Below are 113,682 nucleotides of genomic sequence, written 5' to 3' on the forward strand. Positions count from 1 at the left end.
AGGCCGCGCTTGTGGGCCTCGGCCACGGCGAAGCCGAGCGGGTCGTAGCCGGGGTCCTGCCCCTGCACACCGGTCAGCCAGTGCGACCACGGCTCGAACGGCGACGGCCAGAACGCGTCGGCGGTCGGCCTGATCTGCACGAACACCGAGTTGAGCCTGCGCTGCACGGCCAGGTCGGCCCAGGCGATGAACTCGGCCTTCTGCTCGTCGGCGGACAGCCCCTGCTTCGAGGGCCAGTTGATGTTGGCCACCGACGCGATCCACATGCCGCGCATCTGGTGCAGCGGCGGGACGTACGCGGCCCCCTCGGCGGTGGGGCTGGTGGTCGGGTCGGCGTAGGCGGGCAGTGGCACCGTGGACGTGGCGGCGGCGAGGGCGAGACCTTTGAGGACTGTCCTTCTGCTCGGCATGGGGGGTGGCCTCTCGGAAGCGGTTGTGTCGAGGGCGACGATGACAGAAAATTACCTTCAGTTCAATAATCGTGAAGGAAAATGCCGCGCACGCCTGCCCCGGCGTCACCGGTGACATCATCGTCCCCCACAGCCGCCTGGTCACGGGACCGGCGAAGGAGGTCCCATGACCACTGACCTGTACGGGCTCGCGTACGCCGTGCTGCAACCCGGCTACGACGGCGTGGAGGTTCCCGACTGGATGCGCCGGGCGCTGGGCGAGGGCCTCGGCGGCGTGGTGCTGTTCGCCCGCAACCGGCCGGACGCCGAGGTGGTGCGCCGCCTGCGCGCCGAGAACCCCGCCGTCGTCGTGGCCGTGGACGAGGAGGGCGGCGCGGTGACCCGGCTGGAGGTCGAGCGGGGCAGCTCGTTCCCCGGCAACCGCGCCCTCGGCGTCGTGGACGACGTGGAGCTGACCGAGCGGGTCGGCCGCCAGATCGGGCGGATGCTGGCCGAGGCCGACATCACGCTCGACTACGCGCCCTCGGCCGACGTCAACGCCAACCCCGCCAACCCCGTCATCGGCGTCCGCTCGTTCGGCCCCGAGCCGGACCTGGTCGCCCGGCACACGGCCGCGTACGTGCGGGGCGTGCAGGGCGCCGGGGTCGCGGCCTGCGCCAAGCACTTCCCGGGGCACGGCGACACCATCACCGACTCGCACCTCGACCTGCCCACCGTGCACGTCACGCGCGAGACGCTGGCCGAGCGCGACCTGCCGCCGTTCCGCGCCGCCGTCGAGGCCGGCGTCCGGTCGATCATGTGCGGTCACCTGCTCGTCCCCGCCCTGGACCCCGACGCGCCCGCGACGCTCAGCCGGACGATCCTGACCGGGCTCCTCAGGGACGAGCTCGGCTTCGACGGGATGCTCGTCACGGACGCCATCGAGATGCGGGCGGTCGCCGCGCTGCACTCCCCCGGCGAGATCGCGGTGCGCGCGCTCGCGGCCGGCGCCGACGCCGTCTGCGCCGGCCTGGTCACCGAGGACGGCCTGGCCGAGCTGCGCTCCGCCGTCGTGGCGGCGGTCCGGGACGGCGTCCTGCCGGAGGAGCGCCTGGCCGAGGCGGCGTCGCGGGTGCGCGCGGTCTCCCGCTGGTACGCCGAGCAGGCGGCGGCCCGCGAGAAGGCCGTCGCCGACGCCGACCCCGGCGTGGGCCTGGAGGCGGCCAGGGCGGCCCTGACCACGACCGGCACGGCCCGGCTCACCCGTTCGCCGCTCGTCGTGGAGGTCAACACGCGGCTCAGCCAGGCCGTGGACCCGTCCATGCCGACGGGCCTCACGGCGGCGCTGGCCGAGCTGCTGCCGGGGACCGAGCGGGTGCGCATGACCGACGGGGGCGAGCTGCCGCCGTTCGACGAGCGGCCCGTCGTGCTCGCCGTCCACGACGCGGCCCGGCACGCGTGGGTGCGGGAACGGGTGGAGCAGGCCGTACGGGCGCGGCCGGACACGATCGTGGTGGACACCGGCATCGCCGGGCCGCCCCAGGGCGCGGCGCACGTCGCCACGCACGGCATCTCCCGCGTGTCGGCGCGCGCGGCGGCCGAATGGCTGACCCGATGACCGACCGCCTCGCCGGTGGACCCGACGGCCTCGCCATCGGCCCCGACCGCCCCGCCAGTGGGACTGACCACCCCACCGGTGGGACTGACCGCCCCGCCGGTGGGTCCGTGGACGGGGCGGGGGCGGGGGCGGGGACCGGGGTTGCCCGTCCGAGCCGGGCCGCCCTGCCTCCCGAGCCCGCCAACCCCGCCGCCGCCGTCCGCGCCGTGCTCCCCTCCCTCACCCCGGCGGCGCGGGCCATCGCCCGCATCATCCTCGACGACCCCGAGCTGGTGGTGCGCAGCACGATCACCGAGTTCAGCTCGGTGTCCGGCACGAGCGAGGCGACGATCGTCCGCACGGCCCGGGTGCTCGGCTACAGCGGCTACTCCCAGTTGCGGTTCGCGCTGGCGGCGGCCGTGGCGGTCGCCAAGGAGCCCGAACGCCTCGTACCGGGCGACCTCGGCCCCGAGGACCCGCTCACCGACGTGATCGCCAAGGTCGCGCGGGCCGAGTCGGAGGCGCTGGCGGACACGGCCGCGCAGCTCGACCCCGAACAGCTCGGCGAGGTGGTCACGGCCATCGCCGCCGCCCGCCGCGTGGACGTCTACGGGGTCGGCGCGTCGGGCCTGGTGGCGGCGGACATGTCGCAGAAGCTGCTGCGGATCGGCCTGTCGAGCCACCCGTTCGCGGACGCCCACCTGGCGCTGACCAGCGCCGCCCTGCTCAAGGAGGGCGACGTGGCGGTGGCCATCAGCTGCAGCGGGGAGACGCCCGACGTGCTCGTCCCGGCCCGCACGGCCGCCGAGGCCGGCGCCATGGTCGTGGGCATCACCAACAACCCGCGCTCGACGCTGGCGGGCCTGGCCCACCACACGATGGTGTCGGCGGGACGGGAGACCGCCTACCGGCCGGGGGCGCTGGCCAGCCGCATCAGCCAGCTCCTGATCGTGGACTGCGTGTTCGTCGGGCTCGCCCAGCGCACGTACGACACGGCGGACGCCGCCATCCGTGCCACCCGCGAGGCCACGGAGCGCTACCGCCTCCGCTGACGCCCGCACGAGCACGGTCCTCACGGGGGGCACTTCGCGCGGAGCGGCGCTCGGGCAGCGCCCCTGTGTGGGGGCCTACCGCCCCCCGGTCCTGGCTGACTCGGTGAGGACGTCCTTGGCGAGGACGGACAGGCGCTTGCCGGGAGAACGGGAGGTGGGGTGCTGCACGGCGTACCACCGGAACGTCCATGGCGGTGTGCCCGTGGGCAGGTCGCCCGGGCGCGGGGACCGGAGCACGGCGCGGTCAGTGGGAGTCCGGTCTGGGGATGCGGACGCCGGCGGCGCGGAGCTTGGTCTCGACGAGCGCGACCCCCTGGGCCGCGGCCGATCCCTGCTCCTCGCCGTGAAGGGAGATCAGCTTGTACCGGGTCGCGGCCTCGGTGCGGGCTTGCAGACCGGTCACGATCTTCAGGTGTTCGGGGTTGGCGAGGAAGTGGTCGGCCATGGCGGCGGCGAGCTCGGCGATGCGCGGGTCGTCCGGTTCCCAGGCCGCGGCTTCGGCGCCGCGCTTGATCAAGGCGACGAACCGGGGGTCTTCGAGGGCGTGCTCGACATGGGTGAGGTAGTCGTCGAAGCCCTCGGGGACCAGGGCCGTGGCCAGCACCCAGCCCTCCCTGGTGGCCGCCACCTCCTCCGCGGGGAAGCCGAGACCGGACAGCCGCTCCAGCAGCGCCACCGCGCGGTCGGGCAGCAGGGCCCGGTCGCCGTCGGCGAGCCGGTGCAGCGTGTCACGTCGCGCGATCAACTCCTCGATGCGCTCGGTGAGCTGCCGCTCGACGTCGGCGAGCGCGGCGGCGAACCGCTCGGCGTCGGCGTCCAGCAGGGGCCCGATCTCGGCCAGCGGCACCCCGGCGGCGGCCAGCGTCCGGGTCTGCACCAGCCGCAACAGCTCGGCCGATCCGTACCGCCGGTAGCCGGAGCTGTCGCGCTCCGGCTCCTCGACCAGCCCGAGCTTGTGGTAGTGCCGCACCGTCTTCACCGTGACACCGACGAATGCCGCCGCCTGCCCGATCGTGACTCCGTTCCTCATCTGCTCAGCCTGCCTTATCTGCTCAGCCTGCCTTGTCTTCGAGCCCGCCCCGCGTTCAGGGCTGAGCCGGACCGGCCTGCCCGCCGCCGAACACCTCGTCGACGAGCCTCTGCTGGGCGCTCTGGAACGCCGTCGCGATGGACAGGTCGGCGTCGTCCACACAGTTCAGTGCGGCGGTCAGGGTCCTGCTGCCGTCGGGGGTGCTGTACATCAGCGTGGCGTAGCCGGCCATGCCGCCGTTGTGGGTGATGACGGTGCCGCCGCCGGCGGTCTTCTGCACGAACACGCCCAGGCCGTAGCCGACCTTGGTCTCGGGCGTGCACATCTCGGCCAGCAGCGGGGCCGGCAGCAGCTCGCCGCCCATCAGCGCGGAGATGAACGTGTGCAGGTCGCGCGTGGTCGAGATCATGTCACCGCCGGTGGAGACCCAGGAGGGGTTGTGGCGGGTGATGTCGACCGTCCTGGTCCGGCCGTCCTCCTCGTGACGGTAGTAGGCGTGGGCGTGCGGCGCGGGGATCTCCGGCGAGGCGTCCGGCACCACGGTGCCCGACAGGCCGAGCGGCTCCAGGATCAGCCGCCGCATCTCCTCGGCGAAGGACCGGCCGGTGACCTTCTCGATCAGCAGCCTGACCAGCACGTAGTTGGTGTTGGAATAGCTCCAGTCCGTCCCCGGCTCGAACCGCGCCGGCCTGGACAGCGCCAGCCGTACCAGCGCCTCGGGCCGGTAGGCGTGGAAACGGTCGTCCAGCCACTCCTTCCCCAGGGGGCCGTAGGGCATGGGGATCCCCGGCGCGAGCGTCCCGTCGTCCTGGACCTCGCCGGTGAAGTTGAACAGCCCGCTGGTGTGCTGCAGCAGCATCCGCACCGTGATCTGCTCGTCCAGGCCGAACTCGGGCAGGTGGTCGGCCACCGGGGCGTCCAGCTCGATCCTGCCCTCGGCCACCAGGCGCAGCACCAGCGCCGCGGTGAAGGTCTTGGTGTTGCTGCCGATCCGGGCGTGCCCGTCGATCGGCGGCTTCGCGGTGCCGCCCAGCTCGGCCACCCCGGCGCTGGCGGCCCACTCGCCCCGCTCGTCGTGCACCCGCAGCGTGATCCCGGTGAAACCGGAGCCGACGATCTCCTCGATCGCCTTCCGCAGCTCCGGGCGATCCTGCCCGGCCGCGGCCTCCGGCACGGCCCCGCCGTCCGCGGTGGCCGCCTCGGCGGCGTCGAGGGCCGCGGTGATCTTGCGGGCCATCTCGGCCATGGTGGGGCTCGGCTCACCCTGACGGGTCCGGGCGGCGGCGTCGACGGCGACGAGGACGGTGCCGCGGAAGTTGCCGGCCTCGGCCGGGTCCCGCTCCTTCAGCAGGCTCATGGCTGCCGTCAGGGCCGGCAGCACCTGGTCGGCGAGCTCGGCGGTGGACGTGCCCTTCAGGTCGACGTCCTTCGCCTTCACGGCGAGCACGTGCCCGACCAGGCCGGTCGCCGACGCCAGGGCGAGGGCGCCGTCGGTGGCGACCCTGTGGGGCCGGCCGGCGGCGCCGGCGGCGGCCATCAGCGAGACCGCGCCGTACGCGGCGGTCCGCAGGGTGCTCTTGTCCTGGTCGGAAAGGGTGAGGGACATGGTGGTCGGCTCCTTCTGATCTGCTGTGTCCGGGGCGACGTCGTGTCGCTGCGGCGAGCTTCCACCCTGACCCGAGGTCAACCTCAACCGTGATCTGGATCACAGTCGCAGCGCGTCGCGTGGGTGGCGAGAACTCGATCCGCCACATCGGGAAAAGACGGACATGACACAAACGCACCCGGCGGACCCAGCTGAGGTGGACACGGCTGAGGTGGACACGGCTGAGGTGGACACAACTGAGGTGGACGCAGCCGAGGTGGACGACGCCGAGCTGATCCGCTGGTCACGGGAAGACCCGGAACGGTTCGCCGGCCTGTTCGACCGCTACATCGAGCGGATCCACCGCTTCGTCGCCAGGCGGCTCGGCACTCAGGCGGCCGACGACATCGCGGCCGAGACGTTCCTGACCGCCTTCCGCAGCCGCGCCTCCTACGACCCCGCCCAGCGGCTCGCCGGCCCCTGGCTCTACGGCATCGCGACCAACCTCATCGCCAAACATCGGCGCGGCGAGGAGCGGTTCCTGCGGGCCCTGAGCCGTACCGGCGCGAACCCGCTGTCCGAGCCGCCGATGGCCGACACGGTCGTCGGCCGCGTGGCCGCGCAGGAGGTGGACCGCCGGCTCGCGGGGGCGCTGGCGTCCATGTCCTCCGCCGACCGCGACGTGCTGCTGCTGGTGGCGTGGGGCGAACTGACGTACGAGGAGGTCGCGGCGGTGCTCAAGGTGCCGATCGGGACGGTCCGCTCACGTCTCCACCGAGCGCGCAAGAAGGCACGGGTCGCCCTCGGGGGCGACGATCCGACACGAGAGGTCGCATGATGGACGAGATCAAGCAGTTCCTCGGGACCACCCCGGTGATCACCCGCGAGGCGAAGGACGCGGCACGCGCCCAGCTCATGCGGGCGATGCGCGAACCGCTCCCCCGGCCGGCGAGGCGGCGCACGTTCCGCATCCCGCGCCTGGCCTGGCGGTTCGGGATCGCCACCGTGGCGGCCTCGGCCCTGCTCGTCGGCTACGGCATGGTACGCGGCGACGACCGCTCGACCGCGTACGCCGACGTCAGGGAGCTCGGCGAGCGGGCCGCCAAGGCGGCCGAACGCGACCACGACGAGGCCTACACGAGAACCCCCTCTCCGGGGCAGTGGCTGTACGTGAAGGAGTCGCTCGCCCCGCTGATCGCCGAGCCCCGGCCCGAGGTGGATCTCGACAAGCGCGAGACCCTGGAGCTCTGGTACAGCCTGGACGGCGAGCGACTGGCGATGGACGACGGCACGGGTAAGATCATCATCGAGAAGGTGGGCACCGGTCTCAAGGGCGCCGACCTGGCGCAGGAGCCCGTCACGCCCGACGCGGTGCTCGCCAAGGTCAGGGCGTCCGTCGCCGCGACTCCCGCCTCTCCGTTCGAGATGGGGATGCCCGAGCAGGAGCGCGCGTTCCAGACGATCAGCACGCTCATGGGCGGGCAGCCGCTCACCCCGCAGGTCCGCGCGGCGCTGTTCCGGGCCCTGCCGAAGATCGACGGTGTCTCGGTCAAGCAGGACGCCGTGGACGCCGCGGGCCGCCACGGCGTCGCCTTCGCCTACACCGGGGTGCGGGAACGTTTTGAGATCATCGTCGGCGCCGAGGACTACCGCTTCCTCGGCGTCTACGGCGAGAACGTCGCCGACCACCCGTTCCCCGGCGAGGGCGGACCGGCCGCTCCGCCCGAGGTCATGAAGTTGGCCGGGACCGTCAAGGCGGGCGCCCCCCTGGTGTGGTCCGCGCACCTGGAGACGAAGGTCGTCGACAAGCCGGGGACCCGTCCCCAGCAGTAGGCACCCGCGGGGAGCGCGCGGGCGGTGATCCCGGTAGGTAGGGTCGATCGCAGGGCCGGGAGAAGGGCTGGTGACGCGGTGGCCGACTCCGACGGACGGGACCTCCGGTTGCGCGGCTACTGGGACCGCCAGGCCGTGACCTATGACCGGCGGATGGCGTTCGCCGAGCGCCGTTTCTTCGGCGACACCCGCGAGTGGCTCTGCCGCCAGGCCGCCGGCGAGGTGCTGGAGGTCGCGATCGGCACCGGCCTGAACCTCGCGCACTACCCGGACGACGTGCGACTGACCGGCGTCGAGTGGAGCGAGGCGATGCTCGCGGTGGCCAGGAGCCGCGCCCACTCACTCGGCGTTCCGGCCGACTTGCGGCAGGCCGACGCGCAGGCGCTGCCGTACCCCGGTGCCTGTTTCGACACGGTGGTCTGCACGTTCGCGCTGTGCGCGATCCCGGACGAGTCGCGGGCGCTCGCCGAGATGAACCGCGTGCTGCGGCCGGGCGGCCTGCTCCTGCTGGCCGACCACGTCGCCTCGTCCTCCTGGCCGGTCCGGGTCCTGCAGGCGGCGGCCGACCTGGTGAGCGTTCCGTTGCAGGGCGAGCACTTCCGCCGCCGGCCGCTGCCGCGGGTCACCGCCATGGGGTACGTGGTGGAGCGGCACGACCGGTTCAAGCTCGGCGTGATCGAGCGCTTCGCCGCCCGCAGACCCACCACCTGACGAAGGCTCACGCGTCCGGGTCGAGGGCGGGCCGTGCGGACAGGCGGTCCAGCCATTCCGTCAGCAGTCGCTGTTCGGCGCGGCTGAGGACGCTCTGGTCGGGCAGCGCGGCGCGCAGGGCGCGTGCGGCGCCGGCCGGGCCCTGTTCGCGCACGGCCGGTTCCTGGGTGGTGACGGTGATGATCATCGCTTCGCGCAGTTCGAGGAGGAGTGCGGGGTCGCGCTGGGACTCGGGCAGGGACAGCCAGGTCAGGACGGCGCCGCGGGCGGTGGCGTGGATGATCTGGGCCGCGAGGCCCTCCTCGACGCGCAGCCGGCCCGCGACGGCCAGGCGGCGGATGCGCTCCATGAGGAGTTGGAGGCCGGCCCGGAAAGCGGTGGTGGACCTGGCGGGTTCGGCGTACATCAGCGCGTACAGCGCGGGGTTGGCCAGTCCGAACTCGACCGCGATGTCCCAGCCGACGCGTAGTTCCTTGATCGGGTCCTGCGGGTCGGGGTCGATGTGCTTGGCGGCCAGGAACCGGGTGAAGCCGTGTTCGGCCACAGCGTCCAGCAGCCCCTCCTTGTCGCCGAACAGCCGGTAGAGGGCCGGTGGCTGCAGACCGGCGGCGTCGGCGACCGCGCGGGTGGTGATCGCGTCGCGGCCCCCCCGTTCCAGCAGGTCGATCGCGACGTCGATGATCCGGCGGCGGGTCTGCTCGCGCGCCGTGGCACTGGGCCCTGCGGCGTCTGGATCAACCGGCATCCACCAATGATAACGCGATCCGGATACCGGGGTTATTATCGATGTTATCGAACACTGGTTAACGTCGTTATTATCGATGCGTCCACCAGAAGCACCAGTGCGAGGAGCATCGTCATGCCCGACCGTCTGCGGATCATCGGAGTGGAAGAGACCGTCGTCGTACCCGCCGTCCTCGAGGCGTACCAGCGGGCGGGATCGCCGCGGATCCCCGCCCGCGGCTTCGGCGACAGCCCGATCGCCAGGAACCTCCGCGAGGTCGGTGAGCAGCGGCTGGCCCACATGGACGACCAGGGCATCGACGTCGCCGTGCTGTCCCTGTCGTCGCCGGGCGTGCAGGACCTGCCGGAGGCCGACGCGATCACGGTGGCCCGTGAGGCCAACGACCAACTCGCGGAGATCGTCGCCTCCCGCCCCGACCGTTTCCAGGCGTTCGCCGCGATCCCCACCCAGTCGCCGGCCGCGGCCGCGGCCGAGCTGGAGCGCGCGGTGCGCGAGCTGGGCTTCCCCGGAGCCATGCTGTACGGCCGCACCGGGGACAAACTGGCCGACCACCCGGACAACGACGAGGTGTACGCCACCGCGCAGCGGCTCGGCGTGCCGCTGCACTTCCACCCGCAGATGCCGGTCCAGCCGGTGATCGACGCCTACTACTCCGGCATCGGCCCGATCGGCACGCCGCTGGCCGGGGCGGCGATCGGCTGGTACTACGACCTGGGCGTGCAGTACCTCCGCATGATCTTCTCGGGGGTCTTCGACCGCTTCCCCGACCTGCAGGTGATCGCCGGGCACTGGGGCGAGGTCGTCCTGTTCTACCTCGACCACACCGGATTCTTCGCCCAGGCCGGCGGCCTTCAGCGACCGCTCGCGGACTACTTCACGCAGAACTTCTGGGTCGCGGGCAGCGGCACCAACAGCCCCCGCTACCTGCGCTGGACCGCCGAGGTCATGGGCACCGACCGGATGCTGTACTCCACCGACTACCCCTTCACCTACGGCTCCCGCCCCGGCGGCTTCCCCTATGTCGACACCAGCAAGGGCGCCGCCCGATCCTTCCTGGAGGACGCGCCCTTCACCGACGAGCAGAAGGCCGACATCGCCCACCGCAACTGGGAACGCCTCACCGCCCGCGCCGAGACGCTGTCCCCCGTGCGAGCTACCCGCGAGTGTCCACCGCACGGGGACGACTCCCGACCGCCGAATCTCTAGCGTTTCCGGCGTAGCGACGGCATCCCGTCGCCAAGTCCCCCAGCCAGGGAGTCGTCATGCGGTTGTTGAAACAGCTCGTGCCCGTCGCGCTGGTCGCCTTCGCCGGCGGCGCGATCGTGGGCGCGGTGCAGGGAAACCCACTCCTCACCCTGCTCCTCGGCCTCGCGACGGCCGTGCTCGCCGTACTCGTCTACGCCCGCGTGGTGCGGTGGTCCGAGCAGCGCGCGCCGGTGGAGGTGGCGGCGCGAGGCGCCGCCCTCGCCGTCGCGCGAGGGACGCTGATCGGGGTCGCGCTGTTCGCGGCCGTCATCGTGAACATCGCCTTCATGGGCGGCTACCGGATCGACGGCCTGGGATCACCGGCGGGCGCGGCCGGGCTGCTCGGCTTCATGGCCGCCGCCGCCGTGACGGAGGAGCTGCTGTTTCGCGGCATCCTGTTCAGGATCGTCGAGGAACGCACGGGTACGTGGCCGGCGCTGGCGCTGACCGCGCTGCTGTTCGGCCTGTCGCACCTGTTCAACCCGCACGCCGACCTGTGGGGCGCGATCGCCATCGCGATCGAGGCGGGCGGCATGCTCGCCGCCGCCTACGCCGCCACCCGCACCCTGTGGGTGCCGATCGGTGTGCACTTCGGCTGGAACTTCGCGGCGGCCGGCATCTTCGGCACCGAGGTCTCGGGCAACGGCGCGACGCAGGGGCTGCTGCACGGCGTGACCTCGGGTCCCGCCCTGCTGACGGGCGGCTCGTTCGGGCCGGAGGCGAGCCCGTACGCGGTGGTGTTCGGCCTGCTGCTGACAGTCGCGTTCATGTGGCTGGCCCGCCGGCGCGGCAACGTGGTCCCGATCCGGCGCGGCGCGACCGCTACGCTCGCCCGATGATCGATCTACGGCGGATCACGGACCTGTGGCGGCGCTGCGACGTCGTGGTCCGGGATCTGCCGTTCGGGCTGCTGCTGGCCGTCGCGTCGCTCCTGCCGGCGCTGCACGGCAAGGGGACGCAGGTCGGCGACCTGCCGGCCCGGCCCTTCGACGCGCTGGCGTTCGTGGTGATCGCCCTGGAGTCCCTTCCGCTCGCCGTGCGCCGGCGGTGGCCGGCCGTGTGCCTGGCGCTGGTGTCGCTCGGCTTCGTCCTCGACCAGCTCCGCGCCTACCACGTGTTCACGAGCAGCGCGATGCCCATCGCGCTCATCAGCGCGGGCGCCCACCTGGAGCGCCACCGGCGCGCCACCGTGGTCCTCCTCTCCGTGGCGTACGTGCCGCTGGCACTCGCGCTCGGCCGGATCGGCGCGAGCGAGAGGGTGGAAGGTTACGTGGTCTTCTACCTGGCCCTGGCCCTCGCGTGGGGCATCGGGGCCTGGCTGCGCTCCACCCGCGCCGCCGAGGCGGAACGCCGCCGCCACGTCGCCGAGGCCACCCGCGCCGCCGAACGCACCCGGATCGCCCGCGAGCTCCACGACGTCGTGACGCACCACGTGACGGCGATGGTCGTGCAGGCCGAGGCGGCCCGTTACCTGACGGCCGCGCCCGATCGCCTCGACGCGACGCTGAGCGCCGTCACCGACACCGGCCGGCGGGCCATCGGCGACCTGCGGCACATGCTCGACCTGCTCAAGGCCGATCACGACACCGACGTCGGCATGCCGTCCGCGGGCGAGCTCCGCACGCTCGTGGAGCAGACCCGCCAGGCCGGGCAGCCGGTGGAGTTCGCCGAGGAGGGCAACCCGGCGGAATCGGCGGGCAGCGCCGAGTTCGTGACCTACAGGGTCGTCCAGGAAGCCCTGACGAACGCCCTCAAACACGCCCACGGCAGTCCCACCACGGTCCGGGTGCGCTACGGCGAGAAGGAGATCAGCGTGGAGGTCGGCACCGACGGCCTCGGCTCCCGGGCCGGCTCTCCCGGCGGGAGCGGGCGGGGCCTGGCCGGGCTCCGGGAGCGGGTGGACGCCCTGGGCGGCGAGTTCAGCGCCGGTCGGCAGGCGGGCGGCGGCTTCGTGGTACGGGCCCGCATCCCCGCGGGGAGCCGGTCGTGAGCGCGCCGGTCCGGGTCCTGGTCTGCGACGACCAGGCGCTGATCCGCACCGGCTTCGCGACGATCATCGACGCGCAACCCGATCTGGAGGTGGTGGGCGAGTGCGGTGACGGCCGCGCCGCGGTGGAGCTCGCCCGGCGGATGAGCCCCGACATCGTCGTGATGGACGTGCGGATGCCGGTGCTCGACGGCATCGAGGCCACCCGCCTGCTGGCCGGCGCCGGGGTCGAGTCCCCGATCAAGGTGCTGGTGGTGACGACGTTCAACCTGGACGAGTATGTCTACGAGGCGCTGCGCGCGGGGGCGAGCGGGTTCCTGCTCAAGGACGCGCCGCCGGCGCAACTGCTGCACGGCATCCGCACCGTCGCCTCGGGCGCCGCGCTGCTGGCGCCCGAGGTGACGCGGCAGCTCGTCGGCAGGTACGCGTCCCGGATCCGCCCGGCCCAGGACACGCCCGGCGACACCGCGTTGACGCCGCGGGAGCTGGAGGTGCTGCGCCTGATCGCCGACGGGCTGTCCAACAGCGAGATCGCCGCCACGCTGGTGATCAGCCAGGAGACCGTCAAGACGTACGTGTCGCGCATCCTCACCAAGCTCGGCCTGCGTGACCGCGTGCAGGCGGTGGTCTACGCCTACCGCAGGGGCCTGGTGACCTGAGGCACGGCGTCCGTGCGCGACGACCGGGCGAAGACGGTGTCGAGCAGGCTGACGAGCCGGTCGAGCTGTTCCGGGTCGAGGCGGTCGGTCGCGGGCGCCAGGGCGCGCCGGATGTCGTCCTCCACGCGCTGGGCGAGTTCGAGCCCGGCCGGGGTCATGTACACCTCGACGACCCGGCCGTCCTCGGGGTTCTTGCCGCGGGTCAGCAGCCCTCGGCGCTGGGCGCGGTCGATGAGGCCGGACATCGTGGACTTGTCCAGGCCGAGGTAGGTGGCCAGGTCGGTGACGCGGGCGCGGCGGTCGCGCAGGATGCCGAGCACCCGTAGCTGGGTGAGCGACAGATCGTGCTCGCCGCCGATGCGGGTCAGCACGCCTGCCACCTCGAAGGTGGTCCGGACGAGGGCGTCCATGACGTCGTCGGCGGTGGTCATGCCGTCATGCTAGCCCGGTTGACATGGTTTGTATTCCCAACCATTATGTCGGTAGTTGGTATTACAAACCATCTCACGGAGGTCACCATGCACGCTGCCGTCATCCAGGCATCCGATGCCCCGCCGGTCTATCGCGACCACCCCGACCCCGCGCCCCGCCACGGCGACGAGCTGGTCGTCGAGGTCCTCGCGGCCGGGCTGCACCATCTGACCAGGGCCAAGGCGAACGGCTCGCACTACTCCAGCGGCGGCGCGTACCCGCTCGTCCCCGGCGTCGACGGCGTGGTGCGCGACGAGGAGGGCAACGTCCGCTACGTCGTCCTGGACGACACAGCACTGGGGACGTTCGCCGAGCGCACCCTCATCGATCCTCGCCGCAGCGTGATCCTGCCCGGCGGCATCGACCCCGTGCGCATCGCCGCCGCGATGAACCCGGCCATGTCGTCCTGGGTCGCGCTCCGCCGGCGGGTCGACTTCCACGCCGGTCAGCGCGTCCTCGTCCTCGGCGCCACCGGCAACGCCGGACGGATGGCGGTCCAGATCGCCAAGCTGTTCGGCGCCGCCCAGGTCATCGCCGCCGGCCGCGACACCACCCGCCTGCGGGCGCTCACGGCGCTCGGCGCCGACGAGACGATCGCCTACGACCGGATCGGCCAGGCGGCCGACGTCGACGTGGTCATCGACTACGTGTGGGGCGAGCTCGCCGCCGGCGCCATGATCCCGATGCTCACCGCCCGCGCCGACCGCACGGCCCCGCTGACCTGGATCCAGATCGGATCGATCGCCGGCCAGACCGCGCCGATCCCCTCCGCGGCACTGCGCTCCGCCCGCATGCGGATCGTCGGCAGCGGCATCGGCTCGGTCCCCGCCCGCGACTTCCTCGCCGAGCTGCCGGAGCTGGCCGCGGCGGTGACCGCGGGCGCGATCGACGTACGGGCCCGCGCCGTACCCCTCGCCCAGGTCGCGCAGGCATGGACCACCGAGAGCGACGACCGCGTCGTCCTCGTCCCCTAGTCGCCCCTCACCCGGGCGGGCTCGACGTCGATCATGACGATCCTGCTGTGCCGGTAGCCGTCCAGTTCCGTGTCGTTCCCCGGATCTGCGGGCCTGATCCGGCTGAACCTGAACGTGCCGTTCGTCTCGTTGACGTCGACGACGAGCCTGAGCGCGGTGGGCGGCTCCAGGGCGTGAACGCCCTTGCCGAACTCCAGGGCGAACGCGATCCCGTGCACGAGCAGGGTCCGCTGGTCCTCCTCGCTGATCCACGGAGCGCCCTCGTCGTCCAGCACGACGTCCACCGGGACGTGGTCCTCCAGGTGCAAGGACGTCAGGGTGCGCTCCCAGGACGTGAGGTCGTCCTGGGCCGCCGGGGCGCGTTCGGCACGCTCGGCGTCCGATTCCCAGGTCACCACCTCGCCCCGGCGGACGATGCCGTCCGTCAGACACTCGCGAAGGCCGGGTGACAGGCCGCCGGGCGGTTCGGCGACCGCCAGCCCGTTCATGATGCCGAGCAGGTCGGCCGCGGCGTCGTTCATCCTCATGGTCAGCACGCCTGCCATGATCGCGAACGGCACCCCGGACGGCCACTCGCTTTCGCGTACTCGTCCCGGATCGCCGGGGTCCTCGGCGTGCCGGTCCCCGCTGTCGCCGGGGGCGCGGGCGACACTGGGATCCAGCACGTGAAGGGGACGCGGTGAGCGTACGAGAAGCGACATTCGACGTTCTGCGGCGGGCCGGGCTGACCACGGTCTTCGCCAATCCGGGATCCACGGAGGTCACGCTGCTCGGCGGGCTGCCCGACGACCTGACGTTCGTGCTGGGCCTGCACGAGGGCTCCGTGGTGGGCATGGCCACCGGGTGGGCGATGGGGCACGACGCGCCGGCGCTCGCCGTGCTGCACACCACGGCCGGGCTCGGCAACGCGGTGGGCGCCATCGCGACCGCCCGCGTCAACCGGGTGCCGCTGGTCGTGCTCGTGGGCCAGCAGGACCGGCGGCACCTGGCACTGGAGCCGTTCCTCGCGGGACGGCTGACCGGGCTGGCGGGCGACTACCCGGTGTGGGCGGACCAGCCGGTCCGGGCCCAGGACGTGCCGGGCGCCGTGGCGCGGGCCGCCCACGAGGCGGTCACGTTCCGGGGGCCGGCGCTGGTGGTGGTGCCGATGGACGACTGGGACGCGCCGTACGAGGGGGAGATCCTCGCCGCGCCGGCCCGTCTGCTGCGCCCGCCCGCACGTCCGGGCGCGGGTGACGGCGGGGGCTCGACGGGTGACCTGACGCCGCTGGCCGAGCTGCTGGGCGGGGCGCGGGCGCCGGTCGTCGTCGCGGGCGCGGGGGCGTGCCGCGCGTGGGAGCCGCTGGTCGCGCTCGCCGAGCTGCTCGGGTGCCCGGTGTGGCAGGAGCCGTTCGGGGCGCGGGCCGGGTTCCCGCAGGACCATCCGCTGTTCGCGGGCGTGCTGCCCGCCGACCGCCCACGGCTGCGGGCGGCGCTGGCCGGACACGACGTGGTGCTCGCCGTCGGCGCGCCGGTCTTCCGGCAGTACTCGTACACGCCCGGGCCGCTGGTGGAGCCGGGCACGACGGTGGCGCTGGTCACGGACGACCCGTCGGAGGCGCATCGCAGCCCCGCCGACCTGGCCTGCCTGGCGGACCCGGCAGCGACCTGCGCCCACCTGACCGCCCTCCTCTCCGCCCGCCTCCCCGGGGCCTTGGGCGACGGGGCCGTGGGCGACGGCCCATCCGCGCATGTGCGGTCGGCGCCGGAGAACGTGCCGCCGGTCCCCGCCGGAGGACGGCCGCTGAGCTCCGCGCACGTGCTGCGGGAGCTCGCCCGCCGCATGCCCGCCGACGCCGTGCTCGTCGAGGAGTGCCCGTCGGCCAGGCTCGACCTGCACCGGCTGGTGCCCGCCCGCAACCCGCTCGGGTTCGTGTCGGCCGCGATGGGCGGCCTGGGCTTCGCGCTGCCGGCGGCCGTGGGGCTGCGCATGGCCCTGCCCGGCCGGCCCGTGGTGGCCGTGACCGGCGACGGCTCCGCCCTGTACGGCCTGCACGCGCTGTGGAGCGCCGCCCACTACCGAGCCGGCGCGCTGTTCGTCGTGCTGTCCAACAGCCGGTACGCGGTGCTGGACCGGCTCGCGGAGCACCACGGCGCGAAGGTCCCGTGGCCGGCCTTCACCGAGGTGGACGTGAAGGGCCTGGCCAGGTCGCTGGGCTGCCCGTCCCTGCGGGTGGAGACCCACGCCGAGCTGACGGCCGCCCTCGACGAGGTCATGCCCGCGCTGGCCGTCCGGGACGAGCCGCTGCTGCTCGACGTGACCGTGGCCGTGGACCGGGACCACCAGCCATGACCATGCGTAGCCGCGCACCCCTCTGACTGCGGCCTGTGACCGGGTCGTACCCTGGCCAGATGTCCTCGGCGAGATCCGCACTGCTGTACGCCGGCTTCGTGCTGGCCGCGCTCAACCTCCGCCCGGCCCTCGCCGGCCTCTCCCCTCTCCTCGACGAGATCATGACGGACGTCGGGCTCACACCCGCGGCGGGCGGGGCGATCACCACGGTCATGGTGCTGTGCCTGGGACTGTTCGGCTGGCTGACCCCGTTCCTGGCCCGCCGGACAGGGCTCGACCGGACGCTGCTCGCGGGCCTGCTGCTGCTGACCGTCGGCGTGCTCGTCCGGGCCGCGGACGGCGCGCCCGCCCTCTACCTGGGCGCCGCCCTGGCGGGCACCGCCATCGCCGTCATGAACGTCGCCATGCCCGGCGTGGTCAAGCAGCACTTCCCCGACCATGTGGGGCCCTGGACGTCGGTCTACGTCTCGGCCCTGGTCCTGGGCGCCGGGGCGGGGGCGGCGCTCATGGTGCCGCTGGAGCGGCTCACCGGGTACGGCTGGCGGGAGGTGTCGGCGCTGGCGGCGGTGCCCGCGCTGGCCGCCGCGCTGCTCTGGCTGCCCCAGGCGTTCCGCCGGCCCCGGGACGAACCGGCCCCCCGGAGCGAACCGGACGCCCGGGGCGCGGCCGTGCGGGCCAGGCCGTTCGCGGCGCTGCTGCGGAGCGGGACGACGTGGTGGGTGACGGCGTTCATGGGGCTCCAGTCGCTGACCTTCTACATCATGCTGGCCTGGCTGCCCACGATCTTCCAGGACGCCGGCCTGCCCGCCGACCAGGCCGGCTACCTGCTGAGCCTCACGAACCTGGCCCAGGTCGGGGCCACCTTCACGGTGCCCGTCCACGCGGGGCGGCGCAGGTCGCAGGTGCCGCACGTGGTGGCGTCGTCGGTGCTCACGGTCGCCGGGTACGTGGGCGTGCTGGCCGCGCCCACCACCGTGCCGTGGCTGTGGATGATCGTGCTGGGACTCGGCCAGGGCGCGTCGCTCGCGCTGGCGCTGCTCATCATCACCCAGCGCGCCCCTGACCCGGCGTCGGTCACGGCGCTGTCGGCGGTGGCGCAGTCGTTCGGCTACGTGCTGGCCGCCCTGGGACCGCTGCTGATCGGCCTGCTGCGGCAGGAGTCGGGCGGCTGGACCGTGCCGCTGCTCGCGGGCATCGCGGCCTGCGCGGTGCAGACCGTGACGGGCGTCCGCGCCGCCCGCCCCCGTCTGATCGCCCCCGACGGCCGCTCGACGGCGGCGCGGACCTGAGCCTCGGCGATCCTGGCCAGGGCCGCGCGCGCCTCGGGCCGCCTCCCGGCGGGCGCCGTGCGGACAGGGGCGAGGAGCGTCACCTCGACGACCAGCCGGCGGGTGGCGGCCACCCGCAGCAGGGAGGCGAGCAGCGAGTCGTCCCCGACGTAGCAGCCGCGGGTGGAGGTCGCCGCACCCTCGCGGTAGCGCAGCGTCGCCGGGCGCACGGCGGCCCCCGCGTCGATCGCCGCCTGGAACACGGCCGGCCGGAACTCCCCCATCCCGCGTCCGCACCAGGTGGTGCCCTCGGGGAACGCGACCACCGTGTCGCCCGCGCGCAGGGCGCCCGCGACCGTCGCGACGGCCGACGGCAGCGCGGAAAGCCGCTCCCTGTCGATGTACACCGCCCCGGCGCCCGCCGCCAGCGTACGGATGAGCGGCCATGCGCCGATCTCCCGCTTCGCCAGCGGGCGTGACGGCACCACGGCGGCCATGACCAGCGGGTCCATCCACGAGACGTGGTTGGCCACGAGCAGAACCCCCGCGCCCTCTCCCGGCCCGGCCGCCCGCGTCCCCGCGGGAAGGGCGGCGCCCGCCGCGGCCTCGACCCTGACGCCGAGCGCGCGCAGCAGCGTCCGCGCCCAGACCGTCGTCATCCGCGCCCGCCATGTCGTACGGGCCCTGCGGACCAGGAGGGCGACCGGGACACCGGCCAGCAGCACGAGCGCCGCCGCGCAGAGCCGCGACACGCGCCGGAGAACCCCCGCGGCGGCGACCGGGGGCTCCACGCAGGCGGCGGGCGAGCACGGCCCCATCCGCAGCCACGGGTTGATCTCCACCGGCCGGGCGGCGACGCTCACCGCGGCTCTCCGAGGAAGTGCCGCAGGTAACGGGTGTTCACCTGGGCCATCGAGAGCAGCACGAAGAAGTCGGCGGTGCCGAAGGCCCGGTCGTGCGCGGGGGCGCCGCACACCCAGGCGCCGAGCCGCAGGTAGCCGCGCAGCAGGGCGGGCACCACGAACCGGTCGGAACCGGCCGCGCCCCTCGCCCGCCACGGGTCGCGCGGCGTGACGCGATACTCCTCCGGCCCCAGGGGCACCCGTCCGGCGACGCCGGCCGCGAGCGCGCCGCCGTCGTCGAGGGAGACCGAGCAGCAGCCCGCCAGCCACTGGTGGCCGCCGCTCACCATGTACCGCGCGATGCCCGCCCAGAGCAGGCCGACCACCGCGCCCTTCCGATGGTCGGGGTGGACGCAGGTGCGGCCCACCTCGACCAGGTTCTTCCTGAGGGGCGCGAGGGTGCCGAGGTCGAACTCGGTGTCGGAGTACAGCCGGTCCGCCCGCCCGGGAGGGAGCAGCCGGTAGGTGCCGACCACCGCGTCCCCGTCGCGTACCAGGAGGTGATCGCAGTAGGCGTCGAACCTGTCCACGTCGAGGCCGGAGACCGGGCTGTCGAGCCGCGCCCCCATCTCCTCGGCGAAGACCTCGTGCCGCAGGCGCTGGGCGGCCCGCAGGTCGGCGGCGCTCGTGGCCAGGCCGACCGTGTAGCGTCCGGTGTCGAGAGAGCCGGTGTCGAGCGGGCCGGTGGCGAGAGAGATGGTCATCGGCGCGAGTCCTTCCCTGGAGGCGTCTCGCGACAATGTCGACATATCGACGTGAAGACGGAGTCTCCCGTCCGGGGCAGCGAGGCGTCCGCGGGATGAACCCGCAGCGCCCCGGCGCGCGCCTCACCCCGCCGAGCGCGCCGGAGAGCGCCGGTCGCCGCCGGGCACGGCCGGCTCGGGCAGCGTACGGAACAGCAGCCAGGCCAGGAGCGGCAGCACGACCAGCGGCGCCAGGGCCGTGCGCAGGGAGGTGGCGTCGGCGACCGCGCCGATGACCGGGCTGGCGAGCCCGCCGACGCTGACCGTCAGGCCGAGGGTGATCCCGCTGGCCGTGCCGACGCGCGTGGGCAGGTAGTCCTGGGCCAGGGTGACCTGGAGCGAGAACGGGACGTAGAGGCCGGCGGAGGTCAGCGCCACGAACAGGTAGACCGCCGGCCCCGGGACGAACACGGTGCCCGCGACCGCCGCGACGGTGACCAGGTACGCCCACCGCACGACGGTGACCCGGTCCCAGCGCTCGGCGAGCCTGCCGCCCAGCACGGTGCCCACCGCTCCGCCCGCGTACAGCACGAACAGCGCGACCGTGCCCGCCGCCGTCCCGCTGTCGCCCACTTGTTCCGGCACGTACGAGGAGATGAACGCGCTCAGCCCGACGAACACGATCGACCGGCAGACCACGGCCAGCGACAGCCGCGCGAACGCCCTCCTGTCGTCGCCCCCCTCGGGGAGGCCGCCGCCGGAGCCGCCGCGCGCCGGCCGTCCCAGGGCGCGCAGGACGGGCAGGCACAGCACGGCGCCCGCCGCGGCGGGCGCCACGAGCAGCGGCGAGAGCCGCAGCCCGCCGCCGGCGACCACGGCCGCGACCATGAGCGGCGCGCAGGCGAAGCCGATGTTGCCGCCGAGCGAGAACCAGCCCATCGCGCTGTGGCTGCCCCCGCTGGCGATCCGGGCGACCCGGGCCGACTCGGGGTGGTAGGCCGCCACCCCGACCCCGGACACGGCCACGAACGCCAGCGTCAGCGCGTACGAGCCGCTCAGCCCGCTCAGCGCGACGCCCACCCCGCCGAGGAGCGTGCTGACGGGCAGCAGCCACGGCATCGCCCATCGGTCGGTGAGCAGGCCGAACACCGGCTGCGCCACCGAGGACAGCAGCGAGGCGGCGAGCACGATGCCCGACACGACCGCGTAGGTGTAGGCGCGCTCGGCCACGAAGAACGGCACGAGCGCCGCCACGGCCCCCTGGTAGACGTCCACGCAGGCATGCCCGACGGAGAGCAGCACGATCGCCCGGTTCTTCGTTCCCACCCCGCCATGCTCGCCCGGAGGCGGGGTGTCGTACTTCCGATAACCTGCCAAGTGATGACGAACATCCGCCATCAGCCGATCGCGCCCACCCACGCCCGGTGGCTGGCGCAGGGGGCGGCCATCGACGCCCACCGCCACGACGACCACCAGATCGTCTACGCCGCGCGCGGGGTGCTGGCCATCACGACCGACGCGGGCTCGTGGATCGCCCCGGCGACCCGCGCCATCTGGGTGCCCGCCGGGACCGTGCACGCCCACCGGGCCCACGGCGAGCTCGAACTCCACTTCGTCGGCCTGCCACCGGGCGACAACCCGCTCGGCCTGGACGCGCCGACGGTGCTGACCGTCGGCCCGCTGCTGCGCGAGCTGATCCTCGCCTACACCCGCGCCCCGGACGACGACAGCCCCGAGCGCGGACGCCTGCGCGCGGTCCTGCTCGACCAGTTGCGGGCCTCGCCCCAGCAGCCCGTGCACCTGCCCGCCCCGACCGCCCCGCGCCTGAGGGCGCTGTGCGACATCCTGCGCGCCGACCCGGCCGACGACCGCACGCTCGCCGCCCTGGGCAGGCAGGTGGGGGCGAGCGACCGCACCCTGTCGCGGCTGTTCAGGAGCGACCTCGGCATGACGTTCCCGCAGTGGCGCACCCAGTTGCGCCTGTACCACGCCCTGGTCCTGCTGGCCGAGAACATCCCGGTGACGACCGTGGCGCACCGCTGTGGCTGGTCGTCGGCGAGCGCGTTCATCGACGTCTTCCGGCGCGCCTTCGGCCACACCCCAGGCGCTCACCTGCCCTGACGGGCCCGATCCAGGAGGATGAACGGCACGGCCAGCACGGCGAGCCCGGCCCCGATCAGGCAGACCGAGGTGAGGGACGCCCCCTGCGTGAGCGAGACGGCCGCCACCACGGGGGTGATGCTGATGCCGAGCTGGAACGCCGACACGGTGGTGGCGCCGGCGAGGGTCGGCGCGTCGGCCGCGATGGCGAAGACGCGTCCGTAGAGGGCGGGGTTGAGCACGAACGCGGCGACGCCGAGCAGGAAGACCGCGGGCACCACCGCCCAGACCTCCCGCATCACGACGGCCAGCACGACCGACAGGACCGCGATCGCCAGTGCGCCGGTGAGCAGCGCGAGGTGGGGCCGCCGGTCGGAGACGCGGCCCCCGACGGACAGGCCGACGAAGGCGCCGACGCCGAACAGCGCGAGGATCGCCGGGATCCAGACCTCCGGGACCGCGGTGATGCCGGCCAGCATGGCCGCCAGGTAGTTGAACGTGATCATGTACGCGGCGGTGGTCAGGATCGTGATCGCGTAGATGCCCCAGAGGAGCGGACGCCGCATCGTGGCCAGTTCCCGCGCGACGCTCGGCCGGGCGGGCCGGTCGACGTCCGCGGCGGTGGCGGGGAGCCCGGCGACGCAGCCGACGATCCCGGCGGCCGTCAGCGCCACGACGCCCCAGAACCCGCCGCGCCACTCGGTGAAGTGGCTGAGCAGCGTGCCCGCGGGACCGCCGGCGACCATCGCCACGCTGAGGCCGCTGACCACGACTCCGGAGGCGCGGGCGTTCCGGTCCGGCGTCACCAGGCCGATCGCGGTCACCGACGCGACCGCGAAGAAGCCCGCGTAGGCGATGCCCGACACCACCCTGGTCAGCAGCAGGACCTCGTAGCCGCCGAGCAGTCCGGCGACGATGGCGGCGGCGAACAGCCCCTGGGTCGCCACCAGGGCGGTGCGGCGCGGCCACCGCAGGCTGAGCACGGCGAACGGCGGCCCGCCGACCACGACGCCCAGCGCGAACGCGGTGATCAGGAACCCGGCCGAGGACAGCGTGACGTCCAGATCGACGGCCACCGCCGGCAGCACGCCGGCCAGCAGGAACTCCGCGGTCCCCATCGCGAACAGGCTGAACCCGAGCAGGTACACGCCGGCCGGCAACCGGTCGGAGGACGCCTTCCGGGGCGTCCGCGTGGTGGTGGTCCCGGCCATCAGATCGCGCTCCCCGCGTCGGGCCCGTCGGCCTGGGCGGCGGCGGACAGCTCCCGGTCGAGCAGCCAGGCCGTCATGTTGATGGCGGCGACCGAGCCGGCGCCGGCGGCGGTGACGACCTGCGCCCGGGGGTTGACCACGTTCCCGGCCGCCCAGAGCCCGGGGACGTCCGTGGCGCCGTGCGGGTCGACGGCGACGAGCCCGCCGGCGGGGTCCCTGCCCGCGCCGAGCGCGGTCAGGATCGCGTCATGGGGCACGGGGCGGGGCGCCACGAAGACGGCCTCACACGCGACCGTCCCGCCGTCGTCGAGCTCGATCACCACCGGGTCGTCGAACGTCGTCCCGTCGCTCGTCCCGTCGCCCGTCCCGTCGTTCGTCGCGACCCGGGTGACGCGTGCGTCGACCAGGCGCACCCCGTACGCCGTGAGCCGGCGACGCTCGGCGGCGCCGACCTCGGCGCCGTTGACGCAGAACGTCACCGAGGAGCTGTAGCGGCGCATCAGCGCGGCCAGATGCGCCGACACCGCCGCCATCGCGCCGCCGATCACGGCGATGGCGCGCCCCCGCACCTCGTAACCGTGGCAGTGCGGGCAGTGATGCACCTCGGACGCCCACCGCTCCGCCAGTCCCGGTATGTCGGGCAGTTCGTCCGTCAGCCCCGTCGCGACCAGCACCGACCGGGCCCACAGGACGCGGTCGTCGTCGAGCCGCAGCTCGAACGTGCCGTCCTGGGCGCGCCGCGCGTCGCTCACCGAGCCCCGCACGAGGCTCCCGCCGTAGCGGATGAACTCGTCCTGACCGGTCGCGAGGAACTCCTTCGGCGCCATGCCGTCCCGGGTCAGGTAGCCGTGCATGTGCTCGGCGGGCCCGTTCCGGGGCTCACCGCCGTCGACGACCAGGGTCGTGAACTGCGCTCGCGCCAGCACGACCCCGGCCGTCAAGCCGGCGGCCCCACCTCCGACGATGATCGTGTCCCACATCGGATCCGTTGTCGTGTCCACTCGGATCACCTCCACCGGGAGGATCGCCGGGACGGGCCGGAATCGACAAAGTTCGTTGCCGTTTCCGGGACGCATTGGTTGACTGCGGTGCATGGACGAGCAGCAACCGAGCGTCGGCGCCGTGATCGAGCAGATCGCTCCCCGGCTGCGACGCGCCCGCGAGAAGAAGGGCGTCAGCCTGGCCGACCTCGCGCGCGCCACCGGCATCTCGACCAGCACGCTGTCGCGACTGGAGTCGGCCCAGCGCAAGCCGAGCCTCGAACTCCTCCTGCCGATCACCGCGGCCCTGGGCATCCCGTTCGACGAGATCGTCACCGCGCCCCGGATCGTCGACCCGCGCGTGCCGCAGGAGCCCACCAGCAAGGACGGCCGCGTGCTGATCCCGTTGTCGCGCCAGCAGGGCGAGCCGCGCGCGTACAAGATGATCATCCCGGCGCACGACGAGGAGCCCCACCTGCGCACCCACGCGGGCCACGAGTGGCTCTACGTGCTCCGCGGGCGGCTCCGCGTCAAGCTGGGCGAGCACGACTTCGTCATGGGAGCCGGGGAGGCGGCCGAGTTCGACTGCCAGATCCCGCACTGGTTCGGCGCCGCCGGACGTGGCAGCGTCGAGGTGCTCAGCCTCTTCGGCAAGCAGGGCGAGCGCATCCACCTCCGCACCCAGCAGCGCTGACGCCGCCTCGCCGAGCGCCCCGAATCAGGGCTGCCGCGGTGCCGTGTCAGCACGGCGACGGTCCCGTGTCAGGGCGCTCGGCGAACGTGGACGCCATGAACAACGATTCTTCAGCGATCGCAGCCTCGGGACCGCGAACGGCATACCGGCGCGAGCTCGTCTCCGACGGCGTCAGCAGTCGGGCCTTCCGGCGCGTGGGGGTCGCGGCGCTGGCCGCCGCGCTGCTGGCCGGGGCGGCCACACCCGCGCTGGCCACCACCGCGGACATCAGGCCGACGGCGACGGCCACTGCCGGGCAGAATCGCCCGGAGCTGCAGAAGGCCGTCCAGGCGTTCGTCGATGCCGGGTTCGCCGGGATGCAGGTGCGGGTGCACGATCAGCGGGGCGAATGGGCCGGCAGCGCCGGGGTGAGCAAGCTGGGCCAGAGCGGCGAGCCGTCGACCGACGGGTCGTTCTGGGTGGGCAGCATCACCAAGACCTTCACCGCGACCCTGGTCCTGCAGCTCGTGGCCGAGGGCAAGATCGAGCTGGACGATCCCGTGGCCGGCCGCCTGCCCGAGCTCGGGCTCGACCCGCGGATCACCGTGCGGATGCTGCTGCAGCACACCAGCGGTCTGTTCAACTACGCGGGCGGTGAGCTCTACGAGGACGGGACGTACGTGCCGGGACTCCCCGCCACCGGCAAGGACTGGCTGGACAACCGGTTCCACAGCTACCAGCCCGAGGAGCTGGTGCGGTTCGCGTTGTCCAAGCAGCCGCGGTTCGAACCGGGGACGGACCAGAACTACTCCAACACCAACTACACGGTGGCCCTGCTGCTCATCGAGAAGGTCACCGGCCACACCTACACGCAGGAGGTGAAGCGGCGGATCCTGCGGCCGCTCCGGCTGCGGGGCACCATGGTGCCGGGCGACCGGACCGAGCTCCCCGGGCCGCACGCCCACGGCTACTACCGGTACGAGGAGGGCGGCAAGGAGAAGGTGGTCGACATCAGCCGCCAGAATCTCTCCATCCTGGCCGGCGCCGGCGACCTGATCTCCACCACCCAGGACCTCCACACGTTCATCTCCGCACTGAACGCCGGCAAGCTCCTGCCGGCCCCGCTGCTGGCCGAGATGCGCAAGCCGTACGGGAAGCTCAACTACGGCTTCGGGCTGTTCGTGCAGGACCTGGGCCCGAACTGCGGCACCGTCTACCAGCACAACGGCAGCCCCCCGCACGGCTACGGGGCGCTGATGTACAGCTCGCCCGACGGCAGGACGACCCTGACCGCCTCGGTGACCTGGGTGGACGAGGCCACCAGGGGCCCGGCGAAGGACTTCCAGAAGCTGGTGGACCAGCTCGTCCGGCAGGTGTTCTGCGGCGGGAACATTCGTCCAATCCACGGGCCCGCACCGGCGGCGACAGTGGGCCCATGACCATTTCCCCGGACACCGAGAGCACCATCCTGCCCCTGGACGACGGCGACCTCCACGTCTGCCAGGACGGCCCCCGCGACGCCCCCGCGCTCCTGCTCATCCACGGGACCGTCTCCTGGGCCGGCTCCTGGGACATGCTGGTCCCGCTGCTGACGGAGTCCCATCGCGTCATCCGCGTCGACCTGCCCGGGCACGGCCGCTCGGCCGAACCGGCCGACGGCATCTACCAGGTCCCGGACCAGGCGCGTCGCGTGGGCGAGGCCCTGGACCGGCTCGGCGTCGGGCAGGCCGTCGTCGTCGGCCACTCCAGCGGCGGCCTGGCCGCGACCGCCCTCGCCGAGCAGCGTCCCGACCTGGTGACCGCGCTCACGCTCATCAACACCGGCCCCGGCATGGACGCCTTCATCGCCCAGGAGTCCGCCGCCGTCGACCCGTCGCGGTGGCCGCCGACCGACGAGCAGATCCGCCTGCTGGCGAGCACCGGTTTCGGCACGGACTTCGAGATCCCCCAGGAGTTCGTGGACAGGGTGCGCGGCATGACCTTCGGCACGTTCGCCGCGACGATGCAGGCGGGCCAGATCTACCTGCAGCAGCGGACGCTCCCCGAGCGGCTGAAGGCCCTCGGCAAGCCGCTGCTGGTGATCTTCGGCGAGGACGACCGGAGATGGCGCTCGTCGTCCGCCGCCGACTACCGCGTCGTCCCGGACGCGACCGTCGAGCTGCTGCCCGGCGTCGGGCACACGCCCATCATGGAAGATCCTCCGCGTACCGCCGCCCTCCTCCTGTCCTTCGCCGCGCTCCACCCCGCACAGCCGGGAGCGGAAGCCCCCGACGTTCCCGACCTCATGGCCTGACCTGCCTCTGGAGTCGGAACGTGGCGCGGTAGGAGCTGGGACTGGGGCCGATGCGCGAGGCGAAGTGCGAGCGCAGCGTCACAGGTGAGCCGAAGCCGGCCAGGGCGGCGATCCGCTCGACGGGAAGGTCGGTGGTCTCCAGCAGCTCCCGGGCGCGGTCCAGCCGCGCGGTCAGCAGCCATTTCCGTGGCGTGGTGCCCGTCTGCGCCTGGAACTGCCGGTTGAGGCTGCGGACGCTCACGTGCGCGTGCCGGGCGATGTCGCCCAACGTCAGAGGCAGATGCAGGTTCTCGTGCATCCACTGCAAGGTCGACTGGAGGGTCGGGCCGTCGCTGCGGGGGGCGGGGTGCCGGATGAACTGGGCCTGCTCGCCGTCACGCTGCGGCGGCATCACCACGGTACGTGCGGCACCCGCGGCCGCCGCGGCACCGTGATCGGTGCGGATCATGTGCAGGCACAGATCCAGTCCCGCGGCCGCGCCCGCGGAGGTCAGCACCTGCCCGTTGTCGACGAACAGGACCGCTGGGTCCACCGTGACCCGCGGGTGGGAACGGGCGAGATCCTGGGCGGCGCGCCAGTGCGTGGTGGCCCGGAGCCCGTCCAGCAGCCCGGCGGCGGCGAGGACGAACGCGCCCGTGCAGATCGACGCGATCCGTGCGCCGTTCCCCGCAGCCGTGCGCAGCAGTTCCAGCACCCGTGGTCCCGGCGGCTGGGCGTGCCGGGCCAGCCCCGGCACCACGATCGTGTCGGCGTCGGCGGCCGCGTCCAGCGGGAACTCGCAGCGCACCCGGAAGCTCGGGACGCCGACCGCGGTGGCGGTGACGTCCTGATCGCCGCAGACCCGGACCTCGTAGCGAGGCGTTCCGTCGGAATGCCAAGCCGCGGAGAACGCCTGACACGGCACCGCCAGATCGAACGCGACGACCCCCTCGAAGGCCAGTACCGCCACCGTGTGCATGGCCAGAACGTATCGCAGCACGGCACGGCCGGCCCTGGTCCGGTCATCCTGTCGATCCCGACACTGGGGGCCATGGAACGCAGAAACCTTCTGATGGGCATGACCGCCGCGATCACCGCGGCCGCCCTGCCGGACACCGTGGCCGCCGCCGCGGCGGAGCCGGCCGTCGGTGCGCGGCAACGCGTGCACATCGTGTTGTTCGACGGTGTCGAGGAACTGGATTTCGCCGCGCCGCTGGAAACCCTCGACATCGCCGGCAAGTTCGGCGCCCCCGTCGAGACGAGGCTGGTCACCGTCGAAGGGACGCGCAGGGTGACGGCCGCCTGCGGCACGCGGATCGACGTAGGCGGCGACTGGGCGCCCGGGGAGGCGGACGTGATCCTGGTGCCGGGCGGCGATGTCCGGGACGCCGGCAAGCCCGGCGTGGCGGCCGAGATCAGGCGCGGGGTGATCCCGGCCGCGTTGCGCGCGGCCCGCAGACGGGGGCTGACCATGGCGTCGGTGTGTGCCGGCGCGCTGCTGCTGGGCGCGGCGGGTCTGGTCCGCGGCCGGCCGTGCACCACGCATCACGGCTGCAAGAAGCAACTGGCCGAGCAGGGCGGAAAGGTCGTCAACGGGCCCGGTGGAGGCATGCTGGGGCCACGCGTGGTCGATGACGGCGACCTGGTCACCTCGGCCGGCGTCACGAGCGGCCTGGAACTGGCTTTGTGGCTCATCCAGCGCGCGTACGGCACGCAGATGTCGATGAACGCCGAGATGGTGCTGGAGTACGAACGCCGCGGCGTCGTCCACGAGTCCCGCCGCCGTCCCGCGAGGTGAGCGTGACTCACGCGGGATCGGGCAGGTGCATCGAGGCGAGCCCGGCGGGGTCGGCCACGATCGCGATGGCGGCGATCCGGCCGCCGGCGACCGTGAACGAGATGATCGAGAGCGGAGTGCCGTCCTCGCGCCACGAGACGTACCCGGGAAGGCCGTTGACGAGCACCGCTCGATGGCGTGCGACAGCGCCGGAGAGCAGCTTCGCGCCGGTGGCCACCGCGGTGGCGCCGAGGGTGACGACCACCCCGCCCGGAGTGTCGACGGTCAGCCTCACGTCCGGGTCGAGCACGCGCAGCAGCGCCTCGAAATCCCCGTCCGCCGCCGCCGCGCGGAAGGCCTTGATGACCTGTCGCTGTTCTCGTCCGACGATCGCCGGCCGCTCGGTCGCCCGTACCTTCCGGCGAGCGCGGCTGGCGATCATCTTGGTGGCGTCGGCGGACCTGCCGAGGATCTGGCCGATCTCGGCGAACGGCACCCCGAACAGGTCGTGCAGCACGAACGCCAACCGCTCACTCGGCCCGAGCGAGTCCAGGACGACGAGCAGGGCGAGCCCGACCGAGTCGGCGAGCGCCACGGTCTCCTCGGGCTCAGCGCTGTCGTCGACCGTTATCACCAGCTCGGACAGCCCGTCCCCGTAGGACGCCTCGGGGCGGGTCCGGCGGGATCGCAGGACATCCAGGCTGATCCGGCCGACCACCGTGGTCAGCCAGCCCGCCAGGTTCTCGATGATCGTCGCGTCCTGGCGGGCGAGCCGCATCCAGGCCTCCTGGACCACGTCCTCGGCGTCGGCGTGCGATCCGAGCACGCGGTAGGCGACCGCGCTCAGCCGTTCGCGGTGGGCCTCGAACGCCTCGGCCAGCAGGTCCGTCCGGCTGGTGTCAGTCATCGTGCGGTCTTCCTCGGATCTGCTTGCTCATGGGTCATGACGGGGACCTGGATCGTCGCGTGGCCTACGGCTGGTCAGCCGTCGGCACGGTTGCGGCGGCGCTGCTGGCGGAGCGAGATCCGGTTGCCGTCCGGGTCCACCGCCTCGATGCGAACGCCGAACGGGTAGTCCTCCGGTTCGGGCCGATCGAAGGTTACGCCTCGCCGGCGGAACACCTCGAAATCCTTCCTCAGGTCGTCCGACTCCAGGATGAGCCGGCCGGCGGCCCCCGGCTTGTCGACCGGCTGTCCCAGGGCCGGCGCATGCGACCAGAGGAGGATCTCGACCGGACTGCCGGCGACGCCCACGGTGAGGAAGCGTCCTTCCGGCCCCGGGTAGTCGACGCGCTTCTCCAGGCCGAGCCCTTCGGTGTAGAACGTCAGCGCGCGATCCTGATCGGTGACGTTGATCGTCACGTACATGATGTTCGTCAGCATCCTGGTCTCCCATCTCGTTGTCGATTCGACGACCGTGGGCAGGTCCGGCCGTCGCTCGTATGACGGGGGCGGACGCCGGAAGGTAACGAGGCGACCCACTTGCTCAGTACGACTTACTAAGTTTTACTGAATACATGGCGAGGAAGACGCAGGAGCTCGGCCGCTTCACAGACGTGGCGTTGCTGGTGCTCATCAGCTTGGCCGAAGGGCAGAAGCATGGATATCGGATGATCAACGACATCGAGGAGTTCTCAGGGACCGCGCTGGAGCCGGGCACGCTCTACGGGGCGCTGATGCGTCTGGAGGACCGCGGCTGGATCGAGCCGGTTGAGTCCGCCGAGCGGCGCAAGCCGTACCGGATCACCGACGGCGGGCGGGCGGCGCTGAGCGAGCAGCTCGCCACGCTGCGGCGCATCGAGCAGGCGGGCGCCAGGCGTACGGGAATCGCTTGGGGGCCGGCATGATGCGGGCCGTGGCCAAGGCGATGATCAGCCTTTACCCGAAGGCGTGGCGGCAGCGTTACGGCGAGGAGGTCGCCGATGTGATCGACGCGCGGCCGGCACGTGTACGCACGGTGGTCGACCTGGTCGTGGGTGCGGCCGACGCATGGCTCCACCATCGACGCGTTCCGGGTGCCGGGCCCTTGAGGGTTCCTCTTGCGACGATCTTGGCCTGCGCGGGAGCCGGCCTCCTGCTCCTGTGGAATCCCGGTATGCGCGACGCGGCTGACCTGGCCAGCCTGCACGGCGTGTGGGCCGAGGCTGCCGGCAGAGGCATGCTCGCCGAGCAGTTGCATGGCCTGGCTCGACTCCTGTATGCCACAGCGGCTGCCGCGGCCGTGCTCTCGGTGGTGCCGCTGGTCTTCACCTGTCTCACGGCGATGCGCCGCTCGGGGGACAGGGTCACGCGGATCACGGCGGGGCGGATCTTCGTGACGGCCGTGCTGCTCGCCGTTCCTGTCGCGATGATCGGCCTGGGCTTCGTCGGCATGGCCTTCCTGGACATCGGTTATCCCGTCGGGCCGCTCGGCGAGGCGATGGTGGGCGGCTTCCTCGTGCCGATCATCATGGCGACAGTGCTGGCGCTGCCCATGATGGCGATGGGCGTCCCCTCACTCGGGTCATACGTGCGCGGCACCGGCCGGATCCTCATGGGGGCGGCCGTCACCAACGCGGCTGCCTGGTTGTGTGTCGTGGTTCTGCTGGCGATGGGGCTGGAGCAGGCATCGTGGTCGTTCGTGGGGATCATGGCGGTGAGCGCCTTCGTGAGCATGTACATGGCCGCGCTGGTGGTCAGGAATGCGTGGGGGCGCGGCAGGACCGTGCTCGACCGTCTCAAGCCCGCTTGAACGGTGGTGAGCGCACCTCGGCACGGAATACCGGAGTCGGCCGGACGGTGAGCAAACCGTCACGACACACCGCGGCCGCGACTGCTCCGGGCGCGGTACGACCAGGCAGCGAGAAACAGCCCGATGCCCCAGACCAGGAACTGCGGGATCCCGTAGACGACGATCCACGGACTGAAGATGCCGTCCTCGCCGAAGTCGGCGGCCGTCCGCCATGCGGCCCATGCCGTGTACCCGAGCAGGAAGACCGACACCGCGAACGCCGTGGTGGAAAGCGTCCGGCGCGGCACCCTCCGCCCGGACACCAGCGGCACCCAGCGCGGGAAGACCAGGCCCCACGGTCGCACCAGGCTCAGCGCCAGGGTTCCGGCCAGCACCGCCATGGCGCAGAGGACGAAGAGATAGGGACCGCCGCCTTGCGCGTACCAGTCCCGGAACTTGTCCGCGTCGGCCCAGAGGGGAACTCCCAGCGCCCATACCGCGTGCAGCGGGATGAACCCGATCGTCGCCGACAGCGCGGACGCGTACGCCGCCCGGACGGCCCAACGCGGGACAGGTGCTTCGATTCGCTCACTCACCATGTCCTCAGCGTCGCCCGAGCCACCTCCGCCAGGGCTCCCCCGCACGGGTGAACCCACTCCCTCGCCCTGGTGATCGACGAGACGTGTGCGTTCCGGGACTAGGTGTCGCGGGAGGGGACGCTTCGATGGACGATGACGCCGGCGACGAGGCACACGGCTCCAGCGACTGCCATTCCGGATGAGGGCCCCAGAGCCGCCATGATCCCGGTGGCAGCCGCCAGGGTGAGCGTCTCCAGGCTCATCCGTGTCGTGCTGAACAGTGCGGCGCCCGCCCCTCCGCGGTGGTAGGGCACGTACGTGAGTGCTTGCCCGTCCGGTACGCCTTCGGTCAGGCCGAGACACAGCCCGATGACGGCGGCCGCGACGAGCAGAGCGGCAGGATGGTCGGTGATCTGCAGGATGAGGGCGGTGACGGCACAGGCGGACAGGGCCACCGTCACCAGCGGCCGTGCCGATCGGCGCGCGAGGCGCGCGGCGACGAGCGGAAGGACCGTTGACGGCACGGTCAGCAGGCTGAGCATGACCGCTGACTCGCCCGAACCCATGCTCTGGACAGAGCCAAGCCGAGGGAGCACGGTCAGCCCCACCACCAGCATCCCCATGAAGGCACCCGTCGCCACGGCGTACGCGCGATAGGCGGGGATCCGCAACAGGTCCAAGGGGATCGCGGGATCAGACGCACGCCGTTCCACCCGGACGAGCGCGATGGCGCCGGCCACGGCGACGAGGACGAGCCCACCCGGCGCCCACCACGGGACGCCGGCCCCGAGGCCCAGCCCGAGCGCGGTCACGGCGGCGGCGATGGTCACCCCGAACAGGACAGCCCCGGCACGGTCGAAGTCATCGGACACCTCGGGGCTGCGAAGACCCGGGAGCCCGAGCGTGGCCAGGGCTGCGAGCGCCGCGACAGCCCCCGGCGCGACGAACACGAGGGGCCAACCCCCGATGGCCATGAGGGCCTGGGCGACGACCGGGCCCAGCGCCAGACTGCTGCCCAGCACGGCGCCCGCGTAGCCATACACCCGACGCCGCTCCTCCGGGGGGTACACAGCCAAGATCATCGACGAGCCGCCGGCGGCGCACATGGCCGCCCCGACACCGGCGGCTGTGCGCAGGGCCACCAGAGAGAGCAGGTCCGGGGCGAGGGCGGACAAGACCCCGGTGGCCGCGACGACGATGTTGCCGACGGCGAAGAACCGGGTGCGGGCGGCGCGATCCGCGCTCACCCCCGCCAGCAGGAGGGCCGCGGCGAACAGCCCGTTGTAGGCGAGAACGCTCCACGGACCCAGGGCATCCGGACCGGGGAGCTGCGCGGTCACCTCGAGGACGACTGCTGTCGCGCCGGTGATGGCGAGCGGAAACACCGCGGTGGAGATGAGGTCGGCGACAAGGACACGCCGACGTTGACGAACAGACAAGGCGAACATGGGTGCGCTCCGGAACAGGGGAATCCCGAGCGCCACGAAGGCGCTCCTGGCCAGTGGTCAGGAGCGACGGCGAGAACCAGGGGTTTGCGCCGCCGCTCTCAGCGACGGCGCACCTTGTCCGTTTTGGGCACGAGCACACGTTAGCAACGCGCTCAAGGGAGGGCTCAGGACCCGTCCGCGCCACCTCGGCCAGGGCTCCCCCGCACGGGTGAACCCTCGCGATGACGTAACCAGAGCCCTGGCCGCCGCAGCCCAGCCTGCACCGTCCGCCCGGACAGCGTTGGTCCCCCGGATGAAGGCCGAACGGCCCTGGTCGCGCCACTGGACCGAGACCAGGCTGAAGGTCAAGGCCATCTGCCGCAGGAGCGGGGGGCGAGATGAAACGTACGGGAACGGCGGCGCTCGCCGCCGCGGCGGTGCTGACCGCCATTACGGCCGGCGGGGCTGCCCTGGCTGCAGCAGGCCGCGCGCCGGAACCCGTCGCCGTCGGGTGGCAGCAGGCCGGTTGCCCGATGGGCTCGATGCAGCGGATCGTGGTCAGTGACGAGGCCGCCTACCTGGCCGAGATGGTGGCCCACCACCAGGAGGCGGTCGCAGCAGCCGGCCAGTTGCGGCGCTCGCCTCGGGCCGAGATGCGCGCCCTGGGCGCCTCCATCGTCAAGACGCAGAGCGCCGAGATCGCGACCATGAAGAGCTGGCTGGCCACGTGGTATCCAGGCCGGAAAGCCGCACCCTACCGGCCGATGATGCGCGATCTGTCCAAGCTCTCGGGTGATGCGCTGGACGAGGCTTTCCTGCAGGACATGATTCCGCACCACATGATCGCGGTGATGATGTCGCAGCAGTTGCTCATGCACGGCGGCATCCAGCATGAGGAGGTCGCCGAGTTCGCCGGGGCGGTGCGCGATAGCCAGCACGCCGAGATGTTCCGGATGCAGCGTTATCTGGCTGACTGGTTCGGCTCCGGCTGGCGGATGCCATGCGGCCCGTCGTGGGACGGTCCGGGTAATTGGCCGGGCGGCTCCGCTCCCTCGCCCTCACCACAACCAGGCTCCCCGTGGATGCCTGGCGGAATGATGGGCTGGTGAACGCCCATGAAGGTGCCTGCGAGACGCAAGCCCTTCAAGGGCAACAGGACGACACACGGGGGATCCCCCTGCTAACGGCGGACCTGGAGGACGTGTTTCGTGTCGTCGCCGCAGTGCGCCCTTCCGGCCAGCAGGAGACGCGAGGTAGTGGGCAAGCGAGTGATCGTGAAGCCGTCGCCGCAGATCTCGCCGCCGACGTCGCGGTGGTCGCGGGTCCATCGGCGTCCGTCGTAGTGCAGCAACGTGACCTGCGTGGGTCGTTCGTCCTCGCCGTGGTCGACACCGGCCACCCACACGTCGTCAGTGGCGAAGGCGGTGACGCTCCGCAGGTTGACCTTCCAACGGGGCATTTCGATCTTCTTCCAGGAGGCGCCGTCCCAGTGCAGGACCAGCGGCCCACCCGGCCGCCCGTACTCGTCACAGGCCCGCCGTGTACCGGTCTCCCCCACCGCCCACACGTCGGACGGGCCGTTCTGCCAGATGTGCCGCAACGAGCCGCGTCCCAGCCCGGGGAGCCTCATCCGCGTCGGCGCAGTGCCGGGGGACGCGCTGTGCCAGATCGCCGGGTGTGAATCCGCGCATCGGCCGCCGGACGACATGCCCACGATCCAGAGGTGCCCCGCTCCGGCGTCCACGGCGTTGAACCTGCCGCCACGCTGATACTCCCGCCTGCTGAAACGCCTGCCGTTCCACGTCAAGAGGACAGGCGAGCTGGTGGCACCGGCGCCCTGCGAGCCACGCAGCCCGATCAGCGCCGCCCGCCGGCCGTCCACCGCGACGTCGGCGAGCCGGTCGGTCCGCCAACGATCCTTGCGGTCTTCGAGGGACGTGGACAGGTCCCAGGATTCTGCGAAGGGCGTGTGGATGTCCCAGTCCTGGCCGTTCCAGCGCAAGGCCAAGGGGACCTCGTCGATGGACGTGTTGCCCTCGCCCTCGGAGTCGACGCTGCCGACGACCCAGGCGTTGCCGGACCCGTCGGCGTCCACTGCTCTGAAGTCCGAGCTGAGCGCGCCGAGGATGCGACCCTCTATGCCCTGCTCGGACCGCCATCGCAAGCCGTCCACGCGCAGCAGGACTCCGGAGGGAGATTCGTCCTCCGCGTCCGCATGCTTACCGACCGCCCAGGCCTTGTCAGGGCCCGTCGCCGCCACATCGCTCAAAGCGATGCCATCCGGCTGCTCGTCGTCCGGCTCGACCGACTGCCAGCCAGGTGCCGGAACCGCCGAGGTCGTCGGGGACGACTGTGGTGCTGCCGCACTCGACGCGGCGGTCTTCGGCGAGCCCGGCGAAGACGGCGGGGCGGACACCGGCGATGGTTCGGCGGCGCAGGATGCGAACGCGAGCACGCAAGCGATCAGCATCGTCCGGCCGCGCAAGATCCTCATGCCCGCGCATTGTGGCAGAGCCTTCACCTGTCGGGACATCCGAGCGTCGGGCGACGGTGCCCACATGGCCGGGCGAAGTCGCAACCGGTCAGGGGTGTCTCTTCCCCACGGCGGAACCCCAACGGCCTTCTCCCCGGTTTCATAGGATCACGCGCATGGAGTCGCACGAGGACACGCCCGGCGTTCTCTATGTGGTCGCGTGTGCCGCACCTGCCGCCGCCGATCTCCACCGTCTGGTCCCCATGGCTCAGGCGGCCGGGTGGCGGGTGCACGTGGTCACCACCCCGATGGGCGAACGCTTCCTTGATGTCGCAGAGCTGGAGCGTCTGACCGGTGACCTGGTCCGCAGCACGTATCGTATGCCGCAGGACCCCAAGGGCCTTCCTCCTGCCGACGCCGTGATCGTCGCTCCTGCGACGTTCAACACGATCAACAAGTGGGCGAACGGCATCGCCGACACCTTCGCCGTCGGCCTGCTGTGCGAGGTGATGGGGTTCGGCGTCCCGATCTTGGCCGTGCCGCTGCTGAAGGACGCGCTTGCCCGGCACCTCGCGTTCCGGCGGAGCTTGGACACGCTGCGGGAGATGGGCGTGCGTGTCCTGTTCGATCCCGCCGCTCCGCCCCAGTCCCGCATGCCATCCTGGGACCGCATCATGCAGGAGCTACACGCCGTTGTCGGGGACGACTGACACAGGGGTGATGGCATGGACGCCCGCAAGGAGATCGGCCAGCGGATCGCTCGGGCACGCCGTCGCCGTGGACTGCCCCAGGCGGTCCTGTCTGGTCTCGTCGGCCGTTCCGAGAGCTGGCTGAGCCAGGTGGAGCGCGGGCAACCTACCGTGGACAACCACACCGTGATCAATGCCCTCGCTGACATCCTCGGCCTGCCCGTGGGCGAACTCACCGTGAAGAAGACGAAGGCGATGACGCGCTACCAGGCTGCATCGGCCATCCGGCAGGCGATGATGGGCTATGACGGCCTCTCCTCAATGATCGATCCACGGCATGCGCAGAGCTCTCCGGAGAGCGTCGTATGGCTGCGGCACGGGATCCGCCGCGTGAACCGGCTCTACCAGACCACGCGCTACGACGAGGTGGGCAGGCGATTGCCTCGCCTGATCGTGGCCACCGAACTGGGGAGCCGCCATGGCCCCGTCGCCCAGCGCCGGGCGTACCAGACCCTTCGCTCGCTGGCCTACCACTCGGCCACCACGACCTTGCGCCGCGTGGGAGAGGCGGAACTCGCCTGGGTGGCCGCCGACCGCTCGCTGGCTGCCGCGCAAGAAGCGGGCAGGCCCGTTCTCGCCGCCGTGAGCGCCTACCGGCTCGGCTACGTCCTGGTACGGCTTCGTGAGACGGAACGCGCCCTGCACCTGGTTCTCCAAGCGGCCGACGCTTTGCAGCGCGTCACCAGGCGTCCCACGCCGCGCGCTCTGTGCATCGTCGGCGCGCTCCACCTGGTCGCCGTCACCGCCGCCGCTGCCGCGTACGACCAGGCCGCAGTGCGCACCTTCCTCACGCAGGCCCGGCAGATCGCGGGCACTCTCGGCGAAGACCGCAACGATTTCTGGACCGCGTTCGGCACGACCAACGTGACCATTCACGAGATCTCGGCGGCCGTCGAGTTCGGCGACGCCCGGCAAGCGATCGGCAAGGGCGAGACCCTCAACCTGGCACAGCTCTCCGGCGGCCTGGTCGGGCGCCGCGCCCAGGTGCACCTGGACCTCGCCCGCGCCTATGCCTTGCAGCACAAGGATGCCGCGTCGGTCAACATGCTCCTGGAAGCCGAACGACTCTCCCCCGAACTCGTTCGCTAGGGCGGTCGTCCCCGAGAGCTGATGACCCAACTGCTCAAGCGGGAACATCGCGTGAGCACTCCGCAGCTTCGCGGACTGGCTCACCGGGCCGGCATCGTCTGACCCGCACTTTTGTGCGGTCTTTTGACCTTCACCACCGTGCGGGTTCCCCCGTTGGCCCGCACCTACGGTTCCTCCTGCGTGGCGTGACCAGAGGCCACGTCCCCCACCAGGAGGGAACGTCACATGCGGCACGAACAGACAACCGCGTGGAATCGGTGCGCCTGCTGCCCCGAGCCGCCTCGACCGGTCGCCCTCGACGCTGTACCTGCCGGAGTCAGCCCCCTCTCGCCCCTCTCTGCGCTGGAAACCGCCGACCAACTCCGCGCGACCTTGGCGCGCATGGAGATCTCCTCCGACGTCCACGACGGGCGCGGGCTCGCGCTGGTATCGGTATGGACCGGGCTCGTGGTGTGGACGGACGGCTTCTGGTACCGGTGGTGGACGGGACGTCGCTCAAGCACGGGCCGGTGGCTGTACGCGCATCACTCCGTGCTGGAGCCAGAGCGCGCCGCACGCAGGATCGCCGCTCGGTACGCCGAACTCCGCCGAGCGCCGAAGATCGGGGCAACAGGCGGGCCATGACGGCCGGCGAAGACTGCCTGAGCCCGCACGTACCCCTGGCCCGACGCGATCATGTTCGGCTCACGTGGCTATCCGCCGCACTCTGCAGGCCAGAGCGGGGAACGTGGTTCACGAGACTCGGCAGTGCTCGATCGTTGCAGCTCGCGCGATCTGGACGGCGCTGCTGTCAGGCAGAGCCCGGTAGACGGGCGCTGCGGCTGATCAGGCCCACCTCAGCCACTGATCATGGATGCGGTGTTCCCTGATGGCGATCATCCCGGAGCGGGGTCCCCGCAGGAGGCTGTTGTTGTCGGCGGGATTCGGTCAGCGCCACAGCCGGTATGGCTCCTCAGTCGTAGCGCGTCCTTCAACGCGAGTATCTCTGGTGCGCCCGCTGATCTGTGACAGATGAATGCGCTACGAGTCGTCACCGCCGGGGAGGGCATCCTCTCCTCTGCGGCTCTCACCAACGAGCGATTTCTCATCAGGGACCAGTCCAGCAGGTGAAGAAAGCATTTCGCGATGCCCACTCCTGCCTCGGGACGAGAAGACAGTGCGTCGAGGCGCCCTCTATATGCCATGCCCAACTGGCCGGGGGTCCGGTGGCCGGGGGTCCGGTGGCCGGGCGTCCGGTGGCCGGGCGTCCGGGGGCCGGTAGGCCCCCGGTAGGGGTGCGGGGCGAAGCCCCGCTCGGAACGTCCGAGCGGAGCGAGGGCCATGCCTTTGGGGGTCGAAGGGGGCGAAGCCCCCTGGGGAGCGCTGTCCGAGCCCCCCGCGCGAAGCGCCCCTTTGTGAGGGCCTTGCTTTGAAGCCTTGAGCCCTATGCGAGAGCCTTCTCTGCGGCTTCCACCACGTTGGACAGCAGCAGCGCGCGCGTCATCGGCCCCACGCCGCCCGGGTTCGGGGTGAGGAAGCCCGCCACCTCCTCGACGTCCGCCGCCACGTCGCCGGCGATCTTGCCGTTGACGCGCGAGACGCCCACGTCGAGGACGGCCGCGCCCGGCTTGACCATGTCGCGGGTGATGAGCTCGGGGACGCCGGCCGCGGCGACGACGATGTCGGCCCGGCGGACATGCCCCGCGAGGTCCTGGGTGCCGGTGTGGCAGAGGGTCACGGTGGCGTTCTCGCTGCGGCGGGTGAGCAGGAGGCCGAGCGAGCGGCCCACGGTGATGCCGCGACCCACCACGGCCACCTCGGCGCCCTTGATGGGCACGCCGTACTCCTGGAGAAGCAGCACGATGCCGTGGGGCGTGCAGGGCAGCGGGGCGTCGACCATGTGGACGAGCCGGCCGAGGTTGACCGGGTGCAGGCCGTCGGCGTCCTTGGCCGGGTCCATGCGCTCCAGCAGGGCCATCGTGTCGAGGTGCTTGGGCAGCGGGAGCTGGACGATGTAGCCGGTGCAGGCGGGCGAGGCGTTGAGCTCGTCGATGGCGGCCTCGACGTCGGCCTGCGTGGCGGTCTCGGGCAGGTCGACCCGGATGGAGGCGATGCCGACCTCGGCGCAGTCGCGGTGCTTGCCCGCGACGTAGATCTGGCTGCCGGGGTCGTCGCCGACGAGGACGGTGCCGAGGCCGGGCGTGACACCTCGCTCCTTGAGCGCGGCCACCCGCTTGGTGAGGTCTGCCTTGATGCGGGCGGCGGTGGCCTTGCCATCGAGTTTCACTGCGCTCATGCCAACCCATCCTTCCATGTCGGGGCGGGGTACCGGCAAGCCGGGTGGGCCGATTGACATCGTTGTCACCGCAGCATGGACGGCATAGTGTGACGCTCGCCAGCCACCTGTCCACCGACCCGAACCCGCCGGGACGCGACGGCCCCGGCGCCGGCTCGACCCCGCCCACAGCGGAACCGGCCGCCGCCACACGTGCCCCCGGTGGCTCGACCAGCGCGCCGAAAGGATCCGACTCGTGCCCGGACTCGACCACCTCCGCGCCCCCCACCGGCCCGACACTTTCCACCAGCACTGATGGGCCGCGTCCTCGCGATCGACATCGGCGGCACCAAGCTGGCCGCCGCTCTGGTGGACGCCGACGGCTCCGCCGCCCGTTCCGCGACCCGGCCGACGCCGCGTACCGAGGTCATGGCCGCCCTGGCCGGGCTGATCGGCGAGGTCGTCGGCGACGGCCCGGCGCCGCTCGCGGTCGGCATCGGCTGCGCGGGCCCGATCAACCTGGCCGACGGCACGGTCAGCCCGGTGAACATGCCGAGCTGGCGTCAGTACCCGCTGCGCGACGAGGTGCGGGAACTGACCGGGGCTCCGGCGGTGCTCGCGGGCGACGCCCAGTGCTTCGCTCTGGGAGAGCACTGGCTCGGCTCGGGGCGGGGCAGCTCCGCGTTGCTGGGCATCGTGGTGTCCACCGGCATCGGCGGCGGGCTGGTGATCGACGGCGCGCCGCTGCTCGGCCCGACCGGCAACGCCGGGCACGTCGGGCACATGACGATCGACCCGTACGGCGAGCTGTGCGAATGCGGCGGGCGCGGCTGCGTCGAGCGCTACGCCAGCGGCCCCAACCTGGCCCACTGGGCGCTGGCCAACGGGTGGAAGGCGCCCGAGGGCGAGCCCGCCGACGCGCGGACCCTGGCCGCCGGCGCCGCGAGGGGCGAGCCGGTGCCGGTGGCCGCTTTCGAGCGGGGCGCGCGGGCGCTGGCCGGGATGATCGCCTCCACTGCCGCCGCCGTCGAGGTGACCAGGGTGGTCATCGGCGGCGGCGTGTCGGCGGCCGGGCCGGTGCTGTTCGAGCCGCTGGATCGCGCGCTCGACGAGGTGGCCGGGCTGGCGTTCGTCAGGGCCGTGGAGGTGAAGCCGACCACACTGGGCGTACGGGCCGCGCTGGCGGGCGCGGCCAGACTCGCGTGGGACCACCACGGCGCGACGCGCTGAGCCCGGCCTCAAGGACGCCGCCACAGCCGGTCTGAGCCGGCCGAAGAGAGGCGACGCGGCTCGGCGAGGGTTACTCGGCCTCGCCGGCCGCGGCGTTGCGCCGCTCGATGATCCTGCGCGTGTACGGGATGACCTCGACGAGCCGCGCGCCGAGGTAGGCGCCCACGAACGCCAGCGCGATCAGCACGAAGGGGCTCGTCGACAGGCCGTTCAACGTCACGAAGGCGTACAGGATCGAGTCGAGCAAGGCCATAGGGGCACTCCGAGGCGAGGTTTGAGGCGGGGACCACAGGGTAACCGCACGCGCCCCGTGCTCGGAGACCTTCTGACCGGGTTCAGTGGAAGAAGTGACGCGTCCCGGTGAAGTAGAGCGTGATGCCCGCCTTCTCCGCGGCGTCGATGACCTCCTGGTCGCGGATGGATCCGCCGGGCTCCACGATCGCCTTGACCCCGGCCGCGATCAGCACCTCGGGGCCGTCCGCGAACGGGAAGAACGCGTCGGAGGCGGCGACCGATCCGGCGGCGCGCTCACCGGCGCGGTTCACCGCGAGGCGGCAGGAGTCGACCCGGTTGACCTGCCCCATGCCGACGCCCACGGTCGCCCCGTCGGAGGCCAGCAGGATGGCGTTGGACTTGACCGAGCGGGAGGCCCGCCAGGCGAAGGCCAGGTCGGACAGCACCTCGGGCGAGGCGGGCGCGCCCGCCTTCAGCTCCCAGTTCTCGGGCGCGTCGCCGGGCGCGTCGACCTTGTCGACGGTCTGCACAAGCAGGCCGCCGTCGATCTGGCGCCACTCGGCGGGCCGCGACGGGCGCTGCGGGCAGAGCAGCAGGCGGATGTTCTTCTTCTGCGTCAGCACCGCGAGCGCCTCCTCGGCGAACGCGGGCGCGACGACGACCTCGGTGAACACCTCGGCGATCTGGCCCGCCAGCTCGGCCGTGACCTCGCCGTTGACCGCGATCACGCCGCCGTACGCCGACACCGGGTCGCAGGCGTGGGCCTTGCGGTGCGCCTCGGCCACGTCGGCGCCCACCGCGATGCCGCACGGGTTCTGGTGCTTGATGATCGCCACCGCGGGCTCGGCGAAGTCCCAGGCCGCGCGCCAGGCCGCGCTGGCGTCGAGGTAGTTGTTGTAGGACATCTCCTTGCCGTGGAGCTGCTCGGCGTTGGCCAGGCCGCCCTCGCCCTCGGTGTAGAGGGCGGCGCGCTGGTGCGGGTTCTCGCCGTAGCGCAGCGGGGTCTTCAGCGTCCAGGTCTCGCCGGCGAACGCGGGCCAGGCGTCGCCGCTCTCGGCGGCGGTGGCCGAGAACCAGTTGGCCACGGCCACGTCGTAGGAGGCGGTGTGGGAGTAGGCGATGCCGGCCAGCCGGCGGCGCTCCTCCAGCGTGAAGCCGCCCTGGGCGAGCGCGTCGAGCACGCCGCCGTAGAAGGACGGGTTGACCACGACCGCGCACGTGCTGTGGTTCTTGGCGGCGCCGCGGATCATCGCCGGGCCGCCGATGTCGATCTGCTCCACGCACTCGGCGTCGCTCGCGCCCGAGGCGACCGTCTGCTCGAACGGGTAGAGGTTGACCACGACGAGCTGGAACGGGTCGATCTCCAGCTCGTCGAGCTGGGCCACGTGGTGCGGCTTGGTGAGGTCGGCCAGCAGCCCGGCGTGGACGCGCGGGTGGAGCGTCTTGACCCGGCCGTCGAGGCACTCGGGGAACCCGGTGAGCTGCTCGACCTTCGTCACGGGCACGCCGTAGGACGCGATCGCGGCGGCGGTGCCGCCCGTGGAAACGATCTCCACGCCCGCGCCGTCGAGAGCTCTGGCCAGCTCCTCCAGGCCGGACTTGTCGTACACCGCGATCAGCGCGCGCCGGATGGCGATGCGAGTCACTTGGATTCCTCTCCTGTTCCATTGCCGATGCGGACCGTGCGTCCGCTGACCGTCCAGCCCTCACGGGCCATCCGGCCGACGATCTCCACGAGCAGGCGGCGCTCGACGACCTTGATGCGCTCGTGCAGCACCGCCTCGTCGTCGTCGGGCAGCACCGGCACCGCCTCCTGCGCGATGATCGGCCCCGAGTCGACGCCCGCGTCGGCCAGCATCACCGTGCAGCCCGTCACCTTCACCCCGTGCGCCAGCGCGTCGCGCACGCCGTGGGCGCCGGGGAACGACGGCAGCAGCGCGGGATGGGTGTTGAGCACCGGGTGGGCTCCGAGCGTCGGCGCGCCGAGGATCTTCATGAAGCCGGCCGACACCACGAGGTCCGGCTCGTAGGAGGAGATCCGGGCGGCGATCGCCTCGTCCCACTCCGCCCGCGTCGGGTGGTCGCCCAGTTTCTCCACGAAAGTCGGCACACCTGCCCTCGTCGCGCGGGCCAGTCCTTCGATGCCGTCGCGGTCGGCTCCGACGGCGACGACCTCCGCCCCGTACGCCGGGTCGGCGGAAGCGTCCAGAAGGGCCTGTAGGTTGGTTCCAGAGCCGGAGACGAGGACGACGAGCCGCCCAGCCTTTGACACGCGCACTCCAATGAGAAAACCGGGGTGGGCTGCCAGCGTATCCGCTCCTCGCCCGGTCACGCAGAGGAGGTCAGGTGTCGTCACCGGTGCAGGCGCCGGCGGGTCAGCAACCCGCCGATTCCGCGGGCCGCCGCGCGATCTGGTTGTCCATCGCAGCGCTGGCCATGACGTTCATGCTGCCGCTCGCCGGGCTGGTGATGGCGGCGTTCGCCCTCATGGCGGGCATCCGGGCGCTGCCCCGGCTCAGGGAGGCGGGCCTGCCCACGGGCACCGCGATCGGCGGGATCGCCGTGTCGGCCGTGGCGCTCGCCCTGTCGGCCCTGGCCACGGCGTTGCAGCTCTACCTCATGGACGAGTACTCCGCGTACCAGGAGTGCATGAAGGGGGCGGGGACCGTCTCGGCGCAGGGCGAGTGCTTCGCGGCGTTCAGGGACGCGGCGCAGCGCAAGCTGCCCTCCGACGTGCTGGACGTGCTGGGCGCCGTCCAGCCCTGACGCTCCGCGTCTCGCGGTCCTCGGGCCCGGTGAGGACGACTGGTCTTCTGTCTACACTATTCCTGTAGGTAATGTAGGCAATCGCGAAAGGGCTGTTGTCCTGCGCCTACGCGATGGCACGATCAGGGGCACCGACTGAGGAGAATGTCATGTCCGTGGCAGATGCGATCAATCGGTCAATAACCCCCACGTCGTCGCCCACTCCGACCGCCACCGAAACGCCCACCCCGACCCCGACGCAGCCGAGCCCCACAGCCACCCCCACGTCCGAGCCGACGGCGTCCCCGAGCCCCACCCCCACGACTCCCACACCGAGTCCCAGCTCCCCGACGCCCACGCCCAGTCCCAGCTCCCCGACGCCCACGCCGAGCCCCTCGACGCCGGATCCCACGCCGAGCCCCTCGGCTCCGCACCCCTCTCCCACACCGAGTTCCCCGCAGCCGAGCCCCACCCCGACGCCGGTCTTCCCCGCTCCCACCAACCCCCCACCCACCATCACGCCTCCGCCGACCTCGCCCGCCCCTGAACGCCCAGCCGGTCCGGGGCTGGATGTCCGCGGGAGCACCTTCACGAAGGCGGCCGGCGGTTTCACCGCCGAGCACAGCGAGCTGGCCGGGTACACCCGCGCGATTTTCGACGCCATCGCCGCGCTGGGGAACTTCGCCGGCACGGACGATGCGGGGAACACGTTCAGGCAGGGCTATTCCACGGCGCTGAAGAAGGTCGAGACGTACGTCAACGCGCTGCGCGACGTCTATCCCGAAGTCGCCGATCGGCTGGCCGGCATGAACACCACCCTGGACATCGCGAACTGGGCCACCATCGAGTCCCTGCCGAAAGTGTCCGACCCGCCGAAGTTCTCGGAGTCGGACGGAAAGCTCACACCCTGACGTTCCTGGAGACCTGATGACCACACCAGACGACTTCTTCGACGCGGAGATGAGCCGTTTTCTCGCCCAGTTCGAAGCGGACATCCGGCCGCTGGAAGAGCTGCAGGAGCGCGTCCAGGCCGTCCGCGGCACGGGCGAGGCGGCCGACGGCCTGGTGCGGGCCGAAGTACTGGCGAGCGGCGCGCTCGGCGGCCTGCGGATCGACCCGCGGGCGATGCGGCTCGGGGCGGACGCGCTGGCGGAGGCGGTGCTCGCCGCAGCGAGCGACGCCACCGCGGACCTGACCAGACAGATGGCGGGGATGATGACGGACGGCCTGACCCCGTTCGCCGACGAGGCCAGGCGTCTCGACGAGGACTGACTACTTGGGCATCGCCGGCGCCGGGTAGAACCCGCGCCAGCGCCTGAACTGGTCCTGGCCCGCGGCGACACCCAGCTTGGCGAGCATCTGGTTCCAGGTGGGCAGCAGGCTGAGGGGGTCGTCGACCACGTCGCCGGGCCTGCTGATCACGTTCGAGGTGGTGGTGAAGATGCTGGACCCGGTCAGGAACACGACGGCGTTCCTCGCCGCCTGGTTCTCCGGCAGCAGCTTCATCTGCTTCATGCCCTGCGGCAGCAGCTTCCTGACCCACCGGAAATTCGCCGGATCCACATGGTAGAAGACCATGGCCGAGGCGAAGTTGTTCAACATGTACATGCCGTGGTCACCCCACGAGCCCATGTCCTCGCCCCTCGCCAGCTTGATCCCGTCGACGAGCGCCTCGTCGAGGGCCGTGTAGGCGAGGCTGCCTCCCACGGCGTAGATGAACCTCTTCCCCACAGCGTGTTCGAACATCCTGAGGAGCAGCCCTGCCTGCCTCTTACGCATCGCCCAGTTGATCAGCGTCTGGACCTTCTTGTCGATCGCGGGCCAGCAGAAGAACATCAGCAGCTCGAACCATTGGATCATGGCCATCGTCTTCAGCGCGTGCTGAGTCCGCTCGAGCATCTCGGCGTAGTCGTCGATCGCGTCGGCCAGCCCGCGGATGTACGCGGACACATGCGGCGGATAGGGCGCGACCTTCTCGTTGAAGTACTTCTCGAACGCCTCGATGCCCGCGCCGTGGCTGGGCGGCCGCCACACCCTGCTCGCGATCTCCTGGACCTCTTCCAGACTGACGTCCACCCGCGTGGCAAGCTGCCGCAACAGCCGCGCGGCCTCGCGCGCCTTGGCCGGGTCGCCGTCGGGGTAGGTGACGGACAGCATCTTCCGGACCACGACGGCGACACCTGCGGCGGAGAAGACGAAGCCCCCGATGGGAAGCGCCTTGGGGGATGGACTCACGTGACAGACCCTTTCTCCAGCGTCGGACATCCTGATCGCCGAGACCGGGACCGTCGTCCGATCATCCTGCCCACATCATCCGTCACGGCAGCCCCAGATCTGGCAAATACCAGTATTTCCGACAGCTATTGCCGGGACTGCACCTCCAGCAGGCGCCTCCGAAGTCCGTACCGTTGCTAGTCGCGGTCTTCGCGGTCGCGGTCCCAGGCGTACGGGTCGACGTAGATGACGTGGCCGCCGCGGTCGTCCGACACGTCCACGATGTCCGTACGCGGCGCACCCGCGCGACCGGCCCCGGCCCAGGGCCGCGCCTGGGCGCGGGTCTCGGCCTCCGCCGAGGCGTGCTCGTCCGTCCAGTCGTCGCGGATGACCGGGATGGGCTGCGTGTCGGCCTCGGTGGCGTCGAGCCAGTGGCCGGGCAGCGGCTTGCCGTCGGACTCGGCCAGCCCCACCTTGCTCGCCGCGCGGGCGATCGCGGCCCCGGCCTTGCGCACGGGCGCCGCCGCCTTGTCCAGCGGTACGCGGGCCCGCCGGTTGAGCAGCAGGATGTTGGTCACCCCGGCCGAGATGCCCGCCGCCACGCCCACCTCCAGCGCGACCGACAGGGCCACCTCCCACGGCGACGGGCCGACGGCCGCCAGCCTGCCGCCGCCGATCGGGCCGCCGGACAGCGCCGCGAGCACCGCGGCCACCAGGCCGGTCGTGACGCCGGTCAGGAAGCCCCAGAGCGGGGCGGCCTCGTACGAGGGCGAGGGCGAGATCCGGGCGACCACCACGCCCGCCACCGCGCCGGCCGCGAACGGCAGCGCGACGACGGCCATCATCCAGGCCGGCACGGGACCGCTGTCGGGCAGCGCGCCCAGCAGCGGCAGGCTCGGCACCGTGCCGAGCTGCACGCCCGTGGGCGCGACCAGCGTGCCGGTGCCGATCGCGAAGCCCGGCCCGGCGACGTACGACAGCGCCCAGATGACCACGTTGAGCAGGTACAGGACCTGCACCAGCAGGAGCAGCAGCCCGCCGACGAGGCCCGGCGAGAGCACGTCGGTCAGCTCGCGCACCTGGCCGAAGTTGACCACCACGGCCACCAGCACCAGCGCGAATCCCATGACCAGCAGCACCGCCGTGGCCACCGCCGTGCCGACGGTCAGCGCGCGCACCCGCTCCGGCAGCAGCCGCAGCATCGCCCGCCAGGGCCCGATGGTGCGCGCGGTCGCGACCGAGCCGGCCAGGAACGCGAGGATGAAGTGGCTGAGCAGCGCCTCGCCGATGAAGGGCTGGGTCACCTCGTTGCGCGCCACGAGCGCGATCAGGCCGGCCAGCAGCGCGTACGGCGCGGCCAGCGAGACCCCGGCCTGGGCCACGAGCACGAGCTGCGCCCGTCGCCGGGCGTTGGCCTTCTCCCGCGGGCTGTTCTTCGGCAGCCGGGCCGGCAGCCGCAGCCGCAGGTCGGCGTCGCGGGCCATCCAGCGGGCGGCGCGGTAGAGCAGGATCGCGGGCAGCACCACGAGGCCGAGCGGCAGCAGCCCGACCCGGCCGCCGGGCATCGCGAAGCCCGCGTGGTGGGCGGCCAGCCAGATCTGCGCCGCCGTGCGGAACACCCCCGGCAGGCCCGAGCCGAGCGCCCCGCTGGGCGCGGCGATCCAGCCCACCAGCGTGAGCGTGGTGAGCGCCGCCAGCCCGACGCCGAGCGTGGCGGCCGCGGCGAGCATCCCCGAGACGGGCAGCGGACGCCGGGACTCGTCGTCGTCAGAGACCCCCGGGATCTTGCCGAGGACCGAACGGGGGGCCGTCCGCAGCTGGTCGAGAAGCGCCGTCACAGTAGGCGATTTTCTCAATCTTTTCCGACCGGCGCTTGGTTGACGCGCCGCAGCGGCCAGCTTTATCCGGCTCTGCCGCCCTTTCAGACCGTAACTCGGCGGGAAACGCGGAAGGCCCCGCACGGCCGGAGCCGGTGCGGGGCCTTCCGCGGATGGTCGCCGGGTCAGCGCGCCTGCATGATCTCGCGCATGAGGCGGGCCGTCTCGGAGGGGGTCTTGCCGACGCGGACGCCGACCTTCTCCAGGGCCTCCTTCTTGGCCTGCGCCGTGCCGGCCGAGCCGGACACGATCGCGCCGGCGTGGCCCATCGTCTTGCCCTCGGGGGCGGTGAAGCCCGCGACGTAGGCGACGACCGGCTTGGTGACGTGCTGCTCGATGTAGGCCGCGGCCCGCTCCTCGGCGTCGCCGCCGATCTCACCGATCATCACGATCGCGTCGGTGCCCGGGTCGTCCTGGAAGGCCTGGAGCGCGTCGATGTGCGTGGTGCCGATGACGGGGTCGCCGCCGATGCCCACCGCGGTCGAGAAGCCGAAGTCGCGCAGCTCGTACATGAGCTGGTACGTCAGCGTGCCCGACTTGGAGACCAGGCCGATGCGGCCCGCGGTCGTGATGTCGGCGGGGATGATGCCGGCGTTGGAGGCGCCGGGCGAGGCGATGCCGGGGCAGTTGGGGCCGATGATGCGGGTCTTGTTGCCCTTGGCCACCGCGTACGCCCAGAACTCCGTGGAGTCGTGGACCGGCACGCCCTCGGTGATGACCACGCAGAGCGGGATCTCGGCGTCGATGGCCTCCTTGACGGCGTCCTTGGTGAACGCCGGCGGGACGAAGATGACCGACACGTCGGCGCCGGTCTTCTCCATGGCCTCCTTGACCGTGCCGAAGACCGGCAGGCCCTCGTGCGTGATGCCGGCCTTGCGGGCGTTGACGCCGCCGACGACGCGGGCGCCGGAGGCGAGCATGCGGCGGGTGTGCTTGGTGCCCTCGCCGCCGGTCATGCCCTGAACGATGATCTTGCTGTTCTCGGTCAGCCAGATAGCCATGTCTCACGCACCTACCGCAGCGAGCTCGGCGGCGCGCTTGGCCGCGTCGTCCATCGTGTCAACCAGCTCGACGCGCGGGAGCGCGGCGTCGGCCAGGATCTGCCGCCCGAGCTGGGCGTTGTTGCCGTCGAGGCGAACCACCAGCGGGTGGGTGACGGCCTCGCCGCGGCTCTCCAGGAGCTTGAAGGCCGCCACGATGCCGTTGGCGACGGCGTCGCAGGAGGTGATGCCGCCGAAGACGTTCACGAAGATCGACTTCACCGACGGGTCGGAGAGGATGATCTCCAGGCCGGCGGCCATGACCTCGGCCGAGGCGCCGCCGCCGATGTCGAGGAAGTTGGCCGGGGACGGCTTGCCGGGGAAGGCCTCGCCCGCGTAGGCGACCACGTCGAGGGTGGACATGACCAGGCCCGCGCCGTTGCCGATGATGCCGACGTCGCCGTCGAGCTTGACGTAGTTGAGGTCCTTCTCCTTGGCCCGGGCCTCCAGCGGGTCCTCGGCGGCCTTGTCGGCGTACGCCTCGTGCTCCGTCTGTCGGAAGGAGGCGTTGTCGTCGAGCGTGACCTTGCCGTCGAGCGCCTTCACCTGGCCGTCGGCCGACAGGATCATCGGGTTGACCTCGACGAGGGAGGCGTCCTCGTCGACGAAGCAGCACCAGAGCTTCTCGATGAGCTCGGCCGCGCCGTCGAGCGACTGCTCCGGCAGGCCGCCCGCGACCGCGATCTCGCGCGCCGTGTCCCGGTCGACGCCGGTGATGGCGGAGACGGGTACCTTCGCCACCTTCTCGGGCGAGGTGTGGGCGACCTCTTCGATGTCCATGCCGCCCGCGGCGGAGCAGATCGCGAGGAAGGTACGGTTCGCGCGGTCGAGCAGGAAGGAGAAGTAGTACTCCTCCGCGATCGCGCTGGCCTCCTCCACGAGCACCTTGTGGACCGTGTGGCCCTTGATGTCCATGCCGAGGATGGCCTGGGCCTTCTCGACGGCGTCGGCGGCGTCGTCGGCCACCTTCACGCCACCGGCCTTGCCACGCCCACCGGTCTTCACCTGGGCCTTGACCACGACACGGCCGGTCAGCTGCTCGGCAGCCGCCCGCACCTCCTCCACGGTGTGGGCGACGATGCCCTTGGGCACCGGGATGCCGTAGTCCGCGAAGAGCTCCTTCGCCTGATGTTCGAACAGGTCCACGAGGGTCCGTCCTTGCTTATCCGACTGATGTTCGACGGCCCGGGCCACCCCGTGCGTGCCGGGCGTTTCCGCCAGTGAAGCCTAGCCCCAAGCTTGACGTCCCCTGGTCACCGGGTCGCGGATATGCCGTGATGTGACGGTGATCTCACTTCCGCACCATGTCTGCCTCCATCGGAAGACTGCGAACGACCAAAAACACCCTTACAACGTCATTTACTGACAAAGCCCGCGCGGCCTACGGGGCTTCCGCGCGATCAGGTCCCGGCGCGGCGGGCCCGATCGCGCGAGGTAAGACCCCGGCCGCCTCAGGCCGCACTCCCACCCGAAGGGGGCGCCGGCACTCCGAGTCCGGGACGAGCGGCGTCCCGCACGGCCGGAAGACCGTTTCGGCATCACTCGCGCGAAAGCCCTCACCCAAGATCGAAATCAGAACGTGTTACATCCGCACGGGGATCCGGCCGCGCGAGAGACATCCGAGAGACGGCATCGAAGAACGGACCGGCGAACGCCCCGGGCCGTTCTCCGCCCGCCGCGCCGCCGTCGAGCAGGCGCGCGACACGGACGGAAACGCCGACGTGACGCGCCACTCACAGAGCGTCGCGCTTTCCGGTCGACCGCGATACCGGTCATGTTCTGCACGCCGTCAGAACGAGATACAACCTGCACAAGAAATACACATATTTCCCGCCATGGCGGCCCTCACCCGAGATATCCTCGTGATCTTTCTTTGCCATGATCCACGAACGTTCGAATGAGAAACGACAAGGATGGAAATGAAGCGAATCCTCACCGGCGTCGCCTTGGCGTCCACCGCCATGATCATTTCGGCCGGCCCGGCCCTGGCCGCGCCGGTGAACCCGGTTGCGCCCGTGCAGAAGCAGTTCGTGGCGGGTCACGGCGTCAAGTTCGCCGAGCGCGTCAAGATCGTCGCCGGCGCCCAGCGCCAGGTGAGCATCCGGCGTAGCGGCTCCCTGGAGTTCGGCCCCTCCGGCGTCGTCGCCTCCGACGTCACCGGCCAGTTCAACATCAAGCGGGAGGAGGCCGAGAAGCTCGCCGACACCCTGAAGGAGCTGGGGGACGAGGAGTTCAATCTCGACCTCGTGACCGCGCTGACGATGCCGGAGCGGATCGTCACCAAGGGGCGCTACACCTACCTCACGGGCGGCCTGTGGAGCGCCGTGTTCAACTCGAACAAGTCCTGGATCCGGGTTCCCGGCGTCCAGCCCATCGGGGCGACCACCGCGTACAGCCAGCCGCTGAACATCCTCTCCGAGCCCGCCACGCTCAAGACCATGCTCAAGGGCGCCAAGGCGACGAAGGACGGCTACACCGGCAAGATCCAGGCGAAGGACCTGAGCAAGAACTCCCCGCTCTTCGGCGGGCTCATGGTGCTGTTCGCCCCCAGCAAGTCGTCCGCGAAGGGCGCCATCAGCTGGAAGCTCACCGTGGACGCCAAGGGCCTGCCGACGCGGCTCGTGTCGGTCATCCCGGCGACGGCCCTGGGCGCCAAGGAGGCCAACGGCGTGGCCATCAGCGTCGAGACCACCTTCAGCGACTGGGGCACGCCCGTGACCGTCACGGCCCCGCCGGAGCTGGAGGTCGCCAAGACCCTCGATGAGGCGATCGTGGTCCCCGGCCCGAAGACGCTCCCGCTGAGCGCCATCGCTCACTGAGAACCGGTCGCGCCCGTCTCCCCCGTGCTGGCGCGGGAGGCGGGCGCGACGCCTGTCCGGGCGCCCACGACAGCCAGGCGTCTACGGCAGCCGGGCCCGCCGCCCCTCCGGACTCCTACGACTACGACAGGCGGGAGTCGCGGACCTCGGCCCAGGCCAGCGAGTGCCTGATGCCCTCCTCCAGCGAGTAGCCCGCGCGCCAGCCCAGCAGCCGCTCGGCGAGGTCGCTGCGCGTGTACGCCCCGGCCACGTCACCCGGGCGGCGCTCGGTCTCCACCACCTCCACCGGGCGATCCACCACGCGGTTGAACGCCTCGGCCAGCTCACGCACCGTCGTGCCGGACCCGGTGCCCAGGTTGATGACCGCCCCCTCCGGGAACAGGCCGTCGAAGCGCCGCAGCGCCTCCACGTGGGCCCGCGCGAGGTCCCAGACGTGGATGTAGTCGCGGATGCCGGACCCGTCCCGAGTCGGGTAGTCGGTGCCGGTGATCTGGAACGGCGTGCCCTCCTCGTACGCCTCGATGAGCTTGCCCAGGGCGTGACTGGGCCGCCGGAGCTGGAGCCCGGTGCGCATCTGCGGATCGGCGCCGATCGGGTTGAAGTAGCGCAGCGACAGGATCCTGATCGGCCGGGTGGCCGCGATGTCGGCGAAGATGGCCTCGCACATCGCCTTGGTCCGCGCGTACGGGCTCTGCGGGTCGAGCGGCGACCCCTCGTCCACGGTGTGGTCCTCGCCGGTGCGGTAGATCGACGCCGACGAGCTGAACACCATCCGCTCGCACCCGTTGCGCAGCAGGTGGTCGACGAACTCCAGGCTCTTGGCGACGTTGGCCCGGTAGTAGCCGACCGGGTCGGCCACCGAGTCGGGCACCACGATGAGCGCCGCGCAGTGGATGACGGCCTCGATGTCGGACCGCTCGGCGAAGATCTTGTCGATCAGCGCTCCGTCGCTGATGTCGCCCTCGTAGAAGGCGCGGCCCTCGGCGAACTCGCGCCGCCCCGTCACGAGGTTGTCGAGGATCACCGGCTCGATCCCGGCGTCCAGGCACGCCGAGGCCACCGTGCTCCCGATGAACCCGGCGCCGCCGGAAATCAACACGCTCATGCCAGCCCCCTGCTTCTCACGCTTCACCGCCCGCCGGCCTGCCCGGCGTGGCTCCCCACCGCACCCGCCGGCGATCGCCTCGGCCCGGCGGGGCCACGCGGCGCCGCGCGCCGTGCCCGACCATCCTCGGCCACCGCGCGCAGCGCTCGTGACCATTCAGGACGGCCGGGCGGCATCGCTCCGCCACCGGCCGGACAGCGTTACGTGATCGTTACAACTTCCGGCGCTCTCAACGCACGTTTTGTTTGTCTACCTATGAGACGCATGCGAAGCACTTAGTCCTGGAGTACCCCGTGAATCCCCTCTTCCGGAAGCCGGCCCTGCTCGCCTTGGCCGCTCTGGTCTCGATGACGGCCTGCGCGGCGGAGAGCGCGCCCGCGACGCGGGCACAGGCGGCCCCCGCCGTCAGCGCTCCCGCCAAGGCCGCCACAGCGGCGAGGACGCCGCTCGCCCAGGCCGCCGGCGCGGCCAAGCACGTCGCGCCCAAGAAGCCCAAGCTGGAGATCGCCGACATCACGCCCATGGGCGAGACCACCGAGAAGGTCGGCGTCGGTTTCCCGATCATCGTGACGTTCGACCGGGACGTGCGCGACAAGGCGGCAGCCGAGGCGACGCTCCAGGTGGAGGCCGAGAAGCCGACCGACGGCGCCTGGCGCTGGGTCTCCGACCGCAAGGTCATCTACCGCACGAAGACGTACTGGAAGCCGCACCAGAAGGTGCTGTTCAGCGCGCACCTCAGCCAGCTCCCCGGCAACGAGGCCGCCGAGGACGTCTCCCGCCGCTTCGCCGTGGGCACCGCCAACATCTCGGTGGTCGACACGCGCCGGCACGTCATGAAGACCTACCGCGACGGCAAGCTCGCCAAGCGGATCCCGATCAGCGCCGGCCGCGGCGGCCTCGTGCGCAACGGCGTGGACGTGTACCTGACGACCAGCGGCACCCACCTGACCATGGGCAAGAAGCGGGTCGAGACCATGACCTCGTCCTGGATGGGCATCACCGACCCCGAGGACGATCAGTACTACAAGGAGGAGATCCCCTGGGCGGTGCGGATCTCCGACAGCGGCGAGTACGTGCACCAGAGCGCCGGCTACTACCAGTACCTCGGCCGCTCCAACCAGAGCCACGGCTGTGTCCGCGCCACCCCCGAGGGCGCCCGCTGGTTCTACACGATTGCCCAGCGCGGCGACGTCGTGAAGATCACCGGCACCAAGCGCAAGCTCGACTGGCGCAACGGCTGGAGCTACTGGCAGCTCAACTGGACGCAGTGGAAGCAGGGCAGCGCCCTGGGCACCGACACCGCCACCGCCAAGAAGGGCTGACGTCCGCGACGCGCGGCCGGTGAGAGCGCGAGCCTCACCGGCCGTGGCCGTCGCCTGGGCTCAGAGCTTCTCCAGCGGGGCGTACGCCAGCAGCAGCGTCTTCTCTCCCCCGCTCCCGAAGTCGATCTTCACCTTGGTCTTCTCGGCCTGCCCGTCCACCGACACCACGGTGCCCAGCCCGAACGCGTCGTGCGACACCCGGTCGCCGGGGGTCAGCGACGGGAGCGCCTTGCCGCCCTTCTTCGGCGCGGCCGTCGCGGCGGCCGGCTCGCGGCGCGTCGCCGCGTTCCAGGCGGTCTTCTCCGGCGGTGTGCGCCAGTCGATGAGCTGGCCCGGCACCTCGCTGACGAACCGCGACGCCGGGTTGAACGACGGGGCGCCCCACGAGCTGCGCACCGCCGCCCGCGTCAGGTAGAGGCGCTTCTGGGCGCGCGTGATGCCGACGTAGGCCAGCCGGCGCTCCTCCTCCAGCTCCTTCGGCTCGCCGAGCGAGCGCACGTGCGGGAAGACGCCGTCCTCCATCGCCGTCAGGAACACGACCGGGAACTCCAGCCCCTTGGCCGTGTGCAGCGTCATGAGCGTCACCACGCCCTGGCCGCCGTCGGCGTCGGGGATCTGGTCGGCGTCGGCCACCAGCGACACCTGCTCCAGGAACTCGACCAGTGTGCCCTCGGGGTTGGCCTCCTCGAACTCCGAGGCGACCGAGACGAGCTCGTTGAGGTTCTCCAGGCGGGACTCGTCCTGCGGGTCCTCGGACGCCTCCAGCTCGGCGCGGTAGCCGGTGGCCACCAGCACCTCCTCCGCCAGCGCGGACGGCGGCACGCCCTCGGCCTTGGCGATCAGCTCCTCCAGCATGGCGACGAAGTCGCGCACCGCGTTGAGGGAGCGCGTGGCCATGCCCGGCGCCTCGCCGGCCCGGCGCAGCCCCTCCCAGAACGTGACCCGCTCGCGCGCGGCGAACGCCTCGATCATCGCCTCGGCCCGGTCGCCGATGCCGCGCTTGGGCACGTTGAGGATGCGCCGCAGCGACACCACGTCGGCCGGGTTGGCCAGCACCCGCAGGTAGGCCAGCAGGTCCTTGACCTCCTTGCGCTCGTAGAAGCGCACACCGCCGACGACCTTGTACGGCAGGCCGGTGCGGATGAAGATCTCCTCGAACACGCGGGAGGCGGCGTTGGTGCGGTAGAAGACGGCGACGTCGCCCGCCCGCACGCCCTCCTCGTCGGTGAGCCGGTCGACCTCCTGGGCGACGAACATGGCCTCGTCGTGCTCGTTGTCGGCGACGTACCCGACGATCTTGGGGCCGTCGCCCTGGTCGGACCAGAGGTTCTTGGGCTTGCGCGACTCGTTGCGCGAGATGACCGCGTTGGCCGCGGCCAGGATGTTCTGGGTGGAGCGGTAGTTCTGCTCCAGCAGGATCGTGCGGGCGTCGGGGTAGTCGCGCTCGAACTCCAGGATGTTGCGGATCGTCGCGCCGCGGAAGGCGTAGATCGACTGGTCGGCGTCACCCACGACGCACAGCTCGGACTGGTCGGCGCCCGAGCGCACCAGCTCGCCGTCGCTGGTGCGCAGCTCGGGCCGGCCGACCAGCTCGCGCACCAGGATGTACTGGGCGTGGTTGGTGTCCTGGTACTCGTCGACCATGACGTGCCGGAAGCGCATCCGGTAGTGCTCGGCCACCTCGGGGAAGAGCTGGAAGAGCGTCACCGTGTTCATGATGATGTCGTCGAAGTCCATCGCGCCGGCCTCGGTGAGCTTGAGCTGGTAGCTCTTGTACGCCTCGGCGAGGACCTTCTCCAGGTGCGAGCCCGCCTTGTCGAGCGCGGTCTCGTAGTCGATCAGCTCGTTCTTGAAGTTGCTCACCTGGGCCGAGAACGACCTGGGCGGGTAGCGCTTCGGGTCGAGGTCCATCTCGCGGCAGACCATGGCCATCAGCCGCTGGGAGTCGGCCTGGTCGTAGATGGAGAAGCTGGAGGGGAAGCCGAGCCGCTTGGCCTCGCGGCGCAGGATCCGCATGCACGCGCTGTGGAACGTCATCACCCACATCGCCTTGGAACGCGGGCCGACGAGCTTGTCGATGCGCTCCTTCATCTCGCGGGCGGCCTTGTTGGTGAAGGTGATCGCGAGGATCTCGCCCGGGTGGACGTCGCGCTCGGCGAGCAGGTAGGCGATGCGGTGGGTGAGCACCCGCGTCTTGCCCGACCCCGCCCCCGCCACGATCAGCAGCGGGCTGCCGTGATGGATCACGGCCTCGCGCTGCTGCGGGTTGAGGCCGTCGAGCAAGGGGTGGTCAACAGAGACGTGGGTCGGCACCCACCTAGGTTATGACTCCCCACCGACAAACGGCGCCCGGAATGCGGACCCCGGGAGCTCCGGTTGTCACGAGAAGGGAGATCCTGGAGCCGTCCGTCGTCCGGCAGAGGACACGGGCGGAACGGGACGTCCGGCCGAAGACGCGAGCGGAACGCGGACGTCCGGTCAGGGACGCGAGCAGAACGCGGACGTCCGGTCAAGGACGCGAGCGGAACGACGTCCGGTCAAGGACGTGAGGGAATGGGAAAGGACGACCATGCTGGCCGAGAGCGAGATCACCCGGGTGCTCACCGTCACGGCGCACCCCGACGACGTCGACTTCGGCGCGGCGGGGACCGTGGCGCTGTTCGGCGACAGGGGTGTCGAGGTCACCTACCTGGTCGTGACGGACGGCGACGCCGGCGGCAACGAGCGCGAGCTGGACAACTCCGGCATGGCGGAGCTGCGCCGGGCCGAGCAGACGGCCGCCGCCAAGGCCGTGGGCGTCACGGACGTGCGCTTCCTCGGCTACGCCGACGGCAGCGTGGTGCCCTCGCTGGAGCTCAGGCGCGACATCGCCCGCGTCATCCGCCAGGTACGGCCCGACCTCGTGATCACCCATCACCCCGACCGCAACTACCAGTTCATCGCCCCGAGCCATCCCGACCACCGCGCGGTGGGCGGCTCGGCCCTCGACGCGGTCTACCCGGACGCCCGCAACCCGTACGCGTTCCCCGAGCTCCTGACGGAGGAGGGGCTGGAGGCGTGGACCGTGCGCGAGGTGTGGCTGACGGGCGGCTCGACGCCGGACCACTGGGTGGACGTGACGGAGGCCATGGACCGCAAGCTGACGGCGCTGCAGTCGCACGTCAGCCAGGTGGCGCACGTGGAGGGCTTCACCGACTTCGTCCGCGGCCGCTTCGCGAGCTGGGGCGAGCGCGCCGGCTTCGGCCCGGGCCACTACGCGGAGGGCTTCCAGGTCGTACCGACGGCCTGACCGTCACGGCTCCCGCCCTCCCGGCAGGAGCCGATCCTTGGGGGGCGGACCGGCGCCGCGAGCCGGCTACGAGACGGACCCGGGCGGCACGACCCAGAGCGACGGCTGCCCGGTGACCTCGGCGATGATGTCGAAGTCCCGGTCGTAGTGCAGGATCGTGGCGCCGTGAACCTCGGCGCAGGCGGCGATCAGCAGGTCGTTCGGGCTGACCCCGCGGTGCTGCCCCTTCGTCACGAGCTCTTCCTGGACGACACATGCGCGCTTCTGCACCTGGTCGTCGACAGGCAGCATGATGCACTGTCGCTGGGCACGGACGATGCGCTGATAGTGCTCGTAGTCTCGGGCACTGTAGAAGAGCTCGAGGTCGACGACGGTGCACGTGGCGATGACACGCGCGGCGAAGAGCGGGTGTAGTGCCTTGGCGACCACCTCACTGGTGCGAATGCGCGCCAAGGCGCTCTTGTCCAGGAGATACATCACTCCGGTCGCTGACACGCACCCTTCATGATCTCCGGATCCAGCAGGTCCGGGCTCCCCTCCGTGCGCCAGAACTCGAACGCTTCGATGGCGCCGGCTCTTTCCTCGTCCCGTTCGAGCACCGCCCGCAGGGCCGTATGGACGGTCTCCTTCATGGTCGTCACGCCCAGCCGCCGCTGGGCGGCCTCCAGGAGCTCCTTGTCGATGTCGATCACCGTACGCAAGGGGCATCACCTCCGCTACCTCCAGGGTATATCACAGATCGTGATCTTGATATACGCACTCACTGTGAACACGCGAACACGGAAAGACGTCACGGAGACGCTAGGGCATCGCGACCGAGGCCTTCAGGGCCCCTCTCGCCACCGGAGGAGAATCCTCACCCCTCGGGTGAAGACTTGGCGTCGCACCTGGCGGCGAGGCGGGCGAACAAGTAGCCCAGGGAGTTGGTCGCCGTGTGCAGCATGGACGGCGCCAGCAGGCCGGCGCGGCGGCGCAGCTCGCAGAACAGCACCCCGGCCGCGCCCGTGGACAGCACGCTGCCCGCCACCACGCGGCCCGTGGCGAGCGGGCCCGGCTTCTCCCCCGCCGTGAGCGCGCCGAGGGCCGGGTTGGCGCGGGCCATGTCGATCGCGGGCAGCACGTGCCAGAGCCCGAACAGCACCGACGAGACCGCCGTGGCCGCTGCCGTGCCGTGGGTGCGGCGCAGCATGCCGTACAGGGCGCCCCGGAAACCGACCTCCTCCAGCAGGACCGTGCCGACGGGCACCTGGAGGAGGGCCTCCTCCAGGGCGCGGGCGTGCGACAGCGACAGGGCCCGCTCGTCGCGGAACAGCCGCCGGGTGCCGGGGATGGCGACGCCGGCCGTGTAGACGGCGGCCACGCCCGCGGCCAGGGCGCCTCCGGTCAGGGCACCCCTGCGGGGGTGCTCGAACCCGAGCTCCGCCCAGGACGCCCCTGATCGGCGCGCCATGGCCACCAGCACGGCGGTCGCGGCGGCGGAGGTCAGGGGGGCCAGGCGGGGGGCGACCCGGTTGTTCAGCACGTTGGCCGCGGCCAGCACGGCGATCGACGCGATCAGCACCCCTGCAGGCTACGTCCCCCCCCACCCCCATGCCCTACGCCCACATGCCCGCACGCCCTCTGCCCGCACGCCCACATGCCCGCATACGCTCCGCCCGCACGCCCACATACCCTCCGCCCGCACGCCCGCATACCCTCCGCCCGCACGCCCGCGGACACACAGTCCGCGAACACACGGTCCCGCGTATACCCGGCCTGCGTGCTGGCGGGCGCCGGTTCACGGACACCCGGCCCGGGAGCTGGCGGGCGCCGTTTCATGGGCGCGCGAAAGGGCGCACGGCCCTCGTGCGCGGACGCGGGGCGCGCGGATTGGCGCACCCCTCGCCCCCACTGCGGGACACTCGGCGCGCGGGCGCACGGTGCGCAGTGCACGGGCGCGGCCCTCGTGGACGGGACGTGGGACGCGTGGAACGGCGCACCCCTCGCCCCCACTGCGGGACATCCGGTGCACGGGCGCGTGGAAGGGCGCACGACCGTGTACGCGGGTCGTGGGCATGCGGAAAGCGCACAGCACAGTGCGGGAGATGTGGGCGATCGCGTGCTGAAGGGGCGCCCGCAGGCGCCCGTCAGGCTGAGGCGCGGGTGCGCCAGCCTGCCGGGAAGCGGGAGCGGCGGCGCTCCTGGGGCGTGAGCCCGCCCCAGATGCCCTCCGTCTCCCCCGCGCGTAACGCGTAGGCTCTGCACTCCGCCAGAACCTCGCAGCGGGCGCACACCGCCTTGGCGCGTCGCTCCTGGGCCGCCGAGGGCGCGAGCGGAAAGAAGAGCTCAGGATCGCTGGATCTGCAGGCGCCCCCTCGCAGCCAGCCGGTTTCCTCCAATGGCATGGCGCCAACGGTATTGCCGGGGCATGATCGGCCGCATCATCCTCTGGGTTGACCTTTGCGTACGACCTGAGCGGGCGTCGGACGTACGACCTGAGCGGGCGTCGGACGTACGACCCGCACCGGGGCGGCGGGTCAGCAGGCCGTGACGCCCTGGTTGTACCCGGTCGCGAAGGACTGCTGGCGCTGCTCGGCCGTGCCGTGGGCGGCCGGGTCGAGCCAGTCGTCCGTGGGGTCGCCGGCCGCCTCCAGGTTGAGCAGCAGCTCGTCCTCGTCGCCCGGCTCGGCGCGCAGCGCGCCGGACCCGACCAGGGCCGACAGGGTGCCGCCCGCGTAGCAGTCGGCCTGCAGCTCCGCCTGGACGTTGAGCCGGAAGCCGGTCTGGAGCTGAGCCTGCACGGCGTGCCCGAACTCGTGCGGGATGATCAGGTAGACCGATCCGTCGCCCATCTCGTTCCAGAGGCTCTCCATCCAGTCCCGGTCGTAGGCGATGAAGTGGCCGTCCGGGCAGTAGAAGGCGTTCTGCGGTACGGCCGGCTCGCCGGCGCAGCTCGGGCCGTCGCTCCCCGAGTAGGCGACGAAACGGGTGATGGGCTGGTAGGCGCGGCCGGACGCGGCGAACTGCCGCTCCCAGAACGCCTCCGTCAGGGACCGGGCCGCCCGCACGTCGCCCTCGAAGCTGTCGTCCCCCTGGACGTTGCGCGACGCGCGCTGGGTGAGCCCGCACGACGCGACGAGCGCGCAGGCGAGCATGAGCGCAAGGGCGAGGATGCCGCCGCGTCCCCGGCGCCTCACCGTTCCCGCATCCACGTCGGTCACACGTCCCACGTGTGCACCGGTTCGTTCGCGTGCATGTGCGTAATGTAGTCGAGCGTCATCCGCCGCAGCGCGTCGTACCTGTCGCCGCCCAGCGCGTTCACCTTGTCCACCTGCCAGCTCGCCCCGGTACGCCCGGTCAGGCAGCGCGCCTCGATGATCCCGAGCAGCCGGTCGGCGACGGCGGAGTCCACGCCCCGCACGGCGAGCCCCTCGTGGGCCATCGGGAGCAGGCGGCGCAGGATGAGCTCGGCGGCCGGCACCTCGCCGAGCCCCGGCCAGTAGAGCTGGGCGTCCAGGCCGTGGCGGGCGGCGGCGTTGAGGTTCTCCTCGGCCGCGGCGAACGACATCTGGCTCCAGATGGGGCGCCCGGCGTGCGGCAGGACGCGCATCAGGCCGTAGTAGAACGCGGCGTTGGCGGCGATGTCGACCACCGACGGGCCGGCGGGCAGCACGCGGTTCTCGACGCGCAGGTGGGGCCGGCCGCCCGCGACGGCGTACACCGGCCGGTTCCAGCGGTAGATGGTGCCGTTGTGCAGGGTCAGCTCGGCCAGCTCGGGGGCGTGCCCGGCCCTCAGCGTCTCCTCGGGGTTCTCGGCCTCGCACAGGGGCAGCAGTGCCGGGAAGTAGCGGACGTTCTCCTCGAACAGGTCGAAGACACTGGTGATCCACCGCTCGCCGAACCACACGCGCGGGCGCACGCCCTGCGCCTTCAGCTCGTCCGGCCGCGTGTCGGTGGCCTGCTCGAACAGGGTGATCCTGGTCTCGCGGTGCAGCTCCTTGCCGAACAGGTACGGCGAGTTGGCGGCGACGGCCACCTGCGGCCCGGCGATGGCCTGGGCGGCGTTCCAGTGGGCGGCGAACGCCTCGGGGCTGACCTGGAGGTGGAGCTGCACGCTGGTGCAGGCCGCCTCGGGCGTGATGCTGTCGGCGTGCGTGTCCAGGGTCTCGGGGCCCTCGATGGACAGGTGGAGGTCCTCGCCGCGGGCGGCGAAGATCTGCTCGTTGAGCAACCGGTAGCGGGGGTTGGCGGACAGGGTGGCCTCGCTGATGTCCTCCTCCCGCAGCGTGGGCAGGATGCCGATCAGGACGAGATGGCCGCCCTGCGAGCGGGCGCGCGACTCGGCGTGGTTGAGGCGGGCGCGGACGTCGTCCTCCAGCCTGAGGGCGCCGTCGCCGCCCAGGTCCTGGGGCTCGATGTTGATCTCGATGTTGAACTGGCCCAGCTCGGTGGCCCAGTCGGGCTCCTGGATGGCGCCGAGGACGGCGGCGTTGCACATGGCGGGCTCGCCGATCGCGTCGACGATGTTGAGCTCGATCTCCAGGCCGGCCAGCGGCCGCTCGTCCTCGAAACGGGACTCGCGGAGCATCTGGGCAAAGACATCAAGGCATCGTCGGACCTTTTCCCGATATTTCCGGCGGTCGTCCCGGCTGAAAACGACGACCGGCACATCCCTTCCCATACACCGAAATTTCCCTAACGCAGCCTTTTTAGGCCAGAAATCCCGGACTAAAGGAGGATTAAACGAGGCGGCGCGCGGTGGCCCAGCGCGACAGCTCGTGCCGGTTGGACAGCTGCAGCTTGCGCAGCACCGACGACACGTGCGTCTCGACCGTCTTCACCGAGATGAACAGCTCCTTCGCGATCTCCTTGTACGCGTAACCGCGCGCGATCAGCCGCAGCACCTCGCGCTCGCGCTGCGTCAGCGAGTCGAGCTCCGGGTCGATCGACGGCGCCTCCGACGAGGCGAACGCGTCCAGCACGAACCCCGCCAGGCGCGGCGAGAACACCGCGTCGCCCTCGGCCACCCGGCGGATCGCGTCGGTCAGCTCCCTGCCGCTGATGTTCTTGGTGACGTAACCCCGGGCGCCGCCCCGGATGACGCCGATCACGTCCTCGGCCGCGTCCGACACCGACAGGGCGAGGAAACGCACCTGCGAGCCCGAGCCGAGCACCCGGCGCAGCACCTCCTGGCCGCCACCGCCGGGCATGTGCACATCCAGCAGCACCACGTCGGGCTGCAGCTCGGCGATCGCCTTCACCGCCGTCTCGACGTCCTCGGCCTCGCCTACCACCTGGATCGAGTCGCCCAGCTCGGCCCGCACCCCGGAACGGAACAGCCGGTGGTCGTCCACGATCAGTACGCGCGTCATGGCAGTCGATCCTTCGCGATCTTCATTGCTTCAGTCCTTCGCGATCTTAATTGCTTCAGTCCTTCGCGATCTTCATCGTCAGCATCACCTCGGTGCCCTCGCCGGGCTCGGTGCGAACCCTGGCCGTGCCGCCGTGGCGCTCCATTCTCCCGATGATGGACTCCCTGATGCCCATCCGGTCGAGCGGGACCGCGTCCAGGTCGAACCCCTTGCCGCGATCCTTCACGAAAATGGTGGCCTCGTCACCCTCGACTTCGGCGTACACCGAGATGGTAGGACTTCCCGAGTACTTCGCGGCGTTGACCATCGCCTGCCGCGACGCCTTCAGCATGGCGGCGAGCCGGCCGCCCGGGTCGATGTCCATGTCGCCGACGCAGACCACCTCGATGGCGACGCCGTGCGCGTCCTCCTCCTCGGCGGCGATCCGGCGGACGGCCGCGGCCAGCGTCGCGTCCGCGTCCTGCGCCGGCTGGTAGAGCCAGTTGCGCAGGTCGCGCTCCTGCGCGCGGGCCAGGCGCACCACCTCGCGCGGGTCGTGCGCGACCCGCTGGATCAGCGTGAGCGTGTGCAGCACCGAGTCGTGGACCATCGCGGCCACCTCGGCCCGCTCCTCCTGCCGGATGCGCTCACGCCGTTCGAGCTGGAGCTCCTTCCACAGGCCGGCGAGCCACGGCGCGGCGATCACGGTGAGGCCGCCGACCACGACCCCGGTGAACAGCAGTCCCGGCTGCGCGTCGGCCAGCTCCCCCTCGGCGGCCAGGAAGCCGATCGCGCCGATGACGACGAGCGTCACGCCGAGCAGCGTGCGCACCCGGTTGCCGCGGATGCTCTTGGTGGCCCCGCTGACCCAGCCCTTGCGCCGCTCGGGATCGGCCTGCTGCCACAGGATGAGCGCGCCGATGCCGCCCACCGCGAACGGCAGCATGCCGATGCCGCCCTTGGACGCCCCGGTCAGCCAGCCGAACGCGAGCAGCGCCACGCCGATCGCGCTGAACGCGGCGAGCTGGCTCCAGTCGCGCGGCGGCGGCGCCCCCTCGTACGGCTCACGAGGCGCGATCATCCACAGCACCGCGTACGCCACCGCGCCGAGTCCACCCGCCACGCTCAGCAGCACGAACATCAGCCGGATCACGACCGGGTCGAGCTTGAGCTGCGCGGCGATGCCCTGCGCCACGCCTCCGAGGAGGCGGCCCTCCATGGGCCGCGTCATCCGGCGGTAGGGCGCGTCGCCACCGGGCTCGGCAAGAGTCTTCTGGTCAGCCATAACACCGTCATCGTCACACGGAGCGGGCGAAAGCGGCATCAGGGAACGACCCCCGGGTCCGGTCAGGGGTGTCCCGGATGCGACGCGCCACGCCCCCGGGCCACGATAGGGGCATGACAGAGGCACCGCCGAAGACGCCCGCCGCGCCTCCCCGGTCGCTGCGCCGCAGCTCCGAGGGACGTTTCCTGCTCGGCATCTGCGCCGGGCTGGGGCGGCAGACCGGGATCGACCCGGTGGTGTTCCGCGTGGGGTTCGCGGTGCTGCTGTTCGGCTCCGGCATCGGCATCTTCCTCTACATCGCCGCGTTCCTGCTCATGAAGGAGCCGAACGGCCGGCCCGGCTGGATCGAGCAGTGGACCCGGCGCGACTTCGACGCCGAGACCGTGATGGCGCTGCTCACGGCGGTGTTCGGGTTCGGTCTGGCGATCAACCTGACGACGGTCTGGCTGGACACGGGCACGCTGGTGGTGGGCCTGCTGCTCGCGGTCTCGCTGCTCGCGGCGCACTCCAGGGGCGTGGACCTGCTCGGCCTGCTCCGCTCGATGCCGGAGCGGCTCAACCGCCGCCCGGCGCCGGGCGCCTATCCGCCGCCGCCGGTCTACCCGCCGGCGCCGGCCGCTGCCCGGCCGTACCAGCCGGGGGCGCCGTCGCAGGGCGTCACGCGGGCCTTCGCCCAGGGGACGGCGCGCCCGTCCACCCAGGAGTACGTGGCGCCCCCCTTCGGACCCGCGGCGAGCGCCGCACCCGGGCAGGCCGCGGCCGCGGACCGGCCGGACGCCTCCGGGCTCCGCGCCACGGACGGGCCGGACGCCCCCGAGTTCCGCACCGAGGAGCCGCAGACCGCCGAGAGCGGCGAGGGCGCCGCCAGGGCCGCCTCGCCGTCGGCCGAGCCGTTCGCGCCCCGGGGGCCGTTCCAGCCGAGCGGCCCGCAGCGGCCGCGCGACGCCTTCCCGCCGCGCCCGCCGTTCCCGCCGGGCGACGCGTACCAGCCGCTGGACCCGCGCAGACGCGCCGGCGCCGGCTACTCCCCCTACGACCCGGTCCTGTACGGCCGGCCCGTGCCGCGGCCCCGCAGGCCGCGGCGGCCCCCGTCGTTCATCGGCCCCATCACCCTGCTGCTGGCCTTCATCGTTGGAGGGATCATCGTGGCCGTCCAAGCCCGCTCGAGCGCGGGTGTGAGCCCGGCCGTCGTCGGCGGTGCCGTGCTCGTGACGATCGGCGCCGGCCTGCTGGTCGCCACCTGGTGGGGCCGCGGCGCGGGGCTGGTGGCGGCGGGCACGGGCGTGGCGTTCCTGCTGGCGTTCGCCATGATGGTGGGCGGCCTGCCGCGCAACATCGGCGACTACGTGTGGACGCCGCACACGGCCGCGGAGGCGAACCGCCCGTACGAGGTGGCGCTGGGCGAGGGCAGGCTGGACCTGTCGGAGCTGAGGATGACGCCCGGCACGAGCCTGACCCTGAACGCGCGGGTCAACCTCGGCGAGCTGACGGTGATCGTGCCGTCGGAGGCCCGGGTCGAGGTGCACGCGAGCAACAAGGTGGGCGACATCCAGATCGACCAGTCGATCAGGGGCGGCACGGACATCCGCTTCGACAAGGTGCTGGAGCCCGAGACGACGACCAAGGGACCGGTGTCGACCATCGTGCTGAACCTGAGGGGCGGCTTCGGGGACATGGAGGTGCGCCGTGCCGCGTGAGCGTGATGCGGGCGAGGAACTGGAGCCGGCGCGCCGCACCCACCGCACGGACTGGATGGCGCTGCTCAGCGGCATGCTGTTCGTGGCGCTGGGCGCGCTCGTGCTGACGGGCGAGCTGAAGGACCCGCTGGGGCTGCTGGTGCTGCTGGTGGTCGGGCTGGGCTTCTCGGGCCTGGTGGCGGTGGTCGCCAGGATCGCCAGGGTCGCCAGGGGCCGCTGAGCGAAGCGTCTCCTCCGGGGGCTCAGCCGCCTCCTCGGGGTCGTGGGAACGAGTGGTACGGGGTAAGTGAACCCTTGACCGGGAAAAAGCCCGGCGTAATTTGGCATTTATCCACTTATTCCCCCCTGCCTCGAGGGAGGACTTATGCCCCGCATCACCATCACCGTCGATGGGATCAGGTACGAGGAGGACGTGGAGCCGCGGCTCCTCCTCGTCCACCTCCTAAGAGAGCGTCTGGGCAAGACCGGCACACCCATCGGCTGTGACACCAGCAACTGCGGAGCCTGCACCGTGATGCTCGACGGCAGGAGCGCCAAGAGCTGCTCCGTCCTCGCGGTCCAGGCCGACGGCTGCGACGTCGTCACGATCGAGGGCCTCGGCGCGGACGGGGCCCTGCACCCGATGCAGCGGGCCTTCCACGAGGAGCACGCGCTGCAGTGCGGCTACTGCACGCCGGGCATGGTCATGGCGGCGATCGACCTGCTGAGGGACGACGCCGACCCGTCGGAGGAGACGATCCGGCACGGCCTGGAGGGCAACCTGTGCCGGTGCACCGGCTACTGCAACATCGTGCGCGCGGTGAAGCGGGGAGCCCAGGAGATGGGGCAGGGGGTTCGGACGCCATGACCGAGCTGGACGCCGGACTTGTCGGCGAGCAGATCGCGGAGAGCGGCCAGATCGCGGAGCCGACGGGCCGCGGGGAGATCGGCCGGGCCCGCAGGCGCAAGGAGGACGCCCGGCTGCTGACCGGGCACACCCGCTGGACGGACAACCTTCAGCAGCCGGGCATGCTCCAGGTGATGTTCCTGCGCAGCCCGATGGCGCACGCCCGCATCACCCGGGTGGACGTGTCGGCCGCGCGGGACCTGCCCGGCGTGCTGGCCGCCTTCAGCGGCCAGGACTTCGCGGACGAGCAGGGCAGCCTGCCGTGCGCGTGGCCGGTGAGCGAGGACATCGTGATCCCCGACCACCCGCCGATGGCGGTGTCGGAGGTGCGCTACGTCGGCGAGGCCGTCGCCTGCGTGGTGGCCACCGACCGCTACCGGGCCGCCGACGCCCTGGAGGCCATCGAGGTCGACTACGAGCCGCTGCCGGCGGTCATGGACATGCACGACGCGCTCACCCCGGACAGCCCGAAGGTGCACGAGAGCGGCAACAAGGCGTTCAGCACCACGATCACCTCGGGTGACGTGGAGGCCGCGTTCCGGGACGCCCCGGTGGTCATCGACCGGACGTACATCCAGCAGCGGCTGATCCCGAGCGCGATGGAGCCGCGCGCGGTGCTCGCGAGCACCGACGGCGACACGTTCACGCTCTGGTCGTCCACGCAGATCCCGCACGTGCTGCGGGTCATGCTGGCGGTCACCACCGGCATCCCCGAGCACCGGCTGCGGGTGATCGCGCCGGACGTGGGCGGCGGCTTCGGCTCGAAGCTCCAGGTCACGGCCGAGGAGGTGCTGTGCCTGCTGCTGACCCGCCGGCTCGGCCGCCCGGTCAAATGGAGCGAGTCGCGTACCGAAGGCAACCTGACCGTCCACCACGGCCGCGACCAGATCCAGCACATCCGGCTGGCGGCCGAGGCCGACGGCCGCATCCGCGGCCTGCGGGTGGAGCTGCTGGCCGACATGGGCGCCTACCTCATGCTCGTCACCCCGGGGGTGCCGATGCTGGGCGCGTCGATGTTCAACGCGATCTACAAGATGGACGCCTACGAGTTCGCCTGCACGGGCGTGTTCACCACGAAGATGCCGACCGACGCCTACCGGGGCGCGGGCCGGCCCGAGGCGACGTACGCCATCGAGCGCGTCATGGACGAGCTGGCCGCCGAGCTGGGGATCGACCCGCTGGAGGCGCGGCGGCGCAACTGGATCCGGCACGACGAGTTCCCGTACACCACGATCTCCGGCCTGACCTACGACTCGGGCAACTACGAGGCGGCCACGGACCGGGCGATGGCGTTGTTCGGCTACGACAAGCTGCGGGCCGAGCAGGCGGACCGGCGCGACAGGGGCGACCCGGTGCAGCTCGGCATCGGCGTCAGCACCTACACCGAGATGTGCGGCCTGGCGCCGTCGCGCCTGCTCGGCATGGCCAACTACGGCGCCGGCGGCTGGGAGCACGGCTCGGTGCGGATGCTGCCCACGGGCAAGGTCGAGGTCATCACCGGCACCTCGCCGCACGGGCAGGGGCACGTGACGTCGTGGAGCCAGATCGCCGCCGACGCGCTCGGCGTGCCGTTCGACGACATCACGGTGCTGCACGGCGACACGGCGGTCGCGCACAAGGGCATGGACACCTACGGCTCGCGCTCGCTGGTCATCGGCGGCGTCGCGGTGCTCAAGGCGTGCGAGAAGGTCAAGGACAAGGCCAGGAAGCTGGCCGCGCACCTGCTGGAGTGCTCGCCGGACGACCTGGAGTTCGAGGCCGGGGCGTTCAAGGTGCGGGGCACCGGGGCGAGCAGGACGATCCAGGAGCTGGCGTTCGCCGCGTTCACGGCGCACGACCTGCCCGAGGGCGTCGAGGCGCGGCTGGACTCCGACGCGACGTTCGACCCGGACAACTACTCCTTCCCGCACGGCACCCACCTGTGCGCGGTCGAGGTGGACACCGAGACGGGCATGGTCAAGATCCGCTCGTACGTCGCGGTGGACGACGTCGGCAAGGTCGTCAACCCGCTGATCGTCGAGGGGCAGGTCCACGGCGGCATCGCGCAGGGCGTCGCCCAGGCGCTGTTCGAGGAGGCGGTGTACGACGCGGACGGCAACCTGCTGACCGCGACGATGGCCGACTACCTGCTGCCGTCGGCGGCGGACCTGCCGGCCTTCACGACGGACCGCACCGAGACGCCTTCCACGGGCAACCCGCTGGGCGTCAAGGGCGTGGGCGAGGCGGGCACGATCGCCTCCACGCCGGCCGTCGTCAACGCGGTCGTGGACGCGCTGCGCCCGCGCGGCGTCCGCGACGTCCAGATGCCCTGCACGCCGGAGCGCGTGTGGCGGGCGGTCCAGGGCACCCGGGGAGGAGTGCGGTCATGATCCCTGCGCGGTTCGACTACCTGCGCGCCGGCTCGCTGGAGGAGGCGTGCCAGGCGCTGGCCTCCGACGAGGACGCCAAGGTGCTGGCGGGCGGCCAGTCGCTGCTGCCGCTGCTGCGGCTGCGGCTGTCGTACCCGACGACGCTGGTCGACATCGGCCGGCTGCCCGGGCTGTCGGGCGTCGAGGACCGGGGCGACCACGTCCACATCGGCGCGATGACCACGCACGACGAGGTGATGCGCTCGCCCGTCGTCACCGCGGCCTGCCCGCTGGTGGCGATGGCCACCGCCACGGTGGCCGACCCGGCCGTGCGGCACCGCGGCACGTTCGGCGGCTCGCTGGCGCACGGCGACCCGGCGGGTGACCTGCCGGCCGTGGTGCTGGCGCTGGACGGGGTGTTCGTGGCCCGGTCCGCGCGCGGCGAGCGGGACATCCCGGCCGCGGAGTTCTTCGTGGACTACCTGGAGTCGTCGCTGCGGCCGGGCGAGATCCTGGCCGGGGTGCGGATCCCGAAGCTCGGCGAGGGCTGGGGCTACCACTACGAGAAGTTCCACCGGACCGCTCAGGCGTGGGCGATCGTGGGCGTGGCGGCGGCCGTCAAGCGCTCGAACGGCGCCATCCAGGAGGCGCGCGTCGGCCTGACGAACATGGGCTCCACGCCGTTGCGGGCCCGCGCGGTCGAGGCGGCGCTGCGCGGCGTGGAGGTCGGCGAGCAGGTACGGCCGGCCTGCGAGGCGGCGGCCGAGGGCACCTCGCCCCCGGCGGACCTCCACGCGCAGCCCGACTACCGCAGGCACCTGGCCAAGGTGCTGACCTACCGCGCGATCGGCAAGGCCGCCGGAGCGCCGTGACGCGAGCGGGGGCGCCCCTTCCCGGGCGTCCCCGTCCGGACGTAGTGTCGAAGGTGAGGAGCGTTCCGATGGCGATGCGGTTCGAGCACGAGTTCACCGTCCCGGTCCCGGTCGAGCAGGCATGGGCGGTGCTGCTCGACGTCGAGCGCGTGGCGCCGTGCCTTCCGGGCGCGACGCTCGACGTCTTCGAGGGCGACGAGTTCACCGGCCGGATGAAGGTCAAGGTGGGGCCCATCACCGTGACCTACCGCGGCTCCGCCCGGTTCGAGGACGTGGACAAGGACTCCCACACGCTCACGATCAAGGGGTCGGGCAAGGAGGCGCGCGGGGCCGGCACGGCGTCGGCCACGGTCAAGGCCCGGCTGGCCCCGGCCGCGGGCGGCACGACCGCCGTGGCGGTGGAGACGTCGTTCCAGGTGACGGGGCGGCCCGCGCAGTTCGGACGCGGGGTCATGGCGGAGGTGGGCCAGAAGCTCATCGACAGGTTCGCGGCGAACCTGGCCGAGCTGCTGACCGAGCCGTCCCACGAGACCGCGCCCGCGGCGGCGGTCCCGGCCCCGGCGAAGGCCCCGGCCGAGGTTCCCGCCCCGGTGGAGGTCCCGGCCGCCGAGGCGGTCACCGCAGGAGGGCCGGTCGGCCCGGCCGCGGCGGGAGAGCGGCATCTCGCCGCGGTGCCCGAGCCCGAGCCGGAGCCCGAGTCATGGCCGGCGGGCACGCTGCGCACCTCGCGCAGCCCCGACGAGGAGGCCCTGGACCTGCTGGAGATCGCCGGCGCGCCGCTGCTGAAGCGGCTCGCGCCCGTAGCGGGCGCGCTGGTGGCGCTCGCGTTCGCGATCTGGCTGATCCGGCGGCTGATGCGGTGAATGTCGATCAGGCGGCTGATGCGATAGATATCCCCAAAACACCTTAAATCCGGACAAGTTACTCCGAACTCCGGGAATCCCCTCCCCACGTGACGCTCTCACGGGGGGAGGCGGCATGCCGGACTGCACAGTCGTCGTGATCACCTACAACGACGCGGCCCGCCTGCCCCGGGCCGTGCGCTCCGTCCTCCGCCAGACGCAGCACGACCTGGAAGTGATCATCGCCGACGACGCGAGCACGGACGACACCGCGCGCGTGGCCGCGGAGCTCGCGCGGTCCGACCCGCGCGTGCGCCACCTGCGCCGGGAGGTCAACAGCGGCGGCTGCGGCGCCCCGCGCAACGACGGGCTCGACGCCGCGACCTCGCCGTACGTCATGTTCCTCGACAGCGACGACGAGCTGCCGCGGCACGCCTGCAAGAGCCTGCTCACCGAGATCCGGCGCACCGGCGCGGACTTCGTCTCCGGCCAGATCTCGCGCCTGTACGAGTGGTCCGGCCGCAGCGAGCCCTACTACCCCGAGCTGTTCGCCGCCCGGCGGGTCGTGGACGGCATCCGCGCGGAGCCCCGGCTGTTCCTCGACTCGTTCACCACCAACAAGCTCTACCGGGTGCCCTTCCTGCGCGAGCACCGGCTGCGCTTCCCCGAGGACATCCACTACGAGGACCACGTCTTCGCCACCGAGGCGTACGCCGTCGCCCGCCGCTTCGCGGTCGTGCCGTGGCCCGTCTACCTGTGGCACCGGTTGCGCGACGGCTCGTCCGGCCCGACCAGCATCTCGCTGCGGATCCGCGAGATGGAGAACGTGCGCCACCGGCTCGTGGCCGCCTGGCGCAGCGACGACGTGCTGCGCGCGCACGGCCTGGCCGACCTGGTGCCGGACCGGCAGGAGCGGTTCCTGCGCCAGGACCTGCGCGTCTACCTCAACCCGCTGCCCCGGCGCGAGAGGGTGTGGGTCAAGGAGTTCGCCTCGGTCGTGCGGCCGTACATGGAGCGGATCCCCGCCGAGGTGGTCGGCCGGCTCGACCCGATGACCCGGGTGTGCTGCCACCTCATCCTGGAGGACCGGATCGACGACCTCATGGTGGCCGCCGGCTCGCTGACCGGCCACCACGCCCCGCCGCGCGCCGCGGTCCGGGCCGGCGGGCGGACGTACTGGGGCACCACGGTCTCCCCCGGCATGGACATCACCGCCCTGCGGCTGGCCGAGCTGCCCTTCGGCGCGAGCCGCCTGCGGCACGAGGTGACGGAGCTGTCCGCCGAGGGCGAGCGGGTGCGCATGACCGTGCGCACGTACGACCCGTTCGGCGCGCTGCCGCTGGAGTGGCGGGCATGCCTGCGGCTCGGCGGCGAGGAGGTGCCGATCCGGCCCGCCCCGTCGGGCGAGGGCGGCTACACCACCGAGGTGACCTTCACCGTGCGGCGGGGGTGTGAGCCGCGCATCGCCTTCACCAGCCTCGCGACCGGCCACACCACCTGCGACCGGCTCATCGTCCATCCCGGCGCCGAGCCGATCGACCTGCGCCGCGTGCGGCTCGAACCGTGCGGCCACACCGCGTACCTGCGGGCCCGCGAGCACCGAAGCGTCCGCTCGCTGCCGCGCCGGATCGCCCGCAGGCTGATCAGGATCGCCGGCCGGCCGCGCCACAAGCTGCTGGTCTACCGCGCGCTGACCATGCTGCTGCCGGCGCGCCACGACCTCGCCCTGTTCGAGTCGGACGTCGGCAAGGGATGCACGGGCAGCCCGCGCGCCGTCCACGACGAGGTCAAGCGGCGTGGCCTGCCCGTCGAGACGGTCTGGTCGGTGGTCAGGGGCCGCGCGGACGTCCCCGCCGGGTCGCGGGCGGTGCGCCGCGGGAGCTGGCGCTACGTCTGGACGCTGGCCCGCGCCGGCATCTGGGTGGACAGCCACGGCTTCCCGCTCGACTACCCGAAGCCGCGCCGCACCCGCTATCTGCAGACCTGGCACGGGCAGGGCATCAAGTCCATCGGCTTCGACGCGCCCGACCTGCGCGCCGACTTCGACCGGCCGCGCGAGGTGTGGCGCGCCGCGGTGGCCCGCTGGGACGCGCTCGTCTCCCCCAGCGAGGAGTTCTCGCGGCTGTTCGCCCGCGCCAACGGCTACACCGGCCCCATCCTGCGCTACGGCACGCCGCGCTGCGACGCGCTGGTCCGCGGGGTGTCGCGGACCGACGTCCGCGCCCGGCTGGAGATCCCGCCGGACCGCAGGATCCTGCTGTACGCGCCCACCTACCGCGACCGGGCCAAGGGCGGGGGCGCGTCGGTCCGGGCCGACCTGGAGCTGATGGCCGAGGAGCTGGCCGCCGAGTGGGTGGTGGTCCTGCGCACCCATCCGGTCGAGCGGTACACGGTGCCGGAGCACCTGCGGCACTTCGTCCGGCCGGCGGGGACCTATCCCGAGGTCAACGACCTGATGCTGGCCTCGGACGCGCTGCTGACCGACTACTCGTCGGTGATGTGCGACTACGCGATCACGGGCAAGCCGATGCTGTTCCTCATCGACGACTGGGACGACTACCGGCTGCGCGAGCGCGGCGTGTACCACGACCTGCCGGCGATCGCCCCGGGCCCGTGCGTGACGACCACCGGGGAGCTCATCGACCGGCTGCGTGACCTGGCCGAGGTCCACGCCGCCCACGCGGCCCGGTACGCGGCCTTCCGCGAGCTGTGGTGCGCCGACGAGCGCGGCGACGCGGCGTCCAGGGTCGTGACGGCCTTCTTCGGCGACCTCGGCTCCGGGCCCGGGACGGGGTGGGCCGCGTGAACGTCGTCTTCGCGTGCCTGGACGCCGACACGCTGGGCGGGATCCAGCGGGTCACGCACACCCTCGCGCAGGGCCTGGCCGGGCGCGGCCACGACGTCCGGGTGATCGGCCTGCACCGCTCGGCCGCGCCGTTCCGGTACGTGGCCGAGCCCCGCTACCGGCGCCACGTGGTCAGCCGGACCCGCTCGGGCCGGCCCGGCCGCCTGGCGCGGGCGCGGGCCGACCGGCGCCTGGCCCGGCTGCTGCGGGACTGCGCGCCGGGGTTCGCGGTGCTGACCTCGCCGAGCGTGGTGGCCCGGGTGGCGCCGCTGCTGCCGGACGGGCTGCGCTCGATCGGCCAGTACCACGGCTCGTACGAGCACGCGGGCGGCTGCTGGCACCTGGGCTCCATCCGCCGCCACTACCCGGGCCTCGACCAGGCGGTGTTCCTGAGCGAGGACGACGCCTGGCGCTTCTCCGAAGGGGCGCTGCTGCCCAACGCCTGGTCGCTGCCGAACCCGCTGCCCGGCTGGCCGGAGCGGGTCTCCACGCTGGAGGCCCCGCGCGTGCTGGGCGTGGGGCGCCTGGAAGGGGTCAAGCGGTTCGACCGGTTGATCACCGCGTTCGCGGCCTCGGGCGCGCCACCGCCCTGGGAGCTGCACCTCGTGGGCGACGGCGCCGAGCTGGACCGGCTGCGCGCGCACGCCGCGCGCGAGGGGGTGGCCGACCGGGTGGTGTTCCGGGGGCGGGTGCCCGCCGAGCGGATGCCCGGCGAGTACCTGGCCGCCTCGCTGGTGGCGCTGACCAGCGAGCACGAGGGACTGCCGCTGACGCTGCTGGAGGCGGCGGCACACGGGGTGCCCGCGGTGGCGTACGACGTGTCGGGAGGGGTACGGGCCGCGGGCCCGGTGCTGGTGCCGCCGGGCGACACCGGCGGGTTCGCCCTGGAGCTGGGCCGGCTGGCCGGCTCGCCCCGGGAGCGGCGACGGCTCGGCGCCGCCGCCCGCGCCCGGGCCGAGGCGTTCCGCCCCGACCGCGTGCTGGACGCCTGGGAGACCCTGTTCGTCCACGTCAGGCGGTGACTCCGGGAGCCTCGTCAGGCGGTGACCCCGGGAGTCCCTCGGCAGAGGGCGGGTCAGGCGGTGACGGACGGGTGCTTGTCCTCGGCCGGCTGCGGCGGCAGCCCGGCCAGCGCCCGCTGGCGCGAGGTGAGCAGCGCCGCCACCGGCCCGGGCTCGCGCAGCCGCTGGAAGCGGTCGCGCAGGCGCTTGCGGGAGCGGGCGGCCTTGCGCTTCTGCATGACCCGCTGGAGGGTCGCGACGTGCTCCTTGGACGGCGCCGGCGCGCCGCTGAGCTCGTACCCGTTGGCCACCAACCGGTCGCCGAGCGCCTGCTCGGCCAGCGAGATCTCCCAGCCCTCCAGCCGGCCGGTCCAGCTCCCGACCCGCGTGCGCAGCACCTCGCCGTGGGTGTTGCTGTGCCAGACCTTGTGGACGGGCACGGCCACCTGCGCCGCCTCGCGCGGCGAGACCATGGCCGGGTCGAAGTCCTCCTCAAGGAAGAGGCAGAGCTTCTTCAGCTCGGTCGACGGGTCGTCGGTCAGGTCCTCGTAGCGCAGCTCGTAGTAGCTGTCGGCGGGCATCGTGCGGCGCAGCTTGACGCCCGCGTCCATGGCCTCGGCCCAGGTGGAGATGGCGTGGAAGGAGTTGTGGGTGTACCAGGGCATCTCCTTCAGGGAGGAGACGCAGTCGCGGCCGTCCCTGATGAGGTGGATGAACTGGGCGTCGGGGAAGATCCTGAGCAGGATGTCCACCTGCTTGACGTAGCTCGGCCGCTTGTCGCCCCAGCGCGGCTTGCCGAACCTCTCCGCGTACATGCGGAACGTCGTGCCGATCACCGAGCCCAGCGAACCGGGGCCCTCGACGCACTCACGGACGAACTCATCCTTGTCGATCTTGAGTTCCTTGAACTTCGTGGTGCGGTCGGTCGCGATCCACTCCGCGAGGGCGGCGCGCCGCTGGGCGAGGCGCATGTCGCCGAACTCGCGGCGGCGCTGGTACACGGGCACGACGTACCGCGTCTCGGGCGGGACCGCCATGCGTGGATGGGAGTGGAGCATGAGCTGCAGCATCGTGGTGCCGGAGCGCGGGCAGCCGACGACGAAGACAGGCCGATCGGACATTACGTACTAACCCCCGAAAACTTAGACGAGAACGTGCTCTCGGCTCTCCTGCCGGGAGGACACGGTGTGCCGGCGCGTGAAGCGCCACATCCGGTAGACAAGGAAGATCTCGTTGGCGAGCAGCAGCACGCCGGCGACCGCGGACACCGGCACCAGCGCGGCCACGCCGACGACCGGCGCGACCACGAACACCGCGGCGTGGAACTCGATGCCGCTGATCAGGTGGGTGCGGATGCGGCGGCGGGCGAGGTACCTGTTGAGCCGCCGGGAGAACTTGCGGTTGCGGCCCCGCCGGCGGGCGGCGGCGGCCACGTGCTCCACCGCCTCGTCGTCGTCGACGGCCGCGCCGACCGGCTCGTCGTCGCCCTCGCCGAGTGACGGCTCGTCGACGATCCGCAGGTCGAGAACCGGCTCACGGACGGCCGTGGCGTACTCCCGGTGCCAGACCCGGGCGGCCTCCGCCAGCTCGGCGGCCTCCACCCGCGACTCCCTGATGATCTCCCGCACCCGCTTCATCTGCGGCGCGTTGACGTACCGGAACAGGTCGAGCACGGCGACCCCCGCGCCGAGCACGATGAACCGCACGTCACCGGTGAGCGCGTACTGCCCGTAGGCCAGGCCGGTCGCGCAGAGGACCACCCGCACCCGGTCGCCCACGTAGTCGAGCCAGAGCCCGAAGGGCGTCCCCGTGCCCTTGAGCCGGGCGATCTTCCCGTCCACGCAGTCGACCATGAAGCTGAGGTAGAACGCCGCCGCGCCCGCGACCAGCAGGTCCAGGGCGAAGCAGACGGCCGAGACCAGGCCGATGACCAGCGACGCCACGGTGAGCTCGTTGGGCGTGATCCGCGTCCGGTTGGCCACCAGCAGAGCCGTCCGGCAGGCCAGCGGGTCCACGAGGTACACGGTCCACCAGGAGTCTCTCCGCTTGCGTGCCGCATGGACGTCATCGAGCGAATAGGACCTCATGGATTCCAGGATGACTACCCGCCGTGACCTCAGAACCACTCTCTGGAACTACTGGGTGATGTCCATGCCCGTTCTTGACCATCCCGGCACGGACAACCGCCACGTCCGGTTGCCGTCCCCGTCGCGGAAGCAGCCCTCCATCACCAGCCCGCGCGCCTCCACCTGCGCGTGCAGGCGCCACGTGGGGCCGCCGCGGCGCAGTCGCCGCGGGTCGATCTCGGCCATCAGCCGTCCCGGGCCGAGCCGCCGCGACGGCAGCGGCACCTTGCGGCTGCCGTCGCTCAGCCACACCTCGATCTTGCGCGGTCTGCGCTCCACCCGGTGCAGGGCCACCTCGCCGACCACCGCGAAGCCCTGGCCGTCCCACCGGCACTCCTCGACCCTGGCCAGCACCTTGATCTCGTCGCGGGCGTCGTACACCTCGTCGGGGATGCGCAGCGACCGGTCGCGGAAGTACGGGTAGTCGCCGTACCAGCCGACGCGGCGCAGCCCGCGCGGCACGATGCGCGCGGCCTCCTCCGACGACCTCCTGAACTCGCGCACCCTGCGCAGCTCCTTGACCAGCCCGCGCTCCACCAGGTGCAGCTCCAGCCGCCGCAGCGACGGCGCGGTGGCCAGCACGCCCGGATTGAGCACGGCCAGCCACTGGCGGGCGAGATCCAGCAGCGGCTCCAGCTCGTCCTCGTCGGCGTGCTCCAGCGCCTGGAACAGGAAGACGATGTCCTTCTCCAGCACCAGGCCGTCGAAGGAGCGGGTCAGCTCCGGCGCCTCCTCCTGCAGGAACGACCGGACGGCGCGGATGGCCTCCAGCCGGTCGGCGAGGTTGGGCAGCTCGGCCCGCCGCTGCGTGATCGAGGTGCCCCCGGCCTCGCGCCTGCGCCAGTGGTAGACGACGTCCGGCAGCAGGTCCACGCTGGCGGCCAGCACGTGGGCGCGCATGCTGAGCGGCACGTCCTCGTAGATGCCCTGCCGGAACCGCAGCCGGTGCTCGTACCAGAATTCCTTGCGGTAGAGCTTGTTCCACACCGTGCGGTCCCTGACCAGCGCCCGCCGGTCCATGATGTGCGTGCGCCGCACCTCGCGCCTGAACAGCTTGTCGTGCAGCGACGACGGCGACAGCTCGCCGTCCGCCATGCGCCGCACCCCGCCGCACGCCAGGTCGGAGCCGGTCCGCTCCAGCGAGGAGACCAGCAGCTCGTACGCCTCGGCCGGTACGACGTCGTCGCTGTCGGCGAACGCCAGGTACGCCCCGCGGGCCCACCGGACGCCCTCGTTGCGGGCCGGGCCGGGCCCCCGGTTGGGCTGACGCACCACGGTGAAGCGCGGGTCGCGGGAGGCGAACCCCTCGGCGATCCGGCGGCTGCCGTCCACCGAGCCGTCGTCCACCAGGATGACCTCGATGTCGTTCAGCGTCTGGGTCGCCAGCGACTCCAGGCACTCGGCGATGTACTGCTCCACGTTGTAGAAGGGGACGACGACGCTGACCAGGGGCGCCATGCCAGGGCTCCTTGTGTGTCGGGGGACGGGTCCGAGGGCAGCATCCCGCCGCCATGGCCCGGTGGCCGCTGTCGATGCCCCACCCTGATCAGCTCTTTACCGGGCGCATAGTCCGCTACGGTGTGGACGTAACCAGACACAGAGCGTGAGGAGGTCCGGTGCTCAGACAGGTCCACGACGACGATCTGCCGGTCATGCTCCGCTGGCGCAACCACCCGAAGGTCCGCGCGGCCAGCTTCACCACCCATGCGATCGGCGAGGAGGAGCACGCCCACTGGTGGGCCGGGGTGCGCGCCGACCCCTCCCGGCGGGTGCTCGTCTACGAGCACGGCGGGACCGCCTGCGGCGTGGTGACCTTCTCCGGGCTCTCCCCGGAGCGGCCGGTCGCCTCCTGGGGCTTCTACCTCGACCTCGACGGGCTGGAGCGGTCGGGCGGGCTGATCTCCGCATGGTTCGGGATCGAGCGTGACGCGATCGACCACGCCTTCGGGCCGCTCGGGCTGACGACCCTGCGGGGCGAGGTGCTGGCCGGCAACCGGCCGGTCCGCCTCCTGCACAGCCGCTTCGGCTTCGAGGAGACCGGCGGCTACCGCCGCGTCATCGACGGCGAGACCGTGGACGTGGTGACCGTCGAGGTCACCCGCGCGTCCCGAGAGGAGCGGGCATGAGGCCCCTGACGATCGCCGGCCGCCGCGTCGGCCCCGGCGAGCCGCCGTTCGTCGTCGCCGAGATGTCCGGCAACCACGACGGCAGCCTCGACCGCGCCCTGGCCATCGTCGAGGCCGTGGCCGCGAGCGGCGCCCACGCGCTGAAGCTGCAGACCTACCGGCCCGACACCATCACGATCGACGCCGACGGCCCGGCCTTCCGCCTCGGCTCCGGCCACGAGCTGTGGGGCGGCGAACGGCTCTACGACCTGTACCGGCGGGCCCACACGCCGTGGGAGTGGCACGAGCCGATCTTCGCCAGGGCGCGCGAGCTGGGGCTCGTGGTGTTCTCCTCGCCGTTCGACCCCACGGCCGTCGAGCTGCTGGAGAAGCTCGGCTGTCCCGCGTACAAGATCGCCTCGTCCGAGCTGGTGGACCTGCCGCTGATCCGGCTGGTCGCGGCCACCGGCAAGCCGCTCGTGCTGTCCACGGGCATGGCCACGGCCGGCGAGATCGACGCGGCCGTGACGGCCGCCCGCGAGACCGGCTGCGCCGAGCTGGCCGTGCTCGCCTGCACCGCCTCCTACCCGGCCTCACCCGCCGAGAGCGACCTGCGGCGGCTGCCGCTGCTGGCCGGGCTCACCGGCGCGGTCGTCGGCGTCTCCGACCACACGCCGGGCATCGGCGCGGCGCTCGCGGCGGTCGCCCTCGGCGCCTGCGTCATCGAGAAGCACGTGACGCCGGACCGGGCGGGCGGCGGGGTGGACGCGGCGTTCTCGCTGGAGCCGGCCGAGCTGGCGGCGCTGGTCGTGGAGAGCGAGCGGGCCTGGCAGGCGCTCGGCGAGGCCCGCCTCGGGCCGCGGCCGTCGGAGCGGGAGGGGCTGCGGTTCCGCCGGTCGCTGTACGTGGTCGCCGGGGTGCGGGCGGGCGAGCCGGTGACGGAGCGCAACGTCCGCTCGATCCGGCCCGCCGGCGGGCTGCCGCCCGCGGCGCTGGCGGAGGTGACGGGGCGCCGCTTCACCCGCGACGTGCCGGCGGGCACGCCGCTCACCTGGGACCTCATCTGACCTGACCTGGGACCTCATCGGAGACCTGACCTGACCTGACTTGGGAGGTGGCGCGCTCCGGGCTCACCGCAGGGCGAGGAGCGCGTCGGCGACGCGCTCGCGGCCCTTGCCGTCCACGAGGCCGCTGCCCCGCCTGCCGTACTCCTCGCGCAGCGCCGGGTCGGCGAGCAGCCGGGTCAGCATCTCGGTGGCGACGGCGCCGGGCGCGGGGCCGAGCCCGGCCGCGATGCCGCCGCCCACCAGCGCCTCGTAGCCGATGAGCTGGTTGCCGGTCACCCAGGTCAGCGCGGCCGGCACCCCGAGGTAGAGCAGCTCCCAGATGGTCGAGCCGGCGGCGGTGAGCACGAGGTCGGCCTCCGACATGAGCTCGGGCAGCCGGTCGGTGGGCGGGATGACGGTGATCGGCCCGTCCGCCGCGAACGGCCGCGGGCTCACCACCGTCGCGCGGAACGGCACGCCGGTCGCCACCAGCGCCTCGGCCCAGGCCGGCGTCACGCCCGCGCTGTCGGTGCCGCCGAAGAAGCACAGCACGCGCGGCACGTCACCGCGCGGCCCGGCCGTCCGGCGCAGCCTGCGGACGCTGTCGCGCAGCAGCGCGTAGCGCACCCCGGCCAGCCGCTCGGCGAGCAGCGGGAACGGCCGCAGCTCGGCCCCGAGGTTCTGGTCGAGGTAGACGTCGGCCTCCTGGCCGAGCGGGTCGCCGTCGACGATCGCCAGCACGGCCGCGCCCGTCCGCCTGACCCGGGCGCCCGTGCCGGGGGCCAGGTCGTACGAGTCGAGCACGACCACGTCGAGGCGCAGGTCGCCCACCAGCTCCGCGAGCCGCCCGGGCGCGGCGGGGGCCGGGACGAGCGGCAGGCCGCGCGCCAGGAGCTGGGCCCGCGCCCACGCCGAACCGGCCAGATCGCCCAGGAAGCTGACCTCGACGCCGCGCCCGCGCAGCTCCTCGGCGAGCGCCACGCAGCGCACCAGGTGGCCGACGCCCCTGCCGGCGCCGGCGTCGCAACGGACGCCGACCCGGCCGATCATGCCTCCTGCAGCGCTTTCTGCTGGACGTGCGCGTTGAGCCGGCAGATCTCCGGCCGGGCGCGCAGCCAGCCCACGAGCGTCGCGTACGGCACGCACCGGTCGCCGAAGGCGGCCACCACCCGCGAGATGAGCGCCCAGTCGTCCTCGGTGTCGAGCGTGACGCGCAGGTCGGCGGCCGGCGGGGCGTAGGCCAGGCCGAGCAGCCGCGACGCGCCCGGGTGCGTGTAGACGTAGGAGGTGACGTGGACGCGGTGGTGGGCGGTCGCCTCCCGCCCGGCCCGCGCGAGCGCCTGCCCGCTCACGATCTCCACGTCGAGGCCGCGGGGCAGGGTGCGGGTCAGGCTCGTGCTCAGGTAGTCGAGGCCCGGCACCGCCCGGTGGACCAGCGCGGCCTCGCGGACGATCGCCGGGTCGAGCAGCGGGCAGTCGGCGGTGAAGCGCATCACCGCGTCGGCCGGGTGGAGCTCCAGCGTCTGCTGGAAGCGGCCGAGCACGTCGTCCACCGGCCCCCGGTGCCAGGCGAGGCCGAGCCGCAGGCACTCGGCCACCACGGCGTCGTCGGCGGGCTCGGTCGTGGTGGCGACCACCAGCTCGTCCACCGCGTCCGCCTGCCGCACGGCCCGCGCCACCCAGCTCAGCACCGACCGGCCGCCCAGGTCGCGCAGGACCTTGCCCGGCAGGCGCGTGGACCCCGTCCGTGCCTGAATGATTCCGACAATCCGCACTGAAGCCCCATTCCCCCGTGTGACCGTGCGTTGCTGAACGATCGCGCTATGCTACCGGCTCAGCTCCGGCGACTACAGGGCGTGAACACGATTCAGGGGGTCACGTGAGCATTCTGAGCGGATCGTCCGTACTGATCACCGGAGGCACGGGGTCCTTCGGCAAGGCCTTCATCCGCCATGCCCTGCACGTCCTCGACGTGCGGCGGCTGGTGGTCTTCTCCCGCGACGAGCTCAAGCAGTGGGAGTCGCGCCAGACGTTCGGCGACGACCGGCGGCTGCGCTGGTTCATCGGCGACGTGCGCGACCGCGACCGGCTCACCCGCGCCATGCACGGCGTCGACTTCGTGGTCCACGCCGCGGCGCTCAAGCAGGTCGACACCGCCGAGTACAACCCGTTCGAGTACGTCCGCACCAACGTCACCGGCTCGCAGAACGTCGTCGAGGCCGCCATCGACAGCGGCGTGCGCAAGGTCGTCGCCCTGTCCACCGACAAGGCGTCCGGCCCGGTCAACCTGTACGGCGCGACCAAGCTCGTGGCCGACAAGCTGTTCGTGTCGGCCAACCACTACGCGGCCGGCCACGCCACCCGCTTCGCGGTCGTGCGCTACGGCAACGTGGTGGGCAGCCGCGGCTCGGTGGTGCCGTTCTTCCAGCGGCTCGCCGCCGAGGGCGCCAGCCTGCCGATCACCGACAAGCGCATGACCCGGTTCTGGATCACCCTCGACCAGGCGGTGCGCTTCGTCGTCGACTCCTTCGACATCATGCGCGGCGGCGAGCTGTACGTGCCGCGCATCCCCAGCATGCGCATCACCGACCTGGCCGAGGCCGTGGCGCCGTACGCCCCCGTCTACGAGGTCGGCGTCCGGCCCGGCGAGAAGCTGCACGAGGAGATGATCGGGCCCGACGACGGCCGCCGCGCGCTGCGGCTCGGCGACCGCTACGTCGTCCGGCCCGCCATCGCCACGTGGGGCTACGAGCCGCCGGCCGACGGCGAGCCGCTGCCCGACGGCTTCGCCTACCGCTCCGACACCAACGACCTGTGGCTGTCGGCCGACGAGCTGCGCCGCATGCTCGCGGACGGCCGCTGGTGATCCCCTACGGCCGGCAGTCGATCGCCGAGGACGACGTGCGGGCCGTCGCCGAGGTGCTGCGCGGTGACTGGCTGACCACCGGGCCGGCGGTCACCGCGTTCGAGGCCGGGCTGGCCCGCTGGACCGGCGGCGTCCCCTGCCTGGCCGTCACCTCCGGCACCGCCGCCCTGCACGTGGCCTACGCCGCCGCCGGCGTCGGCCGGGGCGACGAGGTCGTCACCTCGCCGCTGACGTTCGTGGCCACCGCCGCCACGGCCGCGCTGCGGGAGGCGCGGGTCGTCTTCGCCGACGTCTGCGACGACACCGGCAACCTCGACCCCGATGCCGCGGGCGCGGCGGTCACCGGCCGCACGAGGGCGGTCACCGCCGTCGACTACGCCGGCCACCCCGCCGACTACGACGAGCTGCGCGCCCTCGCCGACCGGGCCGGGGCGCTCCTCGTCGGCGACGCCGCCCACTCCCTCGGCGCCTCCTACAAGGGCCGGCCGGTGGGGTCGCTGGCCGACGTCACCACGTTCTCGTTCTTCGCCACCAAGACCGTCACCACCGCCGAGGGCGGCGCGCTGGCCCTGCCCCACGGCGAGCGGTTCGCCCGCGCGGCGCGCTTCCGCAACCACGGGCTGGTGCGCGACCCGGCCGAGCAGCGCGACCCCGGCCACGGCGGCTGGCACCAGGAGGTGCACGACTTCGGCCTCAACTACCGGCTTCCCGACGTGCTGTGCGCGCTCGGCCTGAGCCAGCTCGGGCGGCTGCCCGCATTCCTGGCGCGCCGCGCCGAGCTGGTGGCCCGCTACGACGCGCTGCTGGCCGGGGTGCCCGGACTGCGGCTGCCGGAGCGACGGCCGTACGTGGAGCCGGCCTGGCACCTGTACCCCGTGCGGATCGGCGGGGGGCGCAGGCGCGAGGTGTACGACCGCATGCGGGCGGCCGGCATCGGGGTGCAGGTCAACTACATCCCGGCGTACTGGCATCCCGTGTTCGAGGACCTCGGCTACCGGCGCGGCATGTGCCCGCGGGCCGAGGCGTACTACGCGGAGGAGCTGTCGCTGCCGCTCTTCCCCGGCCTCACCGACGCTCAGCAGGACCGGGTCGTGGAGTGCCTGCTGGCCATCCTGGTCTGACGGCCGTTCTACCTCTGGTTCTCCATCGGCGGGCAGTGCTCCACCAGCATCAGGCAGCCGTCGTCGCCCCGGTCGGCCACGAACCTGCGGCCCGCCACGGTCGCGGCCGGGCGGGCCCGGGTCCGTACCAGCGGGCGGAGCTTCCTGCCCTGGTCGAGCAGGACGTCCCAGCGCGGCACCCGGCCCACGGGCGGCTCGATGTCGCCGAGCCGGATCCGGCCGCTGAAGACGTGACCGTCCAGGGTGGCCGGGAAGTAGACCTCCTCGCCGTCGCCGCGCCGGATCAGCCGCAGCACCGGCTCGCCGTCGCCCGGGTCGGTCAGCTCGCCCGCCACCAGCAGGTCGCCGCCCTCGATCCGGCACTCGCCGATCAGCGCCTCGGCGCCGCGCACCCGCAGCCCCCACACCCCCTTGCCGGCCCGTACGGGCACCAGCCAGGACCCCGCGCGGCGCACCGGCGGCGGCACCGCCGGAGGCAGCCATCGGGGCCCCGCGACCTTCGCCTCCAGCCGCAGCCCACCGGCCCGCAGCTCGACGCGCAGCTCCCAGTGACCGCGCCGGGCCAGCCGCGCCGGTGACAGCGTGGCGGGGTCGAAGGCGAAGCCGAACGGGAAGCCGTGCTCGGCCGCCACCCCGCCGTCCTCCTGGGGGAGGCCGAGGCTGGCCGGCATCACCCTGTCCTCCGACAGGGGCACGGTGTCGCCCGTGCAGCGTTCCCGGAGCCACACGCGGACGCGGGCGCGTCCCAGGCTCCGCGCGTCGAACCGGCCGACCGACATCCAGCCCTCGCCGCGCAGCAGGCCGTCCCGCCAGCCGGTGGACAGCAGCCGCGTCTCCAGGTCGAGCTCGTCGGTCACCTCCGACAGGTGCGCGGGCAGGGCGGGATGCCGGCCGTACCAGCGCCTGCCGCCCAGCCCGAACCCCGTGGAGGCGAGCGGCGGCCGCAGACGGCCCTCGCGCTCCTCCGCGTACACCGCCGCCAGCTCCTCCACCCGTCGCCGGTGCAGCAGGTGCGTCAGCAGCCTTCGCCGGTACGGCAGGCTCAGCCAGTCCTCCGGGGCGACGCCGTCGAGGTAGCGGGCCGCGAGGTCCAGGAGCGCCGGGTCGGTCGCCGGCCCCGTGCGGGCCACCGCCGCCACCGCCACGCTCATGTCGATGTCGAGGGTGTCGCGGTCGAAGCGCCGCTTGACGCCCGGCGCCCGGCGGGCGAGCAGCGTGGCCGTCTCCAGCACCGACAGCAGGCGGTCGCGCACGTTGCCCGGCTCCAGGCTGCGCTGGGTGACCGACCAGTCGCGCCGGCGCCAGTGGTAGACGACGGCCTTCAGAACGTCCACCGAGGTCGCGCCCACGTGCGCGGCCATGGCCACGGGCTGGTCCTCGTACAGGCGCTCCGGGAACGTCAGGGCGAGGGCGTCCCAGAAGGAGCGCCGGTAGACCTTGTTCCACAGCATGCGGTCGCGGACCAGCAGCGGGTGGCGGGTGATGTGGGTCCGCTCCAGCCGCCTGGCGAACGCCTGCCGGTGCGCCCACGACGGCACGAGCTGGTCGCGGTGGAGGCGCATGACGTTGCCGCAGGCCAGGTCCGAGCCGGTGGACTCCAGTGACGCCACCAGGCGGCGGAACGCGTCCCGGGGCACCAGGTCGTCGCCGTCCACGAACGCCAGGTAGCGGCCGGTCGCGTGCCGCACGCCGAGGTTGCGCGCCCGTCCCACGCCGCCGCCGGCCTGCCGGACGAGGCGCACGCGAGGGTCGGCCGCCCACCTGGCCTCGACCACGGCCGGCCCGCCGTCACGGCTGCCGTCGTCGACGCAGATCACCTCGATGTCGCGCAGCGTCTGCGTGGTCAGCGAGTCGAGGCAGGGGCCGAGGTACTCCTCGACGTCGTGGAACGGGACGACCACCGACAGGATCGGCACGAAACCACCTTCTCTTCTCCGGCCGTGGGGGTTGCTCCCGCTCCCGTTCGGGCTTCAGCGGGACATGGGGCAGGGCGTTCAGCGGGTCAGGAGGCGCAGGACCTTGCGGGCGGCCCGGCGCGGGCGGGACAGGCGGCGCGACAGCCGGTACCCGAGCGTCCGGCGCAGCGTGGCCGCCTTCCGCTGGCTCTTGCGCAACTTGGCGCGGGTGCGCACCAGCTCGCGCTCGCGGTAGCTCAGCTTGGTCTCCAGGCGCGCGATCCGGGCCAGCGAGGCGGTGAGCTGCTCGGTCACCCGGTCACGGGCGCTCAGCAGGTCCCGGTAGGTGGGGGCGGCCCCGGCCAGTTCGGCGGGCCCCACGGGTTGCCCCAGCTCGGCCTCCAGCTTGCGGGCCCGGTCGAGGTCGTCCTGGTCGCAGGTCTGACCGGCCATGCCGCAGAGCGTCAGCGCGAGCTGCCCGGCGTCGAGCGGCCACGGCCACGGATGGTGGTGTCCGGCCGCGAGCAGCCGTACGGCGAACCGCCACAGGATCCGGCAGAGCACCACGGGCACGGACTCCGGACTGCCGGGGGCGGGGACCGGGGTGATGGCGGTGAACCGCTCGCCGTCCCAGACGAGGTTGTCGGCGGGGGCGTCCCCTCCGTCGGCCACCCACGCGGCCAGCGCGGCCAGCAGGTCGCGGACCGCGCGCACGTCCTCGCGGGCGCACGCCTCGACCAGCACCTCCTCGACGATGCGGCCGCGCGGGATGGGGCGCGCGGTCCCGCCGGGCAGGCGCCTGGTGGAGGTGGCGGTGACCTCGTGCACGGCCCGGCCGACCTCGACCAGCCCTTCCGGCAGGACGTCGCGCGGGGCGTCGGCCACGGCCGCCGGCTCGCGGGCGTCCTCGACGGCGACGTCCGGCGCGCAGGCGTGCTCTGCCACGACGTCCGACGCGTAAGGCCCTTCTTCCGCAGACGCGACGCCCGGCTCTTCCGCAGGCGCGACGCCCGGCGCGTAAGGAGCCTCGTCGATCCCGGCGCCTGCCTCGTACGGCCCCTCCTCGGCGGCCGCGACGCCCGGCTCGTAAGAACCCTCCTCGGCCTCCGCCCCGTGAGGCCCGTCCTCGGCGGCGGAGCTTCGGGGGCGGGTCGCCACCGTGAGCCAGAGCGGCGCCAGGTGCTCCCCGAGCCCGTGGCGGAACGCCAGCCGGGTCAGCCGCAGCGGGTCCGCCACGAGCATGGTGTCGCCGCCAGGCGCCGTGAGCGGCACCGTGAGCGCCTCGGGCAGGTCCTCGCGCAGGAGTTCACGTCCGAACAGGGCACGGGGCGCGCACCGTGACGGGTAGGCGGCGTAGCACCGCTCGGCCACGACCCCCACCGCCTCCAGAGCCGCGTCCAGGGCCTCCGGACCGCCGGGATGGCTGGGGTCGAAGCCGTGCGGCTCCCAGTGCCCGTCGGCGCCCTCACGGTCGGGCGGCCGGGCATCCACGAACCGGTCGACGCCGAGGTCGTTCGGCACCGCGAGGACGAGCCGCCCGCCCGGCGCCACGAGCGCGGCGAGGGCCTGGAGCGACGCCCGCCACGGCGGCGCCGGCTCCTCGGCGGAGTGCGTGCGTTCGAGCCCGTCCAGGGCCAGCACCAGGTCGTACGGCTGGACCCCGGTGAGCGCCCGGAGCCGTCCGCAGTGAACGTCCAGCGCGGGGTGACGCTCGCCGAGGGCGCACGCGTCGGGGTAGGACCGCACGAGCACGGCCACCGAGGAGGCGGTGCCGGACACCGCGCCGATGAGGCCCTTCGGGTGCGGACCGGCCACCAGCACCCTCCCGCCGGGAGGGACGAGCCGCCGGACCAGTTCGAGCCCGGCGCCGCGCCAGTCGGTGACCGCGTCGGCGTCGGACCACAGCAGCATCTCGCCGCCGATCAATCGGACATTGCCGGGCACCTCGGTCATGCGCATCGCACCCGCTTCCAGCCGAACATTCGCTGCAGCTCCTCAGGTGTCGCCTGATAGTCGAATCCCAGCTCCCGTAGCGCGGCCTCGGCGGCCAGGCCACGGTCGACGTGCTCGCCGTGCAGCTCAGGCCAGAGCCGCATGCGACGGGCCGTACCTCCGTATTCGGGGCGTTCGCCCTCGAACTGCATCGGATCGCCGTACACGGCGATGTCGCAGCCCACCGACGCGCCGTAGAACAGCGCGCTGCCGAGCCGGTTGGAGGCCACCCTGCGGTGACGGCGCAGCTCGGTGAGCTGGCGCCGCAGGAAGTCGCGTCCGGTGTCGTCCCATCGGGAACCGCGGCTGCCGTGGCAGATGACGCGGAATCCGGCCGACTCGTACGCCCCCCTGATACCGATATTTGCGAATTCGAGCCAGTAAAGGCATACGGTCACCGGACCGCTTTCCACCTCGCGGATGTACGCGGCGAGCCGGCCGTGGTCGCCGATCACCGCATTCTTCTCCCAGCCGTGGAACGGATACCAGATCGTGCCTTCCCGCTCTTCTTCCGGCACAAGACCCAGATCGGGCTCCAGGGCGAGGAGGTAGATCCACGGCGCGCCGATGAGGTAATGGCCGCGGCGGCCCATCGACCAGCCGCGCCGACGCAGCACGTCGGCCCAGATGAACCGGGGATATCCCGGTGTGCACCAATGGTCGTTCGGTGGGTATCCGTGGAGATAGTTCCAGCCATGCTGGACGAATCCCTGTATGCGGCGGGGAACGTCGTCCGGGAGCCCGCAGTATCGGGCGAGTATGCGGGAGTGCCCGTACCAGTGATTGGATTCGTCCATCATTCCCCCTGTAGCGGTTGGCGCGCCCTCAGGGACATTCGCATCCTCGCCCGGACATCACCCAGCTTTATACGGTTCCATTACTCGCGACGGGGGCTCGGTTTGAGCCATGGAGGATCACCGATACACTACGTTCTGGTTCGACCACGGAGAGTGAGGGAGCATGGGCCACCTCGACCGCCTGCGCGGCGTCTTCCGCGCCGCGCTGAGCCTTCCGGACGGCGCCGACGTCGACGAGCTCGAATACCGGGCGATCCCGCAATGGGACTCCCTTGCCCACATGGCGCTGGTCGCCGCCATCGAGGACGAGTTCGACATCATGCTCGAAACGGACGAGATCATCGACATGAGCTCGTTCGCCCAGGCGGCACGGCTGCTGGAGAAGCACGGTGCCGGCGCCGCGTTCTGACCCATCGCCCGGCCGGGCCGCCGACGGCGACGACAAGGCCGTCGACGAGGCGATCGCGGCCCCGGTCCCGACGGCCGGCACCTCGCGAGTGGCGCTGGTCACCGGCTCGACCTCCGGCATCGGGCGAGCCGTCGCCGTGGCGCTCGCCGCGGCCGGTGACGAGGTGATCGTCCACGGCCGCGACGCCGAGCGGGCCGCCAAGGTCGCCGCGGAGGTGGCCGCCGAGACCGGCGGACGCACCTGGTCGGTCCACGGCGACGTGGCCGACCCCGGCGCGGTGTCCAGCATGATGCGCCGGATCCGCGAACGCCACGGCCGCCTCGACGCACTCGTGGTCAACGCGGGCGCCCACGACGCGGCGCTGCTCGGCCTGCTGCCCGGCATGGCGGTGTCCCGGCTGTTCGACGTCAACGCGGTGGGCGCGGTCCACACCCTGCAGTCGGCGATCAGGCTGCTGCGCAGGGGCACGAGCCCCGCCGTGGTGCTGGTCTCCTCGATCATGGCCCGGCGCGGTTCGGTGGGCCAGGCCGTCTACTCCGCCACCAAGGCCGCGCTGCTGGGCCTGACCGTGTCCGCGGCCAAGGAGCTCGGCCCCGCCGGCATCCGGGTCAACGCGGTGGCCCCCGGCTTCGTGGAGACGGCCATGCTCGCCACGCTCGACGACCGGGCCCGCGCCACGACCGTCGCCGCCACCCCGCTCGGCCGGGTGGGGCAGCCGCGCGAGGTCGCCGCCGCCGTGGCGTTCCTGCTCTCCGGCCACGCCTCGTTCGTCACCGGCCAGGTGCTCGGTGTCGACGGCGGGCTGGTGGTGCTGTGAGGTCCCGACACGGTGACTCCTCCGCTCCCTGAAGCGAGCGGCTTCTCGCTAAGCCGCTCGCGCGACCCGGCGAAGGGCAAGCCCTGCCCTCAAGATGTTGATCGCCGCGTTGACGTCGGCGTGCGCTTCGTAGCCGCACTGTTGACATCGGAACTCGGCTTGAGTGACGCGGTTCTCCCTCGCACAATGCCCGCACTCGGCGCACGTACGGGAGGTGTTGGCAGGATTCACCGCGATCAGCTCTCGACCGGCGCTTTCAGCCTTGTGCGACAGGATCGTCAGGAACACCCCCCAACCCGCGTCCAAGATCGAACGGTTCAGCCCGGACTTCGCAGCGGCGCCGTTGGGCAGATAGCCGCCGTTGCCGTCCGGTTTGGGTGCTGCCCGCTTGGTCATATTGGTGACTTTGAGTGCTTCGTGCACGATCAGGTCATAGCCGGCCACCAGCGCCTTGGCTGCTTTATGCGCGGCATCCAGACGCTGGCGGCGCACCTTGGCGTGCAGGGCCGCAACGCGGGCCACAGTCTTGCGACGTCTGTTCGAACCCCGCTTCTTGCGGGCCAGGCCACGCTGCGCGGCCGCGAGAAGGCCGGCGGAGGCGGCGAAGTGCCGTTTGTGCTCCAGATGGTCGCCGTCGCTGGTGGTGGCGAGCGAGGCGACGCCCATGTCGATCCCGGCCATGGCACCCGTAGCGGGCAATGCTTCGGCGGGAACGTCGTCGCACGACAGCACCACGAACCAGCGGGAGGCCTCATGCTTGACGCTGATCGTCTTGATGTTGCCCAGCACGCGGCGATGCTGGTGCACCCGGACGTGGCCGATCCCCTGAAGCCGCACGTAGATGGTGACCGGGTGATGGGGCTGGGAGTCCCACCGGCAGCCGTCCCCGTCCTTGGGCCATTCGACGGTGTCGTACCATCCCCGTCCCTTGAAGCGGGGAAAGCCCGGTGTCCGTCCCGCCTTGACCCGGGCGAAGAACATGGCGAACGCCTTGTCAAGCCGGCGCAGGGTGGCCTGTTGGGAGGAGAAGGACCAACGCGCTTGGCCACCTGGATCGTCGGCTCGGATGTGCTTGAGGTCGGCCGACTGGTCGCCGTAGCGGACTGTGACGCCCGCCTTGCGGTAGGCGATACGGCGATGCTCCAGTGCGGCGTTGTACAGCTGCCGGTGGTCCTCCAGGCAGTGCGCGAGCGCGGCGGCCTGCTTGCTGGTGGGGCGCAGCAGGAATTTGAACGACCTACGCATTGCCACCGCCCTTGGACGGCCGTTCGTACTGCGTGTCGATGTAGCGCTGCACAGTCTCAGCGGTCACGGCGCCGGCCGTGGCCACGAAGTAGGACCTCGACCACAACGTGGGCAACCGGGAACGCAGGTGGCCGAACTCGGCCCGCAGGTGGTGGGAGGTGAACCCCTTGAACTGGTTGGCCACGTACGACGGAGAGTTCTTCGGGTGCGGCTTGACGAACAGGTGCACGTGGTCGGGCATCACCTCAAGCACCACGATTTCCCAGCCGTGCTCGTCAGCCTTGGCGTGGATCAACTGCTCCAGGCGCGTCTTGACCCGCCCGCCAAGGACCGGGCGGCGATACTTCGGGCACCACACGACGTGGTAACCCAGGTCGTACGCCGCGCCGGGGGAGGTGCGCACCCGACTAGCCACGCGATCAATATAACAGCGTGACGCATCTAATACGCGATGGACGGAGTTCTTTGATGCGCAGACCAGAAAGGTCAGGGCACGCTCAGGCCTTGACGGCCCTCCCGCTCCCGATTCCCCCGTCGCCTGAAGGCGACGGTTCACTCGGGAGGACTTGATGGATGGTTTCCCGCACCCTGACGCGCGGCTCGTCGTCGCCGGAGAGCCGGGCGAGCTCACGGGCGACCTGCTGGCCGCACGCGTCGAGCGCACCGCGCAGGTGCTCGCGGGTCTGCCGCCGGGCCCGGTGTTCTGCGGCATGCGCAACGACCTGGCGTCGGTGGTGCGCTACCTCGCCGCGTGGCGGACCCGCAGGCCGGTGGCTCTGCTCGACCCCGACCTCTCGGCGGGGGCGCTGACCGGGCTGATCCGGAGGTTCCGGCCGGCGGCGCTGTTCGGGTTCGCCCACGCCGTGGAGAGCGCGCCGCGCGGGCGCCGCGACGCCGACGATCCCCATCCGGACCTGGCCGTCCTGCTCGCCACCTCGGGCTCGACCGGCAGCCCCAAGCTCGTGCGCCTGTCGCGCCGGGCCGTGCTGTCCAACGCCACGGCCATCGCCACCGCCCTGGCCATCGAGCCCGGCGACGTCGCGCCGACGAGCCTGCCGCTCTACTACAGCTTCGGGTTGTCGGTGCTCAACAGCCATCTGGCAGCGGGGGCCACGGTGGTCCTGACCGACGCGGGCCTGCTGGAGCGGTCGTTCTGGACCCACCTCGACGCCCACGGCTGCACGTCGCTCGCGGCCGTGCCGTACCAGTACGAGATGCTGCGCAGGCTCGGCTTCGACGCCAAGGAGCACCCGACGCTGACCACGCTCACACAGGCGGGCGGCCGGTTGCGTCCGGAGCTCGTGACGGAGTTCTCCGGCAGGGCCGACCGGTTCTTCGTCATGTACGGGCAGACGGAGGCGACGGCGCGTGTCGCGGTCCTGCCGCCGGACCGGCTGGCCGCCAAGCCGGGCTCGGCCGGGGTCGCCGTTCCTGGTGGCCGGCTCAGCGTGGCCGACGGCGAGATCGTGTACGAGGGGCCCAACGTGATGATGGGCTACGCGGAGACGGCCGCCGACCTGGCCAGGGGCGACGACCTGGGCGGCGTGCTGCGCACCGGCGACCTCGGCCACCTCGACGACGAGGGCTTCCTCTACCTCACCGGGCGGATGAAACGCATCGCCAAGATCTTCGGTGTGCGGGTCAGCCTGGACGACGTCGAGGGGCTGCTGCGCGACTGCGGGCCGGTGGCGGTGACCAGCGGCGACGACCGGGTCACGGTGTGGGCCGAAGGGCTCGACCGCGACGCGTGCGCCCGCCTCGCCCGCCGCCTCAGCACGGAGCTGCGGTTGCACTGGAGCGGCTTCGACGTCCGCGCCGTGGACCGTCTCCCGCTGCTGACCACGGGCAAGGTCGACTACGGCGCGCTGGAGGCACGGACATGAGTCCGCGGAGGGGCGGCCGGACCGCCGCCGGTCCCCCGAGGCGCGGGGAGACCGCATGAGCGTCTTCACGCTGACGGCGGACGACCGGGAGTGGGCGTTGGTGCCCCGGCTGGCCGAGCTGACCGAGCGGCACCGGCACGCCTGCCCGCCGTACGGGCGGATCCTGGCGGCGATCGGGTCGCACGGGCCGTACGAGCGCGTGGCGGACCTGCCGTGGCTGCCGGTGCGGATGTTCAAGACGCACGAGCTGCGCAGCGTGCCCAAGGAGGAGGTGTTCCGGGTGCTCACCTCCAGCGGCACGACCGGGCAACGGCCCAGCCGTGTCCACCTCGACCGGCACGCCGCGGCGGCGCAGCCGCGCATGCTGGCGGCGACGCTGCGGGAGGTGCTCGGCGAGCGGCGGCTGCCCATGCTGATCGTCGACACCCGCTCGGTCGTACGCGCCGCCACACTGAGCGCGCGTGGCGCCGGGGTGCTCGGCATGATGAACCTCGGTCGCGACCACACCTTCGTGCTGGACGACGGCGGCGAGGTGGACGCGGCGGCGGTGCAGGCGTTCCTGGCGCGGCACGGCGGCCGGCCGTTCCTGATCTTCGGGTTCACGTACATGGTGTGGCTGCACCTGCGCGAGCTGGGGCTCGACCTGTCGCGCGGCGTGCTGATCCACTCCGGCGGGTGGAAGAAGCTGGCCGAACGGGCGGTGGACGCGGCGGAGTTCCGCGGGCGGCTGGCGAGCGAGTGCGGGCTGACCCGCATCCACGACTTCTACGGCATGGTGGAGCAGATCGGCACGATCTTCCTGGAGGGGCCGGAGGGAGACGGGCTGTACTGTCCCGACTTCGCCGACGTGGTGATCCGCGACCCGGAGACGTGGGAGGAGGCGCCGCCGGGCGTTCCCGGGCTGATCGAGGTGGTCAGCACGCTGCCGACGTCGTACCCGGGGCACGTGCTGCTGACCGAGGACCTGGGGGTGATCCACGGGGTGGACGACGGCATCTGGCCGGGCAAGCGCTTCTCGGTGCTGGGCCGGCTGCCGCGCGCGGAGGCACGGGGGTGCAGCGACACTATGGGCGCACCGACGGGCGGGGCGTCGGACGCGATCATGGGCGACTCGTGGGGCGGGTCGATGGTGGCGCGGACGCCTCCGCAAGCGCCTCCGCAGACACCTCCGCAAGCGCCTCCGCAGGCATCTCCGCAGGCGTCTCCACAGGCGAACGGGCGCGATGCCGCCGCGGACAGGCCGATGCCGCCGACGTCTCCGCGAACGTCCGAACGTGGTGACGCCACGGACGGGACGGCGGCCGCATGACGGGCGACGCCGACCCCACCCCCGCACGGGCCCCTGAAGAGGGGTCCGACGGCGTGCGGTACCGCTCCGAGCAGGGCGCCGGCTCGCGATCCCGCTTTGACGGCGGCGCCGGGGCGCGATCACTCTCGGAGGGGGCGGTGGACGTGCGGTTTCCCTTTGAGGGCGCCGTCGGCGTGTGGGAGCTGCTTGACGACATGGCCGCTGCGCCGAGGCTGGTCGTGGGCGACGAGCGGATGCGGGCGTTCCTTGAGGACGTCGGGCGGAGGCTGCGGGCGCCCGAGGTGGCGCGGCGGCATCCCGAGCTGGCGTCCCTCGGATTCTTCCTGCGGCGGAGCGAGCTGGAGCGAGCGGCGGGCCTGCCGCGAGGCGACGAGCCGCGGCAGACCGGCGCGGCCGGGGCCGGGGAGTTCTTGCGGGTGCCGCGTGGCTTGGTGTTCCACGTCGCTCCGGCGAACGTCGACACCGTCTTCGTCTACTCCTGGGCCCTTTCCGCCCTCATGGGCAACCGCAACGTCGTCCGGCTGTCGGCACGCGCGGGCGGAGCGGCCGAGGCGATCCTCGACATCATGCGCCAGGCGCTCGACGACGCCGATCCGGTCGTGGCCCGCACCCAGCGCATCGTTTCCTACGAGCACCACAGGGCCGCCCCGCGCAAGAGCCACGCCGAGCCCTTCTCCAAGCAGCTCGAACGCCCCACCGCCGCTGACCAGGCCCTGGACCACCGTCAGACCGACTCCACCAACCACGCTTCCGTCGATCACTCCCAGAGCGACCACGACCGCCACGACTCCGGCAAACAGCCTCGAACCGGCTCCGTCAGTCACCCCCAGCCCGTCGCCTCCACGGCCCCCGGTCCCGGGAATGCGGCGGGACCCACAGCGGTGCTGTCGGCGGCGTGCGACCTGCGGGTGATCTGGGGCGGTGACCGTACGGTGAACGAGATCCGCCGGCACCCGCTGGCCCCGCACGCCCTCGATCTCGCCTTCCCCGACCGGTCGTCGTTCGCGGTGATCCGCGCGCGGGCGTGGCTGGAGGCGACGCCCGCGACGCGGGAGGCGGTGGCCGACGGGTTCGCGGTCGACGCGTACTGGTTCGACCAGGCCGCCTGTTCCTCCCCCGGCACCGTCTTCTGGGTGGGCTCCCCCACCGAGTGTCACGTGGCCCGCGACGGGTTCGCCGCGTGTCTGGCGGAGGCCGTGGCCCGGCGCGGGTGGACGGTGGACACGGCGATGGCCGTCGAGAAACGGGTGGCCGCGTACGGGCTGGCGGCCGACGGCGTGGCGGACGCGGTCGAGTTCCGCGGGAACGTCCTGGCCCAGGTGATCCTGACGACGCCCGGCGTGGCTCCGCGGCGGTGGCTCGGCACGGGAACGTTCGCGCACGCCCGGCTCAGCTCGCTCGATGAGCTGGCGGACGTGGTGCGGCGCAAGGATCAGACGCTGACGCACTTCGGGTTCGCCCGCGAGGAGCTGGCCGGGCTGGCTCGGGCGCTGGGCGGGCGCGGGCTGGACAGGATCGTGCCGATCGGGAAGGCGCTGGGGTTCCACCGGGTGTGGGACGGCGTCGACCTGCCGGCCGAGTTCTCCCGCCTGGTGACCATCCAGTAAGCCGACAGGCCGATGGGTCTCATCGCCCGCAGGTCCCAGCAGACCTACTCGCAGGACCCAGCAGACCTATAGGCCCACGGCCACCGCGGCCGCCCCCCGGCGCCGTGGCTCGCGGCGCCCCGGCCGGCCCGGCGGCGTCGAGCGTCGCGGGCGCGCCGAGCGGTAGGCCCCGCCGCCGCCCGGCCAGCGAGATCCCACGGAACGCTAGGACAGGATCTCGATGTACCCGTTCGTTCCATTCACGTGGATCCGCTGCCCGTCCCGGATCAGCCGGGTGGCATCCTGCACCCCCACGACGGCCGGCAAGCCGTACTCCCGGGCGATCACCGCGCCATGGGTCATCAGGCCGCCCACCTCCGTCACCAGCCCCTTTACCCTGACGAACACGGGCGACCAGCTCGGATCGGTGTAGGCGGTGACCAGGATGTCGTCCGCTTCGAGGTCGGCCTCGGTCATGTCCAGGATGACGCGGGCGCGCCCCTCGACGTTCCCGGCGGACACCGGTAGACCGACCAGCGCGCCGGCCGGCACGTCCTGGCGTCGGTACGACCCGGCGACGGCCTCGCCGTCCGAGGTGAGCACTCGGGGAGGCGTGAGCGCCTGGTACGCGCCGAACTCCTCCTTGCGCCGGCGGATGAGCCGGTCGTCGACCTGTCCGGTGCGTACGACGTCGTGCAGCTCCTGAAACCTGAGGTAGAAGATGTCTTCCCGGTCACGGAGCACGCCGGCCCGCACGAGACGCCCGGCCTCCTCCAGCAGAGCCCGCTTGTAGACGAAGTAACGGCTGACCTTGCCGTATTTGGGATACTCCCGGTACCCGGCGAAGGTCCGCAGGCGGTCGATCATCGACTTGGTCTCTTCGGCCTTCCGCTCCCCGTCCGGCAGGGCCCGCAGGCGCTCCAGCAGCTCCTGTTCCTTCTTCCGCGCCTCCTGTCGCCCTTGTTCGAAGCGCCGCCGGCCGGCGCCGGGCTCGACGTTCTCGATGTTGCCGAGAATCACGGGCACGAGGGTGACGGGGCGTTCGCTCCAGCGCGGCCTCGTGATGTCGATCTCACCGACGCAGCGCATGCCGTACTTGTCGAGGTAGGCCCGGATCGCGTCCCGCGCCTCGCGCCCGCCCGGGAGTTCGGGTAGTTCGTCCAGGAAATCTTCGTCCTCGACGTCCCGCAGAAAGGCCACCACCTCCGGATGCGGGCGGATCGCATCCGCGACGTCCAGGAGGGCGAGTCCCATCTCCGACGTGACGTTGCCGGGGACGGACTGGGTGAGTGCGTCGGCCGCGTTCTCCTCGCCCAACCACGTGTGCAGCTGCCTGTTGAGCCACCACGTCGCGTCCATCGCCGCCATGATCACCTGGAGGCTCCGCGGGTCGAACAGGAGCCGCCTCAGTTCCCGCAAGTCCTCCAGGATGAAGTCGAACAGCTCCGACCCGTGCTTCGACCGGATGTCGCGTTCGACCGCGGCCAGGGACGCCTGGCTGCCCGCGATCAGCTCGTCGACGATGGCCGGATCGGTTTCGATCGGAGCCGGCGCGCCACCGGCGGGCGGCCAGCCGGCCCCCTCCTCCGGCGGTGCCGGGACGAAGTCGCCGCGGTCGAGAACGGTCTGCAGCGCGTCCTTGATCAGCGGATCGGACCTCCCCAGGGTCTCCAGGAGGACCTCGCGGCCGGCCGGTGACGCCAAGCCCTCGGTGACATCGACGAACAGTCTCCCGCCGGCCTCGGACATGGGCCGTGGCGTGGTCAACTGCCAGACGGACAGGCCCAGGGGCTTCATCGGGTCGGTCATCATCTGCTGATGACCGACGGAGACGTAGACGTGGTCGGCTCCGTCCCCGGCTGCGGGGATGGGGAACAGCGTGGTGATCGGCCGGCTCTGGACGATCTGGAAGCCACCGTCGACCAGGCACCACTCGATGTCCTGGGGGCGGCCGAAGTGCGCCTCGATCCGCCGGCCCAGCCGCGCGAGCGCCACGACCTGCGCATCGGTCAGCGCCGGCTGCCGCTGCGACTCCGGCTCGATCGCCTGCCGCCGTGTCCCGCCTTCCGGCGAGGCGTGGATGGCCAACTGCTTGGCGGCGACCGTCTTGTCGATGATCTCGCCGTCGCGGACCTTGTAGACGTCCGCGTTCACCAGGCCGGAGACCAGGGCCTCGCCGAGGCCGAAGCCGGCCTCCACGCTGGCGACCTTCCGGTTCGAGGTGACGGGGTCGGCCGTGAACAGGATGCCGGACGCGTCCGGCGAGACCATCCGCTGCACGACCACGGCCATGTGGACCTTGCGGTGGTCGAAACCGTTGCGCAGGCGGTAGGTCACGGCTCGCTCGGTGAAGAGCGACGCCCAGCACGACCTGATGTGGTGGAGGATCGCCTCCGGTCCCACGACGTTCAGGTACGTGTCGTGCTGGCCCGCGAAGGAGGCCGTCGGCGAGTCCTCGGCCGTCGCACTGGATCGGACGGCGTAGGCGGCCTGCTCGTTCAGACGGGCGAGCGGGCGAGTGATCTCCGCCGCCAGGTCGTCAGGGATGGGGATCCCTTCGACGGCGGCGCGGATCTCCGCGCTGAGCGTACCGATCGCGTCCCGGTCGTCCGGGGCCAGGCGCGACAGCCGGTCGAGCCGGTCTTCCAGCGACGGCGCGTCCGCCAGGACCCGCCGGAAGGCGTCCGTCGTCACGCAGTAGCCGGCGGGCACGTGGATGCCCTCGATCCGCGAGAGCTCCCCCAGATGCGCGCCCTTGCCCCCGACGACCGCGACCCGGCTCTGGTCGATCTCCTCGAATCCCAGCACGGAGCCACCGAGCGAGAAGGACGTCGTTGCACTGCTGTCCGTATCAACCACTGTTTCCCCCATGTACGTCATCGTGGCCGTCAACGGCCAGGTGAGCGCGCAGGTTGCCGGCCCTCGGGCGCTTCGGTCGGAGATTCTGCGGCACGACCCGGGTCTTGCCGCAAGCCCCCCGGCCCGCTATACGTTGAAAGTGGCGGGAGGTCGTCACTCCTCCTGCCGTTCGCGCGTAGGAGCCGGGGCGCACGCGGGGCAGAGGGTTTGGCCATAAGGTGGCTCCTGTGGTGATTCAGGGCTTGCTGGCGGCTTCACTGGTGGTGAGCGGCGCACCGGCCGCCGTGTCGAACGACGCCCCGGCCGCGGGGGCGAAGGCGCGGGTCGACTGCGCGAAGGTGACCTGCCTCGCGCTGACCTTCGACGACGGCCCGGGCAAGCGCACCGGCGCCCTGCTGGACGTGCTCAAGCGCGAGCATGTCCCCGCCACGTTCTTCCTCATGGGCAAGCACGTGGAGGAGCTCCCCAAGGTGGTCAAGCGGACCATGGCCGAGGGGCACGCGATCGGCAACCACACCTACTCGCACCCGTCGTTACCGACCCTGCTCGACCAGGAGATCATCGACGAGATCCGGCTCACCCAGGACGCCATCCAGCAGGTGACCGGCCGCCGGCCGCGGATGTTCCGGCCCCCGTACGGGAACACCGACGACCGGGTGCTGCGGCTCGCCGGCTCCCAGGACCTCTCGCAGGTGCTGTGGACGGGCACGACGCTCGACTGGAAGCTGCGCGACCCGGCGAAGATCAAGGCGGCGGTGCTGCGGCTCGCCAAGCCCAACGGCGTGATCCTCATGCACGACACGGTCCCGCAGACGGTCCAGGCCATGCCGACGATCCTCAAGGAGCTGAAGAAGCGCGGCTACCACCTGGTGACCGTCCCCACCCTGCTCGGCGGCAGAACGCCGGACGCGGGTGTGAGTTTTCCCTAGTTCGCGGTAGTAAGCAGGTCGGGGCGACGGCCCCGGCAGCCGGGATTGGGAGCACATGCTGACGGAGACCGCGAAGCCATCGCGCTGGGCGACGCTCGCGACCTTCCTCGCCATCCAGGCCGTGCTCGCGTGCTGGTGGCTCGCGTACTATCCGGGCCTGTTCAGCCGCGACTCGGTGCTGTACCTGAGCCACACCATGGTCGGCCCCTGGGTGAGCGACCACTCGGTGACCTACGACGCGCTGCTGTGGCTCAGCGTGCGCCTGACCGGCGACATCGGCGCGGTCACGCTGCTGCAGACGACCGCGATGGCCGCCACCCTCGCCTACCTGGCCGCCGCGCTGAAGGCGCTCGGCGCTCCTCGCCTGGCGACGACGGCCGTGGCCGTCGTGCTGCCGTTCCTGCCTCCGGTGGGGGCGTTCTCGGTGGCGCTGTGGAAGGACGTTCCGTTCACGCTGTGCGCGGTCGCGATCGCGGCGTCCTGCGCGGGACTCGCGGCGGCCCGGCGCGTCACCATGTGGCGGCTGGCCGGCCTCGGGGCGCTCATGCTGGCGCTGGGGCTGTTCCGGGCGAACGGCTTCCTCGTGGTGGGCGTCGCCGTGGCGGTGATGCTGGTCGTGGTGAAGGGCGCACGGGTACGGCTGGCGGTGACCGGGCTGGTCGCGGCGGCCGTGCCGCTGCTGCTGACCAACCTCGTGCTGCCGCGCGTGGGCATCGAGGCCCCGTCGAAGACGTACGTGTACCACACGGCGTACGGCGACATCGCGGTCCTCTACCGGGAGCATCCGGAGCTGTTCGACGACCGCGACCGGACGCTCATGACCTCCGTCGCCCCCCTGTCGCGGTGGAGCGAGGGCGGCACCTGCTACACGATCAACCCGCTGATCTGGCGGCGCGACTTCAGCTGGCCGCAGGCCGACCGGCACGCCGGCGAGCTGCTGGACCTGTGGCGGCGGCTGCTCACGCAGCGGCCCATGGACGTCGTGGACGCCCGCCTGTGCCGGGGCTCGATCGCCTGGAGCCCGGTGGAGAACGAGTGGGCCGTGGGCGGGGAGACGTACCACTTCTCGCGCCGGCCGAGCGCCGAGACGTACGTCGGCCCGAACAAGGTGCCCGACTACCCGCAGCGGTGGATGTTCTCGCTGCGGCCGAAGTCGGAGCACCTGCACCGGGTGGCCGACTCGTGGCTGGTGACCTCGGCCGAGCCGGGCTACGACTGGTGGCTGTGGCGGGGCGCGACGTGGGCGTACCTGTCGTACCTCGCGGCGGGGCTGGCGGCGTGGGCGCTGCGCAACAGGTACGTGCCGGCCGTGGTGGCGGTGGTGGCCGGGCAGCAGCTCGCCGTGCTGGCCAACATCTCGGCGCAGGACTTCCGGTACATGGCCACGCCGCTCCTCGTCGGGATGCTCATGGTGCCGCTGCTGTTCGGCAGCCTGGTACGGCTGCTGCGCGGGACGAGACGACCGGCCACCGGACCGGCCAAGAGTCCCGACGCAGCCAAGAGCCCCCAGCCGGCCAAGGGCTCCGAGGCGGCCACGGACGCCGAGGGCGGATAAATTTTGCGGACCCGGCATATTTGCCGAGCCCGCAAGTTTATGTATGGTGGAGACCGTGGGAATCGACGACCGTGAGCGCCCGGGTCTGCGCGAGCGCAAGAAGCGAGAGACGCGCATCGCGCTGAGCTGGGCCGCCATCCAGCTCACCGTGGAGCGCGGGTGGGACAACGTACGGGTGGAGGACATCGCCGCCGCGGCGGGCGTCTCCACCCGTACCTTCAACAACTACTTCTCCAGCAAGGGAGAGGCGATCGCGGCCCGGCACGTCGAGCGGGCCCACGCGATCGCGGCCGAGCTGCGCGCCCAGCCGGCGGACAAGCCGCTGTGGGACGCCATCATCGACGCGGCGCTCTCCCAGTTCGCGCTCGGCCTCGAACCGCAGGGCGACGCGTCCGGCCAGCGGGCGGCGGGGCTCAAGCTGATGCTCGCCGAGCCGGCGTTGCAGGGCGAGTTCGCCAAGGCGTACATGGCCGCGGAGGCCGAGTTCGCCGAGGTGGTCGCCGAACGCACGGGCACCGACGTCACCACCGACCTGTACCCGAAGCTCGTCGCGGGCGCCATCGGCGCGGCCATCTCGGCGGTCACGCAGCAGCGGCTGCACACCCCGGACGCGCCCATGGAGGAGCTGATCCGCGAGGCGTTCGGCCGGCTCGCCACAGGACTCACCGCCCCGTAGCCCCTCCGACACTCACAAGATCCCACATCGTACGAAGCCCGGCGCCGCCGGGCCGATGCGTCATGCCCTTTCGACGATCAGGTCGATCACGACGATCAGGAGGATCGCCATGAGCACTGACCCCTACCCCCACGACAGCACCGACGTCGTCATCGCGGGCGGCGGCCCGAACGGGCTCATGCTGGCCTGCGAGCTCAGCCTGGCCGGGGTGCGGCCCGTGGTGCTGGAGCGGCTGACCGCCCGCGCCGAGGAGAACCGCGCCAACGGCCTGGTCGGCCAGGTGGTCCGGCTGCTCGACCACCGCGGCCTGCACGAACGGCTCACGGGCAGCGCGGAGCCGCCCCGGCCCGTGCCCGGTTTCGTGTTCGGCGCCCTGCCGCTGGACCTGAGCGCGGTGGAGGACAACCCGCTCCACATCCTCGGGGTGCCGCAACGCCGCGTCGAGCAGATCCTGGAGGAGCGCGCGACCGAGCTGGGCGTCGAGATCCGCCGGGGACACGAGCTGACCGGCCTGTCCCAGGACGCGGAGGGCGTCACCGCCGAGATCGCGGGGCCCGGGGGCCCGTACCGGCTGCGCGCCCGCTACCTGGTCGGCGCGGACGGCGGCCGGAGCCTCGCGCGCAAGCTGTCCGGCATCGGCTTCCCCGGCGTGACCAGGGACGACACGGTCTCCCGCAGCGCGCACGTGTCGGTGCCCGAGTCGCTGATCGACGGGGCCACCGGCGGGCTCGACGTCCCCGGCTACGGCGTCATCCCGCCGTTCATGCACCATCGCACCGAGCACGGCCTGATCGCGTACGGCCCGTTCCCCGGCCGCCCGACGATCCTGACCACCATGGAATGGGGCGGCTCCGGCGAGAGCGAGCCGCCGCCGATGTCGCTGGACGAGCTGCGGAAGAGCGCTCGCCGGGTGCTCGGCGTGGACCTGCCCTTCGGGCCGCCGGAGGGCGAGGGGCCGCATCTGCTGCGCCTGCTGACCGGCGGCAACACGCGGCTGGCCGACCGGTTCCGCGCCGGGCGGGTGCTGCTGGCGGGCGACGCCGCTCATGTGCACAGCGCGATCGGCGGCCCCGGCCTGAACCTGGGCCTCCAGGACACGGTCAACCTGGGCTGGAAGCTGGCCGCCGTCGTCCGGGGGCAGGCGTCCGAGGAGCTGCTGGACACGTACGAGAGCGAGCGCAGACCGGCGGCCGAGCGGGTCGTCACGCACACGCAGGCGCAGTCGGCGCTCATCGCGCCCGGCGCCGAGACCACCGCGCTGCGCGTGCTGTTCGCCGAGCTGCTGCGCGACCCGGGCAACGCCCGCCACATCGCGGCCACGATGGCGGGGTCCGACGTGCGCTACGACATGGGGAGCGCGGACGCGCATCCGCTGGCCGGCCATTTCGCGCCGGACCTGACGATCGAGGCGGACGGCGGCCCCGTGCGGCTCGCCGAGCTGGCCCGGACGGCGCGGCCCCTGTTGCTGGACTTCACGGGGGACGCGGCGGCGGCCAAGGAGGCGTCCGGCCGGTACGACCGGGTCCGCACCGTCACCGGGCGCTGCTCCGGCGCCTCGCACGGGGTGAGCGCGCTGCTGGTGCGCCCGGACGGGTACGTGGCCTGGGCGTCGTCCTCGCCGGAGCCGGACGAGGGCGAGCTGGGGGCGCTGCGCACGGCCCTCACCCGCTGGTTCGGGCCTGCCGCCTGAGACCCCGCCGGTAAGGGCCGCGACCTCTGGTGCAGGCAGGCCCCTCCTCGCGCGAGCACCCTCCGCACGGGGCGAGGACGTCATGGCGGTGAGCCCGGTGCGGGTCAGGCCAGGTAACGGGTCAGGTGGACGTGGCGGCGGACTGGCGGGCGTCGTATCTCCGGCGGGCGGCCTCCACTCCCGCGCCGTGCCGCCGCGCCCAGTCCGTCAGCGTGAGCAGCGCCTCGCGCAGCTCCAGCGCCATCGGCGTGGCGTGGTACTCGACCTCGGGCGGGACCGTCGGATGGACCCGGCGCTCCAGCAGCCCGTCACGCTCCAGGTGGCGCAGCGTGAGGGTGAGCATGCGCCGGCTGACCCCCTCGACCGCCCGCTCCAGGTCGGTGAACCGGATCGGGCCGTCGGAGGCGGCCAGGACGATCTGGATCGCCCCATGGCCGGAGATCCGGTCGAGGAGGTCACGCGGCGGGATCGGACCGGAGCCGGTCCCGTCCGGCGAGCCATCGCCCGCCGTCATGAGCCGCCGCCAGGGGACGCCAGAACTCGCCGCGACGAGCCGCCGGCACCGCCCGCCGTCACTCCCACTCGATGGTGCCCGGCGGCTTGCTCGTCACGTCGAGCACCACCCGGTTGACCTCGCGGACCTCGTTGGTGATGCGGGTGGAGATACGCGCCAGCACGTCGTACGGCACGCGCGCCCAGTCGGCGGTCATCGCGTCCTCGGAGGTGACGGGGCGCAGCACGACCGGGTGACCGTAGGTGCGGCCGTCGCCCTGGACGCCGACCGAGCGGACGTCGGCCAGCAGGACCACCGGGCACTGCCAGATGTCGCGGTCGAGGCCGGCGCGCGACAGCTCCTCGCGGGCGATCGCGTCGGCCTCGCGCAGCAGGTCGAGCCGCTCGCGGGTGACCTCGCCGACGATGCGGATGCCGAGGCCGGGGCCGGGGAACGGCTGGCGCCACACCATGGCGGCCGGCAGGCCCAGCTCCTCGCCGGCGCGGCGCACCTCGTCCTTGAACAGCGTGCGCAGCGGCTCGACCAGGGTGAACTGGAGGTCCTCGGGCAGGCCGCCGACGTTGTGGTGGGACTTGATGTTGGCGGTGCCGGTGCCGCCGCCCGACTCGACCACGTCGGGGTAGAGGGTGCCCTGCACCAGGAAGTCGACCGGGCCGTCGGCCAGGATGGCGCGCTGCTCGTCCTCGAAGACGCGGATGAACTCGCGCCCGATGATCTTGCGCTTCTCCTCGGGGTCGCTGACGCCCTCCAGCGCCTTGAGGAAGCGGTCGGCGGCGTCGACGACGCGCAGCTTGACGCCCGTGGCGGCCACGAAGTCGCGCTCGACCTGCTCGGCCTCGCCCTTGCGCAGCAGCCCGTGGTCGACGAAGACGCAGGTCAGCCGGTCGCCGATGGCGCGCTGGACCAGGGCGGCGGCCACGGCGGAGTCGACGCCGCCGGACAGGGCGCAGATCGCCCGGCCGTCGCCGACCTGCTTGCGCACCGCCTCGACGGACTCCTCGACGATGTTGAGCATGGTCCAGGTGGGGCGGCAGCCGGCCGCGTCGAGGAAGTGCTTGAGCACCGCCTGGCCGTGCTCGGAGTGGAGCACCTCCGGGTGGAACTGCACGCCGTACAGGCCGCGCTCGCGGTGCTCGAAGGCGGCGACCGGGGTCTCGCGCGTGGAGGCGGTCACCTGGAAGCCGGCCGGCGCGGCCTTGACGCTGTCGCCGTGGGACATCCACACCTTCTGCGTGGCGGGCAGGCCGGCGAAGATGACGCCTTCGGACAGCACGTCGAGCTGGGTGCCGCCGTACTCGGCGACGCCGGTGCGGGCGACCTCGCCGCCGAGCGCGCGCGCCATCGCCTGGAAGCCGTAGCAGATGCCGAACGTGGGCACACCGGTGTCGAACAGGCCGTCGGCGACGGCCGGCGCGTTCTCGGCGTAGACCGACGAGGGGCCGCCGGACAGGATGATCGCCTTGGGCCGCTTGGCCAGCATCTCCTCGACCGGCATGGTCGAGGGGACGATCTCGGAATAGACGTGGCACTCGCGCACCCGCCTCGCGATCAACTGCGCGTACTGCGCGCCGAAGTCGACCACGAGAACTGTGTCGAACTCAGACACCGAAGAAACCCCCCAGAGGCGAATGCGGTGTCACCAGTCTATCGGCAGGCCGCGTTCGTCCCTGACCGGCCGCCCCCGCTGGTCACGCCCCCGTCCGGGTCACGCCTCCCGGGCCGCCCCGCGCAGCGTCGGGAGGCCGCCGGACAGCAGGGTCTCGGTCTGCCGGCGCATGCTCCCGCCGTACTCGGGGTGGGTGAGGAGGAGGAAGCGCTCCTCGCGCACGGCGTCGACGACCATGTCCGCGACCCGCGCCGGATCCATGCCGCGCGCGACGCCGGCGTCCACCCGCTCCTGGGATTCCAGCTCGTCGGGACTGGGCGCGACGGTCAGGTCGAACGGGCGTACGCGCCCGGAGTGGTTGATGCGCGTGCGGACCGCGCCGGGGCACAGGGCGGTGACGCGGAGCCTGGAGCCCGAGGCCACCAGGTCGTGGGCGAGCGCCTGGGAGGCGGCGAACGCGGCGTACTTGCTGACGGCGTAGCCGCCCGCGTGCGGCCCGGCGAACAGGCCGGCCACCGACACCGTGTTGACGATGTGGCCCTCGGTGTCCTGCTCGATCATGCGGGGGACGAACGCGTTGATGCCGTGCAGCACGCCCCACAGGTTGACGCCGAGCACCCAGGTGAAGTCCTCGCGGGTACGGGTCCACAGGTGGCCGCCCTGGTAGACGCCCGCGTTGTTGCACAGCAGATGGACGGCGCCCAACTCGCCGAAGGTCCGGTCGGCCAGATGGAGCACGGCGGCCTCGTCGGAGACGTCGGTGATCTGCGTGAGCACCTTCGTGTCGCCCGCCAGCGTCGCCGTCTCCGCGAGCCCGCCGGGATCGACGTCGGCCAGCATCAGGGACATGCCCTCACTCGCGAATCTGACGGCGAGCGCCCGGCCGATGCCGCTCGCCGCACCCGTGACCACCGCGACCTTGCCGGAGAGTTCCCGCACCGAATCCTCCCTAGCACTCGCCTCGAACGCTACAGCAACTCACCGGTCAGTCCAGTGCATTTCATAGAATCTCCAACTTTATGAGTGCACCATTCTCACCATCAAAAGGAACAATCCCCGAGCAGCGGAAAAGCGCGGCATGACGCGAAGGGAAAAGCCTTCGCAATTGCGCAATACTCCGGGGCGCCATTCCGCCGGTTGTCCGCATGCCGGGCATCGGTGGTCGATCCGTCGGCGAACGGCTACCCTCCCCGAACGGGAGGCCGCCCATGAAGCATGACGCCGCACTGGATTCGATCGACCTGGCGATCCTCGCCGAGTTGCAGAACGACGCGCGGCTGCCCAACAAGGAGCTCGCCGAACGGCTCGGCGTGGCCCCCTCCACCTCGCTGGAACGGGTGCGCTCGCTGCGCCGCCGGGGCATCATCACCGGCTTCCGCGCGACGGTCGACACCGCGCGGCTCGGCCGTCCGCTCCAGGCGCTGCTCGCCCTGCGCGTGCGGCCGCACGCCAGCCGGCTCGTCGATCCGCTGCGGGCGTTCGTGCTGGCGCTGCCGGAGACGATCACGCTGTTCCACGTGGCCGGCCCGCAGGACCTCCTCGTCCACGTCGCGGTGGCCGACGCCGACCACCTGCACCGGCTGGTGCTGGAGAAGTTCCTGGTACGCCAGGAGATCGTCCATCTGGAGACGACCCTCATCTTCAAGACCGAGCATCAGCCCGTGCAGCGGCCGTCCGAGATGTGACAATGATCCGCATGCCATTGCGGATCACCACGCTCGCCGAGCGTCCCGAGTTCGCCTCCACGCTCTGGGACATGGACCACGCGTGGGCCGGGTTCATGATGAACGACCCCGTCGCGGACTTCTTCTACCCCGCCGCGGCGGGCGCCTTCGCCGACTTCGTGCTCGTGGCCGACGACGAGGCCGAGCCCGGCCGGCTCGTGGCGCGCGGCTGCATGATCCCGTACCCGGGCAAGGACGACCCGCTGCCCGACGGCGGCTGGGACACCGTGATCCGCCGGGGCCGGATCGCCCGCGACTCGGCCGCCGGGACCGACCGCGTCAGCGCCCTGGAGATCACGGTGCGCCGCGACCGGCTCGGGTCGGGGGTGTCGCCGCAGATGGTCGCCGCGATGCGCGAGCACGCCGCCCGGCTCGGCTTCTCCGAGCTGGTCGCGCCGGTCCGGCCCAACCAGAAGCACCTGGAGCCGCACACCCCCATGGAGGAGTACGCCTTCCGCACGCGCCCCGACGGCCTGCCGCACGACGCCTGGCTGCGCGTCCACGTGCGGGCCGGCGGGAGGATCGTGCGGGTGGCGTCCCGCTCGATGGTGATCGCCGGATCGCTCGCCGAGTGGCGCGCCTGGACCGGCCTGCCGTTCGAGCGCAGCGGCCCGGTCGAGGTGCCCGGCGCCCTCACGCCCGTCCACTGCGACGTGACGCACGATCACGCCGTCTACGTGGAGCCCAACGTATGGGTCAGCCACCCGCTCGGCTGAGGACGCGGCATCAGGGCCGCCCGCCGGCGCGACGTTAGGCCCGGCCGCTCGAGGGCAAGCGCTCGGCATGGCCGAACAATCCAACAGCACACCACCCGAGCAGTCCCAGCCGTACCCGGGCCGCAGCGGCGAGATGACGCCCGAGCCGCGTGACGAGATGCGCGACTACGTGGGGCGCGACCTGCTCGCCGGCCGGCGCGCCCTGATCACCGGCGGCGACTCCGGCATCGGCCGGGCCGTCGCCGTCGCCTTCGCCAAGGAGGGCGCGGACGTCGCCATCGCGTACCTGACCGAGCACGAGGACGCCAACCACACGCGCAAGCTGGTCGAGCAGGAGGGGCGGCGCTGCGTGCTCATCCCCGGCGACCTGAGCGACCGCGACCACTGCGCGTCGGTCGTCCAGCAGACGGTCCAGGAGCTCGGCGGCCTGGAGATCCTCGTCAACAACGTGGCCTTCCAGAAGCCCGTGGAGGGGCTGGAGGAGCTGAGCGACGACCAGTGGGAGTACACGTTCGCGGTCAACATCCACAGCTACTTCCGCGTCACCAAGGCGGCGCTGGCGCACCTGCGCGAGGGCGGCGCGATCATCAACACCTCCTCCATCAACGGGCTGCGCGGCAACAAGACGCTGCTCGACTACGCCGCCACCAAGGGGGCGATCAACGCCTTCACCTACTCGATGGCGCAGAACCTGGTGGACCGGGGCATCCGGGTGAACGCGGTCGCCCCGGGGCCGGTGTGGACGCCGCTGATCCCGGCCACGTTCCCGGAGGAGAAGGTGGGCTCGTTCGGCAAGCAGGTGCCGATGGAGCGTCCCGCGCACCCGGACGAGATCGCGCCGTCGTACGTGTTCTTCGCGGCGGAGCGCCTGTCGTCGTACTACACGGGCGAGATCCTGGCCCCGATCGGCGGCGAGACGCTCCCCGGCTGAGGCATCGCGGTCAGGACAGGGTGATCCGCTCGCCGGGGGCGAGCAGGCGGGCCCGGTCGCCCAGCGGGGCCAGCGCCGCGGCCAGCGTGTCGCGTCCCTGCGAGAAGTGCGCCCAGTGCTCGAAGTGCAGCGGCACCACGTGCCGGGCGCCCAGCAGGCCGGCGGCCTCGACCACGTCGTCGGCGGCCAGCGTGAGGTTCGCGCCCTCGACCAGCGGGGTGCGCGCCGCGCCCGCGAACAGCACGGCCACGTCCACCGGTCCCACCCGGGAGGCGATGGCGCGCACCACGTCGAGGGAGGCGTTGTCGCCGCTCACGTACACCGTCGGCAGCCCGTCGCCGCTCAGCGCGAACCCGGTGACCTCGCCCACGAGGTGCTCGCTGCCGTCGGGGCCGTGCTGGGCGGGCACGCCGGTGATCCGCAGCACGCCGCCGTCGGGGCGGGGCAGCTCGACGTGGTCCCAGTTCGGCAGGGCGCGCACGGGCGGGCCGACGCGCTCGGCCGCCGACGCGGTGGACAGCACGAGGGGCGCGGCGGCGAGGTAGGCGCGGCCCGCCCGGTCGAGGTTGTCGGGGTGATGGTCGTGCGAGAGGAGCACGGCGTCGACCGGGCCCGCCTCGTCCGGGCCGAACGCCGGGCCGCCGGTCTTGGTGAGCACCCGCTGCCCGATCGGGTAGTCACCCGGCGGGTCGAAGGTCGGGTCCGTCAGCAGGCGCACGCCGCCGATCTTCAGTACCGCCGTGGGGCCGCCCACATAACGCATCTCCATGGTGGGCTACGACACGGCGAGGGCCGCGGGTATTCCCCGCCGTCACTTGAGGCGCAGGCGGCGCATGGTCTTGAGGGTGCCGGCCAGGACGCCGGCCCACTTCTCGTACGGCATGCCGCCCGGCGGCTCGAACCCGAGCCACGGCGCCTGCGTGGCCACGGTCTGCGCCTCGGTGTAGCGCAGCAGCCCCTCGGCGCCGTGCCTGCGGCCGAGGCCGGACGCCTTCATGCCGCCCATCGGCGCGTCGTACGAGGCGTATGCGGCGCCGTACCCCTCGTTGACGTTGACCGTGCCGGCCCGGACGCGGGCGGCCAGGGCGCGGCCGCGCGCCGGGTCGGAGGTCCAGACGGAGGCGTTGAGCCCGTAGACCGTGTCGTTGGCCAGCGCCACGGCCTCGTCGTCGGAGGAGAACGGGTGCAGCGCGACGACCGGGCCGAACGTCTCCTCCCGGCACAGGTCCATGTCCTCGGTGACGCCCGTGAGGATGGTCGGCTCGTAGAACAGCGGACCGACGTCGGGCCTGGCCCTGCCGCCGGCCAGCAGCGTGGCGCCCTTGGCCAGCGCGTCCTGCACGCGCGCGGTGACGGTGTCGAGCTGGCGGCGCGAGGTGAGCGAGCCCATGTCGGCCGACCAGTCGTGCCCGGCGGCCAGCCGCATGCCGCGCGCCTGGGCGGCGAAGCGCTCGGCGAAGGCGTCGAAGACGCTCGTGTGGACGTACAGCCGCTCGATCGACAGGCAGAGCTGGCCGGCGTTGGTGAAGCAGGCCCGCACGGCGCCCTGGACGGCGCGGTCGAGGTCGGCGTCGTCGAGGACCAGCATCGGGTTCTTGCCGCCGAGCTCCAGCGAGCAGCCGATGAGCCGCTTGGCTGCCTCCTCGGCGATCTTCCGGCCGCCGCGGGTGGAGCCGGTGAAGGCCACGTAGTCGGCGCCGTCGAGCAGCGCCTCGCCCACCTCGGCGGGCTCGCCGAGGACGACCTGCCAGATCTCGCGGGGCATGCCCAGCTCGGCCAGCAGCTCGATGGTCCACAGGGTGGACAGCGCGGTCTGCGTGTCGGGCTTGTGGACGATCGCGTTGCCGGCGAGGAGGGCGGGCACGGCGTCGGTGACGCCGAGGGAGAGCGGGTAGTTCCACGGCGAGATCAGCGCGACCACCCCCTTCGGCGGGCGCAGCTCGCTGACCCGCGTGGCCACCGGGAAGATCCCCTGCCGGCGGCGTGGGGCGAGCAGGCGCGGCGCGCGGCGGGCGTAGTAGAGCGCGCAGCCCGCGACGTCCAGCACCTCCTCCAGGGCGTGGCGGCGGGCCTTGCCCGTCTCGTCCTGGAGGATGTCGAGGACCTCGGAGCGGCGGTCGAGCAGCGCGTCGTGCAGCCGCAGGAACGGGCGCACGCGCTCGGCGACCGGCCGCGCGGCCCACTCGGCCTGGGCCGCGCGGGCCCGGGCGTGGGCGCGGCTGACGTCGTCGGCGCTGGAAAGGGGCATCCGGGCCAGCGGCTCGCCGGTGAACGGCGTGCTGATCTCCTGGGTCTCCCCGCTGGAGGTCACATGGGCCGTGGTCACGCGCTCAGGCGTCGTCACGTGCATGGTCAGAAGGATATTCCGGAGTTGCTACCGACCGGTAGTTTTTGCGGATGAACGGCTAAGGGCCACAATCCCCTCATGCCTTCCATCGCTCCGCTCAGACCCGGCGACCCGCAACGGCTCGCGGGCCTGGAGCTCACCGGCAGGCTCGGCGAAGGCGGCCAGGGCGTCGTCTACCTGGCCAAGGACCCCGCGGGAGCGCAGTTCGCCGTCAAGTGGCTGCGCCACGACCTCGCGGCCGACCGGGTGAGCGTCGAGCGGTTCCTGCGCGAGGCACAGGTGGCCCAGCGCATCGCGCCCTTCTGCACGGCGGCCGTGCTCGGCTCGGGCGTCGAGCAGGACCGGCCGTACATCGTCAGCGAGTTCATCGAGGGGCCGTCGCTGCACCGGATCGTGCAGGAAGAGGGACCGCGCGCCGGGGCGTCCCTGCACCGGCTGGCGATCGGCACGGCCACCGCGCTGGCGGCCATCCACCAGGCGGGCATCGTCCACCGCGACGTCAAACCGGCCAACGTCATCCTCGGCGCCGACGGGCCGCGGGTCATCGACTTCGGCATCGCCCGCGCGCTCAACGCCACCTCGACGATCAGCGGCATGCCGGTGGGCACGCCGTCGTACATGCCGCCCGAGCAGATCCTCGGCCACCCGGCCGGGCCGGCCGCCGACATGTTCTCGTGGGCGAGCACCATGGTGTACGCGGCGTCGGGCCGGGCGCCGTTCGGCAACGACACGATGCCGGCCGTGATCAACCGGGTGCTCAACAACCCGCCCGACCTGGGAGTCCTCGACGGGCCGCTGCGCGAGCTGGTGACCGCGTGCCTCGACAAGGACCCGGCGCGGCGGCCCACGGCCGAGCAGGTGCTCATGCGGCTCATCCAGCAGCCGGGCCAGACGGGACAGCCGCTGCCGCCACTCGCGCAGGCGGCGCACAACCAGGCGGCGCACAACCAGGCGGCGCACGGGCAGGCGGCGCACGGGCAGGCGGCGCACGGGCAGGCGGCGCACGGGCAGATGGCGTCACAGGGGCAGGCGGCACACGCGCAGCCGGCTCAGCCCACTGCGCCCGGGCAGGGCGGCCGGTTCCAGCAGGCGCCGCCGCCGTGGGGTCCCCTCCAGCAGCAGGGGCCGCCGTCGGGACCGGTGCCGGGTCCCGGCTTCTCCACCCCTCCGCCGCCGATGACCCCCGGTTCACCGCCGCGCCGCAAGAGCCGGGCCCCGATGATCGTCGGCATGACCGCGGCCGTCACGCTGCTCCTGCTGGCCGGCGTCGCGGTGATCGTGTCCCAGCGCAAGGCGACGACCGCCACGCCGACGGCCTCGGCCACGAACCCGTCCAGGCGCTCGACCGCCACGCCGTCGGAGCGCGTCACGCAGACCCCGGTCAGGAAGCGGCTGGCGGGCGGCTCCATCTACCTGTACGAGCTGCCGGCCGACCCGGTCACGCTCACCTCGTACGAGGTCTACGACAAGAAGTCCGACGACTGGATCGACTACGCCAGGAAGACGCTGCGCGGCGGCGCCTTCCAGAAGTACAGCGCGAACTGGGAGACGCTGGTCTCCCCCGACGGCCGCTACCTCGCCACGCGGGGGCGCAAGTACACCGGCGACGGCTACGACTCGGTGATCATCACCGACCGCACCTCGGGCGCGACCTCCACGGTCAAGACCGTGCGCAAGCCGCAGATCAGCAGCATCCGCTCGTGGTCCCGCGACGGCTCCAAGCTGCTGCTCAACATCGAGAAGGAGACCAAGAACGCCCAGGGCAAGGAGGACTGGCTGTACCCGGGGTTCGTCCTGGTGGACGTGGCCGAGGCGAAGGCCGGCGTGGTGCGGCTGCCGGGCGGCCAGGCCCCGCCCACCACCGGGTTCGGCTGGGACGCCGAGCAGCGGGGCGTGGTCAACCTGTACGGCTCGGGCAAGGGGCTGCGCTTCTTCGACGCCGCCGGCGAGACCGTGCGTGACGTGCCGGGCGTCGGCTCGCTCGCGTCCGGCACGCAGGACATCTTCTCGCCGTCGGGCAAGGCGTTCGTGACGAACTGCCCGGGCGGCGGCGACGGCGACCACTGCGTGTGGAACTCCGCCACCGGCGAGCGGGTGCGGAAGTTCTCCTCCGACTGCGACAAGGTGCTCGGCTGGTTCGACGAGACGCACCTCTACTGCTGGGAGCAGGACAACGCCTCCACCGACCAGATCCAGGTCGT

General features: G+C 72.3%; 104 protein-coding genes and 1 pseudogene (2 of these 105 only partly in view). 54 read left to right on the forward strand and 51 right to left on the reverse strand.

From position 1 onward, the window contains the following. Positions 1-410, reverse strand: the 5' portion of a protein-coding gene (locus HTZ77_RS02500; protein ID WP_175587750.1) for a glycoside hydrolase family 10 protein. Its footprint begins 1,147 nt before the window's first position; 410 of the gene's 1,557 nt are visible here — the first part of the coding sequence; the start codon lies at positions 408-410; its stop codon lies off the left edge, out of view. A gap of 166 nt (positions 411-576) precedes the next feature. Between HTZ77_RS02500 and HTZ77_RS02505 the strand changes: the two genes are divergently transcribed. Together HTZ77_RS02505 and HTZ77_RS02510 are read left to right on the forward strand one after the other, a co-directional pair. Then, positions 577-2,007: a glycoside hydrolase family 3 protein gene (locus tag HTZ77_RS02505; protein ID WP_175587751.1), complete on the forward strand. Its 1,431-nt coding sequence runs from the start codon at positions 577-579 to the stop codon at positions 2,005-2,007. Positions 2,008-2,114: 107 nt separating this feature from the next. Then, on the forward strand, positions 2,115-3,038 hold the full coding sequence (locus HTZ77_RS02510; RefSeq protein ID WP_328808375.1) for a MurR/RpiR family transcriptional regulator: 924 nt from the start codon (positions 2,115-2,117) through the stop codon (positions 3,036-3,038). A gap of 244 nt (positions 3,039-3,282) precedes the next feature. Here the strand turns inward: HTZ77_RS02510 and HTZ77_RS02515 are convergent, their stop codons facing one another. Both HTZ77_RS02515 and HTZ77_RS02520 read right to left on the reverse strand, forming a co-directional pair. Beyond that, complete coding sequence (locus HTZ77_RS02515; protein ID WP_175587753.1) at positions 3,283-4,068, reverse strand: MerR family transcriptional regulator; 786 nt, start codon at positions 4,066-4,068, stop codon at positions 3,283-3,285. 55 nt (positions 4,069-4,123) lie between these two features. Continuing rightward, positions 4,124-5,674, reverse strand: coding sequence for a serine hydrolase domain-containing protein (locus HTZ77_RS02520; protein ID WP_235994130.1), 1,551 nt, complete (start codon positions 5,672-5,674; stop codon positions 4,124-4,126). A 226-nt stretch (positions 5,675-5,900) separates the two neighbouring features. Between HTZ77_RS02520 and HTZ77_RS02530 the strand changes: the two genes are divergently transcribed. The 3 genes from HTZ77_RS02530 to HTZ77_RS02540 all read left to right on the forward strand — a co-directional run bounded on the left by HTZ77_RS02530 (position 5,901) and on the right by HTZ77_RS02540 (position 8,197). Next, the gene (locus HTZ77_RS02530) at positions 5,901-6,491 is read left to right on the forward strand and encodes an RNA polymerase sigma factor (RefSeq protein WP_328808376.1); all 591 of its coding nucleotides are present in this window, start codon (positions 5,901-5,903) and stop codon (positions 6,489-6,491) included. Beyond that, complete coding sequence (locus HTZ77_RS02535; protein ID WP_175587755.1) at positions 6,488-7,486, forward strand: CU044_5270 family protein; 999 nt, start codon at positions 6,488-6,490, stop codon at positions 7,484-7,486. Before HTZ77_RS02530 ends, HTZ77_RS02535 begins: the two co-directional genes overlap by 4 nt. A gap of 78 nt (positions 7,487-7,564) precedes the next feature. After that, positions 7,565-8,197, forward strand: a complete 633-nt coding sequence (locus HTZ77_RS02540) for a class I SAM-dependent methyltransferase (RefSeq protein WP_328808377.1) — start codon at positions 7,565-7,567, stop codon at positions 8,195-8,197. Positions 8,198-8,204: 7 nt separating this feature from the next. Here the strand turns inward: HTZ77_RS02540 and HTZ77_RS02545 are convergent, their stop codons facing one another. Then, on the reverse strand, positions 8,205-8,942 hold the full coding sequence (locus HTZ77_RS02545) for a TetR/AcrR family transcriptional regulator (RefSeq protein WP_175587756.1): 738 nt from the start codon (positions 8,940-8,942) through the stop codon (positions 8,205-8,207). A gap of 114 nt (positions 8,943-9,056) precedes the next feature. Here HTZ77_RS02545 and HTZ77_RS02550 point away from each other — a divergent pair, with 114 nt between their 5' ends. Genes HTZ77_RS02550 through HTZ77_RS02565 form a run of 4 tightly spaced genes read left to right on the forward strand, consistent with a single transcriptional unit; the run spans position 9,057 to position 12,833 of the window. Next, the gene (locus tag HTZ77_RS02550; protein ID WP_235994131.1) at positions 9,057-10,148 is read left to right on the forward strand and encodes an amidohydrolase family protein; all 1,092 of its coding nucleotides are present in this window, start codon (positions 9,057-9,059) and stop codon (positions 10,146-10,148) included. Between the two features lie 56 nt (positions 10,149-10,204). Next, positions 10,205-11,026, forward strand: a complete 822-nt coding sequence (locus tag HTZ77_RS02555) for a CPBP family intramembrane glutamic endopeptidase (RefSeq protein ID WP_175587757.1) — start codon at positions 10,205-10,207, stop codon at positions 11,024-11,026. Continuing rightward, positions 11,023-12,177, forward strand: coding sequence for a sensor histidine kinase (locus HTZ77_RS02560; RefSeq protein WP_175587758.1), 1,155 nt, complete (start codon positions 11,023-11,025; stop codon positions 12,175-12,177). The genes HTZ77_RS02555 and HTZ77_RS02560 overlap by 4 nt, the downstream gene beginning before the upstream one ends. Then, a complete protein-coding gene (locus tag HTZ77_RS02565; protein WP_175587759.1) occupies positions 12,174-12,833 on the forward strand; it encodes a response regulator in 660 nt (219 codons plus the stop codon). Before HTZ77_RS02560 ends, HTZ77_RS02565 begins: the two co-directional genes overlap by 4 nt. On the opposite strand, the gene HTZ77_RS02570 is transcribed toward HTZ77_RS02565, so the two are convergent. Continuing rightward, on the reverse strand, positions 12,809-13,264 hold the full coding sequence (locus HTZ77_RS02570) for a MarR family winged helix-turn-helix transcriptional regulator (protein WP_175587760.1): 456 nt from the start codon (positions 13,262-13,264) through the stop codon (positions 12,809-12,811). The genes HTZ77_RS02565 and HTZ77_RS02570 overlap by 25 nt on opposite strands. An 87-nt stretch (positions 13,265-13,351) precedes the next feature. On the opposite strand from HTZ77_RS02570, the gene HTZ77_RS02575 reads away from it, so the two are divergent. Beyond that, complete coding sequence (locus tag HTZ77_RS02575) at positions 13,352-14,278, forward strand: quinone oxidoreductase family protein (RefSeq protein ID WP_175587761.1); 927 nt, start codon at positions 13,352-13,354, stop codon at positions 14,276-14,278. Here HTZ77_RS02575 and HTZ77_RS02580 read toward each other — a convergent pair. Continuing rightward, positions 14,275-14,943 carry a hypothetical protein gene (locus tag HTZ77_RS02580; RefSeq protein WP_175587762.1) on the reverse strand — a complete coding sequence of 223 codons (669 nt, stop codon included), beginning with the start codon at positions 14,941-14,943 and terminating at the stop codon, positions 14,275-14,277. The genes HTZ77_RS02575 and HTZ77_RS02580 overlap by 4 nt on opposite strands. A gap of 14 nt (positions 14,944-14,957) precedes the next feature. Between HTZ77_RS02580 and HTZ77_RS47995 the strand changes: the two genes are divergently transcribed. Together HTZ77_RS47995 and HTZ77_RS02590 are read left to right on the forward strand one after the other, a co-directional pair. Next, positions 14,958-16,610 (forward strand): thiamine pyrophosphate-dependent enzyme, encoded by a 1,653-nt coding sequence (locus HTZ77_RS47995; RefSeq protein WP_175587763.1) that lies wholly within the window; start codon positions 14,958-14,960, stop codon positions 16,608-16,610. Positions 16,611-16,669: 59 nt separating this feature from the next. Beyond that, a complete protein-coding gene (locus HTZ77_RS02590) occupies positions 16,670-17,899 on the forward strand; it encodes a CynX/NimT family MFS transporter (protein ID WP_175587764.1) in 1,230 nt (409 codons plus the stop codon). A 206-nt stretch (positions 17,900-18,105) separates the two neighbouring features. On the opposite strand, the pseudogene HTZ77_RS47255 reads toward HTZ77_RS02590, so the two are convergent. The 3 genes and pseudogenes from HTZ77_RS47255 to HTZ77_RS02605 all read right to left on the reverse strand — a co-directional run. Next, positions 18,106-18,696: pseudogene (locus tag HTZ77_RS47255) on the reverse strand (lysophospholipid acyltransferase family protein); the annotation flags it as partial. Between the two features lie 41 nt (positions 18,697-18,737). Continuing rightward, positions 18,738-19,484, reverse strand: coding sequence for a GNAT family N-acetyltransferase (locus HTZ77_RS02600; RefSeq protein ID WP_175587765.1), 747 nt, complete (start codon positions 19,482-19,484; stop codon positions 18,738-18,740). 123 nt (positions 19,485-19,607) lie between these two features. Continuing rightward, complete coding sequence (locus HTZ77_RS02605) at positions 19,608-20,789, reverse strand: MFS transporter (RefSeq protein WP_328808378.1); 1,182 nt, start codon at positions 20,787-20,789, stop codon at positions 19,608-19,610. A gap of 54 nt (positions 20,790-20,843) precedes the next feature. On the opposite strand from HTZ77_RS02605, the gene HTZ77_RS02610 reads away from it, so the two are divergent. Further along, entirely contained in the window at positions 20,844-21,584 is a 741-nt protein-coding gene (locus tag HTZ77_RS02610; protein ID WP_175587767.1) for an AraC family transcriptional regulator, read from the forward strand. On the opposite strand, the gene HTZ77_RS02615 is transcribed toward HTZ77_RS02610, so the two are convergent. After that, on the reverse strand, positions 21,572-22,774 hold the full coding sequence (locus tag HTZ77_RS02615) for an MFS transporter (RefSeq protein WP_175587768.1): 1,203 nt from the start codon (positions 22,772-22,774) through the stop codon (positions 21,572-21,574). The two genes, HTZ77_RS02610 and HTZ77_RS02615, sit on opposite strands and share 13 nt — an antisense overlap. After that, positions 22,774-23,775, reverse strand: a complete 1,002-nt coding sequence (locus tag HTZ77_RS02620; protein ID WP_328808379.1) for an NAD(P)/FAD-dependent oxidoreductase — start codon at positions 23,773-23,775, stop codon at positions 22,774-22,776. Before HTZ77_RS02620 ends, HTZ77_RS02615 begins: the two co-directional genes overlap by 1 nt. 91 nt (positions 23,776-23,866) lie before the next feature. On the opposite strand from HTZ77_RS02620, the gene HTZ77_RS02625 reads away from it, so the two are divergent. From HTZ77_RS02625 to HTZ77_RS02635, 3 genes are all read left to right on the forward strand, one after another. Beyond that, a complete protein-coding gene (locus tag HTZ77_RS02625; protein WP_175587769.1) occupies positions 23,867-24,448 on the forward strand; it encodes a helix-turn-helix domain-containing protein in 582 nt (193 codons plus the stop codon). 95 nt (positions 24,449-24,543) lie between these two features. Continuing rightward, on the forward strand, positions 24,544-25,866 hold the full coding sequence (locus HTZ77_RS02630) for a serine hydrolase domain-containing protein (RefSeq protein WP_175587770.1): 1,323 nt from the start codon (positions 24,544-24,546) through the stop codon (positions 25,864-25,866). Next, positions 25,863-26,720 (forward strand): alpha/beta fold hydrolase, encoded by an 858-nt coding sequence (locus tag HTZ77_RS02635; RefSeq protein WP_175587771.1) that lies wholly within the window; start codon positions 25,863-25,865, stop codon positions 26,718-26,720. Before HTZ77_RS02630 ends, HTZ77_RS02635 begins: the two co-directional genes overlap by 4 nt. On the opposite strand, the gene HTZ77_RS02640 is transcribed toward HTZ77_RS02635, so the two are convergent. Then, a complete protein-coding gene (locus tag HTZ77_RS02640; RefSeq protein ID WP_175587772.1) occupies positions 26,710-27,678 on the reverse strand; it encodes a GlxA family transcriptional regulator in 969 nt (322 codons plus the stop codon). The two genes, HTZ77_RS02635 and HTZ77_RS02640, sit on opposite strands and share 11 nt — an antisense overlap. 72 nt (positions 27,679-27,750) lie before the next feature. Here HTZ77_RS02640 and HTZ77_RS02645 point away from each other — a divergent pair, with 72 nt between their 5' ends. Beyond that, positions 27,751-28,497: a DJ-1/PfpI family protein gene (locus HTZ77_RS02645; RefSeq protein WP_175587773.1), complete on the forward strand. Its 747-nt coding sequence runs from the start codon at positions 27,751-27,753 to the stop codon at positions 28,495-28,497. Positions 28,498-28,504: 7 nt separating this feature from the next. Here HTZ77_RS02645 and HTZ77_RS02650 read toward each other — a convergent pair whose 3' ends face one another. Continuing rightward, positions 28,505-29,383, reverse strand: a complete 879-nt coding sequence (locus tag HTZ77_RS02650) for a sigma-70 family RNA polymerase sigma factor (RefSeq protein ID WP_175587774.1) — start codon at positions 29,381-29,383, stop codon at positions 28,505-28,507. Between the two features lie 74 nt (positions 29,384-29,457). Beyond that, positions 29,458-29,859, reverse strand: coding sequence for a VOC family protein (locus tag HTZ77_RS02655; protein ID WP_175587775.1), 402 nt, complete (start codon positions 29,857-29,859; stop codon positions 29,458-29,460). Positions 29,860-29,993: 134 nt separating this feature from the next. On the opposite strand from HTZ77_RS02655, the gene HTZ77_RS02660 reads away from it, so the two are divergent. Further along, complete coding sequence (locus HTZ77_RS02660) at positions 29,994-30,323, forward strand: PadR family transcriptional regulator (protein WP_175587776.1); 330 nt, start codon at positions 29,994-29,996, stop codon at positions 30,321-30,323. An 8-nt stretch (positions 30,324-30,331) separates the two neighbouring features. Further along, entirely contained in the window at positions 30,332-31,207 is an 876-nt protein-coding gene (locus HTZ77_RS02665) for a hypothetical protein (protein WP_175587777.1), read from the forward strand. A gap of 59 nt (positions 31,208-31,266) precedes the next feature. On the opposite strand, the gene HTZ77_RS02670 is transcribed toward HTZ77_RS02665, so the two are convergent. After that, complete coding sequence (locus tag HTZ77_RS02670) at positions 31,267-31,785, reverse strand: hypothetical protein (protein WP_175587778.1); 519 nt, start codon at positions 31,783-31,785, stop codon at positions 31,267-31,269. 98 nt (positions 31,786-31,883) lie between these two features. Beyond that, on the reverse strand, positions 31,884-33,248 hold the full coding sequence (locus HTZ77_RS02675) for an MFS transporter (RefSeq protein ID WP_328808380.1): 1,365 nt from the start codon (positions 33,246-33,248) through the stop codon (positions 31,884-31,886). A gap of 341 nt (positions 33,249-33,589) precedes the next feature. On the opposite strand from HTZ77_RS02675, the gene HTZ77_RS02680 reads away from it, so the two are divergent. Next, on the forward strand, positions 33,590-34,300 hold the full coding sequence (locus HTZ77_RS02680; RefSeq protein ID WP_175587779.1) for a DUF305 domain-containing protein: 711 nt from the start codon (positions 33,590-33,592) through the stop codon (positions 34,298-34,300). A 71-nt stretch (positions 34,301-34,371) separates the two neighbouring features. Here HTZ77_RS02680 and HTZ77_RS02685 read toward each other — a convergent pair whose 3' ends face one another. Then, the gene (locus tag HTZ77_RS02685; RefSeq protein WP_175587780.1) at positions 34,372-35,685 is read right to left on the reverse strand and encodes a hypothetical protein; all 1,314 of its coding nucleotides are present in this window, start codon (positions 35,683-35,685) and stop codon (positions 34,372-34,374) included. A 155-nt stretch (positions 35,686-35,840) separates the two neighbouring features. On the opposite strand from HTZ77_RS02685, the gene HTZ77_RS02690 reads away from it, so the two are divergent. Next, positions 35,841-36,374, forward strand: a complete 534-nt coding sequence (locus HTZ77_RS02690; RefSeq protein WP_175587781.1) for a flavoprotein — start codon at positions 35,841-35,843, stop codon at positions 36,372-36,374. A 15-nt stretch (positions 36,375-36,389) separates the two neighbouring features. Beyond that, positions 36,390-37,502 carry a helix-turn-helix domain-containing protein gene (locus HTZ77_RS02695; RefSeq protein ID WP_235994132.1) on the forward strand — a complete coding sequence of 371 codons (1,113 nt, stop codon included), beginning with the start codon at positions 36,390-36,392 and terminating at the stop codon, positions 37,500-37,502. Positions 37,503-38,925: 1,423 nt separating this feature from the next. Here HTZ77_RS02695 and HTZ77_RS02700 read toward each other — a convergent pair. Then, positions 38,926-39,777 (reverse strand): bifunctional methylenetetrahydrofolate dehydrogenase/methenyltetrahydrofolate cyclohydrolase, encoded by an 852-nt coding sequence (locus HTZ77_RS02700; protein WP_175587782.1) that lies wholly within the window; start codon positions 39,775-39,777, stop codon positions 38,926-38,928. A 294-nt stretch (positions 39,778-40,071) separates the two neighbouring features. Between HTZ77_RS02700 and HTZ77_RS02705 the strand changes: the two genes are divergently transcribed. Next, on the forward strand, positions 40,072-40,986 hold the full coding sequence (locus HTZ77_RS02705; RefSeq protein WP_175587783.1) for an ROK family protein: 915 nt from the start codon (positions 40,072-40,074) through the stop codon (positions 40,984-40,986). Positions 40,987-41,056: 70 nt separating this feature from the next. Here the strand turns inward: HTZ77_RS02705 and HTZ77_RS02710 are convergent, their stop codons facing one another. The 3 genes from HTZ77_RS02710 to purN all read right to left on the reverse strand — a co-directional run bounded on the left by HTZ77_RS02710 (position 41,057) and on the right by purN (position 43,492). Continuing rightward, a complete protein-coding gene (locus HTZ77_RS02710; protein ID WP_175587328.1) occupies positions 41,057-41,239 on the reverse strand; it encodes a hypothetical protein in 183 nt (60 codons plus the stop codon). A gap of 82 nt (positions 41,240-41,321) precedes the next feature. Continuing rightward, the gene (gene purH / locus HTZ77_RS02715; RefSeq protein WP_175587784.1) at positions 41,322-42,866 is read right to left on the reverse strand and encodes a bifunctional phosphoribosylaminoimidazolecarboxamide formyltransferase/IMP cyclohydrolase; all 1,545 of its coding nucleotides are present in this window, start codon (positions 42,864-42,866) and stop codon (positions 41,322-41,324) included. Further along, the gene (purN, locus tag HTZ77_RS02720; protein WP_328808381.1) at positions 42,863-43,492 is read right to left on the reverse strand and encodes a phosphoribosylglycinamide formyltransferase; all 630 of its coding nucleotides are present in this window, start codon (positions 43,490-43,492) and stop codon (positions 42,863-42,865) included. Before purN ends, purH begins: the two co-directional genes overlap by 4 nt. Before the next feature lie 74 nt (positions 43,493-43,566). Here purN and HTZ77_RS02725 point away from each other — a divergent pair, with 74 nt between their 5' ends. The 3 genes from HTZ77_RS02725 to HTZ77_RS02735 all read left to right on the forward strand — a co-directional run bounded on the left by HTZ77_RS02725 (position 43,567) and on the right by HTZ77_RS02735 (position 45,237). Further along, positions 43,567-43,986, forward strand: coding sequence for a hypothetical protein (locus HTZ77_RS02725; RefSeq protein WP_328808382.1), 420 nt, complete (start codon positions 43,567-43,569; stop codon positions 43,984-43,986). 149 nt (positions 43,987-44,135) lie between these two features. Next, positions 44,136-44,876 (forward strand): hypothetical protein, encoded by a 741-nt coding sequence (locus HTZ77_RS02730; protein WP_175587785.1) that lies wholly within the window; start codon positions 44,136-44,138, stop codon positions 44,874-44,876. A 16-nt stretch (positions 44,877-44,892) separates the two neighbouring features. Continuing rightward, positions 44,893-45,237, forward strand: coding sequence for a YbaB/EbfC family nucleoid-associated protein (locus HTZ77_RS02735; protein ID WP_175587786.1), 345 nt, complete (start codon positions 44,893-44,895; stop codon positions 45,235-45,237). Here HTZ77_RS02735 and HTZ77_RS02740 read toward each other — a convergent pair whose 3' ends face one another. From HTZ77_RS02740 to sucC, 4 genes are all read right to left on the reverse strand, one after another. Further along, positions 45,238-46,200 (reverse strand): hypothetical protein, encoded by a 963-nt coding sequence (locus HTZ77_RS02740; protein ID WP_175587787.1) that lies wholly within the window; start codon positions 46,198-46,200, stop codon positions 45,238-45,240. A 176-nt stretch (positions 46,201-46,376) separates the two neighbouring features. Continuing rightward, entirely contained in the window at positions 46,377-48,017 is a 1,641-nt protein-coding gene (locus HTZ77_RS02745; RefSeq protein WP_175587788.1) for a cell division protein PerM, read from the reverse strand. A gap of 164 nt (positions 48,018-48,181) precedes the next feature. After that, the gene (gene sucD, locus HTZ77_RS02750; RefSeq protein WP_175587789.1) at positions 48,182-49,057 is read right to left on the reverse strand and encodes a succinate--CoA ligase subunit alpha; all 876 of its coding nucleotides are present in this window, start codon (positions 49,055-49,057) and stop codon (positions 48,182-48,184) included. A gap of 3 nt (positions 49,058-49,060) precedes the next feature. Beyond that, positions 49,061-50,242, reverse strand: coding sequence for an ADP-forming succinate--CoA ligase subunit beta (gene sucC / locus HTZ77_RS02755; RefSeq protein ID WP_175587790.1), 1,182 nt, complete (start codon positions 50,240-50,242; stop codon positions 49,061-49,063). Between the two features lie 773 nt (positions 50,243-51,015). Here sucC and HTZ77_RS02760 point away from each other — a divergent pair. Further along, complete coding sequence (locus HTZ77_RS02760; protein ID WP_175587791.1) at positions 51,016-51,915, forward strand: hypothetical protein; 900 nt, start codon at positions 51,016-51,018, stop codon at positions 51,913-51,915. A 121-nt stretch (positions 51,916-52,036) separates the two neighbouring features. On the opposite strand, the gene galE is transcribed toward HTZ77_RS02760, so the two are convergent. Beyond that, entirely contained in the window at positions 52,037-53,020 is a 984-nt protein-coding gene (gene galE / locus HTZ77_RS02765) for a UDP-glucose 4-epimerase GalE (RefSeq protein ID WP_175587792.1), read from the reverse strand. 293 nt (positions 53,021-53,313) lie between these two features. On the opposite strand from galE, the gene HTZ77_RS02770 reads away from it, so the two are divergent. Continuing rightward, complete coding sequence (locus HTZ77_RS02770; RefSeq protein ID WP_175587793.1) at positions 53,314-54,342, forward strand: L,D-transpeptidase; 1,029 nt, start codon at positions 53,314-53,316, stop codon at positions 54,340-54,342. 60 nt (positions 54,343-54,402) lie between these two features. Here HTZ77_RS02770 and pcrA read toward each other — a convergent pair whose 3' ends face one another. After that, entirely contained in the window at positions 54,403-56,625 is a 2,223-nt protein-coding gene (gene pcrA, locus HTZ77_RS02775; protein WP_175587972.1) for a DNA helicase PcrA, read from the reverse strand. Between the two features lie 286 nt (positions 56,626-56,911). Between pcrA and HTZ77_RS02780 the strand changes: the two genes are divergently transcribed. Further along, on the forward strand, positions 56,912-57,631 hold the full coding sequence (locus HTZ77_RS02780) for a PIG-L deacetylase family protein (RefSeq protein WP_175587973.1): 720 nt from the start codon (positions 56,912-56,914) through the stop codon (positions 57,629-57,631). Between the two features lie 66 nt (positions 57,632-57,697). Here the strand turns inward: HTZ77_RS02780 and HTZ77_RS02785 are convergent, their stop codons facing one another. The 8 genes from HTZ77_RS02785 to HTZ77_RS02820 all read right to left on the reverse strand — a co-directional run bounded on the left by HTZ77_RS02785 (position 57,698) and on the right by HTZ77_RS02820 (position 64,246). Further along, positions 57,698-58,126, reverse strand: coding sequence for a PIN domain nuclease (locus HTZ77_RS02785; RefSeq protein ID WP_328808383.1), 429 nt, complete (start codon positions 58,124-58,126; stop codon positions 57,698-57,700). Next, a complete protein-coding gene (locus HTZ77_RS02790; protein WP_328808394.1) occupies positions 58,108-58,323 on the reverse strand; it encodes a type II toxin-antitoxin system VapB family antitoxin in 216 nt (71 codons plus the stop codon). The genes HTZ77_RS02785 and HTZ77_RS02790 overlap by 19 nt, the downstream gene beginning before the upstream one ends. 164 nt (positions 58,324-58,487) lie before the next feature. Further along, positions 58,488-59,192, reverse strand: a complete 705-nt coding sequence (locus HTZ77_RS02795) for a CPBP family intramembrane glutamic endopeptidase (protein ID WP_175587795.1) — start codon at positions 59,190-59,192, stop codon at positions 58,488-58,490. Between the two features lie 565 nt (positions 59,193-59,757). Then, on the reverse strand, positions 59,758-60,015 hold the full coding sequence (locus tag HTZ77_RS02800; protein WP_175587796.1) for a WhiB family transcriptional regulator: 258 nt from the start codon (positions 60,013-60,015) through the stop codon (positions 59,758-59,760). Positions 60,016-60,147: 132 nt separating this feature from the next. Beyond that, a complete protein-coding gene (locus HTZ77_RS02805) occupies positions 60,148-60,831 on the reverse strand; it encodes a neutral zinc metallopeptidase (protein ID WP_328808384.1) in 684 nt (227 codons plus the stop codon). After that, the gene (locus tag HTZ77_RS02810) at positions 60,828-62,198 is read right to left on the reverse strand and encodes a glutamate--cysteine ligase (protein WP_235994133.1); all 1,371 of its coding nucleotides are present in this window, start codon (positions 62,196-62,198) and stop codon (positions 60,828-60,830) included. Before HTZ77_RS02810 ends, HTZ77_RS02805 begins: the two co-directional genes overlap by 4 nt. Positions 62,199-62,349: 151 nt before the next feature. After that, entirely contained in the window at positions 62,350-62,982 is a 633-nt protein-coding gene (locus HTZ77_RS02815; RefSeq protein WP_175587798.1) for a response regulator, read from the reverse strand. A gap of 55 nt (positions 62,983-63,037) precedes the next feature. Further along, positions 63,038-64,246 carry an ATP-binding protein gene (locus HTZ77_RS02820; protein WP_175587799.1) on the reverse strand — a complete coding sequence of 403 codons (1,209 nt, stop codon included), beginning with the start codon at positions 64,244-64,246 and terminating at the stop codon, positions 63,038-63,040. A 113-nt stretch (positions 64,247-64,359) separates the two neighbouring features. On the opposite strand from HTZ77_RS02820, the gene HTZ77_RS02825 reads away from it, so the two are divergent. The 8 genes from HTZ77_RS02825 (at position 64,360) to HTZ77_RS02860 (ending at position 74,758) form a co-directional block, all read left to right on the forward strand. After that, entirely contained in the window at positions 64,360-65,943 is a 1,584-nt protein-coding gene (locus HTZ77_RS02825; protein WP_175587800.1) for a PspC domain-containing protein, read from the forward strand. After that, positions 65,933-66,163, forward strand: a complete 231-nt coding sequence (locus HTZ77_RS02830; protein ID WP_175587801.1) for a hypothetical protein — start codon at positions 65,933-65,935, stop codon at positions 66,161-66,163. Before HTZ77_RS02825 ends, HTZ77_RS02830 begins: the two co-directional genes overlap by 11 nt. A gap of 144 nt (positions 66,164-66,307) precedes the next feature. Further along, a complete protein-coding gene (locus HTZ77_RS02835; protein ID WP_175587802.1) occupies positions 66,308-66,790 on the forward strand; it encodes a (2Fe-2S)-binding protein in 483 nt (160 codons plus the stop codon). After that, complete coding sequence (locus HTZ77_RS02840) at positions 66,787-69,198, forward strand: xanthine dehydrogenase family protein molybdopterin-binding subunit (protein ID WP_175587803.1); 2,412 nt, start codon at positions 66,787-66,789, stop codon at positions 69,196-69,198. The genes HTZ77_RS02835 and HTZ77_RS02840 overlap by 4 nt, the downstream gene beginning before the upstream one ends. After that, positions 69,195-70,049: an FAD binding domain-containing protein gene (locus HTZ77_RS02845; protein ID WP_175587804.1), complete on the forward strand. Its 855-nt coding sequence runs from the start codon at positions 69,195-69,197 to the stop codon at positions 70,047-70,049. Before HTZ77_RS02840 ends, HTZ77_RS02845 begins: the two co-directional genes overlap by 4 nt. Positions 70,050-70,117: 68 nt before the next feature. Beyond that, positions 70,118-70,912, forward strand: a complete 795-nt coding sequence (locus tag HTZ77_RS02850) for an SRPBCC family protein (protein WP_175587805.1) — start codon at positions 70,118-70,120, stop codon at positions 70,910-70,912. Positions 70,913-71,027: 115 nt separating this feature from the next. Beyond that, positions 71,028-73,697: a bifunctional glycosyltransferase/CDP-glycerol:glycerophosphate glycerophosphotransferase gene (locus HTZ77_RS02855; RefSeq protein WP_175587806.1), complete on the forward strand. Its 2,670-nt coding sequence runs from the start codon at positions 71,028-71,030 to the stop codon at positions 73,695-73,697. Continuing rightward, positions 73,694-74,758, forward strand: coding sequence for a glycosyltransferase (locus HTZ77_RS02860; RefSeq protein ID WP_175587807.1), 1,065 nt, complete (start codon positions 73,694-73,696; stop codon positions 74,756-74,758). Before HTZ77_RS02855 ends, HTZ77_RS02860 begins: the two co-directional genes overlap by 4 nt. Positions 74,759-74,811: 53 nt before the next feature. On the opposite strand, the gene HTZ77_RS02865 is transcribed toward HTZ77_RS02860, so the two are convergent. From HTZ77_RS02865 to HTZ77_RS02875, 3 genes are read right to left on the reverse strand one after another with little or no spacing between them, the layout of a single operon-like run. Then, positions 74,812-75,858 carry a sulfotransferase family protein gene (locus HTZ77_RS02865; RefSeq protein WP_175587808.1) on the reverse strand — a complete coding sequence of 349 codons (1,047 nt, stop codon included), beginning with the start codon at positions 75,856-75,858 and terminating at the stop codon, positions 74,812-74,814. A 21-nt stretch (positions 75,859-75,879) separates the two neighbouring features. Continuing rightward, on the reverse strand, positions 75,880-76,824 hold the full coding sequence (locus HTZ77_RS02870) for a CDP-alcohol phosphatidyltransferase family protein (protein ID WP_175587809.1): 945 nt from the start codon (positions 76,822-76,824) through the stop codon (positions 75,880-75,882). Between the two features lie 48 nt (positions 76,825-76,872). Beyond that, entirely contained in the window at positions 76,873-78,321 is a 1,449-nt protein-coding gene (locus HTZ77_RS02875) for a glycosyltransferase family 2 protein (protein ID WP_175587810.1), read from the reverse strand. A 158-nt stretch (positions 78,322-78,479) separates the two neighbouring features. On the opposite strand from HTZ77_RS02875, the gene HTZ77_RS02880 reads away from it, so the two are divergent. Together HTZ77_RS02880 and pseI are read left to right on the forward strand one after the other, a co-directional pair. Beyond that, positions 78,480-78,989, forward strand: a complete 510-nt coding sequence (locus HTZ77_RS02880; RefSeq protein ID WP_175587811.1) for a GNAT family N-acetyltransferase — start codon at positions 78,480-78,482, stop codon at positions 78,987-78,989. Further along, positions 78,986-80,035, forward strand: a complete 1,050-nt coding sequence (pseI, locus tag HTZ77_RS02885; RefSeq protein ID WP_175587812.1) for a pseudaminic acid synthase — start codon at positions 78,986-78,988, stop codon at positions 80,033-80,035. Before HTZ77_RS02880 ends, pseI begins: the two co-directional genes overlap by 4 nt. 63 nt (positions 80,036-80,098) lie before the next feature. Here pseI and HTZ77_RS02890 read toward each other — a convergent pair whose 3' ends face one another. Then, on the reverse strand, positions 80,099-81,064 hold the full coding sequence (locus tag HTZ77_RS02890; protein WP_175587813.1) for a PseG/SpsG family protein: 966 nt from the start codon (positions 81,062-81,064) through the stop codon (positions 80,099-80,101). Then, positions 81,061-81,789 (reverse strand): cytidylyltransferase domain-containing protein, encoded by a 729-nt coding sequence (locus HTZ77_RS02895; RefSeq protein ID WP_175587814.1) that lies wholly within the window; start codon positions 81,787-81,789, stop codon positions 81,061-81,063. The genes HTZ77_RS02890 and HTZ77_RS02895 overlap by 4 nt, the downstream gene beginning before the upstream one ends. Positions 81,790-81,893: 104 nt before the next feature. Here HTZ77_RS02895 and pseB point away from each other — a divergent pair, with 104 nt between their 5' ends. Both pseB and HTZ77_RS02905 read left to right on the forward strand, forming a co-directional pair. Then, entirely contained in the window at positions 81,894-82,880 is a 987-nt protein-coding gene (gene pseB, locus HTZ77_RS02900) for a UDP-N-acetylglucosamine 4,6-dehydratase (inverting) (RefSeq protein WP_328808385.1), read from the forward strand. Then, positions 82,877-84,001, forward strand: coding sequence for a DegT/DnrJ/EryC1/StrS family aminotransferase (locus tag HTZ77_RS02905; RefSeq protein ID WP_175587815.1), 1,125 nt, complete (start codon positions 82,877-82,879; stop codon positions 83,999-84,001). The genes pseB and HTZ77_RS02905 overlap by 4 nt, the downstream gene beginning before the upstream one ends. Positions 84,002-84,009: 8 nt before the next feature. On the opposite strand, the gene HTZ77_RS02910 is transcribed toward HTZ77_RS02905, so the two are convergent. The 3 genes from HTZ77_RS02910 to HTZ77_RS02920 all read right to left on the reverse strand — a co-directional run bounded on the left by HTZ77_RS02910 (position 84,010) and on the right by HTZ77_RS02920 (position 88,505). Next, on the reverse strand, positions 84,010-85,917 hold the full coding sequence (locus HTZ77_RS02910) for a glycosyltransferase (protein ID WP_175587816.1): 1,908 nt from the start codon (positions 85,915-85,917) through the stop codon (positions 84,010-84,012). 78 nt (positions 85,918-85,995) lie between these two features. Further along, positions 85,996-87,849 carry a class I SAM-dependent methyltransferase gene (locus HTZ77_RS02915; RefSeq protein WP_175587817.1) on the reverse strand — a complete coding sequence of 618 codons (1,854 nt, stop codon included), beginning with the start codon at positions 87,847-87,849 and terminating at the stop codon, positions 85,996-85,998. Beyond that, positions 87,846-88,505 (reverse strand): hypothetical protein, encoded by a 660-nt coding sequence (locus HTZ77_RS02920; protein WP_235994134.1) that lies wholly within the window; start codon positions 88,503-88,505, stop codon positions 87,846-87,848. Before HTZ77_RS02920 ends, HTZ77_RS02915 begins: the two co-directional genes overlap by 4 nt. Positions 88,506-88,848: 343 nt before the next feature. Between HTZ77_RS02920 and HTZ77_RS02925 the strand changes: the two genes are divergently transcribed. Both HTZ77_RS02925 and HTZ77_RS02930 read left to right on the forward strand, forming a co-directional pair. After that, entirely contained in the window at positions 88,849-89,094 is a 246-nt protein-coding gene (locus HTZ77_RS02925; protein ID WP_175587819.1) for an acyl carrier protein, read from the forward strand. Next, complete coding sequence (locus HTZ77_RS02930; RefSeq protein ID WP_328808386.1) at positions 89,075-89,911, forward strand: SDR family NAD(P)-dependent oxidoreductase; 837 nt, start codon at positions 89,075-89,077, stop codon at positions 89,909-89,911. The genes HTZ77_RS02925 and HTZ77_RS02930 overlap by 20 nt, the downstream gene beginning before the upstream one ends. A 48-nt stretch (positions 89,912-89,959) precedes the next feature. On the opposite strand, the gene HTZ77_RS02935 is transcribed toward HTZ77_RS02930, so the two are convergent. Both HTZ77_RS02935 and tnpA read right to left on the reverse strand, forming a co-directional pair. Beyond that, complete coding sequence (locus tag HTZ77_RS02935; protein WP_175587820.1) at positions 89,960-91,156, reverse strand: RNA-guided endonuclease InsQ/TnpB family protein; 1,197 nt, start codon at positions 91,154-91,156, stop codon at positions 89,960-89,962. Continuing rightward, positions 91,149-91,571, reverse strand: a complete 423-nt coding sequence (gene tnpA, locus HTZ77_RS02940) for an IS200/IS605 family transposase (protein ID WP_407940470.1) — start codon at positions 91,569-91,571, stop codon at positions 91,149-91,151. The genes HTZ77_RS02935 and tnpA overlap by 8 nt, the downstream gene beginning before the upstream one ends. Positions 91,572-91,725: 154 nt before the next feature. On the opposite strand from tnpA, the gene HTZ77_RS02945 reads away from it, so the two are divergent. From HTZ77_RS02945 to HTZ77_RS02955, 3 genes are all read left to right on the forward strand, one after another. Continuing rightward, a complete protein-coding gene (locus tag HTZ77_RS02945; RefSeq protein WP_175587821.1) occupies positions 91,726-93,039 on the forward strand; it encodes an AMP-binding protein in 1,314 nt (437 codons plus the stop codon). Positions 93,040-93,094: 55 nt separating this feature from the next. Next, a complete protein-coding gene (locus HTZ77_RS02950) occupies positions 93,095-94,348 on the forward strand; it encodes a LuxE/PaaK family acyltransferase (protein WP_235994135.1) in 1,254 nt (417 codons plus the stop codon). Positions 94,349-94,491: 143 nt separating this feature from the next. Beyond that, positions 94,492-95,955 carry an acyl-CoA reductase gene (locus tag HTZ77_RS02955; protein ID WP_328808387.1) on the forward strand — a complete coding sequence of 488 codons (1,464 nt, stop codon included), beginning with the start codon at positions 94,492-94,494 and terminating at the stop codon, positions 95,953-95,955. A 204-nt stretch (positions 95,956-96,159) separates the two neighbouring features. Here the strand turns inward: HTZ77_RS02955 and rph are convergent, their stop codons facing one another. Further along, positions 96,160-98,742: a rifamycin-inactivating phosphotransferase gene (rph, locus tag HTZ77_RS02960; protein WP_328808388.1), complete on the reverse strand. Its 2,583-nt coding sequence runs from the start codon at positions 98,740-98,742 to the stop codon at positions 96,160-96,162. A 278-nt stretch (positions 98,743-99,020) separates the two neighbouring features. Here rph and HTZ77_RS02965 point away from each other — a divergent pair, with 278 nt between their 5' ends. The 4 genes from HTZ77_RS02965 to HTZ77_RS02980 all read left to right on the forward strand — a co-directional run bounded on the left by HTZ77_RS02965 (position 99,021) and on the right by HTZ77_RS02980 (position 103,643). Beyond that, positions 99,021-99,722, forward strand: a complete 702-nt coding sequence (locus tag HTZ77_RS02965) for a polysaccharide deacetylase family protein (protein WP_175587823.1) — start codon at positions 99,021-99,023, stop codon at positions 99,720-99,722. Positions 99,723-99,777: 55 nt separating this feature from the next. Beyond that, a complete protein-coding gene (locus tag HTZ77_RS02970; RefSeq protein WP_175587824.1) occupies positions 99,778-101,277 on the forward strand; it encodes a hypothetical protein in 1,500 nt (499 codons plus the stop codon). 55 nt (positions 101,278-101,332) lie between these two features. Further along, positions 101,333-101,953: an acyl-CoA-like ligand-binding transcription factor gene (locus tag HTZ77_RS02975; protein ID WP_328808389.1), complete on the forward strand. Its 621-nt coding sequence runs from the start codon at positions 101,333-101,335 to the stop codon at positions 101,951-101,953. Between the two features lie 109 nt (positions 101,954-102,062). Next, the gene (locus tag HTZ77_RS02980; RefSeq protein WP_175587826.1) at positions 102,063-103,643 is read left to right on the forward strand and encodes an FAD-dependent monooxygenase; all 1,581 of its coding nucleotides are present in this window, start codon (positions 102,063-102,065) and stop codon (positions 103,641-103,643) included. Between the two features lie 121 nt (positions 103,644-103,764). Here the strand turns inward: HTZ77_RS02980 and HTZ77_RS02985 are convergent, their stop codons facing one another. From HTZ77_RS02985 to HTZ77_RS02995, 3 genes are all read right to left on the reverse strand, one after another. After that, positions 103,765-104,157: a winged helix-turn-helix transcriptional regulator gene (locus HTZ77_RS02985; protein ID WP_175587827.1), complete on the reverse strand. Its 393-nt coding sequence runs from the start codon at positions 104,155-104,157 to the stop codon at positions 103,765-103,767. Between the two features lie 58 nt (positions 104,158-104,215). Continuing rightward, on the reverse strand, positions 104,216-105,763 hold the full coding sequence (gene guaA / locus HTZ77_RS02990) for a glutamine-hydrolyzing GMP synthase (RefSeq protein ID WP_175587828.1): 1,548 nt from the start codon (positions 105,761-105,763) through the stop codon (positions 104,216-104,218). 99 nt (positions 105,764-105,862) lie between these two features. Beyond that, positions 105,863-106,702: an SDR family NAD(P)-dependent oxidoreductase gene (locus HTZ77_RS02995; protein WP_175587829.1), complete on the reverse strand. Its 840-nt coding sequence runs from the start codon at positions 106,700-106,702 to the stop codon at positions 105,863-105,865. A gap of 269 nt (positions 106,703-106,971) precedes the next feature. Here HTZ77_RS02995 and HTZ77_RS03000 point away from each other — a divergent pair, with 269 nt between their 5' ends. The 3 genes from HTZ77_RS03000 (at position 106,972) to HTZ77_RS03010 (ending at position 109,134) form a co-directional block, all read left to right on the forward strand. After that, positions 106,972-107,448: an Lrp/AsnC family transcriptional regulator gene (locus HTZ77_RS03000; RefSeq protein ID WP_175587830.1), complete on the forward strand. Its 477-nt coding sequence runs from the start codon at positions 106,972-106,974 to the stop codon at positions 107,446-107,448. A gap of 11 nt (positions 107,449-107,459) precedes the next feature. Further along, on the forward strand, positions 107,460-108,203 hold the full coding sequence (locus tag HTZ77_RS03005) for an N-acetyltransferase (RefSeq protein ID WP_175587831.1): 744 nt from the start codon (positions 107,460-107,462) through the stop codon (positions 108,201-108,203). A gap of 67 nt (positions 108,204-108,270) precedes the next feature. Next, positions 108,271-109,134, forward strand: coding sequence for an SDR family oxidoreductase (locus HTZ77_RS03010; protein WP_175587832.1), 864 nt, complete (start codon positions 108,271-108,273; stop codon positions 109,132-109,134). Positions 109,135-109,144: 10 nt separating this feature from the next. On the opposite strand, the gene HTZ77_RS03015 is transcribed toward HTZ77_RS03010, so the two are convergent. Together HTZ77_RS03015 and HTZ77_RS03020 are read right to left on the reverse strand one after the other, a co-directional pair. Continuing rightward, positions 109,145-109,903, reverse strand: a complete 759-nt coding sequence (locus HTZ77_RS03015; RefSeq protein ID WP_175587833.1) for an MBL fold metallo-hydrolase — start codon at positions 109,901-109,903, stop codon at positions 109,145-109,147. A 42-nt stretch (positions 109,904-109,945) separates the two neighbouring features. Further along, positions 109,946-111,484, reverse strand: a complete 1,539-nt coding sequence (locus HTZ77_RS03020) for a succinic semialdehyde dehydrogenase (protein WP_175587834.1) — start codon at positions 111,482-111,484, stop codon at positions 109,946-109,948. Between the two features lie 75 nt (positions 111,485-111,559). On the opposite strand from HTZ77_RS03020, the gene HTZ77_RS45090 reads away from it, so the two are divergent. After that, a protein-coding gene (locus HTZ77_RS45090; RefSeq protein ID WP_205301966.1) for a serine/threonine-protein kinase crosses the window boundary here: on the forward strand, positions 111,560-113,682 show its 5' portion. The gene runs 97 nt beyond the window's last position; 2,123 of the gene's 2,220 nt are visible here — the first part of the coding sequence; its start codon is at positions 111,560-111,562; its stop codon lies off the right edge, out of view.

This window comes from Nonomuraea montanisoli (assembly GCF_013363975.1).
Classification (GTDB): Bacteria; Actinomycetota; Actinomycetes; order Streptosporangiales; family Streptosporangiaceae; genus Nonomuraea; species Nonomuraea montanisoli.

Excerpts from the sequence above, each read along its gene's own strand:
- HTZ77_RS02505 (WP_175587751.1), top strand. The coding sequence starts at position 577 with ATGACCACTGACCTGTACGGGCTCGCGTACGCCGTGCTGCAACCCGGC.
- HTZ77_RS02515 (WP_175587753.1), bottom strand. The coding sequence starts at position 4,068 with ATGAGGAACGGAGTCACGATCGGGCAGGCGGCGGCATTCGTCGGTGTC.
- HTZ77_RS02520 (WP_235994130.1), bottom strand. The coding sequence starts at position 5,674 with ATGTCCCTCACCCTTTCCGACCAGGACAAGAGCACCCTGCGGACCGCC.
- HTZ77_RS02535 (WP_175587755.1), top strand. The coding sequence starts at position 6,488 with ATGATGGACGAGATCAAGCAGTTCCTCGGGACCACCCCGGTGATCACC.
- HTZ77_RS02545 (WP_175587756.1), bottom strand. The coding sequence starts at position 8,942 with ATGCCGGTTGATCCAGACGCCGCAGGGCCCAGTGCCACGGCGCGCGAG.
- HTZ77_RS02550 (WP_235994131.1), top strand. The coding sequence starts at position 9,057 with ATGCCCGACCGTCTGCGGATCATCGGAGTGGAAGAGACCGTCGTCGTA.
- HTZ77_RS02555 (WP_175587757.1), top strand. The coding sequence starts at position 10,205 with ATGCGGTTGTTGAAACAGCTCGTGCCCGTCGCGCTGGTCGCCTTCGCC.
- HTZ77_RS02560 (WP_175587758.1), top strand. The coding sequence starts at position 11,023 with ATGATCGATCTACGGCGGATCACGGACCTGTGGCGGCGCTGCGACGTC.
- HTZ77_RS02570 (WP_175587760.1), bottom strand. The coding sequence starts at position 13,264 with ATGACCACCGCCGACGACGTCATGGACGCCCTCGTCCGGACCACCTTC.
- HTZ77_RS02575 (WP_175587761.1), top strand. The coding sequence starts at position 13,352 with ATGCACGCTGCCGTCATCCAGGCATCCGATGCCCCGCCGGTCTATCGC.
- HTZ77_RS02590 (WP_175587764.1), top strand. The coding sequence starts at position 16,670 with ATGTCCTCGGCGAGATCCGCACTGCTGTACGCCGGCTTCGTGCTGGCC.
- HTZ77_RS02600 (WP_175587765.1), bottom strand. The coding sequence starts at position 19,484 with ATGACCATCTCTCTCGCCACCGGCCCGCTCGACACCGGCTCTCTCGAC.
- HTZ77_RS02610 (WP_175587767.1), top strand. The coding sequence starts at position 20,844 with ATGACGAACATCCGCCATCAGCCGATCGCGCCCACCCACGCCCGGTGG.
- HTZ77_RS02615 (WP_175587768.1), bottom strand. The coding sequence starts at position 22,774 with ATGGCCGGGACCACCACCACGCGGACGCCCCGGAAGGCGTCCTCCGAC.
- HTZ77_RS02625 (WP_175587769.1), top strand. The coding sequence starts at position 23,867 with ATGGACGAGCAGCAACCGAGCGTCGGCGCCGTGATCGAGCAGATCGCT.
- HTZ77_RS02630 (WP_175587770.1), top strand. The coding sequence starts at position 24,544 with ATGAACAACGATTCTTCAGCGATCGCAGCCTCGGGACCGCGAACGGCA.
- HTZ77_RS02635 (WP_175587771.1), top strand. The coding sequence starts at position 25,863 with ATGACCATTTCCCCGGACACCGAGAGCACCATCCTGCCCCTGGACGAC.
- HTZ77_RS02640 (WP_175587772.1), bottom strand. The coding sequence starts at position 27,678 with ATGCACACGGTGGCGGTACTGGCCTTCGAGGGGGTCGTCGCGTTCGAT.
- HTZ77_RS02645 (WP_175587773.1), top strand. The coding sequence starts at position 27,751 with ATGGAACGCAGAAACCTTCTGATGGGCATGACCGCCGCGATCACCGCG.
- HTZ77_RS02650 (WP_175587774.1), bottom strand. The coding sequence starts at position 29,383 with ATGACTGACACCAGCCGGACGGACCTGCTGGCCGAGGCGTTCGAGGCC.
- HTZ77_RS02655 (WP_175587775.1), bottom strand. The coding sequence starts at position 29,859 with ATGCTGACGAACATCATGTACGTGACGATCAACGTCACCGATCAGGAT.
- HTZ77_RS02660 (WP_175587776.1), top strand. The coding sequence starts at position 29,994 with ATGGCGAGGAAGACGCAGGAGCTCGGCCGCTTCACAGACGTGGCGTTG.
- HTZ77_RS02670 (WP_175587778.1), bottom strand. The coding sequence starts at position 31,785 with ATGGTGAGTGAGCGAATCGAAGCACCTGTCCCGCGTTGGGCCGTCCGG.
- HTZ77_RS02680 (WP_175587779.1), top strand. The coding sequence starts at position 33,590 with ATGAAACGTACGGGAACGGCGGCGCTCGCCGCCGCGGCGGTGCTGACC.
- HTZ77_RS02685 (WP_175587780.1), bottom strand. The coding sequence starts at position 35,685 with ATGAGGATCTTGCGCGGCCGGACGATGCTGATCGCTTGCGTGCTCGCG.
- HTZ77_RS02690 (WP_175587781.1), top strand. The coding sequence starts at position 35,841 with ATGGAGTCGCACGAGGACACGCCCGGCGTTCTCTATGTGGTCGCGTGT.
- HTZ77_RS02695 (WP_235994132.1), top strand. The coding sequence starts at position 36,390 with ATGGACGCCCGCAAGGAGATCGGCCAGCGGATCGCTCGGGCACGCCGT.
- HTZ77_RS02700 (WP_175587782.1), bottom strand. The coding sequence starts at position 39,777 with ATGAGCGCAGTGAAACTCGATGGCAAGGCCACCGCCGCCCGCATCAAG.
- HTZ77_RS02705 (WP_175587783.1), top strand. The coding sequence starts at position 40,072 with ATGGGCCGCGTCCTCGCGATCGACATCGGCGGCACCAAGCTGGCCGCC.
- HTZ77_RS02710 (WP_175587328.1), bottom strand. The coding sequence starts at position 41,239 with ATGGCCTTGCTCGACTCGATCCTGTACGCCTTCGTGACGTTGAACGGC.
- HTZ77_RS02730 (WP_175587785.1), top strand. The coding sequence starts at position 44,136 with ATGTCCGTGGCAGATGCGATCAATCGGTCAATAACCCCCACGTCGTCG.
- HTZ77_RS02735 (WP_175587786.1), top strand. The coding sequence starts at position 44,893 with ATGACCACACCAGACGACTTCTTCGACGCGGAGATGAGCCGTTTTCTC.
- sucD (WP_175587789.1), bottom strand. The coding sequence starts at position 49,057 with ATGGCTATCTGGCTGACCGAGAACAGCAAGATCATCGTTCAGGGCATG.
- HTZ77_RS02760 (WP_175587791.1), top strand. The coding sequence starts at position 51,016 with ATGAAGCGAATCCTCACCGGCGTCGCCTTGGCGTCCACCGCCATGATC.
- galE (WP_175587792.1), bottom strand. The coding sequence starts at position 53,020 with ATGAGCGTGTTGATTTCCGGCGGCGCCGGGTTCATCGGGAGCACGGTG.
- HTZ77_RS02780 (WP_175587973.1), top strand. The coding sequence starts at position 56,912 with ATGCTGGCCGAGAGCGAGATCACCCGGGTGCTCACCGTCACGGCGCAC.
- HTZ77_RS02800 (WP_175587796.1), bottom strand. The coding sequence starts at position 60,015 with ATGCCATTGGAGGAAACCGGCTGGCTGCGAGGGGGCGCCTGCAGATCC.
- HTZ77_RS02810 (WP_235994133.1), bottom strand. The coding sequence starts at position 62,198 with ATGCTCCGCGAGTCCCGTTTCGAGGACGAGCGGCCGCTGGCCGGCCTG.
- HTZ77_RS02815 (WP_175587798.1), bottom strand. The coding sequence starts at position 62,982 with ATGACGCGCGTACTGATCGTGGACGACCACCGGCTGTTCCGTTCCGGG.
- HTZ77_RS02820 (WP_175587799.1), bottom strand. The coding sequence starts at position 64,246 with ATGGCTGACCAGAAGACTCTTGCCGAGCCCGGTGGCGACGCGCCCTAC.
- HTZ77_RS02825 (WP_175587800.1), top strand. The coding sequence starts at position 64,360 with ATGACAGAGGCACCGCCGAAGACGCCCGCCGCGCCTCCCCGGTCGCTG.
- HTZ77_RS02835 (WP_175587802.1), top strand. The coding sequence starts at position 66,308 with ATGCCCCGCATCACCATCACCGTCGATGGGATCAGGTACGAGGAGGAC.
- HTZ77_RS02840 (WP_175587803.1), top strand. The coding sequence starts at position 66,787 with ATGACCGAGCTGGACGCCGGACTTGTCGGCGAGCAGATCGCGGAGAGC.
- HTZ77_RS02845 (WP_175587804.1), top strand. The coding sequence starts at position 69,195 with ATGATCCCTGCGCGGTTCGACTACCTGCGCGCCGGCTCGCTGGAGGAG.
- HTZ77_RS02850 (WP_175587805.1), top strand. The coding sequence starts at position 70,118 with ATGGCGATGCGGTTCGAGCACGAGTTCACCGTCCCGGTCCCGGTCGAG.
- HTZ77_RS02855 (WP_175587806.1), top strand. The coding sequence starts at position 71,028 with ATGCCGGACTGCACAGTCGTCGTGATCACCTACAACGACGCGGCCCGC.
- HTZ77_RS02865 (WP_175587808.1), bottom strand. The coding sequence starts at position 75,858 with ATGTCCGATCGGCCTGTCTTCGTCGTCGGCTGCCCGCGCTCCGGCACC.
- HTZ77_RS02870 (WP_175587809.1), bottom strand. The coding sequence starts at position 76,824 with ATGAGGTCCTATTCGCTCGATGACGTCCATGCGGCACGCAAGCGGAGA.
- HTZ77_RS02875 (WP_175587810.1), bottom strand. The coding sequence starts at position 78,321 with ATGGCGCCCCTGGTCAGCGTCGTCGTCCCCTTCTACAACGTGGAGCAG.
- pseI (WP_175587812.1), top strand. The coding sequence starts at position 78,986 with ATGAGGCCCCTGACGATCGCCGGCCGCCGCGTCGGCCCCGGCGAGCCG.
- HTZ77_RS02890 (WP_175587813.1), bottom strand. The coding sequence starts at position 81,064 with ATGATCGGCCGGGTCGGCGTCCGTTGCGACGCCGGCGCCGGCAGGGGC.
- HTZ77_RS02915 (WP_175587817.1), bottom strand. The coding sequence starts at position 87,849 with ATGACCGAGGTGCCCGGCAATGTCCGATTGATCGGCGGCGAGATGCTG.
- HTZ77_RS02925 (WP_175587819.1), top strand. The coding sequence starts at position 88,849 with ATGGGCCACCTCGACCGCCTGCGCGGCGTCTTCCGCGCCGCGCTGAGC.
- HTZ77_RS02935 (WP_175587820.1), bottom strand. The coding sequence starts at position 91,156 with ATGCGTAGGTCGTTCAAATTCCTGCTGCGCCCCACCAGCAAGCAGGCC.
- HTZ77_RS02945 (WP_175587821.1), top strand. The coding sequence starts at position 91,726 with ATGGATGGTTTCCCGCACCCTGACGCGCGGCTCGTCGTCGCCGGAGAG.
- HTZ77_RS02950 (WP_235994135.1), top strand. The coding sequence starts at position 93,095 with ATGAGCGTCTTCACGCTGACGGCGGACGACCGGGAGTGGGCGTTGGTG.
- HTZ77_RS02970 (WP_175587824.1), top strand. The coding sequence starts at position 99,778 with ATGCTGACGGAGACCGCGAAGCCATCGCGCTGGGCGACGCTCGCGACC.
- HTZ77_RS02980 (WP_175587826.1), top strand. The coding sequence starts at position 102,063 with ATGAGCACTGACCCCTACCCCCACGACAGCACCGACGTCGTCATCGCG.
- HTZ77_RS02985 (WP_175587827.1), bottom strand. The coding sequence starts at position 104,157 with ATGACGGCGGGCGATGGCTCGCCGGACGGGACCGGCTCCGGTCCGATC.
- HTZ77_RS03000 (WP_175587830.1), top strand. The coding sequence starts at position 106,972 with ATGAAGCATGACGCCGCACTGGATTCGATCGACCTGGCGATCCTCGCC.
- HTZ77_RS03005 (WP_175587831.1), top strand. The coding sequence starts at position 107,460 with ATGCCATTGCGGATCACCACGCTCGCCGAGCGTCCCGAGTTCGCCTCC.
- HTZ77_RS03010 (WP_175587832.1), top strand. The coding sequence starts at position 108,271 with ATGGCCGAACAATCCAACAGCACACCACCCGAGCAGTCCCAGCCGTAC.
- HTZ77_RS03015 (WP_175587833.1), bottom strand. The coding sequence starts at position 109,903 with ATGGAGATGCGTTATGTGGGCGGCCCCACGGCGGTACTGAAGATCGGC.
- HTZ77_RS03020 (WP_175587834.1), bottom strand. The coding sequence starts at position 111,484 with ATGCACGTGACGACGCCTGAGCGCGTGACCACGGCCCATGTGACCTCC.